Source organism: Enterobacter sp. ECC-019, assembly GCF_043974075.1.
In the GTDB taxonomy this organism is placed as follows: Bacteria; Pseudomonadota; Gammaproteobacteria; order Enterobacterales; family Enterobacteriaceae; genus Enterobacter; species Enterobacter asburiae_D.
This window is the reverse complement of sequence record NZ_CP143759.1, coordinates 339231-454573: the sequence shown is the minus strand read 5'-3', so window position 1 is coordinate 454573 and position 115343 is coordinate 339231. Positions and strand designations below refer to the sequence as shown.

91 protein-coding genes, 10 tRNA genes and 6 rRNA genes (2 of these 107 cut by a window edge) are annotated in these 115343 nt (G+C 55.8%); 82 read left to right on the top strand and 25 right to left on the bottom strand.

All coding sequences use genetic code 11. From position 1 onward, the window contains the following. The 7 genes from V1566_RS02265 to V1566_RS02235 all read left to right on the top strand — a co-directional run. A 16S ribosomal RNA gene (locus V1566_RS02265) occupies nucleotides 1–1048 on the top strand; it begins 492 nt to the left of the window's first position. 69 nt (nucleotides 1049–1117) lie between these two features. Further along, a tRNA-Ile gene (locus V1566_RS02260) sits at nucleotides 1118–1194 on the top strand. Nucleotides 1195–1232: 38 nt separating this feature from the next. After that, nucleotides 1233–1308, top strand: a tRNA-Ala gene (locus tag V1566_RS02255). 180 nt (nucleotides 1309–1488) lie between these two features. Next, nucleotides 1489–4394 (top strand): 23S ribosomal RNA (locus V1566_RS02250). Nucleotides 4395–4466: 72 nt separating this feature from the next. Beyond that, nucleotides 4467–4582: ribosomal RNA gene (gene rrf, locus V1566_RS02245) — 5S ribosomal RNA — on the top strand. The 16S, 23S and 5S rRNA genes sit together here with 4 tRNA genes alongside, the layout of an rRNA operon. 56 nt (nucleotides 4583–4638) lie before the next feature. After that, nucleotides 4639–4715: transfer RNA gene (locus V1566_RS02240), tRNA-Asp, on the top strand. A 53-nt stretch (nucleotides 4716–4768) separates the two neighbouring features. Beyond that, nucleotides 4769–4844, top strand: a tRNA-Trp gene (locus tag V1566_RS02235). A 100-nt stretch (nucleotides 4845–4944) separates the two neighbouring features. Here the strand turns inward: V1566_RS02235 and hdfR are convergent. Then, entirely contained in the window at nucleotides 4945–5766 is an 822-nt protein-coding gene (gene hdfR / locus V1566_RS02230; RefSeq protein WP_395304950.1) for an HTH-type transcriptional regulator HdfR, read from the bottom strand. 118 nt (nucleotides 5767–5884) lie between these two features. On the opposite strand from hdfR, the gene V1566_RS02225 reads away from it, so the two are divergent. Then, nucleotides 5885–6223: a DUF413 domain-containing protein gene (locus V1566_RS02225; RefSeq protein ID WP_023309658.1), complete on the top strand. Its 339-nt coding sequence runs from the start codon at nucleotides 5885–5887 to the stop codon at nucleotides 6221–6223. Nucleotides 6224–6253: 30 nt separating this feature from the next. On the opposite strand, the gene V1566_RS02220 is transcribed toward V1566_RS02225, so the two are convergent. Then, nucleotides 6254–7774 (bottom strand): YifB family Mg chelatase-like AAA ATPase, encoded by a 1521-nt coding sequence (locus V1566_RS02220; protein ID WP_395304949.1) that lies wholly within the window; start codon nucleotides 7772–7774, stop codon nucleotides 6254–6256. A gap of 341 nt (nucleotides 7775–8115) precedes the next feature. Between V1566_RS02220 and ilvL the strand changes: the two genes are divergently transcribed. From ilvL to ilvA, 7 genes are all read left to right on the top strand, one after another. Beyond that, on the top strand, nucleotides 8116–8214 hold the full coding sequence (ilvL, locus tag V1566_RS02215; RefSeq protein WP_001311244.1) for an ilv operon leader peptide: 99 nt from the start codon (nucleotides 8116–8118) through the stop codon (nucleotides 8212–8214). An 86-nt stretch (nucleotides 8215–8300) separates the two neighbouring features. Beyond that, on the top strand, nucleotides 8301–8351 hold the full coding sequence (gene ilvX / locus V1566_RS02210; RefSeq protein ID WP_201405605.1) for a peptide IlvX: 51 nt from the start codon (nucleotides 8301–8303) through the stop codon (nucleotides 8349–8351). A 2-nt stretch (nucleotides 8352–8353) separates the two neighbouring features. Further along, nucleotides 8354–10000: an acetolactate synthase 2 catalytic subunit gene (ilvG, locus tag V1566_RS02205; RefSeq protein WP_395304948.1), complete on the top strand. Its 1647-nt coding sequence runs from the start codon at nucleotides 8354–8356 to the stop codon at nucleotides 9998–10000. Continuing rightward, complete coding sequence (gene ilvM / locus V1566_RS02200; protein WP_024907956.1) at nucleotides 9997–10260, top strand: acetolactate synthase 2 small subunit; 264 nt, start codon at nucleotides 9997–9999, stop codon at nucleotides 10258–10260. The genes ilvG and ilvM overlap by 4 nt, the downstream gene beginning before the upstream one ends. An 18-nt stretch (nucleotides 10261–10278) precedes the next feature. Beyond that, on the top strand, nucleotides 10279–11208 hold the full coding sequence (ilvE, locus tag V1566_RS02195; protein ID WP_395304947.1) for a branched-chain-amino-acid transaminase: 930 nt from the start codon (nucleotides 10279–10281) through the stop codon (nucleotides 11206–11208). A 60-nt stretch (nucleotides 11209–11268) separates the two neighbouring features. Continuing rightward, nucleotides 11269–13119, top strand: coding sequence for a dihydroxy-acid dehydratase (gene ilvD, locus V1566_RS02190; RefSeq protein ID WP_213823072.1), 1851 nt, complete (start codon nucleotides 11269–11271; stop codon nucleotides 13117–13119). Nucleotides 13120–13121: 2 nt separating this feature from the next. Then, nucleotides 13122–14666, top strand: a complete 1545-nt coding sequence (gene ilvA / locus V1566_RS02185) for a threonine ammonia-lyase, biosynthetic (RefSeq protein ID WP_395305947.1) — start codon at nucleotides 13122–13124, stop codon at nucleotides 14664–14666. On the opposite strand, the gene ilvY is transcribed toward ilvA, so the two are convergent. After that, the gene (gene ilvY, locus V1566_RS02180; RefSeq protein ID WP_032641403.1) at nucleotides 14663–15553 is read right to left on the bottom strand and encodes an HTH-type transcriptional activator IlvY; all 891 of its coding nucleotides are present in this window, start codon (nucleotides 15551–15553) and stop codon (nucleotides 14663–14665) included. The genes ilvA and ilvY overlap by 4 nt on opposite strands. Before the next feature lie 152 nt (nucleotides 15554–15705). Between ilvY and ilvC the strand changes: the two genes are divergently transcribed. Next, nucleotides 15706–17181 carry a ketol-acid reductoisomerase gene (gene ilvC / locus V1566_RS02175; protein WP_023333828.1) on the top strand — a complete coding sequence of 492 codons (1476 nt, stop codon included), beginning with the start codon at nucleotides 15706–15708 and terminating at the stop codon, nucleotides 17179–17181. Between the two features lie 86 nt (nucleotides 17182–17267). On the opposite strand, the gene ppiC (V1566_RS02170) is transcribed toward ilvC, so the two are convergent. Both ppiC (V1566_RS02170) and ppiC (V1566_RS02165) read right to left on the bottom strand, forming a co-directional pair. Then, the gene (gene ppiC, locus V1566_RS02170; protein ID WP_003017999.1) at nucleotides 17268–17549 is read right to left on the bottom strand and encodes a peptidylprolyl isomerase PpiC; all 282 of its coding nucleotides are present in this window, start codon (nucleotides 17547–17549) and stop codon (nucleotides 17268–17270) included. Nucleotides 17550–17599: 50 nt separating this feature from the next. Continuing rightward, complete coding sequence (gene ppiC / locus V1566_RS02165; protein WP_395304946.1) at nucleotides 17600–17881, bottom strand: peptidylprolyl isomerase PpiC; 282 nt, start codon at nucleotides 17879–17881, stop codon at nucleotides 17600–17602. 112 nt (nucleotides 17882–17993) lie between these two features. On the opposite strand from ppiC (V1566_RS02165), the gene rep reads away from it, so the two are divergent. Then, on the top strand, nucleotides 17994–20015 hold the full coding sequence (rep, locus tag V1566_RS02160) for a DNA helicase Rep (RefSeq protein ID WP_211438826.1): 2022 nt from the start codon (nucleotides 17994–17996) through the stop codon (nucleotides 20013–20015). Between the two features lie 62 nt (nucleotides 20016–20077). Here the strand turns inward: rep and gppA are convergent, their stop codons facing one another. Then, complete coding sequence (gene gppA / locus V1566_RS02155; protein ID WP_395304945.1) at nucleotides 20078–21562, bottom strand: guanosine-5'-triphosphate,3'-diphosphate diphosphatase; 1485 nt, start codon at nucleotides 21560–21562, stop codon at nucleotides 20078–20080. 5 nt (nucleotides 21563–21567) lie between these two features. Further along, nucleotides 21568–22836, bottom strand: a complete 1269-nt coding sequence (gene rhlB, locus V1566_RS02150; RefSeq protein WP_023309646.1) for an ATP-dependent RNA helicase RhlB — start codon at nucleotides 22834–22836, stop codon at nucleotides 21568–21570. 144 nt (nucleotides 22837–22980) lie between these two features. On the opposite strand from rhlB, the gene trxA reads away from it, so the two are divergent. The 17 genes from trxA to V1566_RS02065 all read left to right on the top strand — a co-directional run bounded on the left by trxA (nucleotide 22981) and on the right by V1566_RS02065 (nucleotide 38135). Next, a complete protein-coding gene (gene trxA, locus V1566_RS02145; protein WP_006179218.1) occupies nucleotides 22981–23310 on the top strand; it encodes a thioredoxin TrxA in 330 nt (109 codons plus the stop codon). Nucleotides 23311–23655: 345 nt separating this feature from the next. Beyond that, nucleotides 23656–24915, top strand: coding sequence for a transcription termination factor Rho (gene rho / locus V1566_RS02140; RefSeq protein ID WP_001054528.1), 1260 nt, complete (start codon nucleotides 23656–23658; stop codon nucleotides 24913–24915). Nucleotides 24916–25153: 238 nt separating this feature from the next. Continuing rightward, the gene (gene wecA / locus V1566_RS02135) at nucleotides 25154–26257 is read left to right on the top strand and encodes a UDP-N-acetylglucosamine--undecaprenyl-phosphate N-acetylglucosaminephosphotransferase (protein ID WP_395304944.1); all 1104 of its coding nucleotides are present in this window, start codon (nucleotides 25154–25156) and stop codon (nucleotides 26255–26257) included. A gap of 13 nt (nucleotides 26258–26270) precedes the next feature. Then, nucleotides 26271–27317: an ECA polysaccharide chain length modulation protein gene (gene wzzE / locus V1566_RS02130; protein ID WP_047652205.1), complete on the top strand. Its 1047-nt coding sequence runs from the start codon at nucleotides 26271–26273 to the stop codon at nucleotides 27315–27317. A gap of 56 nt (nucleotides 27318–27373) precedes the next feature. Next, nucleotides 27374–28504, top strand: coding sequence for a non-hydrolyzing UDP-N-acetylglucosamine 2-epimerase (wecB, locus tag V1566_RS02125; protein ID WP_395304943.1), 1131 nt, complete (start codon nucleotides 27374–27376; stop codon nucleotides 28502–28504). Continuing rightward, complete coding sequence (gene wecC, locus V1566_RS02120; protein WP_395304942.1) at nucleotides 28501–29763, top strand: UDP-N-acetyl-D-mannosamine dehydrogenase; 1263 nt, start codon at nucleotides 28501–28503, stop codon at nucleotides 29761–29763. Before wecB ends, wecC begins: the two co-directional genes overlap by 4 nt. Further along, nucleotides 29760–30437, top strand: a complete 678-nt coding sequence (gene rffC / locus V1566_RS02115) for a dTDP-4-amino-4,6-dideoxy-D-galactose acyltransferase (protein ID WP_395304941.1) — start codon at nucleotides 29760–29762, stop codon at nucleotides 30435–30437. Before wecC ends, rffC begins: the two co-directional genes overlap by 4 nt. Nucleotides 30438–30441: 4 nt before the next feature. Next, entirely contained in the window at nucleotides 30442–31572 is a 1131-nt protein-coding gene (gene rffA / locus V1566_RS02110) for a dTDP-4-amino-4,6-dideoxygalactose transaminase (protein ID WP_395304940.1), read from the top strand. Between the two features lies 1 nt (nucleotide 31573). After that, nucleotides 31574–32824 carry a lipid III flippase WzxE gene (gene wzxE, locus V1566_RS02105; RefSeq protein ID WP_395304939.1) on the top strand — a complete coding sequence of 417 codons (1251 nt, stop codon included), beginning with the start codon at nucleotides 31574–31576 and terminating at the stop codon, nucleotides 32822–32824. Next, nucleotides 32821–33900, top strand: coding sequence for a TDP-N-acetylfucosamine:lipid II N-acetylfucosaminyltransferase (locus tag V1566_RS02100; RefSeq protein WP_395304938.1), 1080 nt, complete (start codon nucleotides 32821–32823; stop codon nucleotides 33898–33900). Before wzxE ends, V1566_RS02100 begins: the two co-directional genes overlap by 4 nt. Further along, the gene (gene wzyE / locus V1566_RS02095) at nucleotides 33897–35249 is read left to right on the top strand and encodes an ECA oligosaccharide polymerase (protein ID WP_395304937.1); all 1353 of its coding nucleotides are present in this window, start codon (nucleotides 33897–33899) and stop codon (nucleotides 35247–35249) included. The genes V1566_RS02100 and wzyE overlap by 4 nt, the downstream gene beginning before the upstream one ends. A gap of 12 nt (nucleotides 35250–35261) precedes the next feature. Continuing rightward, nucleotides 35262–36002: a lipopolysaccharide N-acetylmannosaminouronosyltransferase gene (wecG, locus tag V1566_RS02090; protein ID WP_395304936.1), complete on the top strand. Its 741-nt coding sequence runs from the start codon at nucleotides 35262–35264 to the stop codon at nucleotides 36000–36002. A 197-nt stretch (nucleotides 36003–36199) separates the two neighbouring features. Further along, on the top strand, nucleotides 36200–37585 hold the full coding sequence (locus tag V1566_RS02085) for an amino acid permease (RefSeq protein WP_395304935.1): 1386 nt from the start codon (nucleotides 36200–36202) through the stop codon (nucleotides 37583–37585). Between the two features lie 102 nt (nucleotides 37586–37687). Next, nucleotides 37688–37764: transfer RNA gene (locus V1566_RS02080), tRNA-Arg, on the top strand. 64 nt (nucleotides 37765–37828) lie between these two features. After that, nucleotides 37829–37904: transfer RNA gene (locus V1566_RS02075), tRNA-His, on the top strand. A 22-nt stretch (nucleotides 37905–37926) separates the two neighbouring features. Then, a tRNA-Leu gene (locus tag V1566_RS02070) sits at nucleotides 37927–38012 on the top strand. Nucleotides 38013–38058: 46 nt separating this feature from the next. Next, nucleotides 38059–38135: transfer RNA gene (locus V1566_RS02065), tRNA-Pro, on the top strand. 540 nt (nucleotides 38136–38675) lie between these two features. On the opposite strand, the gene hemY is transcribed toward V1566_RS02065, so the two are convergent. Genes hemY through hemC form a run of 4 tightly spaced genes read right to left on the bottom strand, consistent with a single transcriptional unit; the run spans nucleotide 38676 to nucleotide 42779 of the window. Continuing rightward, entirely contained in the window at nucleotides 38676–39875 is a 1200-nt protein-coding gene (gene hemY / locus V1566_RS02060; RefSeq protein WP_395305946.1) for a protoheme IX biogenesis protein HemY, read from the bottom strand. Nucleotides 39876–39877: 2 nt separating this feature from the next. Beyond that, nucleotides 39878–41080 carry a uroporphyrinogen-III C-methyltransferase gene (hemX, locus tag V1566_RS02055; RefSeq protein ID WP_395304934.1) on the bottom strand — a complete coding sequence of 401 codons (1203 nt, stop codon included), beginning with the start codon at nucleotides 41078–41080 and terminating at the stop codon, nucleotides 39878–39880. Between the two features lie 20 nt (nucleotides 41081–41100). Then, complete coding sequence (gene hemD, locus V1566_RS02050) at nucleotides 41101–41841, bottom strand: uroporphyrinogen-III synthase (RefSeq protein WP_395304933.1); 741 nt, start codon at nucleotides 41839–41841, stop codon at nucleotides 41101–41103. Next, on the bottom strand, nucleotides 41838–42779 hold the full coding sequence (gene hemC / locus V1566_RS02045; protein ID WP_033146903.1) for a hydroxymethylbilane synthase: 942 nt from the start codon (nucleotides 42777–42779) through the stop codon (nucleotides 41838–41840). The genes hemD and hemC overlap by 4 nt, the downstream gene beginning before the upstream one ends. Nucleotides 42780–43129: 350 nt before the next feature. On the opposite strand from hemC, the gene cyaA reads away from it, so the two are divergent. Continuing rightward, nucleotides 43130–45673, top strand: a complete 2544-nt coding sequence (gene cyaA, locus V1566_RS02040) for a class I adenylate cyclase (RefSeq protein ID WP_395304932.1) — start codon at nucleotides 43130–43132, stop codon at nucleotides 45671–45673. Nucleotides 45674–45764: 91 nt separating this feature from the next. Here cyaA and cyaY read toward each other — a convergent pair whose 3' ends face one another. Continuing rightward, nucleotides 45765–46085, bottom strand: a complete 321-nt coding sequence (gene cyaY, locus V1566_RS02035) for an iron donor protein CyaY (protein ID WP_023333807.1) — start codon at nucleotides 46083–46085, stop codon at nucleotides 45765–45767. Nucleotides 46086–46220: 135 nt separating this feature from the next. On the opposite strand from cyaY, the gene V1566_RS02030 reads away from it, so the two are divergent. The 8 genes from V1566_RS02030 to corA all read left to right on the top strand — a co-directional run bounded on the left by V1566_RS02030 (nucleotide 46221) and on the right by corA (nucleotide 53181). Then, on the top strand, nucleotides 46221–46424 hold the full coding sequence (locus V1566_RS02030; protein WP_032646076.1) for a lipoprotein: 204 nt from the start codon (nucleotides 46221–46223) through the stop codon (nucleotides 46422–46424). 35 nt (nucleotides 46425–46459) lie between these two features. Continuing rightward, complete coding sequence (gene dapF / locus V1566_RS02025) at nucleotides 46460–47284, top strand: diaminopimelate epimerase (RefSeq protein ID WP_008501545.1); 825 nt, start codon at nucleotides 46460–46462, stop codon at nucleotides 47282–47284. Beyond that, nucleotides 47281–47988 carry a DUF484 domain-containing protein gene (locus V1566_RS02020; RefSeq protein WP_023309626.1) on the top strand — a complete coding sequence of 236 codons (708 nt, stop codon included), beginning with the start codon at nucleotides 47281–47283 and terminating at the stop codon, nucleotides 47986–47988. The genes dapF and V1566_RS02020 overlap by 4 nt, the downstream gene beginning before the upstream one ends. Further along, on the top strand, nucleotides 47985–48887 hold the full coding sequence (gene xerC / locus V1566_RS02015; protein WP_121423322.1) for a tyrosine recombinase XerC: 903 nt from the start codon (nucleotides 47985–47987) through the stop codon (nucleotides 48885–48887). The genes V1566_RS02020 and xerC overlap by 4 nt, the downstream gene beginning before the upstream one ends. Further along, nucleotides 48887–49603 carry a 5-amino-6-(5-phospho-D-ribitylamino)uracil phosphatase YigB gene (gene yigB, locus V1566_RS02010; RefSeq protein WP_159515109.1) on the top strand — a complete coding sequence of 239 codons (717 nt, stop codon included), beginning with the start codon at nucleotides 48887–48889 and terminating at the stop codon, nucleotides 49601–49603. The genes xerC and yigB overlap by 1 nt, the downstream gene beginning before the upstream one ends. Before the next feature lie 107 nt (nucleotides 49604–49710). Further along, complete coding sequence (uvrD, locus tag V1566_RS02005; protein ID WP_063440063.1) at nucleotides 49711–51873, top strand: DNA helicase II; 2163 nt, start codon at nucleotides 49711–49713, stop codon at nucleotides 51871–51873. A gap of 149 nt (nucleotides 51874–52022) precedes the next feature. Further along, complete coding sequence (gene ysgD, locus V1566_RS02000; protein WP_212743980.1) at nucleotides 52023–52079, top strand: YsgD/CorL family protein; 57 nt, start codon at nucleotides 52023–52025, stop codon at nucleotides 52077–52079. A gap of 151 nt (nucleotides 52080–52230) precedes the next feature. After that, nucleotides 52231–53181, top strand: a complete 951-nt coding sequence (corA, locus tag V1566_RS01995) for a magnesium/cobalt transporter CorA (RefSeq protein WP_008501540.1) — start codon at nucleotides 52231–52233, stop codon at nucleotides 53179–53181. A gap of 43 nt (nucleotides 53182–53224) precedes the next feature. On the opposite strand, the gene rarD is transcribed toward corA, so the two are convergent. Together rarD and yigI are read right to left on the bottom strand one after the other, a co-directional pair. After that, nucleotides 53225–54121 (bottom strand): EamA family transporter RarD, encoded by an 897-nt coding sequence (gene rarD, locus V1566_RS01990; protein ID WP_395304931.1) that lies wholly within the window; start codon nucleotides 54119–54121, stop codon nucleotides 53225–53227. Nucleotides 54122–54172: 51 nt separating this feature from the next. After that, nucleotides 54173–54640, bottom strand: a complete 468-nt coding sequence (yigI, locus tag V1566_RS01985) for an acyl-CoA thioesterase YigI (protein ID WP_008501538.1) — start codon at nucleotides 54638–54640, stop codon at nucleotides 54173–54175. A 163-nt stretch (nucleotides 54641–54803) separates the two neighbouring features. Between yigI and pldA the strand changes: the two genes are divergently transcribed. The 3 genes from pldA (at nucleotide 54804) to rhtC (ending at nucleotide 58275) form a co-directional block, all read left to right on the top strand. Further along, a complete protein-coding gene (gene pldA / locus V1566_RS01980; protein ID WP_395304930.1) occupies nucleotides 54804–55673 on the top strand; it encodes a phospholipase A in 870 nt (289 codons plus the stop codon). 90 nt (nucleotides 55674–55763) lie between these two features. Next, entirely contained in the window at nucleotides 55764–57593 is a 1830-nt protein-coding gene (gene recQ, locus V1566_RS01975) for an ATP-dependent DNA helicase RecQ (protein ID WP_395304929.1), read from the top strand. Nucleotides 57594–57654: 61 nt separating this feature from the next. Continuing rightward, nucleotides 57655–58275 carry a threonine export protein RhtC gene (gene rhtC, locus V1566_RS01970; RefSeq protein ID WP_010426287.1) on the top strand — a complete coding sequence of 207 codons (621 nt, stop codon included), beginning with the start codon at nucleotides 57655–57657 and terminating at the stop codon, nucleotides 58273–58275. On the opposite strand, the gene rhtB is transcribed toward rhtC, so the two are convergent. Next, complete coding sequence (rhtB, locus tag V1566_RS01965; protein WP_008501533.1) at nucleotides 58272–58892, bottom strand: homoserine/homoserine lactone efflux protein; 621 nt, start codon at nucleotides 58890–58892, stop codon at nucleotides 58272–58274. The genes rhtC and rhtB overlap by 4 nt on opposite strands. 109 nt (nucleotides 58893–59001) lie before the next feature. Here rhtB and pldB point away from each other — a divergent pair, with 109 nt between their 5' ends. The 3 genes from pldB (at nucleotide 59002) to V1566_RS01950 (ending at nucleotide 61808) form a co-directional block, all read left to right on the top strand. Then, entirely contained in the window at nucleotides 59002–59994 is a 993-nt protein-coding gene (pldB, locus tag V1566_RS01960; RefSeq protein WP_395304928.1) for a lysophospholipase L2, read from the top strand. 31 nt (nucleotides 59995–60025) lie between these two features. Beyond that, on the top strand, nucleotides 60026–60826 hold the full coding sequence (yigL, locus tag V1566_RS01955) for a sugar/pyridoxal phosphate phosphatase YigL (RefSeq protein ID WP_395304927.1): 801 nt from the start codon (nucleotides 60026–60028) through the stop codon (nucleotides 60824–60826). An 82-nt stretch (nucleotides 60827–60908) separates the two neighbouring features. Then, entirely contained in the window at nucleotides 60909–61808 is a 900-nt protein-coding gene (locus V1566_RS01950) for a carboxylate/amino acid/amine transporter (protein ID WP_395304926.1), read from the top strand. Here the strand turns inward: V1566_RS01950 and metR are convergent. After that, entirely contained in the window at nucleotides 61696–62649 is a 954-nt protein-coding gene (metR, locus tag V1566_RS01945; protein WP_395304925.1) for an HTH-type transcriptional regulator MetR, read from the bottom strand. The genes V1566_RS01950 and metR overlap by 113 nt on opposite strands. 115 nt (nucleotides 62650–62764) lie before the next feature. Here metR and metE point away from each other — a divergent pair, with 115 nt between their 5' ends. Continuing rightward, nucleotides 62765–65026: a 5-methyltetrahydropteroyltriglutamate--homocysteine S-methyltransferase gene (gene metE, locus V1566_RS01940; RefSeq protein ID WP_395304924.1), complete on the top strand. Its 2262-nt coding sequence runs from the start codon at nucleotides 62765–62767 to the stop codon at nucleotides 65024–65026. Between the two features lie 48 nt (nucleotides 65027–65074). On the opposite strand, the gene V1566_RS01935 is transcribed toward metE, so the two are convergent. Next, nucleotides 65075–66538 carry a glycoside hydrolase family 1 protein gene (locus V1566_RS01935; RefSeq protein ID WP_395304923.1) on the bottom strand — a complete coding sequence of 488 codons (1464 nt, stop codon included), beginning with the start codon at nucleotides 66536–66538 and terminating at the stop codon, nucleotides 65075–65077. 38 nt (nucleotides 66539–66576) lie between these two features. Next, nucleotides 66577–67383, bottom strand: a complete 807-nt coding sequence (locus tag V1566_RS01930; RefSeq protein WP_395304922.1) for a dienelactone hydrolase family protein — start codon at nucleotides 67381–67383, stop codon at nucleotides 66577–66579. Nucleotides 67384–67638: 255 nt separating this feature from the next. Between V1566_RS01930 and udp the strand changes: the two genes are divergently transcribed. The 9 genes from udp (at nucleotide 67639) to tatD (ending at nucleotide 75549) form a co-directional block, all read left to right on the top strand. Further along, the gene (udp, locus tag V1566_RS01925; protein ID WP_003860792.1) at nucleotides 67639–68400 is read left to right on the top strand and encodes a uridine phosphorylase; all 762 of its coding nucleotides are present in this window, start codon (nucleotides 67639–67641) and stop codon (nucleotides 68398–68400) included. Nucleotides 68401–68539: 139 nt separating this feature from the next. Further along, nucleotides 68540–69997 (top strand): DNA recombination protein RmuC, encoded by a 1458-nt coding sequence (rmuC, locus tag V1566_RS01920; RefSeq protein ID WP_395304921.1) that lies wholly within the window; start codon nucleotides 68540–68542, stop codon nucleotides 69995–69997. A 66-nt stretch (nucleotides 69998–70063) separates the two neighbouring features. After that, on the top strand, nucleotides 70064–70819 hold the full coding sequence (gene ubiE, locus V1566_RS01915) for a bifunctional demethylmenaquinone methyltransferase/2-methoxy-6-polyprenyl-1,4-benzoquinol methylase UbiE (protein ID WP_023309612.1): 756 nt from the start codon (nucleotides 70064–70066) through the stop codon (nucleotides 70817–70819). A gap of 13 nt (nucleotides 70820–70832) precedes the next feature. Beyond that, nucleotides 70833–71438 carry a ubiquinone biosynthesis protein UbiJ gene (gene ubiJ, locus V1566_RS01910; RefSeq protein ID WP_023309611.1) on the top strand — a complete coding sequence of 202 codons (606 nt, stop codon included), beginning with the start codon at nucleotides 70833–70835 and terminating at the stop codon, nucleotides 71436–71438. Next, nucleotides 71435–73075: a ubiquinone biosynthesis regulatory protein kinase UbiB gene (gene ubiB, locus V1566_RS01905; protein ID WP_029741825.1), complete on the top strand. Its 1641-nt coding sequence runs from the start codon at nucleotides 71435–71437 to the stop codon at nucleotides 73073–73075. Before ubiJ ends, ubiB begins: the two co-directional genes overlap by 4 nt. Before the next feature lie 76 nt (nucleotides 73076–73151). After that, entirely contained in the window at nucleotides 73152–73406 is a 255-nt protein-coding gene (gene tatA, locus V1566_RS01900) for a Sec-independent protein translocase subunit TatA (protein WP_395304920.1), read from the top strand. A 3-nt stretch (nucleotides 73407–73409) separates the two neighbouring features. Beyond that, entirely contained in the window at nucleotides 73410–73952 is a 543-nt protein-coding gene (gene tatB / locus V1566_RS01895; RefSeq protein WP_395304919.1) for a Sec-independent protein translocase protein TatB, read from the top strand. Nucleotides 73953–73954: 2 nt separating this feature from the next. Continuing rightward, nucleotides 73955–74725, top strand: a complete 771-nt coding sequence (gene tatC, locus V1566_RS01890; protein WP_023309607.1) for a Sec-independent protein translocase subunit TatC — start codon at nucleotides 73955–73957, stop codon at nucleotides 74723–74725. Between the two features lie 41 nt (nucleotides 74726–74766). Beyond that, a complete protein-coding gene (gene tatD, locus V1566_RS01885) occupies nucleotides 74767–75549 on the top strand; it encodes a 3'-5' ssDNA/RNA exonuclease TatD (protein ID WP_395304918.1) in 783 nt (260 codons plus the stop codon). Here tatD and rfaH read toward each other — a convergent pair. After that, nucleotides 75546–76037, bottom strand: coding sequence for a transcription/translation regulatory transformer protein RfaH (rfaH, locus tag V1566_RS01880; protein ID WP_395304917.1), 492 nt, complete (start codon nucleotides 76035–76037; stop codon nucleotides 75546–75548). The genes tatD and rfaH overlap by 4 nt on opposite strands. 173 nt (nucleotides 76038–76210) lie before the next feature. Here rfaH and ubiD point away from each other — a divergent pair, with 173 nt between their 5' ends. Together ubiD and fre are read left to right on the top strand one after the other, a co-directional pair. After that, entirely contained in the window at nucleotides 76211–77701 is a 1491-nt protein-coding gene (ubiD, locus tag V1566_RS01875; protein ID WP_162269347.1) for a 4-hydroxy-3-polyprenylbenzoate decarboxylase, read from the top strand. 42 nt (nucleotides 77702–77743) lie between these two features. Next, on the top strand, nucleotides 77744–78445 hold the full coding sequence (gene fre / locus V1566_RS01870) for an NAD(P)H-flavin reductase (protein ID WP_008501516.1): 702 nt from the start codon (nucleotides 77744–77746) through the stop codon (nucleotides 78443–78445). A 161-nt stretch (nucleotides 78446–78606) separates the two neighbouring features. On the opposite strand, the gene fadA is transcribed toward fre, so the two are convergent. Both fadA and fadB read right to left on the bottom strand, forming a co-directional pair. After that, nucleotides 78607–79770: an acetyl-CoA C-acyltransferase FadA gene (gene fadA / locus V1566_RS01865; protein WP_395304916.1), complete on the bottom strand. Its 1164-nt coding sequence runs from the start codon at nucleotides 79768–79770 to the stop codon at nucleotides 78607–78609. A 9-nt stretch (nucleotides 79771–79779) separates the two neighbouring features. Further along, on the bottom strand, nucleotides 79780–81969 hold the full coding sequence (gene fadB / locus V1566_RS01860) for a fatty acid oxidation complex subunit alpha FadB (RefSeq protein ID WP_395304915.1): 2190 nt from the start codon (nucleotides 81967–81969) through the stop codon (nucleotides 79780–79782). 190 nt (nucleotides 81970–82159) lie between these two features. Here fadB and pepQ point away from each other — a divergent pair, with 190 nt between their 5' ends. From pepQ to V1566_RS01800, 12 genes are all read left to right on the top strand, one after another. Further along, the gene (gene pepQ, locus V1566_RS01855; RefSeq protein WP_395305945.1) at nucleotides 82160–83491 is read left to right on the top strand and encodes a Xaa-Pro dipeptidase; all 1332 of its coding nucleotides are present in this window, start codon (nucleotides 82160–82162) and stop codon (nucleotides 83489–83491) included. Continuing rightward, nucleotides 83491–84105, top strand: a complete 615-nt coding sequence (locus V1566_RS01850) for an IMPACT family protein (RefSeq protein WP_395304914.1) — start codon at nucleotides 83491–83493, stop codon at nucleotides 84103–84105. Before pepQ ends, V1566_RS01850 begins: the two co-directional genes overlap by 1 nt. A gap of 39 nt (nucleotides 84106–84144) precedes the next feature. Then, nucleotides 84145–85596 carry a Trk system potassium transporter TrkH gene (trkH, locus tag V1566_RS01845; RefSeq protein WP_023309600.1) on the top strand — a complete coding sequence of 484 codons (1452 nt, stop codon included), beginning with the start codon at nucleotides 84145–84147 and terminating at the stop codon, nucleotides 85594–85596. Between the two features lie 10 nt (nucleotides 85597–85606). Beyond that, nucleotides 85607–86152: a menaquinone-dependent protoporphyrinogen IX dehydrogenase gene (gene hemG / locus V1566_RS01840; protein ID WP_395304913.1), complete on the top strand. Its 546-nt coding sequence runs from the start codon at nucleotides 85607–85609 to the stop codon at nucleotides 86150–86152. A gap of 354 nt (nucleotides 86153–86506) precedes the next feature. Further along, nucleotides 86507–88046: ribosomal RNA gene (locus V1566_RS01835) — 16S ribosomal RNA — on the top strand. A gap of 69 nt (nucleotides 88047–88115) precedes the next feature. After that, nucleotides 88116–88192: transfer RNA gene (locus V1566_RS01830), tRNA-Ile, on the top strand. Nucleotides 88193–88230: 38 nt separating this feature from the next. Further along, nucleotides 88231–88306, top strand: a tRNA-Ala gene (locus V1566_RS01825). Nucleotides 88307–88486: 180 nt separating this feature from the next. Next, nucleotides 88487–91392, top strand: a 23S ribosomal RNA gene (locus tag V1566_RS01820). 75 nt (nucleotides 91393–91467) lie between these two features. Next, nucleotides 91468–91583 (top strand): 5S ribosomal RNA (gene rrf / locus V1566_RS01815). Nucleotides 91584–91707: 124 nt separating this feature from the next. Then, nucleotides 91708–92736 carry a UDP-N-acetylmuramate dehydrogenase gene (gene murB / locus V1566_RS01810; RefSeq protein ID WP_395304912.1) on the top strand — a complete coding sequence of 343 codons (1029 nt, stop codon included), beginning with the start codon at nucleotides 91708–91710 and terminating at the stop codon, nucleotides 92734–92736. After that, on the top strand, nucleotides 92733–93695 hold the full coding sequence (birA, locus tag V1566_RS01805; RefSeq protein WP_311391594.1) for a bifunctional biotin--[acetyl-CoA-carboxylase] ligase/biotin operon repressor BirA: 963 nt from the start codon (nucleotides 92733–92735) through the stop codon (nucleotides 93693–93695). The genes murB and birA overlap by 4 nt, the downstream gene beginning before the upstream one ends. 16 nt (nucleotides 93696–93711) lie before the next feature. After that, a complete protein-coding gene (locus tag V1566_RS01800; RefSeq protein ID WP_395304911.1) occupies nucleotides 93712–94704 on the top strand; it encodes a glycosyl hydrolase family 8 in 993 nt (330 codons plus the stop codon). 54 nt (nucleotides 94705–94758) lie between these two features. Here V1566_RS01800 and bcsG read toward each other — a convergent pair whose 3' ends face one another. The 3 genes from bcsG to bcsE are packed head-to-tail and all read right to left on the bottom strand — an operon-like array spanning nucleotide 94759 to nucleotide 98184. Further along, nucleotides 94759–96438, bottom strand: a complete 1680-nt coding sequence (bcsG, locus tag V1566_RS01795) for a cellulose biosynthesis protein BcsG (protein ID WP_395304910.1) — start codon at nucleotides 96436–96438, stop codon at nucleotides 94759–94761. After that, on the bottom strand, nucleotides 96431–96628 hold the full coding sequence (bcsF, locus tag V1566_RS01790; RefSeq protein ID WP_395305944.1) for a cellulose biosynthesis protein BcsF: 198 nt from the start codon (nucleotides 96626–96628) through the stop codon (nucleotides 96431–96433). Before bcsF ends, bcsG begins: the two co-directional genes overlap by 8 nt. After that, the gene (bcsE, locus tag V1566_RS01785; RefSeq protein ID WP_395304909.1) at nucleotides 96622–98184 is read right to left on the bottom strand and encodes a cellulose biosynthesis c-di-GMP-binding protein BcsE; all 1563 of its coding nucleotides are present in this window, start codon (nucleotides 98182–98184) and stop codon (nucleotides 96622–96624) included. Before bcsE ends, bcsF begins: the two co-directional genes overlap by 7 nt. A gap of 174 nt (nucleotides 98185–98358) precedes the next feature. Between bcsE and bcsR the strand changes: the two genes are divergently transcribed. From bcsR to V1566_RS01740, 9 genes are all read left to right on the top strand, one after another. Beyond that, entirely contained in the window at nucleotides 98359–98547 is a 189-nt protein-coding gene (gene bcsR / locus V1566_RS01780; RefSeq protein WP_008503237.1) for a cellulose biosynthesis protein BcsR, read from the top strand. A gap of 11 nt (nucleotides 98548–98558) precedes the next feature. Further along, complete coding sequence (gene bcsQ / locus V1566_RS01775; protein ID WP_395304908.1) at nucleotides 98559–99311, top strand: cellulose biosynthesis protein BcsQ; 753 nt, start codon at nucleotides 98559–98561, stop codon at nucleotides 99309–99311. Next, nucleotides 99308–101923 (top strand): UDP-forming cellulose synthase catalytic subunit, encoded by a 2616-nt coding sequence (gene bcsA / locus V1566_RS01770; protein WP_395304907.1) that lies wholly within the window; start codon nucleotides 99308–99310, stop codon nucleotides 101921–101923. Before bcsQ ends, bcsA begins: the two co-directional genes overlap by 4 nt. A 10-nt stretch (nucleotides 101924–101933) precedes the next feature. Continuing rightward, complete coding sequence (gene bcsB, locus V1566_RS01765) at nucleotides 101934–104354, top strand: cellulose biosynthesis cyclic di-GMP-binding regulatory protein BcsB (RefSeq protein WP_395304906.1); 2421 nt, start codon at nucleotides 101934–101936, stop codon at nucleotides 104352–104354. A gap of 6 nt (nucleotides 104355–104360) precedes the next feature. Continuing rightward, on the top strand, nucleotides 104361–105467 hold the full coding sequence (gene bcsZ, locus V1566_RS01760) for a cellulose synthase complex periplasmic endoglucanase BcsZ (protein ID WP_395305943.1): 1107 nt from the start codon (nucleotides 104361–104363) through the stop codon (nucleotides 105465–105467). Further along, nucleotides 105449–108931, top strand: coding sequence for a cellulose synthase complex outer membrane protein BcsC (gene bcsC, locus V1566_RS01755; RefSeq protein ID WP_395304905.1), 3483 nt, complete (start codon nucleotides 105449–105451; stop codon nucleotides 108929–108931). The genes bcsZ and bcsC overlap by 19 nt, the downstream gene beginning before the upstream one ends. A gap of 119 nt (nucleotides 108932–109050) precedes the next feature. Then, on the top strand, nucleotides 109051–111057 hold the full coding sequence (gene hmsP / locus V1566_RS01750) for a biofilm formation regulator HmsP (RefSeq protein ID WP_395304904.1): 2007 nt from the start codon (nucleotides 109051–109053) through the stop codon (nucleotides 111055–111057). Nucleotides 111058–111216: 159 nt separating this feature from the next. Next, the gene (locus tag V1566_RS01745; protein ID WP_023333768.1) at nucleotides 111217–112503 is read left to right on the top strand and encodes a dicarboxylate/amino acid:cation symporter; all 1287 of its coding nucleotides are present in this window, start codon (nucleotides 111217–111219) and stop codon (nucleotides 112501–112503) included. Between the two features lie 227 nt (nucleotides 112504–112730). Continuing rightward, nucleotides 112731–114224, top strand: a complete 1494-nt coding sequence (locus tag V1566_RS01740; protein ID WP_395304903.1) for a M16 family metallopeptidase — start codon at nucleotides 112731–112733, stop codon at nucleotides 114222–114224. A 50-nt stretch (nucleotides 114225–114274) separates the two neighbouring features. Here the strand turns inward: V1566_RS01740 and V1566_RS01735 are convergent, their stop codons facing one another. Beyond that, on the bottom strand, nucleotides 114275–115343 hold the 3' portion of the coding sequence (locus tag V1566_RS01735; RefSeq protein WP_395303820.1) for an IS4 family transposase. 107 nt of this gene lie beyond the right edge of the window; the window shows 1069 of its 1176 coding nt (coding positions 108–1176); the start codon falls outside the window, past its right edge; its stop codon occupies nucleotides 114275–114277.

The following is a 115343-nucleotide window of genomic DNA, read 5'->3' as shown; positions in this document are numbered from 1 at the left end:
AAGAAGCACCGGCTAACTCCGTGCCAGCAGCCGCGGTAATACGGAGGGTGCAAGCGTTAATCGGAATTACTGGGCGTAAAGCGCACGCAGGCGGTCTGTCAAGTCGGATGTGAAATCCCCGGGCTCAACCTGGGAACTGCATTCGAAACTGGCAGGCTAGAGTCTTGTAGAGGGGGGTAGAATTCCAGGTGTAGCGGTGAAATGCGTAGAGATCTGGAGGAATACCGGTGGCGAAGGCGGCCCCCTGGACAAAGACTGACGCTCAGGTGCGAAAGCGTGGGGAGCAAACAGGATTAGATACCCTGGTAGTCCACGCCGTAAACGATGTCGACTTGGAGGTTGTGCCCTTGAGGCGTGGCTTCCGGAGCTAACGCGTTAAGTCGACCGCCTGGGGAGTACGGCCGCAAGGTTAAAACTCAAATGAATTGACGGGGGCCCGCACAAGCGGTGGAGCATGTGGTTTAATTCGATGCAACGCGAAGAACCTTACCTACTCTTGACATCCAGAGAACTTAGCAGAGATGCTTTGGTGCCTTCGGGAACTCTGAGACAGGTGCTGCATGGCTGTCGTCAGCTCGTGTTGTGAAATGTTGGGTTAAGTCCCGCAACGAGCGCAACCCTTATCCTTTGTTGCCAGCGGTTAGGCCGGGAACTCAAAGGAGACTGCCAGTGATAAACTGGAGGAAGGTGGGGATGACGTCAAGTCATCATGGCCCTTACGAGTAGGGCTACACACGTGCTACAATGGCGCATACAAAGAGAAGCGACCTCGCGAGAGCAAGCGGACCTCATAAAGTGCGTCGTAGTCCGGATTGGAGTCTGCAACTCGACTCCATGAAGTCGGAATCGCTAGTAATCGTAGATCAGAATGCTACGGTGAATACGTTCCCGGGCCTTGTACACACCGCCCGTCACACCATGGGAGTGGGTTGCAAAAGAAGTAGGTAGCTTAACCTTCGGGAGGGCGCTTACCACTTTGTGATTCATGACTGGGGTGAAGTCGTAACAAGGTAACCGTAGGGGAACCTGCGGTTGGATCACCTCCTTACCTTAAAGAACCTGCCTTTGTAGTGCTCACACAGATTGTCTGATGAAAAACAGCAGTAAAAACCTCTACAGGCTTGTAGCTCAGGTGGTTAGAGCGCACCCCTGATAAGGGTGAGGTCGGTGGTTCAAGTCCACTCAGGCCTACCAAATTTGCGAAGCAAATTTGAAGAGGTTAGCAAAACGATGGGGCTATAGCTCAGCTGGGAGAGCGCCTGCTTTGCACGCAGGAGGTCTGCGGTTCGATCCCGCATAGCTCCACCATCTTTTACTGCGAACACAAGAAAACTTCAGAGTGAACCTGAAAAGGTGCACTGCGAAGTTTTGCTCTTTAAAAATCTGGATCAAGCTGAAAATTGAAACGACACATCTTTAAGGTGTGTTCGAGTCTCTCAAATTTTCGCAAGTCGGTGATGAATCGAAAGAAACATCTTCGGGTTGTGAGGTTAAGCGACTAAGCGTACACGGTGGATGCCCTGGCAGTCAGAGGCGATGAAGGACGTGCTAATCTGCGAAAAGCGCCGGCGAGGTGATATGAACCTTTGACCCGGCGATGTCCGAATGGGGAAACCCAGTGTGTTCCGACACACTATCGTTAACTGAATACATAGGTTAACGAGGCGAACCGGGGGAACTGAAACATCTAAGTACCCCGAGGAAAAGAAATCAACCGAGATTCCCCCAGTAGCGGCGAGCGAACGGGGAGCAGCCCAGAGTCTGAATCAGCTTGTGTGTTAGTGGAACGGTCTGGAAAGTCCGGCGATACAGGGTGACAGCCCCGTACACGAAAGCACACAGGTTGTGAACTCGAAGAGTAGGGCGGGACACGTGGTATCCTGTCTGAATATGGGGGGACCATCCTCCAAGGCTAAATACTCCTGACTGACCGATAGTGAACCAGTACCGTGAGGGAAAGGCGAAAAGAACCCCGGCGAGGGGAGTGAAAAAGAACCTGAAACCGTGTACGTACAAGCAGTGGGAGCACCTTCGTGGTGTGACTGCGTACCTTTTGTATAATGGGTCAGCGACTTATATTCTGTAGCAAGGTTAACCGTATAGGGGAGCCGAAGGGAAACCGAGTCTTAACTGGGCGTTAAGTTGCAGGGTATAGACCCGAAACCCGGTGATCTAGCCATGGGCAGGTTGAAGGTTGGGTAACACTAACTGGAGGACCGAACCGACTAATGTTGAAAAATTAGCGGATGACTTGTGGCTGGGGGTGAAAGGCCAATCAAACCGGGAGATAGCTGGTTCTCCCCGAAAGCTATTTAGGTAGCGCCTCGTGAACTCATCTTCGGGGGTAGAGCACTGTTTCGGCTAGGGGGCCATCCCGGCTTACCAACCCGATGCAAACTACGAATACCGAAGAATGTTATCACGGGAGACACACGGCGGGTGCTAACGTCCGTCGTGAAGAGGGAAACAACCCAGACCGCCAGCTAAGGTCCCAAAGTCATGGTTAAGTGGGAAACGATGTGGGAAGGCACAGACAGCCAGGATGTTGGCTTAGAAGCAGCCATCATTTAAAGAAAGCGTAATAGCTCACTGGTCGAGTCGGCCTGCGCGGAAGATGTAACGGGGCTAAACCATGCACCGAAGCTGCGGCAGCGACGCGTATGCGTTGTTGGGTAGGGGAGCGTTCTGTAAGCCGTTGAAGGTGTCCTGTGAGGGGTGCTGGAGGTATCAGAAGTGCGAATGCTGACATAAGTAACGATAATGCGGGTGAAAAGCCCGCACGCCGGAAGACCAAGGGTTCCTGTCCAACGTTAATCGGGGCAGGGTGAGTCGACCCCTAAGGCGAGGCCGAAAGGCGTAGTCGATGGGAAACAGGTTAATATTCCTGTACTTGGTGTTACTGCGAAGGGGGGACGGAGAAGGCTATGTTAGCCGGGCGACGGTTGTCCCGGTTTAAGCATGTAGGCGGAGGTTCCAGGTAAATCCGGTACCTTATTAACGCTGAGGTGTGATGACGAGGCACTACGGTGCTGAAGTAACAAATGCCCTGCTTCCAGGAAAAGCCTCTAAGCATCAGGTAACATCAAATCGTACCCCAAACCGACACAGGTGGTCAGGTAGAGAATACCAAGGCGCTTGAGAGAACTCGGGTGAAGGAACTAGGCAAAATGGTGCCGTAACTTCGGGAGAAGGCACGCTGATATGTAGGTGAAGCCCCTGCGGGTGGAGCTGAAATCAGTCGAAGATACCAGCTGGCTGCAACTGTTTATTAAAAACACAGCACTGTGCAAACACGAAAGTGGACGTATACGGTGTGACGCCTGCCCGGTGCCGGAAGGTTAATTGATGGGGTTAGCGGCAACGCGAAGCTCTTGATCGAAGCCCCGGTAAACGGCGGCCGTAACTATAACGGTCCTAAGGTAGCGAAATTCCTTGTCGGGTAAGTTCCGACCTGCACGAATGGCGTAATGATGGCCAGGCTGTCTCCACCCGAGACTCAGTGAAATTGAACTCGCTGTGAAGATGCAGTGTACCCGCGGCAAGACGGAAAGACCCCGTGAACCTTTACTATAGCTTGACACTGAACACTGGTCCTTGATGTGTAGGATAGGTGGGAGGCTTTGAAGCGTGGACGCCAGTCTGCGTGGAGCCGCCCTTGAAATACCACCCTTTAATGGCTGGTGTTCTAACGTAGACCCGTAATCCGGGTTGCGGACAGTGTCTGGTGGGTAGTTTGACTGGGGCGGTCTCCTCCCAAAGAGTAACGGAGGAGCACGAAGGTTAGCTAATCCTGGTCGGACATCAGGAGGTTAGTGCAATGGCATAAGCTAGCTTGACTGCGAGAGTGACGGCTCGAGCAGGTGCGAAAGCAGGTCATAGTGATCCGGTGGTTCTGAATGGAAGGGCCATCGCTCAACGGATAAAAGGTACTCCGGGGATAACAGGCTGATACCGCCCAAGAGTTCATATCGACGGCGGTGTTTGGCACCTCGATGTCGGCTCATCACATCCTGGGGCTGAAGTAGGTCCCAAGGGTATGGCTGTTCGCCATTTAAAGTGGTACGCGAGCTGGGTTTAGAACGTCGTGAGACAGTTCGGTCCCTATCTGCCGTGGGCGCTGGAGAATTGAGGGGGGCTGCTCCTAGTACGAGAGGACCGGAGTGGACGCATCACTGGTGTTCGGGTTGTCATGCCAATGGCATTGCCCGGTAGCTAAATGCGGAAAAGATAAGTGCTGAAAGCATCTAAGCACGAAACTTGCCCCGAGATGAGTTCTCCCTGACCCTTTAAGGGTCCTGAAGGAACGTTGAAGACTACGACGTTGATAGGTCGGGTGTGTAAGCGCAGCGATGCGTTGAGCTAACCGATACTAATGAACCGTGAGGCTTAACCTTACAACGCCGAAGCTGTTTCGGCGGACGAGAGACAGAAGATTTTCAGCTTTGATACAGATTTAACAGAATTTGCCTGGCGGCTTTAGCGCGGTGGTCCCACCTGACCCCATGCCGAACTCAGAAGTGAAACGCCGTAGCGCCGATGGTAGTGTGGGGTCTCCCCATGTGAGAGTAGGGAACTGCCAGGCATCAAATTAAGTAGTAAGCCGGTGCATAAATCCGGTGGTTACAAGCAGTCTTCGGTGGAGCGGTAGTTCAGTCGGTTAGAATACCTGCCTGTCACGCAGGGGGTCGCGGGTTCGAGTCCCGTCCGTTCCGCCACTTATTAAGACATTAAGCCTGCCTTATTGGCAGGCTTAATGGCAAAAAACTTTAGGGGCGTAGCTCAGTTGGTAGAGCACCGGTCTCCAAAACCGGGTGTCGCGAGTTCGAGTCTCTCCGCCCCTGCCATATAGAATCCTTTGCTTCGGCAAAGGATTTTTTTTTTGCCTGAAATACTGCAGAAAACGCTCTTCTTAATTTTCAGCCAGCATTTCTGCTGGCTGATGTATCAATCCATTACGCTGATTTTTAAAAGATCTTTTATCTGCGATTGCTTATCACTGTTTTGCAGCCAAATTGCATACAGCGGCCTGGTAAGCGTGATGGAATCCATCACGGTGTGCAGCCCCGCTTTAGTGTCTGCCCAGCGAATAGGTAACCAGGTGCAACCTTTCAGCAGAGACAGCTGCTGACAGGCTATCTCTGCAGAGCTGGTCGTTAACTGCGGAACATCATCAGGTGCAATCAATCCCGTCTCGTGCTGCTGGAAATCCGGCCCCCATTCCAGGCGTAAATAGGTCAGGTCTGCCTTCATCATTGAGGGTTCAGAGGCGTAAAGCGCCAGACCAAACTGTCCCACAATCTGGCTGCTAAATTCGTCCATCTTGGGTGCTTCGGTGGTGATCAGGAGATCAAGCTGGCGCTCATGAAGTTGCTTAACCAGCGACTGCCGTTGTGCAATTCTGGCCTCAAATTGCAGGTGCCCGTGTGAGTGATATAGCCGGGTAAGCCACTGACTTAGCATGCATTCCCACAGAGAAGCGCTGGCCCCTATCGAGAACTCATTATGCCTCGAAGTATGTGCCACCTCTTTACGTGCCGCCTGCCAGGTATTCATCAGCGTTTCTGCGTACGGCAGCAGTTTCTCGCCGGCAGGCGTTAAGCGAATATTGTTACGATGGCGGGTAAAAAGATTCACACCCAATTGATTTTCCAGCTGTCGAATACGAAAACTGACTGCTGACTGCGTCAGGTAAAGGGCTTCAGCTGCTCGCCCAAAGTGGCGTGTTCTGCTCACTTCAAGGAAAGTTTTAAGCAATTCCGTATCCACATCTTTCTCCGCAAAATTATTTGTCGTTATGATTTAAATGTTTTGTTTTACACTCTGTCAAGCGTAACTAATACTCCGCGCCATAAATAGCTCGGCCAAAGAATTAGGAGCGTGTAGGATGGCGGAAAGCTTTACGACGACTAATCGTTTTTTCGACAATAAACATTATCCGCGCGGGTTCTCTCGTCACGGCGATTTCACCATCAAAGAAGCTCAACTGCTTGAGCGCCATGGTTATGCCTTTAACGAGCTGGATCTGGGGAAGCGTGAACCTGCTACCGAAGACGAAAAACAGTTTGTTTCTGTTTGCCGTGGTGAGCGTGAGCCGGAGTCTGAAGCGGAACGTGTATGGATCAAGTACATGGCGCGCATTAAGCGTCCAAAGCGCTTCCATACGCTATCTGGCGGCAAGCCGCAGATGGAAGGTGCAGAAGACTACACCGAGTCTGATGACTAAAATGAAAAGAAGGGGCTAAGGCCCCTTTTTTTATGCCAGCAATTTCTGCAAATGCAGCAGTAAACGATCGATAGCGCGGTAGCTCAACGCCTCCTGCAAATGTTTCCTCTCGATGTCAGTGCACCCCTCCACGTCAGCAATGGTTCTGGCCACTTTCAACAAACGCTGCCACGCACGTATGGACAGCCCGAACCGCGTCAGCGTCTCCTCCAGCCATCCCGCATCCTCAACGTTAAGAGAACAAAACTGCCGGATCCCGGCATTATCCAGCCGCGCATTCAGCCTGTTCTGACGAGCGTACTGCCGCGTCTGGGCTGCAATCACCCGCTCGCGTACATTCGCTGAGTTTTCACCCGTTATGCCCGTTTGCCTGAGCAGACCCGGCGGGGGAAGGGGAATTTCGAGGGATAAATCGAAACGGTCGAGGAACGGGCCGGATAACTTACCCAGATAGCGCAACGTCTGCTCTGGCGTACAGCGGTTATGGTTGCCCTGGTAGTGACCCGTCGGGCTGGGGTTCATCGCCGCGACCAGCTGAAACCGCGCGGGATAGCTTATTTTGGCCCGCGTGCGTGAGATATGTATCTCACCGGATTCAATGGGCTCCCTCAGTGCATCCAGCACGCGGCGCTCAAACTCAGGCAGCTCATCAAGAAACAGAATGCCATTGTGCGCCAGCGAGATCTCTCCCGGTCCGGGGATAGACCCTCCGCCGACCATTGCCGTCAGTGAAGCGCTATGATGCGGGGAACGAAAAGGACGATGGCGCCACTGTTTTTGTAACGACGTCGAACTGATAAGGCTGTATATGGCGGCGCTTTCCAGCGCTTCATGATTATTGAGCGGTGGAAGCAACCCACTCAACCTGCTTGCCAGCATCGTTTTACCCGTACCCGGCGGACCAATTAACAGAAGATTGTGTCCACCTGCAGCCGTAATCTCCAGCGCCCGTTTCCCTTGCTCCTGTCCCATAATCTCGCTGAGATCCTCTGGAGCATCCGCTATAGCATCATCACACTCCTCCGGCTCGGACAGTTCATGTCGCCCCTCCAACCAGGCACAAACTTCCTGTAAATGCCCCGCGATGAGACACCCCTTCTCGGCGATAAGACTCACTTCTGATGCGTTTTCATTGGCGACAATGATTTGCCGCCCTGCACGTATGGCTTCCAGCGCTCCCGATATCGCACCGGGAACGCCTCTCAACGCGCCTGTGAGCGCGAGTTCGCCAACGAACTCATACGAGCCTAGCCGTGTCGTATTAAGCTGCTCAGAAGCCGCGAGAAGGGCAATTGCGATAGGTAAATCGTATCGTCCCCCCTCTTTAGGCAGATCGGCGGGGGCAAGGTTGATGGTGATCTTCTTCGCGGGGAAGGTATAACCGCTATTTATTATTGCGCTGCGAACGCGATCCCTGGCCTCTTTAACCGTCGTTTCAGGTAACCCGACAAGCGTGAGTCCGGGTAGGCCATTACTCAAATGAACCTCGACGGAAATAAGCGGTGCCTTTACCCCGAGAGCCGCGCGCGTATAAACAACTGACAGTGACATTTGCACTACCTCCTGGGGTAACTATGCCAGCGCCTGTTTTGTCTGTTTAGCGTCATTTCGTGAATTTACGCCGCTTGTTCAGAGATTTTATGTGCACACTGAAACCATTGCATAGCCGTGGAAGCCTCCTCGCAGAATGTAAAAAGCCCCGTTTTGACGCTTAAAACCGCAGTAAAAAAATGAAAAATATTCATTTTCTATTTTCCTCATATAAAACAACGATTTTAAGAAATATGATTTGCTGACTAATCAAATGAGCCATAAATAAATCTTGTGTTTGTTTTGAATTCTGTGATAACTCTTTAGGTATTCCTTCGAACAAGATGCAGAAAGAACTGAAAATGACAGCCCTTCTACGAGTGATTAGCCTGGTCGTGATTAGCGTGGTGGTGATTATTATCCCACCGTGCGGGGCTGCACTTGGACGAGGAAAGGCTTAGAAATCAAGCCTTAACGAACTAAGACCCCCGCACCGAAAGGTCCGGGGGTTTTTTTATGACTAAAAAACGTAAATGAGGAGCAGAGAATGACGACTAGCATAAAATTCTGTTTCTCCCGATTTATGACGGGGAACTAACTATGAATGGGGCACAGTGGGTAGTACATGCGTTGCGCGCGCAGGGAGTCGAAACCGTATTCGGTTATCCGGGTGGCGCAATTATGCCGATTTACGATGCACTGTATGACGGCGGCGTGGAACATCTCTTGTGCCGACACGAGCAGGGCGCAGCGATGGCAGCCATCGGCTATGCCCGAGCGACAGGTAAAACCGGCGTGTGTATGGCGACTTCAGGCCCGGGCGCAACTAACCTCATCACTGGCCTGGCTGACGCGCTGCTGGATTCCGTTCCCGTTGTCGCCATCACCGGGCAAGTGGCATCTCCGTTTATCGGTACCGATGCATTCCAGGAAGTCGATGTCCTTGGTCTATCGCTGGCCTGCACCAAACACAGCTTTCTCGTCCAGTCTCTGGAAGAGCTGCCGCGCGTAATGGCAGAAGCGTTCGAAGTGGCAAGCTCCGGTCGACCTGGTCCGGTTCTGGTCGATATCCCGAAAGATATCCAGGTGGCACTCGGCGATCTGGAACCGCACTTCTCTACCGTTGAAAGCGACGATGCGTTTTCGGATGCGGAAGTTGAAGAGGCCCGCCAGATGCTGGCGCAGGCGAAACAGCCGATGCTGTATGTCGGCGGTGGCGTCGGCATGGCGCAGGCCGTTCCAGCCCTGCGCGAATTTATCGCAACAACGCAGATGCCAGCGACCTGTACGCTGAAAGGTCTCGGTGCTGTCGACGCGGATTACCCCTACTATCTGGGCATGCTGGGGATGCACGGCACCAAAGCGGCAAACCTGGCGGTGCAGGAGTGCGATCTGCTCATCGCCGTAGGTGCCCGTTTTGACGACCGCGTCACCGGCAAGCTAAATACCTTTGCGCCGAACGCCAAAGTCATCCATATGGATATCGACCCGGCGGAGATGAACAAGCTGCGTCAGGCGCATGTCGCCTTGCAGGGCGATCTCAACGCGCTGTTACCGGCATTGCAGCAGCCGCTGGATATCAACGCATGGCGTCAGCACACCGCAGACATGCGCGCCGAGCACGCCTGGCGTTACGACCACCCCGGCGAGGCCATCTACGCGCCGCTGCTGTTGAAGCAGTTGTCCGACCGTAAACCGGCTGACAGCGTCGTCACTACCGACGTAGGCCAGCACCAGATGTGGTCCGCGCAGCACATGACCTACACCCGCCCGGAAAATTTCATCACCTCCAGCGGGTTAGGGACGATGGGCTTCGGTCTGCCAGCAGCCGTTGGCGCACAGGTTGCCCGCCCGAACGATACCGTTATCTGTATCTCCGGTGACGGCTCCTTCATGATGAACGTTCAGGAGCTCGGCACCGTTAAGCGTAAGCAGTTACCGCTGAAAATCGTCTTGCTCGACAACCAGCGTTTAGGAATGGTTCGCCAGTGGCAACAGCTGTTCTTCCAGGAGCGCTACAGTGAAACGACGCTCACCGATAACCCCGATTTCCTCACCCTGGCCAGCGCCTTTGGCATCCCTGGCCAGCACATCACCCGTAAAGATCAGGTTGAAGCGGCGCTCGACACCATGCTGAACAGCGATGGGCCTTACCTGCTTCATGTCTCAATCGACGAACTCGAGAACGTCTGGCCGTTGGTACCGCCTGGTGCCAGTAACTCACAAATGATGGAGAAATTATCATGATGCAGCATCAGGTCGCCGTACAGGCTCGCTTCAACCCGGAAACTTTAGAACGCGTTTTGCGTGTGGTGCGTCATCGTGGTTTTCAGATTTGCTCTATGAATATGGAGACGGCCACTGACGCCCGGAATATCAGTATCGAATTAACCGTTGCCAGCCCGCGGTCGGTCGACTTACTGTTTAGTCAATTATCAAAGCTGGTAGACGTTGCCCATGTTGCCATCTGCCAGAGCACAACCACATCACAACAAATCCGCGCTTAAGCGTGACAGGACGAAAAAATGACGACAAAAAAAGCTGATTACATTTGGTTCAACGGTGAGATGGTTCGCTGGGAGGACGCGAAGGTCCACGTGATGTCCCACGCGCTGCACTACGGTACCTCCGTATTTGAAGGCATCCGTTGCTACGATTCTCACAAAGGGCCAGTGGTGTTCCGCCATCGCGAACACATGCAGCGTCTGCATGACTCAGCCAAAATTTATCGTTTCCCGGTTTCTCAAAGCGTCGACGAACTGATGAAAGCCTGCCGCGACGTGATTCGCAAGAACAACCTGACCAGCGCCTATATTCGTCCGCTGGTGTTTGTGGGCGACGTCGGCATGGGCGTGAACCCGCCAGCCGGTTACAACACCGATGTGATCATTGCCGCGTTCCCATGGGGTGCCTACCTGGGTGCAGAAGCCCTGGAGCAGGGGATCGACGCAATGGTCTCTTCCTGGAACCGCGTGGCGCCAAACACCATCCCGACCGCCGCGAAAGCAGGCGGCAACTACCTCTCTTCCCTGCTGGTCGGTAGCGAAGCGCGCCGTCACGGCTATCAGGAAGGTATCGCCCTGGACGTGAATGGCTACATCTCAGAAGGTGCGGGCGAAAACCTGTTTGAAGTGAAAGACGGCATCCTGTTCACGCCGCCGTTCACCTCGTCCGCGCTGCCGGGCATCACCCGTGACGCCATCATCAAGCTGGCGAAAGATCTGGGTATCGAAGTGCGCGAGCAGGTACTGTCCCGTGAATCCCTGTATCTGGCCGATGAAGTGTTCATGTCCGGTACCGCGGCTGAAATCACGCCGGTGCGCAGCGTAGACGGTATCCAGGTGGGCGAAGGCCGCTGCGGCCCGGTCACCAAACGCATTCAGCAAGCGTTCTTTGGCCTCTTCACTGGCGAAACAGAAGATAAATACGGCTGGTTGGATCAGGTTAATCACTAAGCATAAATTTGGGACGGCACGCACCGTCCCATTAAATTGTCAGACGGGAGTAAATAAAGCATGCCTAAGTATCGTTCAGCCACCACCACCCACGGCCGTAATATGGCGGGTGCCCGCGCACTGTGGCGCGCCACCGGGATGACCGACGCCGATTTCGGCAAGCCGATTATCGCCGTAGTGAACTCCTTCACCCAGTTCGTACCGGGCCACGTACACCTGCGCGATCTCGGTAAGCTGGTTGCCGAGCAAATCGAAGCCTCCGGCGGCGTGGCGAAAGAGTTCAACACCATTGCGGTGGATGACGGTATCGCGATGGGTCACGGGGGCATGCTCTATTCACTGCCGTCGCGCGAGCTGATCGCCGACTCGGTTGAGTACATGGTAAACGCCCATTGCGCCGATGCGATGGTCTGCATCTCCAACTGCGACAAAATCACCCCGGGGATGCTGATGGCCTCCCTGCGCCTGAATATTCCGGTGATCTTCGTCTCCGGTGGTCCAATGGAAGCGGGGAAAACCAAGCTCTCTGACAAAATCATCAAGCTCGACCTGGTTGATGCGATGATCCAGGGCGCGGACCCGAAAGTCTCTGACGAGCAGAGTGACCAGGTGGAACGCTCCGCGTGTCCGACCTGCGGCTCCTGTTCCGGGATGTTCACGGCGAACTCCATGAACTGCCTGACCGAAGCGCTGGGCCTCTCTCAGCCGGGTAACGGCTCGCTGCTGGCGACCCACGCCGACCGTAAGCAGCTGTTCCTCAATGCCGGTAAGCGCATCGTTGAGCTGACCAAACGCTACTACGAGCAGGACGATGCCAGCGCGCTGCCGCGCAATATCGCCAGCAAAGCGGCGTTCGAAAACGCCATGACGCTGGATATCGCCATGGGCGGCTCCACCAACACCGTTCTGCACCTGCTGGCCGCCGCGCAGGAAGCCGAAATCGACTTCACCATGAGCGACATCGACAAGCTCTCCCGCAAGGTGCCGCAGCTGTGTAAGGTTGCCCCGAGTACCCAGAAGTACCATATGGAAGACGTACACCGTGCCGGTGGCGTAATCGGTATTCTCGGCGAGCTGGATCGCGCCGGGCTGCTGAACCGTGAAGTGAAAAACGTGCTTGGCCTGACGCTGCCTGAGTCGCTGGACCAGTACGATGTGATGCTGACCAAAGACGACGCGGTGAAAAAGATGTTCCGCGCGGGTCCAGCGGGTATTCGAACCACCCAGGCGTTCTCGCAGGACTGTCGCTGGGACACTCTGGACGATGACCGCGCCGAAGGCTGCATCCGCTCGCTGGAACACGCCTACAGCAAAGACGGCGGTCTGGCCGTGCTGTACGGTAACTTTGCGGAAAACGGCTGCATCGTGAAAACCGCAGGCGTGGACGACAGCATCCTGAAATTTACCGGTCCGGCGAAAGTGTACGAAAGCCAGGATGAAGCGGTAGACGCGATCCTCGGCGGCAAAGTGGTGGAAGGCGACGTGGTTGTCATACGCTACGAAGGGCCGAAAGGCGGTCCGGGCATGCAGGAGATGCTCTATCCAACCACCTTCCTGAAATCTATGGGACTCGGTAAGGCCTGCGCGCTGATCACCGACGGACGTTTCTCCGGCGGCACCTCCGGCCTCTCTATCGGTCACGTTTCGCCGGAAGCGGCAAGCGGCGGCAACATCGCCATCATCGAAGACGGCGACCTGATCGAAATCGATATTCCGAATCGCGGCATTCAGCTCAAGCTGAGCGACCAGGAAATTGCGGCCCGTCGTGAAGCGCAGGAAGCCCGCGGCGATAAAGCCTGGACGCCGAAAGATCGTCAGCGTGAAGTCTCCTTCGCCCTGCGCGCCTACGCGAGCCTTGCCACCAGTGCAGATAAAGGCGCGGTGCGCGATAAATCTAAACTGGGGGGCTAATGATGGCCGAGTCACAACCCTTATCCGCCGCCCCCGAGGGGGCGGAATACCTCAGAGCGGTGCTGCGCGCGCCGGTCTATGAAGCCGTGCAGGTTACGCCCCTGCAGAAAATGGAAAAACTCTCTTCGCGCCTCGACAACGTCATTCTGGTGAAGCGCGAAGACCGTCAGCCGGTGCACAGCTTCAAGCTGCGCGGCGCCTACGCGATGATGGCCGGGCTGACCGACGAGCAGAAAGCGCGCGGCGTGATTACCGCGTCGGCGGGCAACCACGCCCAGGGCGTTGCGTTCTCGTCTGCCCGTCTGGGGCTGAAAGCGCTGATCGTGATGCCGGTCGCTACCGCAGACATCAAAGTCGATGCGGTGCGCGGTTTCGGCGGCGAAGTGCTGCTCCACGGGGCCAACTTCGACGAAGCAAAAGCCAAAGCGATCGAGCTGGCGCAGCAGCAGGGTTTCACCTGGGTGCCGCCGTTCGATCACCCGATGGTGATTGCCGGGCAGGGCACGCTGGCGCTTGAACTGCTGCAGCAGGATGCCCATCTCGACCGCGTGTTTGTGCCGGTCGGCGGCGGTGGCCTGGCTGCGGGCGTCGCGGTGCTGATCAAACAGCTGATGCCGCAGATCAAAGTCATCGCCGTTGAAGCGGAAGACTCTGCCTGCCTGAAAGCTGCGCTGGATGCGGGTCACCCGGTAGATCTGCCGCGCGTTGGGCTGTTTGCCGAGGGCGTGGCGGTGAAGCGCATTGGAGATGAAACCTTCCGCCTGTGCCAGGAGTATCTCGACGATATCGTCACGGTTGATAGCGATGCTATCTGCGCGGCGATGAAAGATCTGTTCGAGGATGTACGTGCGGTGGCGGAACCTTCCGGCGCACTGGCGCTGGCGGGGATGAAAAAATACATCTCGCAGCACAACATTCGCGGCGAGCGGCTGGCGCACGTGCTGTCTGGTGCCAACGTGAATTTCCACGGTCTGCGCTACGTTTCCGAGCGCTGCGAGCTGGGAGAACAGCGGGAAGCGCTGCTGGCGGTGACGATTCCGGAAGAGAAGGGTAGCTTCCTGAAGTTCTGTCAGCTGCTGGGCGGTCGTTCGGTGACGGAATTTAACTACCGTTTTGCCGATGCCAAAGATGCCTGTATTTTTGTCGGCGTGCGCCTGAGCCGCGGCGTGGAGGAGCGCAAAGAGATCCTCAACCTGCTGCATGAGGGCGGCTACAGCGTGGTCGATCTCTCTGACGACGAGATGGCGAAGCTGCACGTGCGCTACATGGTCGGCGGGCGTCCATCGAAGCCGCTCCGGGAACGTCTGTTCAGCTTCGAGTTCCCGGAATCGCCGGGCGCGCTGCTCAAGTTCCTGCACACGCTGGGCACGCACTGGAACATCTCTCTGTTCCACTACCGCAGCCACGGCACTGACTACGGCCGCGTGCTGGCGGCGTTCGAACTGGGCGAGCACGAGCCGGATTTCGAAACGCGGCTGAACGAGCTGGGCTATGAGTGTCATGACGAAACCCATAACCCGGCCTTCCGCTTCTTCCTGGCAGGCTAGTGGTTCGGCAAAATCTGCCAGAACGCATCAATAAGCGGCTCATGCAGCCGCTTTTTTTGTGCGCACACGCCAAGCTCAAACGGCGTCTTCTCGTCGCTGCGCTCCAGAATCATCACGCGATTGCGCACCGGCTCCGGGCTGTTCTCCAGCACCACTTCCGGCAGCAGCGCCACGCCGCAGCCGAGCGCCACCATCGACACCATCGCCTCATGGCCGCTGACCGTGGCGTAAATCGACGGGTTGCTGATTTTCTGACGGCGGAACCACAGTTCAATGCGGCGGCGGACCGGCCCCTGATCGGCCATGATAAACGGCACCGTGGACCAGTCCGGTTTTTCCACCGATACCTGGTTACGCACCGGGCAGGGCAGCGCCGGGGCAATCAGTACAACCGCCAGATTCTCCAGCATTGAGAATGCCACCGCGCCCGGCAGGGTTTCAGGTTTCCCGGCAATGGCGAGATCCGCTTCGCCCGTCACCACTTTCTCCATTGCGTCGGAGGCGTCGCCGGTCGTGAGCTTAATTTCAACCGACGGATGCGCCGCGCGGAAGCGGTCGAGAATCGGCGGCAGATGGCTATAGGCGGCGGTCACGGAGCAGAAAATATGCAGCTCGCCGGAAAGTGACGGCCCCTGCTGGTCAATCGAGTGCCGCAGCTGCTGGTACTGCAACAGCGTCTGCTGGGCAAAAATGCGCAGTTCTTCACCCGCTTCTGTGAGGGTGACGGTGCGGTTGTCGCGCACGAATAGCGGCTGGCCGAGGTCTTCCTCAAGGCGCTGGATCTGGCGTGAAAGCGTGGAGGGGCTAACGTGCATCGCCCGGGCGCTGCGGCCAAAATGGCGGCTTTCCGCCAGGTGCAGGAACATTTTCAGATCGCGTAAATCCACCGATTCCACTCCCTCTTTTTATATTGCAAAAATTGCAACATGACGTTGTGAATATATCAATTTCCGCAATAAATTTCCTGTTGTAATGTGGGTACATTCTCGCTGAAACGCGAACCGAACAATAAGACACACAACATCACGAGGTATCACCCATGGCTAACTACTTTAATACACTGAACTTGCGCCAGCAGCTGGCGCAGCTGGGCAAATGCCGCTTCATGGCGCGCGACGAATTTGCCGATGGCGCGAGCTACCTTCAGGGTAAAAAAGTGGTCATCGTCGGCTGTGGCGCACAGGGTCTGAACCAGGGCCTGAACATGCGTGACTCCGGTCTGGATATCTCCTACGCCCTGCGTAAAGAAGCGATTGCTGAGAAGCGTGCTTCCTGGCGCAAAGCGACCGAAAACGGCTTCAAAGTGGGTACCTACGAAGAGCTGATCCCGCAGGCGGATCTGGTGGTTAACCTGACCCCGGACAAGCAGCACTCTGACGTTGTGCGTTCCGTACAGCCGCTGATGAAAGACGGCGCGGCGCTGGGTTACTCCCACGGCTTCAACATCGTTGAAGTGGGCGAGCAGATCCGTAAAGACATCACCGTAGTGATGGTGGCACCGAAGTGCCCGGGTACGGAAGTGCGCGAAGAGTACAAACGTGGCTTCGGCGTGCCGACGCTGATCGCAGTTCACCCGGAAAACGATCCAAAAGGCGAAGGCATGGCGATTGCCAAGGCATGGGCAGCAGCGACCGGCGGCCACCGCGCGGGCGTTCTGGAATCTTCCTTCGTTGCCGAAGTGAAATCTGACCTGATGGGCGAGCAGACCATTCTGTGCGGTATGCTGCAGGCCGGTTCACTGCTGTGCTTCGACAAGCTGGTGGAAGAAGGTACCGACCCGGCCTACGCGGAAAAACTGATTCAGTTCGGCTGGGAAACCATCACCGAAGCGCTGAAGCAGGGCGGTATTACGCTGATGATGGACCGTCTGTCCAATCCGGCAAAACTGCGTGCTTACGCGCTGTCTGAACAGCTGAAAACCATCATGGCGCCGCTGTTCCAGAAACATATGGACGACATCATCTCCGGCGAATTCTCTTCCGGCATGATGGCGGACTGGGCGAACGACGATAAAAACCTGCTGACCTGGCGTGAAGAGACCGGTAAAACCGCGTTCGAGACCGCGCCACAGTATGAAGGTAAAATCGGCGAGCAGGAGTACTTCGATAAAGGCGTACTGATGATCGCCATGGTGAAAGCAGGCGTTGAGCTGGCGTTCGAAACCATGGTGGATTCCGGCATCATCGAAGAGTCTGCGTACTACGAATCTCTGCACGAGCTGCCGCTGATTGCGAACACCATCGCCCGTAAGCGTCTGTACGAAATGAACGTGGTGATCTCTGATACCGCAGAATACGGTAACTACCTGTTCTCTTACGCCTGCGTACCGCTGCTGAAAGAGTTTATGACCACTCTGCAGACGGGCGATCTGGGCAAAGCGATTGCGGAAGGTGCCGTGGATAACGCGCAGCTGCGCGATGTGAACGAAGCGATTCGCAGCCACCAGATCGAAAAAGTAGGTCACAAACTGCGTGGCTACATGACCGATATGAAGCGTATCGCGGTAGCGGGTTAACAACCTTGTCGGGTGGCGCTTCGCTTACCCGACCTACAAAACCGCACGATGTAGGCCGGGTAAGGCGTAGCCGCCACCCGGCTTTTTTAATTGCGATACAGTACTTTGATAATGTGATAACCGAACTGGGTATGCAGCGGGCCGGTTGGCTCCAGCACCGGGCAGGAGAACACCACTTTATCGAACGCCGGAACCATCTGACCCTGGCGGAACTCACCCAGATCGCCGCCGCGTTTGCCTGACGGGCAGATGGAGTGCTTCTTCGCCAGCTTACCGAAGTCGGCACCGTTTTTAATCTGCTCCAGAAGATCTAAAGCCAGTTTCTCTTCTTTAACGAGAATGTGCACTGCTGCTGCTGTTTTTGCCATGATCGTGCCTTGAATAGGTTGAAATAAATCGGGGCGCAATATACCACGCGTCAGCGGCGATAAAGCACCTTAATGATATGGTAGCCAAATTTGGTTTTTACCGGGCCGTAGGGCTTCAGAAGCGGGCAGCTAAAGACCGCCTGATCGAACGGGCCGACCATCGCACCTTGTTGAAACTCGCCGAGATCCCCGCCATTGCGTCCGGACGGGCATTTAGAGTAACGCTTCGCCAGATGATCAAAGCTGATGCCGCGATCCAGCTTGGCCAGGATCTCCTGGGCCAGTTTCTCTTCTTTTACCAGAATATGCAGGGCTGCTGCGGTCTTTTTCATGGTTCTGCTCTACGGGTTAAACGCGATTTCTCCACTTTATCATTAGCCGGTAAATCTGCGCCCGGCTTTCTGCTACAATCCACACCCCGTTCGAAGATTGAGCAACACTCCCATGCGTTTAAACCCTGGACAACAACAAGCGGTCGAATTCGTTACTGGACCATGCCTGGTGCTGGCAGGGGCCGGTTCGGGTAAAACCCGTGTGATCACCAACAAAATCGCCCATCTGATCCACAACTGCGGATATCAGGCGCGCCACATTGCGGCGGTCACCTTTACCAATAAAGCGGCGCGCGAGATGAAAGAGCGTGTCGGTCAGACGCTGGGCCGCAAAGAGGCGCGCGGCCTGATGATCTCCACCTTCCACACGCTGGGGCTGGATATCATTAAACGCGAGTATGCGGCGCTGGGAATGAAGTCCAACTTCTCGCTCTTTGATGATACCGATCAGGTGGCGCTGCTCAAAGAGCTCACCGAGGGGCTGATCGAAGATGACAAAGTGCTGTTGCAGCAGCTGATCTCGACGATCTCGAACTGGAAAAACGATCTGATGACGCCGGCCCAGGCCGCGGCGATCGCCAAAGGTGAACGGGATCGGATTTTCGCCCACTGCTACGGTCTGTACGATGCGCATATGAAAGCGTGCAACGTGCTGGACTTTGACGACCTGATCCTGCTGCCCACGCTGCTGCTGCAGCGCAATGAAGAGGTACGCGAGCGCTGGCAGAATAAAATCCGCTACCTGCTGGTGGATGAATATCAGGACACCAACACCAGCCAGTACGAGCTGGTGAAGCTGCTGGTGGGGCAGCGCGCGCGTTTCACCGTGGTAGGCGACGACGACCAGTCGATTTACTCCTGGCGCGGTGCGCGCCCGCAAAACCTGGTGCTGCTGAGCAAAGATTTCCCCGCCCTGCAGGTGATTAAGCTGGAGCAGAACTACCGCTCCTCCGGGCGTATCCTGAAGGCAGCAAACATCTTGATTGCCAATAACCCGCACGTATTTGAGAAGCGTCTCTTCTCCGAACTGGGCTACGGCACGGAGCTGAAAGTGCTCAGCGCCAACAATGAGGATCATGAAGCGGAGCGCGTGACGGGCGAACTCATCGCGCACCACTTCGTCAACAAAACCGAATATAAGGATTATGCGATCCTCTATCGCGGCAATCACCAGTCGCGCGTCTTTGAAAAGATGCTGATGCAGAACCGCATTCCGTACAAAATCTCGGGCGGCACGTCGTTCTTCTCACGACCAGAAATCAAAGATCTGCTGGCCTATCTGCGCGTGCTCACTAACCCGGATGACGACAGCGCGTTTCTGCGCATCGTGAATACGCCAAAACGCGAGATTGGCCCGGCGACGCTGCAAAAGCTCGGCGAGTGGGCGATGACCCGCAACAAAAGTATGTTTACCGCCAGCTTCGACATGGGGCTGAGCCAGACGTTAACCGGGCGCGGGTATGACTCGTTAACCCGCTTCACCCACTGGCTCGGTGAAGTGCAGCGTCTCGCGGAGCGCGAGCCGGTGGCGGCAGTACGCGATCTCATTCACGGCATCGACTATGAGTCCTGGCTGTATGAAACCTCAGCCAGCCCGAAAGCGGCTGAGATGCGCATGAAAAACGTTAACCAGCTCTTCAGCTGGATGACCGAAATGCTGGAAGGCTCTGAAATCGACGAGCCAATGACCCTGACGCAGGTGGTCACCCGCTTTACCCTGCGCGACATGATGGAGCGCGGCGAGAGTGAAGAAGAGGCCGATCAGGTTCAGTTAATGACGCTGCATGCGTCAAAAGGGCTGGAGTTCCCGTATGTGTATCTGGTCGGCATGGAAGAGGGATTGTTGCCGCACCAGAGCAGCATTGATGAAGATAACGTCGACGAGGAGCGCCGCCTGGCCTACGTGGGGATCACCCGTGCGCAGAAAGAGCTGACGTTCACGCTGTGTAAAGAGCGCCGCCAGTATGGTGAACTGGTACGCCCGGAGCCGAGTCGTTTTCTGCTGGAACTGCCGCAGGATGACGTGATTTGGGAACAGGAGCGCAAAGTGATTACCGCAGAAGAGCGGATGCACAAGGGGCAGGCCAACGTGGCAAACATCCGCGCCATGCTGGCAAAAGCCAAAGAGAAATGATAGGTCCGCAGGAACCTGTAGGCCGGGTAAGGCGAAGCCGCCCCCCGGCAAGGTTCAGCGTATTACTTTACCTCAAGCACCCAGTGCACATAGCTCTGCCACTGGCACTCCTGTTCGATCATCTCGGCCCCTAACGGGTGACGATCAATCCAGTTCTCCGGCAGCGTCAGCGAAAGCTTCTCGTCATCGGCCACCAGATTAATGGCGGGCAGCAAATCATCGCGGCGGCGGCTGGCAAACAGGATCGCCAGACGCAGCAGGCGGCACAGATGCTCGGCCACGCGCGGCGGGACGGCGTTTTGCTGATGCAAAGAGGAGAGATCGACGGTATTGGTCTGGTTCAGCAGCAGCGTTGCGAGCAATTTTTTCTGCGCAGGTGTATAGCCCGGTAAATCAAGGTTTCGGACCAGATACGCTGCGTGAGCTGGTGCCTGTTTAAAATCAATGCTCAGCCCCACTTCATGTAGCGCGCAGGCGCTCAGCAATAAATCCCGGCTCAGATGATCAAGATCCCAGACGTTAGCGACCTGATCGGCGAAGCGTGACGCCAGCTGCGATACACGTCCTGCCTGATCGATATCAACCAGAAAACGACGCTGCACGTTGCGCAGGGTACGGCTGCGGATATCCTGATCGACCGACAGATGTAACATCCCGTAGACCAGACCTTCGCGCAGCGCGCCGCCGGCCAGGGTCATACACTGGATGTTCAACTCGGTGAAAATGGCGATAAGAATGGCCAGCCCGCTCGGGAAGACCAGCGCGCGTTCCAGCGTCAGGCCTTCAATTTCCAGCTCTTCCAGGCGTCCGCACTGAATAGCGCGCTGTTTCAGCTGCTGAAGTTTAGCAAGCGTAATCCGCTCGTCCATTCCCTGCGCCATCATGATTTCCTGCAGAGCCTGCACGGTACCCGAGGCACCCACGCAGACTTTCCAGCCGTGATAGCGCAGCTCGTCCATCACCGGGCGTAACACCTCGCGCGCGGCGTTTTCTGCCTCGTCGAAGTTCTCTTTCCCCAGGTTCCGATCGGTAAAGTAGCGCTCAAGCCAGGTCACGCAGCCCATCGACAGGCTGAACAGCGACGTTGCCTGCGCGCCGGTGCCGGTAACAAGCTCGGTACTGGCACCGCCGATATCCACCACCAGGCGACGATCGTCACCCCCCGTGGTGTGTGCAACACCCTGATAAATCAGGCGAGCTTCTTCTTCGCCGCTGATAACCTGAACCGGACAACCGAGAATTTCCTGCGCCCTGGCAATAAAATCCACGGCGTTAACCGCCAGGCGGAGTGTCGCAGTGGCGACCACGGTGATTTGGGCATGCGGGATATCCTGCAGACGCTCGGCAAAGAGTCGCAGACACTGCCAGCCACGTTCCATGGCTTCAGGTGAGAGGTGATTGTCACTGCTCAGGCCCGCCGCGAGGCGGACCTTGCGCTTGATGCGCGTCAGCGTTTGTATGCTTCCCGCCACCTCGCGCACAACCAGCATATGAAAACTATTCGAACCGAGATCAATTGCCGCATAAAGCGAGGTGGAGCTGAGCATATTTTTTAACCTGAACGACGACGATTACGCGGTGCGCCGCCTGAACGACGCGGACCATTTCCGGAGCGTGGGCGGGTTAGACGCTTAGGCGGCGGCAGTTCGCTTAACAGCGCTTCCGGATTGTATTTACTCTGCGGAATAGAGTGACCGATATAAGTCTCAATGGCTGGAAGATTCAGCGCATACTCTTCACACGCAAGGCTAATCGAGTGACCGCTTGCGCCCGCACGACCGGTACGACCGATACGGTGTACGTAGTCTTCGCAGTCGTCTGGCAGATCGTAGTTAAAGACGTGCGTCACGGCCGGAATGTGCAGACCACGAGCAGCAACGTCGGTTGCGACCAGAATATCGAGATCGCCACGGGTAAATTCTTCAAGAATACGCAGGCGTTTTTTCTGCGCCACGTCGCCGGTCAGCAGGCCAACACGGTGACCGTCTGCAGCCAGATGGCCCCAGATGTCTTCACAACGGTGTTTGGTGTTCGCAAAGATAATGGCGCGATCTGGCCACTCTTCTTCAATCAGCGTTTGCAGCAGACGCATTTTCTCTTCATTGGAAGGATAGAAGAGCTCTTCTTTAATGCGGTGACCCGTTTTCTGCTCAGGTTCCACTTCTACATATTCGGCGTTGTTCATCTGTTCGAACGCCAGTTCGCGAACGCGGTATGAGAGGGTTGCAGAGAACAGCATATTCAGACGCTGATTGGCCGGAGGCATACGGCGGAACAGCCAGCGGATGTCTTTAATGAAGCCCAGATCGTACATGCGGTCAGCTTCATCGAGCACCACAACCTGGATTGCGCCGAGGTTGATGTGGTTCTGTTTAGCGTAGTCGATAAGACGGCCGGTGGTACCGATCAGGATATCCACACCGCTTTCCAGTACTTTCAGCTGTTTATCGTAGCCGTCGCCGCCATAGGCCAGGCCAAGCTTCAGGCCGGTAGACTGCGCCAGGGGTTCAGCGTCTGCGTGGATCTGTACCGCCAGTTCTCGCGTCGGGGCCATAATTAGCGCGCGCGGCTGGTTAACTTTGCGGTCTGCAATCGCTGGGTGAGAAAGTAAATAATGAAACGTTGACGTTAAAAACGCCATCGTTTTGCCGGTACCGGTTTGCGCCTGCCCGGCAACATCGCGACCGGCCAGCGTCAGCGGCAGCGCGAGGGCCTGAATGGGCGTGCAGTTATGAAACCCTTTATTTTCAAGGGCTTCAATCACCTTCGGGTGCAGCGCGAAGTCGGAAAACTTCTGTTCTGTTAAATGTGTTTTGCTCATAGTGTGGTAGAATATCAGCTTACTATTGCTTTACGAAAGCGTATCCGGTGAAATAAAGTCAACCTTTAGTTGGTTAATGCGACATCAACACGTCGTTGGTGGAGACAAAACCAACGTACCAGGCTTATTCCTGTGGAGTTATATATGAGCGATAAAATTATTCACCTGACTGACGACAGTTTTGACACGGACGTACTTAAGGCTGACGGGCTGATCCTCGTCGATTTCTGGGCTGAATGGTGCGGTCCTTGCAAAATGATCGCCCCGATTCTGGATGAGATCGCCGACGAATATCAGGGCAAACTGACCGTTGCCAAGCTGAACATCGACCAGAACCCGGGCACCGCACCAAAATACGGTATCCGTGGCATCCCAACCCTTCTGCTGTTCAAAAACGGCGAAGTGGCAGCGACCAAAGTAGGCGCGCTGTCCAAAGGTCAACTGAAAGAGTTCCTGGACGCTAACCTGGCGTAAGGTTTCTCCGCTGTGCGTTCAGAGCTCCCGGCTAAATGATGTGGAACTCTGGACGCCCGGCTGAAGTCGTGCTAAGTTACCTATGACTTCGTTTTAAACATATCTTGTTGTTTGAATCTTGTTTTACCCGATACTTCCCGTTGTTGACATGAACAGTGCGTGAAGTGGCTAAATTCCGGGCTTGTCACTCAATCCGTCTTGTCGTTTCAGTTCTGCGTTCTTTCCCTGTGACCAGACAGCGAACAGACATGAGTTGATGGCCGCTAAACAGGCATGGATGACCCTGCCATACCATTCACAACATTAAGTTCGAGAATCACCCCGAGTTTAAGAACCCACACCATTATGAATCTTACCGAATTAAAGAATACGCCGGTTTCTGAGCTGATCACTCTCGGCGAAAATATGGGGCTGGAAAACCAGGCTCGTATGCGCAAGCAGGACATCATTTTCGCCATCCTGAAGCAGCACGCTAAGAGTGGCGAAGATATCTTTGGCGACGGTGTGCTGGAGATATTGCAAGACGGATTTGGTTTCCTCCGCTCTGCAGACAGCTCCTACCTCGCCGGCCCTGACGACATCTACGTATCCCCTAGCCAAATCCGCCGTTTCAACCTCCGCACTGGTGACACCATTTCAGGTAAGATTCGTCCTCCTAAAGAGGGTGAACGCTACTTTGCGCTGTTGAAAGTTAACGAAGTTAACTACGACAAACCGGAAAACTCGCGTAATAAGATCCTCTTTGAGAACTTAACGCCGCTGCACGCGAACTCTCGCCTGCGCATGGAGCGTGGTAACGGTTCTACCGAAGACTTAACCGCACGTGTTCTGGATCTGGCATCACCAATTGGTCGTGGCCAGCGTGGTCTGATTGTGGCACCGCCAAAAGCGGGTAAAACCATGCTGCTGCAGAATATCGCGCAGAGCATCGCCTACAACCACCCAGACTGCGTGCTGATGGTGCTGCTGATTGACGAACGTCCGGAAGAAGTGACCGAGATGCAGCGTCTGGTTAAAGGTGAAGTGGTTGCTTCTACCTTCGACGAGCCAGCCTCTCGCCATGTTCAGGTTGCGGAAATGGTTATCGAGAAGGCGAAACGCCTGGTTGAGCACAAGAAAGACGTGATCATCCTGCTCGACTCCATCACCCGTCTGGCGCGTGCCTACAACACCGTGGTTCCGGCGTCCGGTAAAGTGTTGACCGGTGGTGTGGATGCTAACGCCCTGCATCGTCCGAAACGCTTCTTTGGTGCTGCACGTAACGTGGAAGAGGGCGGCAGCCTGACCATCATCGCGACGGCGCTGATCGATACCGGTTCAAAAATGGACGAAGTGATTTACGAAGAATTTAAAGGTACAGGTAACATGGAACTGCACCTCTCTCGTAAAATCGCCGAAAAACGCGTCTTCCCGGCTATCGACTACAACCGTTCCGGTACCCGTAAAGAAGAACTGCTCACCACGCAGGAAGAACTGCAGAAAATGTGGATCCTGCGCAAAATCATCCATCCAATGGGTGAAATTGACGCGATGGAGTTCCTCATTAACAAACTGGCGATGACCAAAACCAACGACGATTTCTTCGACATGATGAAACGCTCGTAACGCAAATAAAGCCAGCGAACGCCACGTTTTTACGTGGCGTTTTTCTTTTATGGACTATACGCTAGTACCACCTACTCCCAATTTTGACGTGTAGGTGCGACAATAAGACGATTCGTAGAGTAAAAACATTAATAGCTTGAATAATATACAAATGAGGTCACAAGAGGTTTACTTTTACCTTCGGGCTATGAGCCTTCGTGGTTATACTTCCGAGACTAACATTTGTTGAGAATCCATTGTGAACCTATTCGATACGTTTACTGATCTAACCAGTATTTTTTTATTCACCACCTGTTTTCTGTTTGTTGCGCGTAAGGTGGCGAAATACGTGGGGTTAGTGGATAAACCCAACTTCCGGAAGCGCCATCAGGGCATGATCCCCCTGGTGGGCGGTATCTCTGTTTTTGCTGGTATTTGCTATGCCTTCGCGATTGCTGACTACTATGTTCCGCATGTCAAATTATATCTGATGTGTTCAACGGTGCTGGTCATCATCGGCGCGCTTGACGATCGTTATGACATCAGCGTTAAAATCCGCGCCTTTGTGCAGGCTGCGGTTGGCATTGCCATGATGGTCTCAGCAAAACTCTACTTGAGTAGCCTCGGCTACATTTTTGGCTCCTGGGAGATGGTGCTTGGCCCGTTTGGCTATTTTCTGACGCTTTTTGCAGTGTGGGTCGCGATCAATGCTTTCAACATGGTGGATGGTATTGATGGTCTATTGGGAGGACTGTCATGCGTTTCATTTGCCGCGATCGGTTTTATTTTATGGTTCGATGGGCAATATAGTCTTGCCATGTGGTGTTTCGCCATGATTGCTGCCATCCTGCCTTATATTCTGTTAAACCTTGGTGCGCTGGGTCGTCGCTATAAAGTCTTTATGGGGGATGCGGGCAGTACGCTCATTGGATTTACCATCATCTGGATTTTGTTGGAAACGACTCAGGGTCAAGTCCATCCTATCAGTCCTGTGACCGCATTATGGATTATCGCTATCCCGTTAATGGACATGGTTGCGATTATGTATCGCCGCCTGCGTAAAGGTATGAGTCCCTTCTCAGCTGACCGACAGCATATTCATCATTTGATCATGCGAGCAGGATTCACCTCACGGCAGGCATTTGTGTTGATCACACTGGCGGCTGCTATTCTTGCGGGGGTTGGTGTTGCGGCAGAATATGCACATATTGTTCCTGAATGGGTTATGTTGGCATTATTCTTGCTGGCATTTTTCCTGTACGGCTACTGCATTAAGCGCGCATGGAAAGTAGCGCGATTTATTAAACGTCTTAAACGCAGGATGCGTCGTAACAGTGGCAAAAATACAACATTAACTAAGTAAAACCGGGACTATGATGACTCAACCGTTGGCGGGAGCGAAATCAGTGGTAACTGAGAATGAACTGGATATTCGGGGTTTGTTTCGCGTGTTATGGGCAGGCAAACTTTGGATTGCGGGGATCGCGCTGGGGTTTGCACTGTTAGCGCTGGCCTATACGTTCTTTGCAAAACAAGAGTGGAGCGCCACGGCAATCACGGATAAACCAACGGTTAACATGCTCGGGGGATACTATTCCCAGCAGCAATTCCTGCGAAACCTGGATATCAAAGCCAGTCTTGCGACGCCAGACCAGGCCTCCGTTATGGATGAAGCCTATAAAGAGTTTGTGATGCAGCTGGCTTCATGGGATACCCGCCGCGACTTCTGGTCCCAGACGGATTACTACAAGCAGCGCCGGGTTGATAATACAAAAGCCGATGCCGCCCTGCTGGACGATCTGATCAACAATATTCAGTTTATGCCGGGCGACGCGCTGCGTAACGTGAATGACAGCGTCAAGCTGATCGCAGAAACCGCGCCGGATGCCAACAACCTGTTGCGTCAGTACGTCGCGTTTGCCAGCCAGCGTGCCGCAAGCCATCTTAACGAAGAGCTTAAAGGTGCCTGGGCGGCTCGTACCATCCAGATGAAAGCGCAGGTGAAGCGTCAGGAAGAGGTAGCGAATACCATTTTCGGTCGCCGCGTGCATAACATTGAGCAGGCGCTGAAAATTGCGGAGCAGCACAATATTTCCCGTACTGAGACGGACGTGCCGGCTGATGAACTGCCTGACTCTGAAATGTTCCTTCTAGGTCGCCCTATGCTGCAGGCGCGTCTGGAAAACCTGAAGGCTGTCGGCCCTGATTTTGACCTCGATTACGATCAAAATCGCGCGATGCTCAATACGCTTAATGTCGGTCCATCACTGGACCCGCGTTTTCAGACCTATCGTTATTTGCGAACGCCTGAAGAACCTGTAAAACGCGATAGTCCGCGTCGTGCATTCCTGATGATTATGTGGGGGATTGTAGGCGCACTGACGGGCGCTGGCGTGGCGTTAACGCGTCGTCGCAAAAACTAAGAACGCCGTCTACGATGAAGGCTGCGGCCTTCATCGCCTAATCGAAGAGAATCGATGTGAAAGTACTAACCGTATTTGGCACCAGGCCGGAGGCCATTAAGATGGCACCTCTGGTTCATGCGCTGGCCTGCGATCCTGATATTGAAGCGAAAGTGTGCGTCACTGCCCAACACCGTGAGATGCTCGATCAGGTTTTAACGCTCTTTTCCATCGTCCCGGATTACGACCTTAATATTATGAAACCGGGACAAGGGTTGACGGAGATAACCTGTCGTATTCTGCAAGAGCTTAAGCCGATCCTCGAGTCATTCAAGCCCGACGTGGTGCTGGTACACGGTGACACCACCACTACCGTGGCGACAAGCCTGGCCGCGTTTTACCAGCGAATTCCTGTGGGGCATATTGAGGCGGGGCTGCGTACCGGTAATCTTTATTCGCCGTGGCCGGAAGAGGCCAACCGCACGTTAACGGGCCATCTGGCGATGTTCCACTTTGCGCCAACGGAAAACTCGCGTCAGAACCTGCTGCGTGAAAATATCGCCGACAACAAAATCTTTGTGACCGGCAATACGGTCATTGACGCGTTAATTTGGGTACGTGACCGCGTCCTGGCAAATAGCGATCTTCAGAAAGCGCTCGCTGCCCGCTATCCGTTCCTTCACAACGGCAAAAAAACCATTCTGGTCACTGGCCACCGACGCGAAAGCTTTGGCCGGGGTTTTGAGCAAATCTGCCATGCGCTGGCTGAAATCGCCGCGCAGAACGACGATGTGCAAATTGTCTATCCGGTCCATCTCAATCCTAACGTCAGCGAGCCGGTTAACCGTATCCTGGGCCATGTCGAAAATGTCCTTCTGATTGAACCTCAGGACTACATGCCGTTTGTCTGGCTGATGAATCATGCCTGGCTGATCCTCACCGATTCCGGCGGAATTCAGGAGGAAGCGCCATCCCTCGGCAAACCGGTGCTGGTGATGCGTGAAACGACCGAACGTCCGGAAGCTGTCAAAGCCGGTACGGTGCGTCTGGTCGGCACCAACGCACAGCTCATCGTCGAAGAGGTCACGCGCCTGCTGCACGACGATGAAACGTATCAGGCGATGAGTCGGGCCCATAATCCGTATGGAGACGGGCAGGCTTGTAGTCGTATTTTGCATGCACTTAAACACAATCGGGTATCTCTATGAGTTTTACTACCATCTCTGTCATTGGTCTTGGCTACATTGGCTTGCCCACCGCGGCGGCGTTTGCCTCTCGTCAGAAACAGGTTGTCGGTGTGGATATCAACGCGCGCGCGGTGGAAACCATTAACCGTGGTGAAATTCATATTGTGGAGCCCGATCTTGACCGCGTGGTGAAAGAGGCGGTGGAGGGGGGCTTCCTGCGTGCCAGCACGAGCCCAGTTGAAGCGGATGCCTACCTGATAGCCGTCCCCACCCCGTTTAAAGGTGACCACGAGCCCGACATGGCGTTCGTCGAGGCGGCGGCGAAATCTATAGCACCTGTGCTGAAGAAAGGGGCGCTGGTGATTCTGGAATCGACCTCTCCGGTCGGTGCTACCGAGCAGATGGCACAGTGGCTGGCCGACGCGCGCCCTGATTTACGCTTCCCGCAGCAGGCGGGTGAGCAGGCGGATATCAACATCGCCTACTGTCCGGAGCGTGTGCTACCGGGCCAGGTCATGGTCGAACTGATTAAAAACGACCGCGTCATTGGCGGTATGACGCCCGTCTGTTCCGAACGTGCCAGCGCGCTGTACAAGATCTTCCTGGAAGGCGAGTGTGTGGTGACCAACTCCCGCACCGCCGAGATGTGCAAGCTGACGGAAAACAGCTTCCGCGACGTCAATATCGCCTTTGCGAACGAACTGTCACTGATCTGCGCCGATCAGGGGATTAACGTCTGGGAGTTGATTAGCCTGGCGAATCGCCACCCGCGTGTCAACATTCTCCAGCCAGGTCCGGGCGTGGGCGGACACTGTATCGCCGTCGATCCGTGGTTTATCGTGGCGCAGAATCCGGCGCAGGCTCGCCTGATCCGTACCGCGCGTGAAGTAAACGACAGCAAGCCTCACTGGGTGCTCAATCAGGTTAAAGCGACGGTAGCGGATTGTCTGGCAGAGAGCGGCAAACGTGCCAGCGAGCTGAAAATTGCCTGCTTTGGTCTCGCATTTAAACCCAATATTGACGATCTGCGTGAAAGCCCGGCGATGGAAATTGCCGAGATGATTGCCGAATGGCACAAGGGTGAAACGCTGGTGGTTGAGCCGAATATTCATGAATTACCGGCTAAACTGGCGGGGCACTGCACGCTGACGGCGCTGGACGATGCGCTGGCGACGGCGGACGTGCTGGTGCTGCTGGTGGATCATAAAGAGTTTAAAGCGACGTCCGGTGATGCCGTACGTCAGCAGTATATTGTGGATACCAAAGGTGTCTGGCGTTGAACAGCCTGAAGGGGGTGCTCGAGTCCCTGCAGTGGGAGAGTGCCTTTTTCGGCCTGCCATCGGCCATCGTGCGTCTGCGCGATGATGCGCCGGTGCTGGCTGAATCGGATTTTATCGCCTGGCAACGAGTGCAGGCGAAGATCCCGGCGGAGCGCGCCGATATGCTTGATGCGCTCCAGCAGCATGGCTTTCAGCTGGTTGAAGGTGAGGTCGATCTTTCCATTACCCTCACCCGGCACGATGCGTCCGGCGCGGAAATGGCAACGGAGCAGGACATCCCCGTGCTGCGTCAGATGGCGACCCGGGCGTTTGCGCAGAGCCGCTTTCGTGCGCCCTGGTATGCACCTGACGATAGCGGACGTTTCTATGCTCAGTGGATAGAGAATGCGGTCAAAGGCATCTTTGACCATGTCTGCCTGGTTTTCCGTGCAGGGGACGGTCAAGTCCAGGGGTTCGTCTCGCTGCGTAAGCTCAACGAGCGCGAGGCGCGCATTGGCTTATTAGCCGGGCGCGGCATGGGTGAGAAACTCATGCAGGCGGCGCTTCACTGGGCGCAGCAGCAGCAGCTTGTGACGCTGCGGGTAGCGACCCAACTGGGCAACACCGCCGCGCTTAAACGTTATATTGCGAGTGGTGCCAACATCGACGCCACCGCCTATTGGTTATACAGGTGACAAGATGATTCCATTTAACGCACCACCCGTTGTCGGAACTGAACTCGACTATATGCAGTCTGCCATGGGCAGCGGCAAACTCTGTGGTGACGGCGGTTTTACCCGTCGCTGTCAGCAGTGGATGGAACAGCGTTTTCGCAGCGCCAAAGTGCTGCTGACCCCGTCCTGTACGGCATCGCTGGAAATGGCGGCACTGTTGCTGGATATTCAGCCCGGTGATGAAGTAATTATGCCGAGCTATACCTTCGTTTCCACCGCGAACGCCTTTGTCCTGCGCGGAGCGAAAATCGTCTTTGTGGATATCCGCCCGGATACCATGAACATTGATGAGACGCTGATTGAAGCAGCGATCACTGACAAAACGCGCGCGATCGTGCCGGTTCACTACGCGGGCGTGGCCTGTGAAATGGACACCATCATGGGCATCGCTAAAAAACATAATTTGTTCGTGGTGGAAGATGCCGCGCAGGGCGTGATGTCCACCTACAAGGGGCGCGCCCTGGGCACTATCGGCCATATCGGCTGCTTTAGCTTCCACGAAACCAAAAACTACACGGCGGGTGGAGAAGGTGGCGCGACGCTGATTAACGACCGGGCTCTCGTGGAGCGTGCGGAAGTGATCCGCGAAAAAGGCACCAACCGCAGCCAGTTCTTCCGGGGTCAGGTAGACAAATACACCTGGCGCGATATCGGCTCCAGCTATCTGATGGCGGATCTGCAGGCGGCGTATCTGTGGGCGCAGCTGGAAGCGGCGGAACGTATCAACCTGCAGCGTCTTTCCCTGTGGCAAACGTATTACGATGCGCTTGAGCCTCTGGCCAAAGCCGGGCGTATTGAACTGCCGACCATCCCGGCAGATTGCGTCCACAATGCGCATATGTTCTACATTAAGCTGCGCGATAACGATGACCGCAGCGAGCTCATCGCCTGGCTGAAAGAGGCCGAAATTTTGGCGGTGTTCCACTATATCCCGCTGCACTCCAGCCCCGCGGGCGAAGCGTTCGGCACGTTTGCGGGTGAAGATCGCTACACTACCAAAGAAAGTGAGCGTTTGCTTCGTCTGCCACTGTTCTACAACCTCGCGCCTGTGAACCAGCGCACGGTGATTAATACCCTTCTGAGTTATTTCGGCTGATATGTCTCTGGCAAAAGCATCGGTGTGGACCGCCGCGTCCACGCTAGTAAAAATTGGCGCCGGGCTGCTGGTCGTCAAGCTGCTGGCCGTCTCATTTGGCCCCTCTGGTGTGGGGCTGGCGGGTAATTTCCGCCAGCTTGTCACCGTCCTTGGGGTGCTGGCCGGTGCCGGTATCTTCAACGGCGTAACCAAATACGTTGCGCAGTATCACGATGATGCGGCTCAGTTGCGCAGAGTGGTGGGCACCTCTTCGGCGATGGTCACGGGTTTTTCGACCCTGATGGCGATTATCTTTCTGCTGGCGGCGGCGCCCATTAGCCAGGGGTTGTTCGGGCACACCCATTATCAGGGGCTGGTGCGTCTGGTCGCGTTGGTTCAGATGGGCATTGCCTGGGCTAACCTGCTGCTGGCGCTGATGAAAGGTTTTCGTGATGCTGCCGGGAACGCGCTCGCCTTAATCCTGGGCAGCGTTATCGGCGTGATTGCCTATTACTTCTGCTATCGCCTGGGCGGCTATGAAGGCGCACTGCTGGGGCTGGCGCTGGTCCCGGCGCTGGTTGTGGTGCCTGCGGCGTTCATGTTGATGCATCGGGGTGTCATCCCTCTGAGCTACCTGAAACCGCAATGGGACACGATGAATGTCAGCCAGCTGGGTAAATTTACCCTGATGGCGCTCATCACCTCCGTCACGCTGCCGGTGGCCTACGTGATGATGCGAAACCTGCTGGCGGCGCATTATAGCTGGGATGAAGTGGGGATCTGGCAGGGCGTAAGCAGTATTTCTGACGCCTATCTCCAGTTTATTACGGCTTCCTTTAGCGTTTACCTGCTGCCAACCTTATCGCGTCTGACGTCCAGACAAGAAATAACGCGCGAGATTTTCCGATCGCTGCGCTTTGTGTTGCCGGCCGTCGCGGCGGCCAGCTTTACCGTCTGGTTATTGCGCGATGTCGCCATCTGGCTGCTGTTCTCGACGAAGTTCACCGCCATGCGCGACCTCTTTGCCTGGCAGCTGGTGGGTGATGTGCTGAAAGTGGGTGCTTACGTTTTCGGCTATCTGGTGATTGCAAAAGCATCCCTGCGGCTGTATATCCTGGCGGAAATTAGCCAGTTTGCGTTACTGACAGCATTTTCACACTGGCTGATACCCGCGCACGGTGCGCTGGGGGCGGCTCAGGCCTACATGGCAACCTATATCGTTTATTTCGCCGCCTGTTGTGGCGTATTTTTATTGTGGCGTAAACGCGCATGACTGCACTGATTCACATCCTGGGATCGGATATCCCACACCATAACCAGACCGTTTTGCGGTTCTTCAACGACGAGCTGGCATCGGGTAATCCTGATGCGCGTGAGTTTATGGTTGCAGGTCAGGATAAAGGCCTGAGCGCAGCATTTCCGGCGCTAGCTATTCGCTTCTGGCCGGATAAGGCCTCACTGGCGAAGGCGGTCGTTGCCAAAGCCAAAGCGGATCGTAAGCAACGTTTCTTTTTCCACGGGCAGTTCAATACCGGCCTGTGGCTGGCGCTGCTCAGTGGGGGGATTAAGCCCTCCCAGTGCAGCTGGCATATCTGGGGAGCCGATCTCTACGAAGTCTCCCGCGGCTGGAAATTCCGTCTTTTCTATCCCTTGCGCCGCATGGCGCAGGGGCGCGTAGGCTGTGTGTTTGCCACCCGTGGCGATCTCAACTATTTTGCTAAACAGCACCCGAACGTGCGCGGTGAATTACTCTATTTCCCAACCCGCATGGATCCGGCGCTGAACGCCATGGCGAATGACACGGTGCGTGAAGGCAAGCTAACGATCCTGGTGGGGAATTCCGGCGATCGCAGTAACGAACACGTCGCGGCGCTCAGGGCGGTGCATAAGCAGTTCGGCGACACGGTGAACGTGGTGGTGCCGATGGGCTATCCCGCCAATAACGACGCCTATATTGATGAGGTTCGCCAACAGGGACTTGCGCTGTTTAGCGCAGAAAATCTGCACATCCTCAGCGATAAGCTGGAATTTGATGAATATCTTGCGCTGCTGAGAAAATGCGATCTTGGCTATTTCATCTTTGCCCGACAGCAGGGAATTGGCACGCTGTGTCTGCTGATTCAGGCGGGTGTACCGTGCGTGCTCAACCGCGACAACCCGTTCTGGCAGGACATGGCCGAGCAGCATATTCCGGTGCTGTTTACCTCAGACACGCTGAATGTCGAGGTGGTACGGGAAGTCCAACGTCAGCTCACGCTGGTGGATAAAAATAGCATCGATTTTTTCAGCCCGAATTACCTCACGCCGTGGCACCGCGCGCTGCGTATCGCGTCAGGAGACAAAGCATGAGTCAGTTGCAATTCAGCGGCTTACTGGTTGTCTGGCTTTTGAGCACCCTGTTTATCGCCACGCTTACCTGGTTTGAATTCCGCCGGGTGCGCTTCAACTTTAACGTGTTCTTCTCGCTACTGTTTCTGCTGACCTTCTTTTTCGGTTTCCCGCTGACCAGCATTCTGGTCTTCCGTTTTGACGTGAGCGTCGCGCCGCCGGAAATCCTGCTCCAGGCGCTTCTGGCGGCGACCTGTTTCTATGCGGTCTACTACGTCACCTATAAAACGCGTCTGCGTTCAGTGCAGGCTGTTGTCCCGCGACGGGCGCTTTTTACCATGAATCGTGTGGAGACCCACCTGACGTGGGTGATGCTGATGACCATCGCGCTGGTCAGCGTCGGTATCTTCTTCATGCATAACGGCTTCCTGCTGTTTAAGCTCCACTCCTACAGCCAGATTTTTTCAGCCGAAGTTTCGGGTGTGGCGCTTAAGCGTTTCTTCTACTTCTTCATTCCGGCGATGCTGGTGATCTTTTTTCTGCGCCAGGACAGCAAAGCGTGGCTGTTCTTCCTGGTCAGCACCGTCGCGTTTGGCATCCTGACCTACATGATTGTGGGCGGTACGCGCGCCAACATTATTATCGCCTTCGCCATCTTCCTGTTTATCGGTATCATCCGCGGCTGGATCTCGCTGTGGATGCTGGTTGCGGCAGGCGTGTTTGGTATTGTGGGAATGTTCTGGCTGGCGCTGAAGCGCTACGGGATGAACGTGGCGGGCGATGAGGCGTTTTACACGTTCCTCTACCTGACGCGCGATACCTTCTCGCCGTGGGAAAACCTGGCATTGCTGCTGCAAAACTACGACAAGATTGATTTCCAGGGGCTGGCGCCGATTGTTCGCGACTTCTACGTCTTTATCCCTTCCTGGCTATGGCCGGATCGGCCCGGCGTGGTGCTTAACACGGCAAATTACTTTACCTGGGAAGTGCTGAACAACCATTCCGGCCTGGCAATCTCGCCAACGCTGATTGGTTCCCTGGTGGTGATGGGCGGGGCGTGGTTCATTCTGCCCGGTGCGGTTGCCGTGGGGCTGATTATCAAGTGGTTCGACTGGCTTTACCTGCGTGGCAACGAAGAGACCAACCGTTACAAAGCGGCCATTTTGCACAGTTTCTGCTTTGGTGCCATTTTCAATATGATCGTTCTGGCGCGCGAAGGGCTGGACTCGTTCGTTTCGCGCGTGGTGTTCTTCATGGTCGTATTCGGCGTCTGCCTGTTACTGGCCAAACTGTTGTACTGGCTGTTTGACAGCGCAGGGCTTGTGCACAAGCGCGAGCAGCAGGGCAGCACAACGCTGTCGCAAGTCTGAGTAAGGATAGTAATGACTGATACAATTTCTGCACCGCGCTATGCGCTACGTGGCCTGCAGCTTATTGGCTGGCGCGACATGCAACACGCGCTGGACTTTCTGTTCGCCGACGGCCAGATGAAATCCGGTACGCTGGTGGCCATCAACGCGGAAAAGATGCTGGCAGTTGAGGATAATGCGGAAGTCAAAAGCCTGATTGAAGCAGCTGAATTTAAATACGCGGACGGGATCAGCGTGGTCCGCTCTATCCATAAAAAGTATCCTGACGCTAATGTTTCCCGCGTAGCGGGGGCCGATCTCTGGGAGCAACTTATGGCTCGCGCCGGCGCGCAGGGCACGCCCGTGTTCCTGATTGGTGGGAAGCCGGAGATATTGTCCCAGACGGAGGAGAAACTGCGTCGTCAGTGGAATGTTAAGATTGTCGGCAGCCAGGATGGTTACTTCAAACCGGAAGCACGCCAGGCTTTGTTTGAGCGCGTTCGTGACAGCGGGGCGAAAATTGTCACCGTGGCGATGGGGTCTCCGCGCCAGGAGATCCTGATGCGCGACTGCCGTCTGGTCTGTCCGGATGCCCTCTACATGGGCGTCGGCGGTACGTACGACGTCTTTACCGGCCACGTTAAGCGTGCGCCAAAGGTCTGGCAAAATCTGGGGCTGGAGTGGCTGTATCGCCTGCTATCGCAACCGATGCGTATTAAACGACAGATCCGTCTGCTTCGCTACCTCGCCTGGCATTACACCGGGAAAATGTAATCAAAATGTAGCGCGATATGCTATTCGCGCTGCAACTCGCCTGCAAAACTGCTGATAATCTGTGCAATGCATTCATTTTTTTAATGCATCGTTTGCCATTTGGCAGATTTTAAGAAACCATTCGCTCCGTATTTTAGTACCCCTAAAAAACAATACCCGGTCTTAAGCCGGGAAACAGCAAACACAATCGAGGATCTATGGCAGAGAAAAAACCGGAGCTACAGCGTGGGCTGGAAGCTCGTCATATTGAACTGATAGCGCTGGGCGGCACTATCGGCGTGGGCCTGTTTATGGGCTCTGCAAGTACGCTCAAATGGGCAGGCCCTTCCGTATTACTGGCGTATATTATCGCCGGGCTGTTTGTTTTCTTCATTATGCGTTCCATGGGCGAAATGCTCTTCCTGGAGCCGGTAACCGGCTCCTTCGCCGTTTACGCGCATCGTTATATGAGTCCGTTCTTCGGCTACCTGACGGCCTGGTCATACTGGTTTATGTGGATGGCGGTGGGCATCTCAGAGATCACCGCGATAGGGGTCTATGTCCAGTTCTGGTTCCCGGACATGGTCCAGTGGATACCCGCGCTCATTGCCGTGGGGCTGGTGGCGCTGGCAAACCTGGCCGCCGTGCGCCTTTACGGTGAAATTGAGTTCTGGTTCGCAATGATCAAAGTCACCACGATTATCGTGATGATTGTCGTCGGCCTGGGCGTGATTTTCTTCGGCTTTGGCAATGGTGGACACGCTATCGGCTTTGGCAACCTGACCGAAAACGGCGGCTTCTTTGCCGGTGGCTGGAAGGGCTTCCTGACGGCGCTGTGTATCGTTGTGGCCTCGTATCAGGGCGTGGAGCTGATCGGTATTACCGCCGGTGAAGCCAAAAACCCGCAGGTCACGCTACGTAGCGCGGTAGGCAAAGTGCTGTGGCGTATCCTGATTTTCTATGTGGGCGCGATCTTCGTCATCGTGACCATCTTCCCGTGGAACGAAATTGGCACGACGGGTAGCCCGTTTGTATTAACCTTCGCCAAAATTGGTATCACGGCGGCGGCGGGTATCATCAACTTTGTGGTCCTGACGGCAGCGTTGTCGGGCTGTAACAGTGGGATGTACAGCTGCGGGCGTATGCTCTATGCGCTTTCGAAGAACAACCAACTGCCTGCGGCGATGAGCAAAGTCTCACGTGTCGGCGTGCCGGTGGCAGGGGTGGCGGTGTCCATTGTGATCCTGCTGATTGGCTCTTGCCTGAATTACATCATTCCTAATCCGCAGCGCGTTTTCGTTTACGTCTACAGCGCGAGCGTACTGCCGGGTATGGTGCCGTGGTTTGTTATCCTCATCAGCCAGCTGCGTTTCCGTCATGCGCACAAAAAGGCGATTGAAAGCCATCCGTTCCGCTCAATTCTGTTCCCCTATGCGAACTATTTGACGATGGCGTTCCTGATTTGCGTATTAATTGGGATGTACTTTAATGAAGATACCCGCATGTCGCTGTTTGTCGGGATGATCTTCCTGGCGGCTGTAACGGCTGCATATAAGCTTTTTGGCCTGGGTCGCCGTGCCACCACGCAGAAAGTGGAGGAATAAGCGGCAAAATGTGCAAACCATAACCAAACGCGCATTTTTTTCAAAAAAGCACTAGACAGCGGGGGCGGAGGTACGTAATATCCAGCCCCGCAACGGCGCTAAGCGCCCGTAGCTCAGCTGGATAGAGCGCTGCCCTCCGGAGGCAGAGGTCTCAGGTTCGAATCCTGTCGGGCGCACCATTAACCCGGTGCTGGAGCTGCGGTGGTCTGAGAAGTAGTCAGTACCGCGTGAAAGAATACAGTGGTGGCTATAGCTCAGTTGGTAGAGCCCTGGATTGTGATTCCAGTTGTCGTGGGTTCGAATCCCATTAGCCACCCCATTATTTGAAAGAGTTGTGAATTGCGAAGGTGGCGGAATTGGTAGACGCGCTAGCTTCAGGTGTTAGTGTCCTTTGGATGTGGGGGTTCGAGTCCCCCCCCTCGCACCACGACTTTTTAAATGAATTGAACTAAAAATTCAAAAAAGCAGTACATCGGCGAGTAGCGCAGCTTGGTAGCGCAACTGGTTTGGGACCAGTGGGTCGGAGGTTCGAATCCTCTCTCGCCGACCAATTTTGAACCCCGCTTCGGCGGGGTTTTTTGTTTTCTGCGATTCTTCATTCCTGTAGTCATTCCCCAACAACGTCCTTTTTCAATGTCGCAATCCAGCGACATGCAACTCATTGAAAATTAAATAAATAACTATTTATGGTTTTTGCTGTCTCCTCCTGGCGACATATTTCCGCCTTTTCACGCTACGTTGTAGAGCTTAAGACGGCGCTTAACAGCATAATTTCCTTTTATCTTAAAATGTTGCGTGATGTAAAACTTCTGCGTGTCACGTTGGCACGTTACGTGCAATAATATACGTGTAGATGCTCATTCCATCTCTTATGTTCGCCTTAGTGCCTCATAAACTCAGGAATGACGCAGAGCCATTTACGGTGCTTATCGTCCACTGACAGATGTCGCTTCGGCCTCATCAGACACCATGGACACAACGTTGAGTGAAGCACCAAATATGTTGTCTTACAGACCTGTTTTAACGCCTGCTTTTTAGCAGGCGTTTTTTTATGGGCGTAAAAAAGGAGGCCGTCTGGCCTCCTGATTAATTACTGCTGCGTACCGTTATTTTGCAGCGTCAATAGCAACCCATCGCGCCGCATGGCGGCTGCCTCTTCCGGCTTATGCTGCTTGTCCAGCGTATCGGCAAGCCACGCGTAGTCAAAGGCATCCGGACGCTGTTTCAGCGCCGCGCGGAAGGCGAGGCTCGCCTCCTGCCATTCTCCGTGCTTCATCAGCGATTGACCAAGCGTGCTCCACAGCAGCGGGCGGTCACCGACGGTTTTAATCTGCTGACGCAGCACTTTTTCAATTTGCTCTGGATTATTGGTTTTCAGGCGCGGGATCACCATCACCAGACGATCGTCGTACTGGCGCTTCAGACCGTCGAGAAGGATTTCCTGAGCCGTGTCATGGTCGTCACATTCAATAAGATGTTCCGCCATGGCAACCTGCAGAGGAACCTGCTGGCGTGTTTTACGGCTCTGATTCTTCCACCATGTTTTCAGACCGTCGCTGCCCAGGTCGGCGCGCGCCTGATCCATCAGACCAATCCATGCCAGACGCTGAAGCTCATCACGATGTTCATCATCGCCTACCTCGGCCTTCGCCATTGACGGAATGATGTCCAGCAGTGAACCCCAGGCACCGGTACGAATATACGCCTGCTCGGCAAGACGCAGCACTTCCGGATGACGTGGCGCAACTTCCAGCAGGCGATCGATACCGTGGCGAGCCGCGTGATTTTCATTGCGCGCCAGCTGCAGACGAACGCGCGTGATTTCTACCGGAATCGGGTCACCGTGAGCCAGCTCTGCCGCTCGCTCCAGATGCTGATTGGCGCGGGCTTCGTCACCGCGCTGCTGCGCCGCTTCGGCTGCGAGCAGATAATTCACCACCGGCTGTTCGGCATGGTCGGCATTTTTCGACATCAGCTTTTCAACCTGCTGATAGTCACCCTCGGCAAGCTTAAGCAGCGCCTGTTCGGTTTGCTTACGGGCGCGGCGACGTTTGCGGCCAACGAACCAGCCGCGCGTGTGGGCACCGGTGCGGAAAATACGGCGCAGGATCCACTCGATCGCAAACAGCACCACCAGGCCGAGGATCAGAATGATCGTCAGGCCCGTTACGCTGGTTTCGATGTTGTAGTTATCGGTCTGGATCAGGACGTAACCCTGATGGCCCGCAAGCATGGGGCCCAGCACGATCCCGGCGATCAGCAGGATGAAGAGTAAGAGAACTTTTAGCATCATTACTCTCCCTGCGGTGCGCTTTCAGGCGCCGGAGCCGGAGCCGAAGCTGGTGCCGCTCCGCCAGACGGCTCTGCCGGCACGCCCGGCTGCGCCAGCAGGTTACGTACGCGCGTCTGCATCAGTTTCTCCAGAATCGGCTGGCTGGCCAGCTTATCCGGCACGTTCATGGTGATGTTCTGCTGGCTTAGCTTATCAATGTCTTCGAGGAAGGCGGTGGTCGTCGCATCATCGGTGTTGTAGTAGGCGCGTACCCACGTTGAGACGTTATCCAGCGCCTGTTTGTAGGTCTCTTCCTGATGACGCGGCACGGCCTGAGCCGCCACCAGCAGGCGGGAACGAATGTTTTCGCGCAGATAGATATCCTGGTTCGGCGCCAGCAGCGGCACGGCGGTTTCGTCGCGACGGCGGATAGTGATGAAGCTGTCCATAAAGTTCTGCCAGCTTTTCTGCAGGTTTATGCGCCATTCGCTCAGAGAGCTGGAAAGCTCGGTACCGTCGGAATCCATCGGGGAGTCGTCGTCGTTATTATCCGCCAGCTGCAGGTTATCAATCTGATTCGAAAGCTGGTTCACCTTGAGAATAATGCCGTCGTAATCCACCTGCGAGACGGCGGAGAGGCTGGCGATGTCTTCGGTAATCGCGCGACGGGCCGCGATGAGGCTCGGGTCGTTCATGTCTGCCAGGCTCGCATCGGCGCTTTTCAGCAGCGCGGCGGCAGTGGTGACGTCCTGATCGCTCCACAGCTTACGTCCGGCGAGCTTCACCAGGAAGTCAGCCTGCGAGAGCAGCCAGGTTTTGGCATCGGTGCCGGAAATCGTGGCGACTTTCTGCTGCACGTCGCCCAGCTGTTTGGTCAGCTCTTCCTGTTTGCTGTTCGCCTCGGCAAGCGCGGCGGCCTGCTGCTTAATCACCGCTTCCAGCTCGGTTTTCTGCGTCTCCTGCGCTTTTTGCAGGGCGGTGAGCTGATTCACCAGCGCGTCGCTGGTGGACGTTTGATTAGCACCCTGTTGCTTCACCAGACCGTACAGGCCAACTCCTGCTGCCAGCGCAATTGCGATGGCAATCGCGCTCAGCGTGAGGCTCGTTTTGTTGCTGCCGTTTTTCTTCTCAGCGGTTTTCTCTGTCGTCTCTGGCTGTGGCGTCGTCTCCACAGTCTCCCTGGTCTCTTCAACCACGGCGGAGGATTTGTCGTGTTCCGTCATTATGGCTTCCCATTTGAGAGTTATTGTAATGCGCGCAGCAGCGCATCGTTGTCGGCGTTATCAGCGATCCGAATATCCTGCCAGCCCAGTTCCCGGGCCTGGTTCGCCAGACGCTCACTGACGACCAGAAGCCGACAGCGGAGTAACCAGTTTTCGCGATACCAAAGCGGTATCAGCGACCAAAGCTGTTGTAACATTTCACCGCTGGTGACCACCAGCGTATTAATGCCGCGCGCGTGCCAGCGCATCGCCTCTTCCGCGCCATCGTAGTGTTTTGCACAACGTTGATAGCACTCAATGAACGTCACGTCGGCACCACGTTCACGCAGCGTTTCGCCCAACAGTTCGCGGCCACCATTACCGCGCAAAATGAGCGCACGCCTTCCGGCAATAGTTTGTAATTCAGGTAATTGTAGCAAGACTTCACTGATTTCCCGATCTAACGGGTAACGAACGTCCGCGCTGCTTACGGTATGCAGCGCCAGTGCCGTTGTGCGGCCAATCGCGAAATAGCGGGGGGCGGTTGGCCAGGTCAAACCCTGCTGTTGCAGCTGCGCGTGGGCAAATTCCACGGCATGTTGCGACAGCGCAAACAGCAGGTCGCCTTCCTGAAGGGTATTCATCTGGTCGGCGAGCGCAGAGAGCTCCCGACCGGGGGAGAATTCAATGAGCGGAAAACTCCAGGCCACCTGCCCCAGTGCGCGCAGACGGCTCACTAACTGCTCTCCTGCGGGAGAAGGGCGGGTGACGAGAATACTCATGCAGGGGGCTCTCCATTATAAACGTCAGCCAGAATCTCGCGGGCACCGTTATCCAGCAGCTCTTCAGCCAGCGACACGCCAAGCTGCTCGGCATCTTGCGCTTTACCGCGACGTTCGCCGCGTACCATCTGCGAACCGTCCGGGGCGCCCACCAGCGCACGCAGCCACAGTTCGCCTTCTGTTAATTCAGCATAGCTGCCAATCGGAACCTGGCATCCCCCTTCGAGGCGGGTATTCATCGCACGCTCGGCTTTTACGCGAATAGCGGTCTCGTCATGGTTCAGCGGCGCGAGCAGTTCGCGGGTACGCGCATCGTCCAGACGGCACTCGATGCCGACGGCACCCTGGCCCACGGCCGGCAGCGACAGCTCTGGCGGCAACGCCACGCGAATGCGCGACTCCAGCCCCAGACGCTTCAGGCCGGCAACGGCGAGGATAATGGCATCGTAATCGCCGTTATCCAGCTTGCCCAGACGCGTGCCGACGTTACCGCGCAGCGAGCGAATGATCAGGTCAGGACGACGTTCCGCCAGCTGACACTGACGGCGTAAACTGGACGTGCCAACCACGCTACCTTCTGGCAGCGCGTCGAGGGAGTCATAGTGGTTAGAGACAAACGCATCGCGCGGATCTTCGCGCTCGCAGATGGTCACCAGCCCCAGCCCTTCCGGGAACTCGACGGGCACGTCTTTCATCGAATGTACGGCGATATCGGCGCGGTTCTCAAGCAATGCCAGTTCCAGTTCTTTGACAAACAGGCCTTTGCCGCCCACTTTCGCCAGGGGCGTATCGAGGATCACGTCACCGCGCGTGACCATCGGCACCAGCTCGACGCGCAATCCACTGTGGCAGGCTTCAAGGCGCTGCTTCACATAATGTGCCTGCCAGAGCGCGAGAGGGCTTTGGCGTGTGGCAATTCTCAAAACATTGTCTAACATGCTTGTTACCGTCATTATCAATCGCTAACCATCCTAACATTGTTGACTCTGGGATGGCAGTTTTACGGTTGATGAAGCGTGAGAGGGACAAGGCGGCGTATTCGTCAGCCATAGCCGTATTCAGGAATTTACACGTACAGAACGGTGCTACACTTGTATGTAGCGCATCTTTCTTTACGGTCAACCGGCAAGGTGTTAAATTGATCACGTTTTAGACCATTTTTTCGTCGCTACCACCAAAAATGATAAGGGCGAAAAAGGGTAACGGTTATCTTTTTGAAATACTGCGGGTCCGCTGTTATTCGTGTTTTGAATAGCTTGCGACACCCGGAAACATCAGGCGATACGTCTTGTACCTCTATATTGAGACTCTGAAACAGAGACTGGATGCCATTAATCAACTGCGTGTGGATCGCGCGCTTGCTGCCATGGGCCCTGCTTTCCAGCAGGTATACAGTCTGCTGCCGACATTATTGCACTATCACCATCCGCTAATGCCTGGCTACCTTGATGGTAACGTTCCCCAGGGCATTTGCCTTTTCACGCCTGATGAAACCCAACAGCATTATCTGAACGAGCTGGAACTCTACCGCGGCATGCCGCCACAGGAGTCTCCGAAAGGTGAGCTGCCGATTACCGGCGTTTACTCTATGGGGAGCACCTCATCGGTAGGGCAAAGCTGTTCTTCGGACCTGGACATCTGGGTCTGCCATCAATCCTGGCTCGATAACGACGAGCGTCAGCTGTTGCAACGCAAGTGCAGCCTGCTGGAGAGCTGGGCGGCCTCGCTCGGTGTGGAAGTGAGCTTCTTCCTGATTGATGAAAACCGTTTCCGCCATAACGAAAGCGGCAGTCTGGGGGGTGAGGACTGCGGCTCGACTCAGCACATCTTATTGTTGGATGAATTTTACCGTACTGCTGTGCGTCTGGCCGGGAAGCGTATTCTGTGGAATATGGTCCCGTGCGAAGAAGAAGAGCATTACGATGACTACGTCATGTCGCTTTACGCGCAGGGCGTACTGACGCCAAACGAATGGCTGGACCTCGGCGGTCTGAGCTCTCTGTCAGCAGAAGAGTATTTTGGCGCAAGCCTCTGGCAGCTCTATAAAAGTATCGACTCACCGTACAAAGCGGTGCTGAAAACGCTGCTGCTGGAAGCCTATTCCTGGGAATACCCCACGCCGCGACTGCTGGCGAAAGATATCAAGCAGCGTCTGCACGACGGGGAGATCGTCTCCTTCGGGCTGGACGCCTACTGCATGATGCTGGAGCGCGTGACCGAATACCTGAAAGCCATAGATGACACCACGCGTCTTGACCTGGTGCGTCGATGTTTCTATCTCAAAGTCTGTGAGAAATTGAGCCGTGAGCGCGCCTGCGTGGGCTGGCGTCGTGAAGTGGTCAGTCAGTTAGTGAAAGAGTGGGGATGGGACGAAGCGCGTCTGTCCATGCTCGACAACCGGGCTAACTGGAAAATCGATCAGGTGCGTGAAGCGCACAACGAACTGCTCGATGCGATGATGCAAAGCTACCGTAATCTGATCCGCTTTGCGCGCCGTAACAACCTCAGCGTTTCCGCCAGCCCGCAGGATATCGGGGTATTGACCCGTAAGCTGTACGCCGCATTTGAAGCGCTGCCGGGTAAAGTCACCCTGGTTAACCCGCAGATTTCGCCAGACCTGTCAGAGCCGAACCTGACCTTTATCTATGTGCCGCCGGGCCGCGCGAACCGCACCGGGTGGTATCTGTACAACCGTGCGCCAAGCATGGATTCGATCGTCAGCCATCAGCCGCTGGAATATAACCGCTACCTGAACAAGCTGGTGGCCTGGGCCTGGTTTAACGGCCTGCTGACCTCGCGTACGCGCCTGTTTATCAAAGGCAACGAGGTGGTCGATCTCGCTAAGCTGCAGGAGATGGTCGCGGATGTGTCACACCACTTCCCGCTGCGTCTGCCTGCCCCAACGCCGAAAGCGCTCTACAGCCCGTGCGAAATTCGCCATCTGGCGATTATCGTCAACCTGGAATACGACCCGACGGCGGCCTTCCGCAATCAGGTGGTCCATTTTGACTTCCGCAAGCTGGACGTCTTCAGCTTTGGCGAGCAGCAAAATTGCCTGGTGGGCAGCGTGGATCTGCTGTACCGCAACTCGTGGAACGAAGTGCGTACCCTGCATTTCAACGGCGAGCAGGCGATGATCGAAGCGCTGAAAACCATTCTCGGCAAGATGCACCAGGATGCCGCACCGCCGGACAGTGTCGAAGTGTTCTGCTACAGCCAGCACCTGCGCGGTTTAATTCGTACCCGCGTGCAGCAGCTGGTTTCTGAGTGTATCGAACTGCGTCTCTCCAGCACCCGTCAGGAAACCGGACGCTTTAAAGCGCTGCGCGTCTCCGGTCAGACCTGGGGCCTGTTCTTCGAACGTCTCAACGTGTCGGTGCAAAAGCTGGAAAACGCCATCGAATTCTACGGCGCGATTTCACACAACAAGCTGCATGGCCTGTCGGTGCAGGTGGAAACTAACCACGTTAAGCTGCCGCAGGTGGTGGACGGATTTGCCAGCGAAGGGATTATCCAGTTCTTCTTTGAAGAGTCGGGCGAGGACGCCGGGTTCAACATCTACATTCTGGATGAGACCAACCGCGCCGAGGTGTATCACCATTGTGAAGGCAGTAAAGAGGAGCTGGTGCGCGACGTCAGCCGCTTCTACTCCTCTTCGCATGACCGTTTCACCTACGGTTCAAGCTTTATCAACTTTAACCTGCCGCAGTTCTACCAGATTGTGAACGTCGATGGTCGTACGCAGGTGATCCCGTTCCGGACCCAGGCCGTTACGCCTGTAGCGCCTGCCAATCAGGACACCGCGCCGCTGTTGCAGCAGTATTTCTCCTGAGGCTTTTCGCCGGGTGGCGCTCACGCTTACCGGGCCTACGGTTCGAGCCGTTGTAGGCCCGGTAAGGCGTAGCCGCCACCGGGCAACAAAACTACCTGAAGCTCACAGCCTCACCCGCCTGCGCGGTCGCCGCCTGTTCCAGCAGATCCCAGAACGGCACGCCGCTACGGTCGCAAACCCACTCCCCGTCTTTCAGATCGAAATGATAGCCGCCCTGTTTCGCGGCCAGCCAGACCTGGTGAAGCGGCTCCTGGCGGTTAATAATAATTTTGCTGCCATTTTCGAAGCTCAGGGTCAGAATGCCGCCGTTGATTTCACAATCGATATCGCTGTCGCCGTCCCAGTCGTCAAGGCGCTCTTCGATGGTCATCCACAGGTTGTCGGCAAGGCGATGGAATTCACTGTCGTTCATGGTTTTGTTCCTGTTTTTCGTGATGCCGGCAGTATAACCCTAAATAATTCCCGTTGCAGGAAAGCGGCAAACTCTTGCTTTTGTGTCTTCTCCTGCGATGATAGAAACAGATTTGAACTTACGGGCAACTTTATAATGAAAAACGCTTTCCGAACGCTTGCCGTTCTCATCACGCTGTTTAGCCTGACTGGCTGCGGGCTGAAGGGACCACTGTACTTTCCACCTGCGGATAAAACCGCACCGCCGCCGACGAAACCTGTTAACAGCGGCATTGAGTCTTCCACGCCAAATACTAACGACCGTGGCGACAACGGTGGCCCGACTCAGGTTAATCTCTGACGATAACGTTCTGTACCCGCGCAATGGAGCAAATGATGCAGTTCTCTAAAATGCATGGCCTTGGCAACGATTTTATGGTCGTCGACGCGGTAACGCAGAATGTGTTTTTCTCCCCGGAACTGATCCGTCGCCTGGCGGATCGGCATCTGGGCGTGGGGTTCGATCAACTGCTGGTGGTCGAGCCACCGTACGATCCCGACCTCGATTTCCACTACCGTATTTTTAACGCGGACGGCAGCGAAGTTAACCAGTGCGGCAACGGCGCGCGCTGTTTTGCCCGCTTTGTCCGCCTGAAAGGGCTGACCAACAAGCGTGATATTCGCGTCAGCACGGCCAATGGTCGTATGGTGCTCAGCGTCACCGATGATGAACTGGTGCGCGTGAACATGGGCGAGCCTAACTTCGAGCCCTCCGTCGTGCCGTTTCGCGCAAACAAAGCGGAAAAGACCTATATTATGCGTGCGGCCGAGCAGACAGTATTGTGCGGCGTCGTCTCTATGGGTAACCCACACTGCGTGATTCAGGTTGATGATGTGGAAACCGCCGCGGTCGAAACGCTCGGCCCGGTGCTGGAAAGCCACGAACGTTTCCCGGAACGCGCGAACATCGGCTTTATGCAGGTGGTGAAGCGCGAGCACATTCGCCTGCGGGTTTACGAGCGCGGCGCGGGCGAGACTCAGGCCTGCGGAAGCGGTGCCTGTGCTGCGGTGGCCGTGGGCATCTCTCAGGGGTTACTGGCAGAAGAGGTTCGCGTGGAGTTACCGGGCGGTCGGCTTGATATCGCCTGGAAAGGACCGGGTCATCCACTGTATATGACTGGCCCGGCGGCACATGTCTATGACGGGTTTATCCATCTATGAAACAACCAGGGGAAGAACTGCAGGAAACAGTGACGGAACTGGACGACAGAGCTGTTGTTGATTATCTGCTGCGCAATCCTGAGTTTTTTATTCGCAATGCACGCGTCGTCGAAGAGATGCGCGTGCCGCATCCGGTTCGCGGGACCGTGTCGCTGGTCGAATGGCACATGGCGCGCTCGCGCAACCACATCAATCAGCTCGAAGAGAACATGACGCTGCTGATGGAGCAGGCCAGCACCAACGAAAGCCTGTTCTATCGTCTGCTGCACCTGCAGGCGCGTCTGGCGTCGGCGCACAGTCTTGACGAGTTCCTCAGCCGCTTCCACCGCTGGGCGCGGGAGCTGGGTCTGGCAGGTGCAACGATTCGTCTGTTCCCTGACCGCTGGCGCATTGGCGCGCCGTCGGGGTTTACCCATCTGGCGCTCAGTCGTCAGGCGTTTGAACCGCTGCGCATTCAGCGTCTGGGCCATGAGCACCACTATCTGGGGCCGCTGAACGGGCCTGAACTGCTGGTGGTACTACCGGAAGCCAAAGCGATTGGCTCGGTGGCGATGTCGCTGATGGGGCGCGATGGCGATCTGGGGGTCATGTTATTTACCAGCCGCGATGCGCATCACTATGAGCAGGGGCAAGCCACACACCTGCTGCAGGAGATCGCCCTGATGCTGCCCGAGCTGCTGGAGCGCTGGATTGAGCGCGTATGACGGACGGACTGCTCGCCACTGACGTTTCGCGCTTTCTGCGCTATCTGGGCGTGGAGCGTCAGCTTAGCCCCATTACCCTGCTCAACTACCAGCGTCAGCTTGATGCCATCATGCAGATTGCCGACGAAATCGGCCTGAAAAGCTGGCAACAATGTGACGCTGCGACGGTACGCGGGTTCGTCGTGCGTAGCCGTAAAAAAAATCTCAGCCCGGCGAGCCTGGCGCTCAGGCTCTCTGCGCTGCGCAGCTTCTTCGACTGGCTGGTCAGTCAGGGAGGCTTAAAAGCCAACCCGGCAAAAGGGATAGCCACGCCAAAAGCGCCGCGCCATCTGCCTAAAAATATCGACGTTGACGACGTAAACCGTCTGCTGGATATCGATCTGAACGATCCGCTGGCCGTACGCGACCGCGCGATGCTGGAGGTGATGTACGGCGCAGGCCTGCGTCTGTCTGAACTCGTCAACCTTGACCTCAAGCATCTCGATCTGGAATCTGGTGAAGTGTGGGTGATGGGTAAGGGCAGCAAAGAGCGCCGTCTGCCGATTGGCCGCAACGCGGTCTCCTGGATTGAGCACTGGCTTGACCTGCGCGGGCTGTTTGGCAGCGAAGAGGATGCGCTGTTCCTGTCGAAACTCGGCAAACGGATCTCGGCGCGTAACGTGCAGAAGCGCTTTGCGGAGTGGGGCATTAAGCAGGGGCTGAACAGCCACGTTCACCCGCACAAGCTGCGCCACTCCTTTGCGACACACATGCTTGAGTCGAGCGGCGATCTGCGCGGTGTGCAGGAACTGCTTGGCCACGCAAATCTGTCGACCACTCAAATCTATACCCACTTAGACTTCCAACACCTTGCCTCGGTGTATGACGCGGCGCATCCACGCGCCAAACGGGGGAAATAATGCGTTTTTACCGCCCACTTGGTCAGATCTCAGCCCTGACGTTTGACCTTGATGACACCCTTTATGACAACCGCGAGGTGATCCTGCGTACCGAGCAGGAGTCGCTGGCGTTTGTGCAGAACTACCATCCCGCGCTGAAAGCGATACAGAACAAGGACTTTCAGAAGCTGCGTCAGTCCCTGCGTGAGACCGAACCGGATATTTACCACGACGTGACCGAATGGCGTCGTCGCGCGGTTGAGCAGGCGATGCTCAACGTGGGCCTGAGCGTGCAGGACGCGGCCATCGGGGCCGAAGCGGCAATGGAAAACTTCGCCAAATGGCGCAGCCGTATCGACGTGCCGCAGGAGACCCACGAGACGCTGGCGAAGCTTGCTGAAAAGTGGCCGCTGGTGGCCATCACCAACGGCAATGCCCAGCCCGAGCTGTTTGGCCTCAGCGATTACTTTGAATTCGTGCTGCGCGCGGGCCCGCACGGGCGCGCGAAGCCGTTCAGCGATATGTACCATCTGGCGGCGGATAAGCTTAACCTGCCGCTGGGTAACATTCTGCACGTGGGGGATGACCTCACCACCGACGTGGCCGGGGCTATCCGCTGCGGCATGCAGGCCTGCTGGATCAAGCCGGAAAACGCCGACCTGATGACTACGCTGGACAGCCGTCTTCTGCCGCACGTGGAAATTTCACGGTTGGCATCCCTCACGACGCTGATATAATCACCAGTAATATTGTATAAATTACCAGGGGTTTGCAGTTGTAGGCCCGGTAAGCGAAGCGCCACCGGGCGTTTTGCTGTGTTCCTGAATACTATGTGACGGTGCCAATGGACGTTTCTTACCTGCTCGACAGCCTTAATGACAAACAGCGTGACGCGGTTGCCGCCTCGCGCACCAACATGCTGGTGCTGGCTGGGGCGGGCAGTGGTAAGACGCGCGTGCTGGTTCACCGTATCGCCTGGCTGCAGAGCGTGGAGAACTGCTCGCCGTACTCCATCATGGCGGTGACGTTTACCAACAAGGCGGCGGCGGAGATGCGCCACCGTATTGCACAGCTGATGGGCACCAGCCAGGGCGGCATGTGGGTTGGCACCTTCCACGGCCTGGCGCACCGCCTGCTGCGCGCGCACCATATGGACGCCAACCTGCCGCAGGATTTCCAGATCCTCGACAGCGAAGACCAGCTCCGTCTACTCAAACGTCTTATCAAGGCGATGAACCTCGACGAGAAGCAGTGGCCGCCGCGTCAGGCGATGTGGTACATCAACGGCCAGAAAGACGAGGGGCTGCGCCCGCACCACATTCAGAGCTTCGGCAACCCGGTCGAGCAGACCTGGCAGAACGTCTACAAGGCCTATCAGGAAGCGTGCGATCGCGCCGGTCTGGTGGATTTCGCCGAACTTCTGCTGCGCGCCCACGAGCTGTGGCTCAACAAGCCGCACATCCTGCAGCACTACCGTGAACGCTTTACCAATATCCTGGTGGACGAATTCCAGGATACCAACAACATCCAGTATGCGTGGATCCGCCTGCTGGCCGGTGATACCGGCAAGGTGATGATCGTGGGCGATGATGACCAGTCGATTTACGGCTGGCGCGGGGCGCAGGTGGAGAACATCCAGCGCTTCCTCAACGATTTCCCCGGCGCGGAAACCATCCGTCTGGAGCAGAACTATCGTTCAACCAGCAACATCCTGAGCGCGGCCAACGCCCTGATTGAGAACAACAACGGGCGTCTGGGTAAAAAGCTGTGGACCGACGGCGTCGACGGCGAACCGATTTCGATTTACTGCGCCTTCAACGAGCTCGATGAAGCCCGCTTCGTGGTGAACCGCATCAAAACCTGGCAGGACAACGGCGGCGCGCTGGAGCAGTGCGCCATTCTTTATCGCAGCAACGCCCAATCGCGCGTGCTGGAAGAAGCCTTGTTGCAGGTGAGCATGCCGTACCGCATTTACGGCGGTATGCGCTTCTTCGAACGTCAGGAGATCAAAGATGCGCTGTCGTATCTGCGCCTGATTGCGAACCGTAACGACGACGCGGCGTTTGAGCGCGTGGTCAACACGCCGACCCGCGGGATTGGCGACCGCACGCTGGACGTGGTGCGTCAGGCCTCGCGCGATCGCCAGCTGACGCTGTGGCAGGCATGCCGTGAGCTGCTGCAGGAAAAAGCGCTCGCCGGGCGCGCCGCCAGCGCCTTACAGCGCTTCCTTGAGCTGATTGACGCCCTGGCGCAGGAAACGGCCGACATGCCGCTGCACGTGCAGACCGACCGCGTGATTAAAGACTCCGGCCTGCGGATCATGTATGAGCAGGAAAAAGGCGAAAAGGGCCAGACCCGTATCGAAAACTTAGAGGAACTGGTGACGGCAACGCGCCAGTTCAGCTACAACGAAGAAGACGAAGACCTGATGCCGCTGCAGGCGTTTCTGTCCCACGCTGCGCTGGAAGCGGGAGAAGGGCAGGCGGACACCTGGCAGGATGCGGTTCAGCTGATGACCCTGCACTCCGCCAAAGGCCTGGAGTTCCCGCAGGTGTTTATCGTCGGGATGGAAGAGGGGATGTTCCCGAGCCAGATGTCGCTGGATGAAGGCGGCCGTCTGGAAGAGGAACGTCGTCTGGCCTACGTGGGCGTGACGCGCGCGATGCAAAAGCTGACGCTAACCTACGCCGAAACCCGCCGTCTGTACGGTAAAGAGGTTTATCACCGTCCGTCGCGCTTCATCGGCGAGCTGCCGGAAGAGTGCGTGGAAGAGGTGCGTCTGCGGGCGAGCATCAGCCGTCCGGTCAGCCATCAGCGTATGGGCTCGCCGATTGCTGAAACCGACACCGGCTACAAGCTGGGCCAGCGCGTGCGCCATTCGAAGTTTGGCGAAGGCACCATTGTGAATCTGGAAGGCAGCGGCGAGCACAGTCGTCTGCAGGTGGCGTTCCAGGGGCAGGGGATCAAATGGCTGGTGGCGGCCTATGCGAAGCTGGAAACAGTCTAACATTCAGAAAAATATCATTATTTTGTAATAATCTGCTAGCCTTATACAGTGAAGGTCAATTAATGCCCTTCAGCGTTCCGTTGCGTGTTGACGCCATAGTTATAGCTGGCGTAACATGCGCGCACGATTACGCTAAGAGGACATTCGCCTTGGACACACCCAGTAGATACTGGCTCAATTCCCTGTCATCCAGGAACAACTCCTAAGGCTATCTCCTCTTGCTGATGGCCTTAGTGGTTGTCAGCGACCTGCATTATTCCCGTCGCGCTGAGTCAGGCTGTTTAATGGTCTGAAACCCAATTTGTTTCTGTGTGCCCACCGAACTGTCCGATATTTTTTGCATTGGGAGTCCCGGTCATGTTGAGCGCATTTCAACTCGAAAATAACCGACTGACTCGGCTTGAAGCCGAAGAGTCACAGCCCCTCATTGATGCCGTATGGGTGGATCTGGTCGAGCCGGACGATGATGAGCGCCTTCGCGTACAATCTGAGCTGGGGCAAAGCCTGGCAACCCGCCCGGAACTGGAAGACATCGAAGCATCCGCGCGTTTTTTTGAAGATGAAGACGGTCTGCATATTCACTCCTTCTTCTTCTTTGAAGATGCGGAAGACCACGCGGGTAACTCCACCGTGGCGTTTACCATTCGCGACGGCCGTCTGTTTACCCTGCGCGAGCGTGAGCTGCCGGCATTCCGCCTCTACCGCATGCGCGCCCGCAGCCAGGCAATGGTGGACGGTAACGCTTACGAGCTGCTGCTCGATCTGTTCGAGACCAAAATTGAACAGCTGGCGGACGAAATTGAAAACATCTACAGCGATCTGGAAAAGCTGAGCCGCGTGATCATGGAAGGTCATCAGGGCGATGAGTACGACGAAGCGCTCTCCACGCTGGCGGAGCTGGAAGATATCGGCTGGAAGGTGCGTTTGTGTCTGATGGATACTCAGCGCGCGCTGAACTTCCTGGTGCGCAAGGCGCGTCTGCCGGGCGGTCAGCTGGAGCAGGCGCGTGAGATCTTACGAGATATCGAATCCCTGCTGCCGCACAACGAATCTCTGTTCCAGAAGGTCAACTTCCTGATGCAGGCGGCGATGGGCTTTATCAACATCGAGCAGAACCGCATCATCAAGATCTTCTCGGTGGTGTCCGTGGTGTTCCTGCCGCCGACGCTGGTGGCGTCCAGCTATGGGATGAACTTTGAGTTTATGCCGGAGCTGAAGTGGAGCTTTGGTTACCCGGGGGCGATTATCTTTATGATCCTCGCGGGGCTGGCGCCGTATCTCTATTTCAAACGCCGGAACTGGCTGTAATAATCTGGCGGGTGGCGCTGCGCTTACCCGCCCTACAAAACACCTACATTCCTTTGCGGGCCCTGCGCTGGGTATAAATCGCATCGGCGACGAAAATCGCCAGCGCCACCCAGATAAAGGCGAACGTCACCATCTTATCCGCCCCCGGCACTTCGCCGTAAAACACCACTGCCAGCAGGAACATCAGCGTCGGGCCAATGTACTGGAAGAAGCCCAGCGTGGAGAGACGCAGGCGCGTCGCGGCACCGGTGAAGCACAGCAGAGGAATGGTGGTCACCACGCCCGCCGCCATCAGCATCAGGTTCAGCGACCACGGGTTGCTGCCCATATGGCTGGTGGCGCTGTCGGCGATGCCGAAGAGATAAATCGCCGCCACGGGCAGCAGCCACAGGGTTTCAAACAGCATCCCCGTCTGCGCTTCCACCGCAATCTTCTTACGCACCAGGCCGTAGAACGCAAAGCTGAACGCCAGACCGAGAGCGATAATCGGCAGCGAGCCGAAGGTCCAGAGCTGCACCAGTACGCCGCAGAAGGCCAGAATCACCGCCACCCACTGCATCCGGCGGAAGCGCTCACCGAGGAAAATCATCCCCAGCACGATGTTCACCAGCGGGTTAATGAAGTACCCCAGGCTCGCTTCGAGCATATGATGGTTATTCACCGCCCAGATAAACAGCAGCCAGTTGCCGCCAATCAGTACCGCTGAGAGCGCCAGCAGGAAGACCTTTTTAGGGGTTTTAAACAGCGTTTTAACGCCCGACCACTGACGGCTGAGGCTCATCAGCGCGATCATAAAAAAGAACGACCAGATAACGCGGTGAGTCAGGATCTCATCGGCCGGAACGTAGGCGATAAGCTTGAAATACGCCGGGGCGATACCCCAAATAAAATAAGCGGCAAGGGCGAGTAAAACGCCCTGCCGCGTCTGTTTAGCATCCATCGGGAAAATCCGTTACAAAAAAGTGAATTAATTTTACCCGATTTTGCTGCCTCAACCCACCATATAAGTGGCGGTTGCGCTGGCGATATAAACCTGTTCTTCGTTGTGTAATTCAACACGCGCCACGGCAACTTTATTCCCCGCGCGCAGCAGGCTGCTGGTACAGGTAAAGCGATTTCCGCGCCCCGGGCGAAGATAGTCGACGCGCAAATCAATGGTACCCATGCGCGCCAGACGCTGGCGGAGTTCGTCTTCGTTAATGGTGTCATGGCGGGTCAGCGTACTGCCCACGCAGACCAGGCCTGCCGCCACGTCCAACGCGGAGGCGATCACGCCGCCATGCAAAATACTTTGCGCCCAGTTACCCACCATCATCGGCTGGTTGTTGAAGCTCAACTGGGCAAAATCTTTCTCGTAACGCTCCAGCTCCAGTCCCAGCGCGCGGTTAAACGGCATATGGTAAACAAAAATCTCGCCCACGAGTTTTAACACTTCTTCGGCGGTAAGCATGGCTGACATGAGGCATTACATCCTTATTGTTAATGAAATGTTGATTTTATGCCTCAGCAATAAGGAATTCCACTTTCAGAAACGAGGATGCAGCAGTTGTCGCAGAAGTCTGTAGAATGTCCGCCACATAACTATTCAGGTAATTTTACTCTTTTGCAGGAGAACACCACCGATGCGGACGTATCTGGCATGGTTACTGGCGGCGGTTGCGCTGCCCCTCACAGCATATGCGCAGGAAGCGACGATCAAAGAGGTGCATGATAAACCTGCCGTTCACGGTAGCATTATCGCGAACTTGCTTCAGGAGCATGACAATCCGTTCACGCTCTATCCGTATGACACCAACTACGTGATTTATACCCAGACCAGCGATCTTAACAAAGAGGCGATAAGCTCCTATAACTGGTCTGAAAATGCGCGTAAAGATGAGGTGAAGTTCCAGCTCAGCCTCGCGTTCCCGTTCTGGCGCGGTATTCTGGGGCCGAACTCGGTGCTCGGGGCGTCTTACACGCAGAAATCCTGGTGGCAGCTCTCTAACAGCGGAGAGTCCTCGCCGTTCCGTGAAACCAACTATGAGCCACAACTGTTCCTCGGTTTTGCAACGGATTATGAATTTGCGGGCTGGACGCTGCGTGACGTCGAAGTGGGCTTTAACCACGATTCCAACGGTCGCTCTGACCCTACCTCGCGCAGCTGGAACCGTGCCTATACGCGCCTGATGGCGCAGAACGGTAACTGGATGGTGGAAGTGAAGCCGTGGTATGTGGTGGGCGAAACGGATGACAACCCGGATATCACCAAATATATGGGCTACTACCAGCTCAAAGTCGGCTACCAGTTAGGTGATGCCGTGCTCAGCGCCAAAGGTCAGTACAACTGGAACACCGGCTACGGTGGCGCGGAAGTGGGCTTAAGCTATCCTGTGACGAAGCACGTTCGTATCTATACCCAGGTGTACAGCGGTTACGGCGAGTCGCTTATCGATTACAACTTCAACCAGACCCGCGTCGGCGTGGGCGTGATGCTGAACGATATTCTCTAGGCAGCTCGAATGTTTTTGCGTTAAACGTTGAAGTTTCTCTCTCAGGCGCTGAAAATAGCGCCTGTTTCATTTCAGGCATATGGGGTTAACGTGGCGCAGGCGGAAGTATTGAATCAGGAGTCGCTGGCTAAACAGGTTTTGCATGAAACCTTTGGCTACCAGCAGTTCCGCCCCGGCCAGGAAACCATCATTGAAACGGTGCTGGAAGGTCGTGATTGCCTGGTGGTGATGCCGACCGGCGGCGGGAAATCCCTCTGCTATCAGGTGCCTGCGCTGGTGCTGAACGGCCTGACGGTCGTGGTATCCCCCCTCATTTCTCTGATGAAAGACCAGGTCGACCAGCTGCTCGCCAACGGCGTGGCGGCCGCCTGTCTTAACTCCACGCAGACCCGCGAGCAGCAGCAAGAGGTGATGGCGGGTTGCCGCACCGGACAGATTCGCCTGCTGTATATCGCGCCGGAACGCCTGATGCTGGATAACTTCCTCGACCATCTCGCGCACTGGAACCCGGTGCTGCTGGCGGTGGATGAAGCGCACTGTATCTCCCAGTGGGGACACGATTTCCGCCCGGAATATGCTACCCTCGGCCAGCTGCGTCAGCGCTTCCCCGAGCTGCCGTTTATGGCGCTTACCGCCACGGCGGATGACACTACACGCCTGGATATCGTTCGTCTGCTCGGGCTGAACGACCCCTACATTCAGGTCAGCAGCTTCGACCGCCCGAACATCCGCTATATGCTGATGGAAAAATTCAAGCCGCTGGATCAGCTCTTACGCTACGTGCAGGAGCAGCGCGGCAAGTCCGGCATCATCTACTGTAACAGCCGTGCGAAGGTGGAAGACACCGCCGCGCGTCTGCAAAACCGCGGCTTTAGCGCCGCCGCGTATCACGCCGGACTGGAGAACCACATCCGCGCCGACGTGCAGGATAAATTCCAGCGCGACGACCTTCAAATCGTGGTCGCGACGGTGGCGTTCGGGATGGGCATCAACAAGCCCAACGTGCGCTTTGTGGTGCATTTCGACATCCCGCGCAATATCGAATCCTACTATCAGGAAACCGGTCGCGCCGGGCGTGACGGCCTGCCTGCGGAAGCGATGCTGTTTTACGATCCGGCGGACATGGCGTGGCTGCGCCGCTGCCTGGAAGAGAAACCGCAGGGACAGCTGCAGGATATCGAACGCCACAAGCTCAACGCGATGGGCGCGTTTGCCGAAGCGCAAACCTGCCGTCGTCTGGTGCTGCTCAACTACTTTGGTGAAGGGCGACAGGAGCCGTGCGGCAACTGCGATATCTGCCTGGATCCGCCGAAACAGTACGATGGCCTGATGGACGCGCGTAAGGCGCTCTCGACCATTTACCGTGTGAACCAGCGCTTCGGGATGGGCTACGTGGTGGAAGTGCTGCGCGGTGCCAATAACCAGCGTATCCGCGATATGGGCCACGACAAGCTGCCCGTCTACGGCATTGGCAAGGATCAGAGCCACGAGCACTGGGTCAGCATCATTCGCCAGCTGATCCACCTTGGCTTTGCCACGCAGAACATTGCCCAGCACTCCGCCCTGCAGCTGACCGAAGCGGCGCGTCCGGTCCTGCGCGGTGACGTTGAATTGAAGCTCGCCGTACCGCGCGTCATCGCCCTGAAGCCGCGCGTGATGCAGAAATCCTACGGCGGCAACTACGACCGCAAGCTGTTCGCCAAACTGCGCAAGCTGCGTAAAGCCATCGCCGATGAAGAGAACATCCCGCCTTACGTGGTGTTCAACGACGCGACGCTCATCGAGATGGCCGAGCAGATGCCGCTCAGCGCCAGCGAAATGCTCAGCGTCAACGGCGTCGGTACGCGCAAGCTGGAGCGCTTCGGGAAGGAGTTTTTGGCCCTCATCCGCTCTCATGCCGACGGTGATGATGAGGAGTAGTCAGCCGGGCAAAAAAGTGTCAGGATGATGACTCACTGAATTATTTCCCTGCGAGCGAATTATGTTGATGCTATTTCTCACCGTGGCGTTAGTGCACATCGTTGCGCTGATGAGCCCGGGCCCGGACTTTTTCTTCGTGTCACAAACGGCCGTCAGCCGCTCCCGCAAAGAGGCGATGATGGGCGTGCTCGGTATTACCATGGGCGTCATGGTCTGGGCCGCGGTCGCGCTGCTCGGTCTGAACCTTATCCTGGCGAAGATGGCCTGGCTGCATAACATCATCATGGTCGGCGGCGGGCTGTACCTGTGCTGGATGGGCTACCAGATGCTGCGCGGGGCGCTGAAGAAAGAAGAGAAAAAACCGGAAGAGCCAAAGGTGGAGCTGGCAACGGGCGGCCGCAGCTTTGTAAAAGGGCTGCTGACCAATCTGGCGAACCCAAAAGCGATTATCTATTTCGGCTCCGTGTTCTCGCTGTTTGTTGGCGATAGCGTCGGTGCGGGCGCACGCTGGGGCATCTTCCTGCTGATCGTCGTTGAAACCTTTGCCTGGTTTACCATCGTGGCCAGCCTGTTCGCCTTACCGGCGATGCGCCGCGGCTACCAGCGTATCGCGAAGTGGATTGACGGCTTCGCCGGCGCGCTGTTCGCCGGCTTCGGCATTCATCTCATCATTTCTCGCTAAGCGTGACGCGCTGACGCAAGCAGCGCGCCAACCAGCATAAACAGCGAGCCAAAGACTTTATTCAGGGCCTTCATCTGCTTAGGCCCTTTGATCCACGCCGCAATTCGCTGCGCCAGCGTCGCGTAACCAATCATCACGATGATATCGACGATAATGGTGGTCGCACCCAGCACCACGTACTGCATCACCTGGGGCTGATGTGGCACGATAAACTGCGGGAACAGCGCGGCGAGGAAAACGATGCTCTTCGGGTTGGTCAGGTTGACGAACACCGCGCGCTTAAACAGATGGCCGCGGTTTTGCGTCTGAGCGAGCGTATTCAGGTTGATGGAGCCTGCCGCGCGCCACTGCTGGATACCGAGCCAAATCAGATACGCTGCCCCGGCCCATTTCAGCACCTCAAAGGCCAGCACGGAGCGGGAGAACAGGGTCCCCAGACCAATCCCGACCAGCACAATATGAATGCCCAGCCCGGTCTGCAAACCGGCAATCGACGCCGCCGCACCGCGATAGCCGTGGTTGATGGAGGTGGTCATGGTGTTAATGGCGCCCGAGCCCGGTGAAAGACTAAGGATGATGGATGTCAGCAGGTAAGCGAACCACCACTCGAAGGTCATTTGAAACTCCCGAATCGTCTGTTTTTATGCCACAATACGCTATTGTTGAGTCATTTTGTGACCGGTTACGAAAAAACGATATTCCTTGGCTTAGGTGAGTAGAAACCCGATGTTTCAGCAGAAAAAGGACTGGGAAACACGAGAAAACGCATTTGCTGCTTTCTCCATGGGGCCGCTGACCGATTTCTGGCGCCAGCGTGAGGAAGATGAGTTTACGGGCGTCGGTGATATACCGGTACGCTTCGTGCGTTTTCACGATAAGAAAAATGACCGGGTCATTGTGGTCTGCCCCGGGCGTATTGAGAGCTATATCAAATACGCCGAACTGGCCTATGACCTGTTCTATCTGGGCTTCGATGTGCTGATTATCGACCACCGCGGGCAGGGGCTTTCTGGCCGCCTGCTATCGGATACGCATCGCGGCCATGTGGATAGTTTCAGCGATTACGTCGACGATCTTGCCGCGTTCTGGCAGCAGGAGGTCGAGCCTGGCCCATGGCGGAAGCGCTATATTCTGGCGCACTCGATGGGCGGTGCGATTTCAACGCTGTTTTTACAGCGTCACGCGCACCAGTGCGATGCCATTGCGCTCACCGCGCCGATGTATGGCATCGTCATGCGTTTTCCTGACTGGATGGTGCGACATATTCTTGACTGGGCTGAGGGCCATCAGCGTATTCGAGAAGGCTATGCCATCGGGACGGGGCGCTGGCGTGCACTGCCGTTTGCGATGAACGTGCTGACCCACAGCCGACAGCGCTATCGTCGTAACCTGCGTTTTTATGCCGATGAACCGCGCCTGCGCGTGGGCGGCCCGACCTATCACTGGGTGCGGGAAGGTATCCTTGCCGGTGAGCAGGTGCTGGCGGGCGTCGGTAATGACGATACGCCAACGCTCCTGATTCAGGCTGAAGAAGAGCGTGTGGTGGATAACCGCATGCATGACCGCTATTGTGAACTCCGCGCTGCCGCCGGCCACCCTTGTGAAGGGGGAGAACCGTTGGTCATTAACGGCGCGTACCATGAGATCCTTTTTGAAAAGGACGCTATGCGCTCAGTCGCGCTCAACGCCATTGTTGAATTTTTCAACAGGCATAATTGATTCTTGTTTTCCACCAGAGGTTGAAATCCCTATGTACCAGGTTGTTGCATCTGATTTAGATGGCACGCTGCTTTCCCCCGACCACACCCTCTCGCCTTACGCGAAAGAAACCTTAAAACTCCTGACCGCTCGTGGCGTGAACTTTGTGTTTGCCACCGGTCGCCACCACGTGGACGTGGGGCAGATCCGCGATAATCTGGAGATCAAATCGTACATGATCACCTCCAACGGTGCGCGCGTGCATGATACCGACGGCAACCTGATCTTTACCCACAACCTGGATCGCGATATTGCCGCCGACCTGTTCGGCGTGATGCACAATAACCCGGAAATCGTCACCAATGTTTATCGCGACGACGACTGGTTTATGAACCGCCACCGCCCGGAAGAGATGCGTTTCTTCAAGGAAGCCGTATTCCAGTACTCACTGTACGAGCCGGGTCTACTTGAGCCAGAAGGGATCAGTAAGGTGTTCTTCACCTGTGTAAATCATGAGGAATTGCTGCCGCTGGAGCAGGCGATCAACGCCCGCTGGGGCGATCGCGTTAACGTGAGCTTCTCAACCCTGACCTGCCTGGAAGTGATGGCGGGGGGCGTCTCCAAGGGTCACGCGCTGGAAGCCGTCGCGAAACGTCTGGGCTTCGAGCTGAAAGACTGCATCGCCTTTGGTGACGGCATGAACGATGCCGAAATGCTTTCGATGGCAGGCAAGGGCTGCATTATGGAGAATGCGCACCAGCGTCTGAAAGATTTGCACCCGGAGCTGGAAGTGATTGGCACCAACGCAGACAACGCGGTACCAAAATATCTGCGCAAATTGTTCCTTGAATAATCTTCATTTGGTTGTTTATTGCTCAGATGTCAACTAAAGAGTTCGCTACAATGCCTCTCCTTCTTTTTGAGAGACAAGCATTGTGGCGCTACTCATTATCACCACTATCCTGTGGGCCTTCTCCTTTAGCCTGATTGGCGAATACCTTGCCGGTTCGGTCGACAGCTACTTCTCGGTGCTGATGCGCGTGGGGCTGGCGGCGCTGGTGTTCCTGCCGTTTCTGCGTACGCGCGGGCAATCGCTGAAGACGATTGTGCTGTACATGCTGGTGGGGGCGATGCAGCTCGGCATCATGTATCTGTTTAGCTTCCGGGCTTACGTCTATCTGTCTGTCTCCGAGTTCCTGCTCTTTACCGTGCTGACGCCTCTCTATATCACGCTGATTTACGACCTGCTCAGCAGGCGCCGCCTGCGTTGGGGATATCTTCTGAGCGCGGCACTGGCGGTGGTCGGCGCGGCGATTATTCGCTATGACAAAGTCAGCGATCATTTCTGGACCGGGCTGATGTTCGTCCAGCTCGCCAACATCAGTTTCGCTATCGGCATGGTGGGCTACAAACGCCTGATGGAAACCCGTCCGATGCCGCAGCATAACGCGTTCGCCTGGTTTTATATGGGCGCCGCGATTGTCGCTGTAGCAGCGTGGTTTATGCTCGGTAACCCGCAAAAACTGCCGACCACCACCGTGCAGTGGGGCGTTCTGGTCTGGCTGGGCGTGGTGGCGTCAGGGCTGGGGTACTTCATGTGGAACTACGGCGCTACGCAGGTAGACGCCGGTACGCTGGGGATCATGAACAACGTGCATGTCCCGGCAGGGCTGCTGGTCAACCTCGCCATCTGGCAGCAACAGCCGCACTGGCCGAGCTTCATTATTGGGGGAGCGGTGATCCTGGCTTCGCTGTGGGTCCATCGCCGATGGGTCGCTCCGCGCTCCGCACAAACGGAAGATGGTCGCACGCGTGGTTCCGCGCTGAGCGAATAAACGCCTCTGTAATCGGCTGACGCTGCTCGCCATCGCGCACGGCGGCGTACAGTCGGCTCCACAGTCCTTCACCCAGGGTTTTGGTCTGCACCAGACCCTGGCGTTCAAAACTCTCCACCACCCAGTGCGGCAGCGCCGCGATACCCATTCTGGCCGCCACCATCTGAATCAGCAGCAGCGTGTTATCCACGCTTTTCAGTTGCGGGCTAATACCTGCGGGCTGCAGGAAGTGGCGCCAGATATCCAGACGACTGCGCTGGACCGGATAAATCAGCAGCGTTTCTGTCGCCAGATCTTCCGGCGTGATGCGCGTTTTACTCGCCAGCGGATGGTCCGGCGCCAGCACCAGGCGCACTTCATAATCAAACATTGGCGAATAGTGCAGGCCGCTGCGCGGCAGGATGTCAGAGGTCATCACCAGGTCAAGCTCACCCTGCTGCAGCGACGGCTGCGGGTCAAAGGTCACGCCGGATTTGAAGTCCATCTCCACCTGCGGCCACTTCTGACGGAAGTTCTCAAGCGCGGGGGTCAGCCACTGAATACAGCTGTGGCACTCAATGGCGATACGCAGTTTGGTCTGCTGCGGTTCGTTACACGCCTGCAGCGCGCTGGCGATTTGCGGCAGTACTTGATTCGCCAACTGAAGAAGAATTTCCCCCTGCGGCGTAAAGCGCAGGGGCTGGCTCTTACGCACAAAAAGACGGAAGCCGAGGCGTTGTTCCAGATCGCTGAACTGGTGAGAAAGGGCGGACTGGGTCTGGTGCAGCGTGGCCGCAGCCGCCGCGAGCGAGCCGCAGTTCCGCAACGCTTGTAGCGTTTTCAGGTGTTTTATCTCGATCATGAAAGTCCTTCACTTCGCCATGAACATATTGCGCTTGAGGAATATACAGTACCTGCCAATTATAGAAGTGTAAACATCTGGACGTCTAAATAACGAATTTCATAAGGGGCACACCATGACAATCCGCAATCACACACTCGGTTTCCCTCGCGTTGGCCTGCGTCGCGAGCTGAAAAAAGCGCAAGAAAGCTACTGGGCGGGTAACGCCACCCGTGAAGACCTGCTGGCGGTGGGGCGCGAGCTGCGCGCCCGCCACTGGGAGCAGCAAAAACAGGCGGGCATTGACCTGCTGCCGGTGGGCGATTTCGCCTGGTACGACCATGTTCTGACGACCAGCCTGCTGCTTGGCAACGTGCCGGCTCGTCATCAGAACAAAGATGGATCGGTAGATATCGATACCCTGTTCCGCATCGGCCGTGGCCGTGCGCCGACCGGTGAGCCTGCGGCAGCGGCGGAAATGACCAAGTGGTTTAACACCAACTATCACTATATGGTGCCGGAGTTCGTGAAAGGCCAGCAGTTCAGGCTGACCTGGACGCAGCTTCTGGACGAGGTGGACGAAGCGCTGGCGCTGGGGCATCAGGTGAAACCGGTGCTGCTCGGGCCGGTAACCTATCTGTGGCTGGGCAAAGTGAAAGGTGAGCCGTTTGACCGACTCAGCCTGCTGAAGGATATCCTGCCGGTCTACAAACAGGTGCTGATTGAGCTGGGCAAGCGCGGCATTCAGTGGGTACAAATCGACGAACCGGCGCTGGTGCTTGAGCTGCCGCAGGTTTGGCTCGATGCCTTCAAACCGGCGTATGACGCGCTCACCGGGCAGGTGAAGCTGCTGCTCACCACCTATTTCGAAGGCGTGACGCCAAACCTGAAGACCATTACCGCGCTGCCGGTGCAGGGCCTGCACGTTGACCTCGTTCACGGTAAAGATGATGTGGCGGAGCTGCACAAGCGTTTGCCAGCGGACTGGCTGCTTTCCGCCGGGCTGGTTAACGGTCGCAACGTCTGGCGCGCCGATCTGACCGAGAAATATGCACAAATCAAAGACATCGTCGGCAAACGTGAGCTATGGGTGGCCTCTTCCTGTTCCCTGCTGCACAGCCCGATCGATCTGAGCGTAGAGACCCGCCTGGATGCCGAGGTGAAAAGCTGGTTTGCCTTCGCCCTGCAAAAATGCGAAGAGCTGACGCTGCTGCGCGACGCGCTGAACAGCGGCGACACGGCGGCGATTACCGAATGGAGCGCCCCGATCCAGGCGCGTCGTCACTCGGCGCGCGTGCACAACCCGGCGGTGGAAAAACGCCTGGCGGGCATCACCGCCCAGGACAGCCAGCGCCAGAGCCCTTATGAGGTGCGCGCTGAAGCGCAGCGCGCCCGTTTCAACCTGCCCGTCTGGCCGACCACGACGATAGGCTCTTTCCCGCAAACTACGGAGATCCGCGGCCTGCGTCTGGACTTCAAAAAGGGCAATCTGGATGCGAATCACTATCGCACCGGCATCGCGGAACACATCAAGCAGGCGATTATCGAGCAGGAACGCCTGGGGCTGGACGTGCTGGTGCACGGCGAGGCCGAGCGTAACGACATGGTGGAATACTTTGGTGAGCATCTGGACGGCTTTGTCTTTACCCAGAACGGCTGGGTGCAGAGCTATGGCTCCCGCTGCGTGAAGCCGCCGGTGGTTATCGGTGACGTCAGCCGCCCGCAAGCGATCACTGTGGAGTGGGCGAAGTATGCCCAGTCCCTGACCGACAAGCCGGTAAAAGGGATGCTGACCGGTCCGGTGACCATTCTCTGCTGGTCGTTCCCGCGTGAAGACGTGACCCGTGAAACCATCGCCAAACAGATTGCCCTGGCGCTGCGTGATGAAGTGGCAGATCTGGAAGCCGCAGGCATTGGCATTATTCAGATTGACGAGCCGGCGCTGCGTGAAGGCCTGCCGCTGCGCCGCAGCGACTGGGATGCCTACCTGCAGTGGGGCGTGGAGGCATTCCGCATTAACGCCGCGGTGGCGAAGGATGACACGCAGATCCACACCCACATGTGTTACTGCGAATTTAACGACATCATGGATTCGATTGCCGCGCTGGATGCCGACGTGATCACCATCGAGACCTCGCGTTCAGACATGGAGCTACTGGAGTCGTTTGAAGAGTTCGACTACCCGAATGAAATCGGGCCGGGCGTGTACGACATTCACTCCCCGAACGTGCCGAGCGTGGAGTGGATTGAAGCCCTGCTGAAAAAAGCGGCCCAGCGCATTCCGGCAGAGCGACTGTGGGTGAACCCGGACTGCGGACTGAAAACCCGCGACTGGCCGGAGACGCGCGCGGCGCTCGGCAACATGGTGAAGGCGGCGCAGAATTTGCGTCAGGCGTAATTGTGACGCGCGATGGCCGGGCGTCTGCCCGGCCTGAAATGCGCATTCTTAGCTCAGATCAGCGCCGTTGCTGGCAATCACTTTTTGGTACCACCAGAAGGAGTCTTTTTTCAGCCGTTTCAACGTACCGTTGCCTTCATCGTCCTGATCGACATAGATAAAACCGTAGCGTTTGGACATCTGCGAGGTGCCCGCGCTAATGATGTCGATACAGCCCCACGTGGTGAACCCCATCACCTCCACGCCTTCATTAATCGCGGCCAGCGTTTGCGCGAAGTGCGCGCGGAAATAGTCGATTCGATAGCTATCGTGGATCCTGCCGTTTTCGACCACATCCTTCGCGCCCAGACCGTTTTCAACGATAAACAGCGGTTTCCGGTAACGGTCATACAGCTCCAGCAGCGAGATTTTCAACCCAAGCGGATCAATCTGCCATCCCCATTCAGACGCAGGCAGATACGGGTTTTTCACACCGAGAACGGTATTCCCGGGAATGCGTTCGGCGTCAGGCTGAGTGGATTCGGTCATCGACATGTAATAGCTGAAGGAGACGAAATCGACGGTATGCACCTTTAAAATACGCCGATCGTCAGGGTGCATTTCAATATGGATATCCCGTCTTTCCAGATCGCGTAGGATCAGCGGCGGATAGTCGCCAAATACCTGCACGTCGGCATAAAAATAGTTTTCCAGGTTTTTCTTCAGCGTGGCTTCAACGTCTTCCGGACGGCAGCTGTGCGGATAGGTCGTCAGTTTCGTCAGCATGCACCCGACCTGGCTGCCCGGAATTTTGGCGTGGCAGTCTCGGGTGACCAGTGCAGACGCAACAAACTGATGGTGCAGACCCTGATAGATATCCTGTTTCGCGTTGCCCGGCGCGCTTTTCTCTTCGCGAATGCCCGCGGTCGTAAAGGGATGACGGTGAATACTGTCTATTTCATTGAAGGTTAGCCAGTAACGCACCAGCTCTTTGTAGCGGTCAAAACAAACATTGCAGAAGCGAACAAAGGCATCGACCACATTACGATGCACCCAGCCGTTATATTTTTCGCTCAGCGCCAGCGGCATTTCGTAGTGGGAAAGGGTGACCAGCGGCTCGATGTTATGACGACGCAGCTCGCGGAACAGTTCTTCATAAAACTGCAGCCCGGCCTCGTTTGGCTCGGCGTCCTCTCCGGTCGGGAAAATACGCGACCAGGCAATGGATACGCGCAGCACCTTAAAACCCATCTCAGCAAACAGCGCGACGTCGTCTTTATAGTGGTGATAAAAATCGATACCGCGGCGTTTCGGGTACAGCGCATCATTTTTACCTTCAAACGCGTCGCGGATGTTCTCGTCCGTCAGGCCCATATGGCCGCTGTAATCTTTCACAGAGAGGTTGGGTTTCCAGGCGACAGCATCGGCAACGGACGGCCCTTTGCCGTCCGCGTTCCATGCGCCTTCTGCCTGATTGGCGGCAATCGCGCCGCCCCATAAAAAACCGTGTGGAAACGAGAGGGAATTGCCCATAACACGCACTCCTTATGCGTCATGATGATGGGAAAGGCTTACCCTTTTTTACCACCGTACTGACGGAACCACGTAAGCATCCGCTGCCATCCATCTTTAGCCGATTCAGCATGATAGCTCGGACGATAATCGGCGTTAAACGCATGCCCGGCATCCGGGTAAACCACAATCTCTGCCTTCGCATTTGCTGCGCGGAGCGCATGGCGCATGGTTTCTACAGAATCAAGCGAAATACCAGTGTCCTGTCCGCCGTAAAGCCCTAACACGGGGGCATTTAACTCAGTGGCGATATCGACGGGATGTTTCGGTGAATTCAGCGTTTTTTCACCCACCAGTTTGCCGTACCAGGCGACAGCGGCTTTGAGCTGCGGGTTATGCGCGGCATACAGCCAGCTAATGCGCCCGCCCCAGCAGAAACCGGTGACCAGCAGACGATGCGGATCCCCGCCGTTGCGCGCCGCCCAGCTGGCGACGTGATCGAGATCGGCCAACACCTGCGCGTCCGGGACTTTGCTGACCAGGTTGCTGAGCAATGTTGGAATATCGCTGTAGTCGTTCGGATCGCCCTGACGGAAGTAGAGCTCTGGCGCAACGGCCAGATACCCTTCCAGCGCCAGCCGACGGCAGAGGTCGCGAATGTGTTCGTGAACACCAAATATCTCCTGAATCACAATCACGATGGGCAGCGGGCCGTCTGCCGATTTTGGCCGTGCGTGATAAGCAGGCATATTCTCCCCCTGCGAGGGAATGGAGGTCTCACCCGCGGTAATTGCCGCTTCTGGCGTCGACACGATGGTTGAAGCATGTGGGGCAGCAGCAGGTGCAAAACCGGTTTTTTCAGTCATGGCATTCTCCGTACCAATGAGTTAGCGCAAAGGTAAATATAGACACCAGGTTAACAACTCACAGTGCCTTAAACGGTCTATCTTTTGTGCAGCACCTGGCGATATAACTTGTTAATGTGATGTAAATCACCTTTTTATGGAAATTCAATGTAATCATTTTCATTCATGGTGAGGTGTGTCACGAAAATATGCTTACTGCTTCTGTAAAGTACCGTTTTACTTCTTCTGACTAACCGACCCACAGAGGAGTCACCTATGTCTAAGTCTGATGTTTTTCATCTCGGCCTCACTAAAAACGATTTACAAGGGGCTACGCTCGCTATCGTCCCTGGCGATCCTGAGCGTGTGGAAAAGATCGCCGCGCTGATGGATAAGCCGGTCAAGCTGGCTGCCCATCGTGAGTTCACCACCTGGCGCGCAGAGCTGGATGGCAAAGCGGTGATCGTGTGCTCTACCGGTATCGGTGGTCCGTCTACCTCTATTGCTGTTGAAGAGCTGGCGCAGCTGGGCATTCGCACTTTCCTGCGTATCGGTACCACCGGCGCTATCCAGCCGCACATCAACGTCGGCGACGTGCTGGTTACGACCGCGTCCGTCCGTCTGGACGGCGCAAGCCTGCACTTTGCACCAATGGAATTCCCGGCAGTAGCTGATTTCGAATGCACCACCGCGCTGGTTGAAGCGGCGAAATCCGTAGGCGCAACCACCCACGTGGGCGTAACCGCCTCTTCCGACACTTTCTATCCGGGCCAGGAGCGTTATGACACCTTCTCAGGCCGCGTGGTAAGCCGCTTCAAAGGCTCAATGGAAGAGTGGCAGTCCATGGGCGTGATGAACTACGAAATGGAATCCGCCACGCTGCTGACCATGTGCGCAAGCCAGGGTCTGCGCGCCGGTATGGTGGCGGGCGTTATCGTCAACCGTACCCAGCAGGAGATCCCGAACGCCGAAACCATGAAACAGACCGAAAGCCATGCAGTGAAAATCGTGGTGGAAGCAGCGCGTCGCCTGATCTAATCCTCTCTTCTGAAATCAAAGGCCGACGCGTTCGGCCTTTATTTTTTGCGTAGCGCCTCGCAGGAAAACCCTTTCAAACTGGACGTTTATACAGCACAATTCTATTTTGTGCGGGTAATACGTTGATGCAGGGGGCATTGTGGATATCTCAATCCTGATTTACGCGGTGATTGTGCTGGTGGGCTTAGGGATTGGCTGGCTAATTTCCAGCTACCAGCATGCACAGCAGAAGGCCGACCAGTTGGCCGAGCGAGAAGAGATGGTCGCCGATTTAAGCGCGACAAAACAGCAGCTTGCGCTGAGCGAACACTGGCGCGACGAGTGTGAATTGCTCAATAACGAACTGCGCAACCTGCGTGATATCAACACGTCACTGGAGGCCGATCTCCGCGAAGTGACCACCCGCCTTGAATCCACCCAGCTGCATGCGGAAGACAAAATCCGCCAGATGATCAACAGCGAGCAGCGCCTCAGCGAACAGTTTGAAAACCTCGCTAACCGTATTTTTGAGCACAGCAACCGCCGCGTTGACGAACAGAACCGCCAGAGCCTGAACAGCCTGCTGACGCCCCTGCGCGAACAGCTGGACGGTTTTCGTCGTCAGGTGCAGGACAGTTTTGGTCAGGAAGCCCGCGAGCGGCACACGCTTGCGCATGAGATTCGCAATCTCCAGCAGCTGAATGCCCAGATGGCGCAGGAAGCGGTCAATCTGACCCGCGCGCTGAAAGGGGATAACAAAACCCAGGGCAACTGGGGAGAAGTGGTGCTGACCCGCGTACTGGAAGCCTCTGGTCTGCGGGAAGGATATGAATACGAAACGCAGGTCAGCATTGAGAACGATGCCCGCTCGCGCATGCAGCCGGATGTGATTGTGCGGCTGCCGCAGGGTAAAGATGTGGTGATTGACGCCAAAATGACGCTGGTGGCCTATGAGCGCTACTTCAACGCCGAAGATGACTACACCCGCGAATCGGCGCTGCAGGAGCACATTGCCTCCGTGCGTAACCACATTCGCCTGCTCGGCAGAAAGGACTACCAGCAGCTGCCGGGTCTCCGCTCGCTGGACTATGTCCTGATGTTTATCCCGGTAGAACCCGCGTTTCTGCTGGCACTCGACAGACAGCCTGAGCTTATCACCGAAGCGCTCAAAAATAACATTATGCTGGTCAGCCCCACCACGCTGCTGGTGGCGTTACGCACCATTGCGAACCTGTGGCGCTATGAGCACCAGAGTCGCAACGCGCAACAGATTGCCGATCGTGCCAGCAAGCTTTACGACAAAATGCGCCTTTTCGTGGACGACATGTCATCAGTCGGGCAGAGCCTGGATCGTGCGCAGGATAACTACCGCCAGGCGATGAAAAAACTCGCCTCCGGACGCGGCAACTTGCTGGCACAGGCCGAATCATTCCGCAGCCTGGGGGTTGAGGTTAAACGCGAGATTAATCCGGAACTGGTCGAACAGGCCACCGCCCAGGACGACGAGTTTCGCCTGCGAGAAGGTGCGGACGAACAAAAGACAAACAGTGAAGACAACACGTTAGCGGTGGATTTATCACCAGACGAGACTCCAGCGCGTTTCTTTAGCGGTGGTTGAAACGTAGGGCAAACGCGCCCAATCTGTTACACTTCACGAACATTTTACTGATAAGCAGGCTCTGAGATGGCTGACGATTCACAAGACACAACGCACTTTGGCTTTCAGACTGTCGCCAAAGCGCAGAAAGCTGACATGGTGGCCCACGTATTTCATTCCGTGGCGGCGAAGTACGATGTGATGAATGACCTGATGTCGTTCGGCATTCATCGCTTGTGGAAGCGCTTCACCATTGACTGTAGCGGCGTTCGTCGTGGACAAACGGTGCTGGATTTAGCCGGCGGCACGGGCGATTTAACCGCGAAGTTCTCCCGTCTGGTGGGCGAAACCGGTCGCGTTGTTCTTGCCGATATTAATGACTCCATGCTGAAAATGGGACGCGAAAAGCTGCGTAACATCGGCGTGGTGGGGAATGTGGAATATGTGCAGGCAAACGCCGAAGCGCTGCCATTCCCGGACAATACCTTTGACTGCATCACGATCTCTTTCGGTCTGCGTAACGTGACCGATAAAGAAAAAGCGCTGCGCTCCATGTACCGCGTGCTGAAGCCGGGTGGACGTCTGCTGGTGCTCGAGTTCTCTAAACCGATCATTGAGCCGCTGAGCAAAGCCTACGACGCCTATTCCTTCCACGTGCTGCCGCGTATTGGTGAGCTGGTGGCTAACGACGCTGAAAGCTACCGCTATCTGGCGGAATCTATCCGTATGCACCCGGATCAGGACACATTAAAAGCCATGATGCAGGATGCAGAATTTGAGAACGTTGAATATTTCAACCTGACGGCGGGCGTCGTCGCGCTGCATCGCGGTTACAAATTCTGAGTGGAGGTCTCCCGTGCCCTTTAAACCCTTAGTCTCCGCAGGCGTCGAGAATGTACTGAACGCTTTTCTGTATCGCGCTCCGGCGCTGAAAGCTGCACGTCAGCGGCTAAACGGGAAGGTATTACGTATTGTTTTAAAAGAGTTATCGACGCCGCTTGTACTGGTATTCAGCGAACGCCAGCTTGACGTTCTGGGGGCGTGGGAAGGTGAAGCAGACTGCTCGGTCATCACGCACATGAGCGTGCTGCCAAAACTGCGCGATCGCCAGCAATTAACGGCGCTTATCCGCAGCGGTGAGCTGGAAGTGGAAGGCGACATTCAGGTCGTGCAGAACTTCGTTGCGCTCACCGATCTGGCGGAGTTCGATCCGGCGGAGCTGCTCGCGCCTTTTATCGGCGACATTGCCGCCGAAGGCATCGGGAAAGTCCTTCATGGTGGCGCCTCCTTTGCGCGAAAAAGCCTCCAGCGCCAGCAACGTTATGCGGCGGAAGTGCTGACTGAGGAGTGGCGAATGGCGCCCGGGCCACTGGAAGTTGCATGGTTTGCGGAAGAGACCGCAGCTGTTGAACGTGCGGTTGATGCGTTAACCAAACGGCTGGAAAAACTGGAGGGCAAATGACGCCTGGTGAAATTCGGCGCCTCTATTTTATTATTCGCACTTTTTTGAGCTACGGGCTCGACGAGCTTATCCCCAAAATGCGAATCACGCTGCCACTTCGTATCTGGCGGCGGATGCTCTTCTGGATGCCCAATCGCCATAAAGGTCAACCGCTGGGTGAGCGTCTGCGTCTGGCGCTGCAGGAGCTCGGTCCGGTTTGGATTAAATTCGGACAGATGCTGTCGACCCGCCGCGATCTCTTCCCGCCTCTGATTGCCGATGAGCTCGCGATGCTGCAGGATCGCGTCGCACCGTTTGACGGCGCGCGCGCGAAAAAGCAAATTGAAGAAGCGATGGGCAATGTACCCGTCGAGACCTGGTTTGACGATTTCGACATTAAGCCACTGGCATCGGCCTCTATCGCGCAGGTGCACACCGCGCGTCTGAAAGAAAACGGCAAAGAAGTCGTTATTAAGGTCATTCGTCCGGACATCCTGCCAGTCATCAAAGCGGACATGAAGCTGATTTATCGTCTGGCGCGCTGGGTACCCCGCTTGCTGCCGGACGGGCGTCGCCTTCGTCCACTGGAAGTGGTGCGGGAATATGAAAAAACGCTGATTGATGAGCTTAACCTGCTGCGCGAATCGGCAAACGCCATTCAGCTGCGTCGCAACTTTGAAAACAGCCCGATGCTCTATGTACCTGAAGTCTATTCTGACTACTGCAGCCAGAACATGATGGTGATGGAGCGTATCTACGGTATCCCGGTTTCGGATGTGGTGGCCCTGGAGAAACAGGGAACGAACATGAAGCTGTTGGCCGAGCGTGGCGTACAGGTCTTCTTTACCCAGGTGTTCCGCGACAGCTTTTTCCATGCGGACATGCATCCGGGCAATATCTTCGTGAGCTACGAACACCCTGAGGATCCGAAGTATATCGGCATCGACTGCGGGATTGTGGGGTCGCTGAACAAGGAAGATAAACGGTATCTGGCTGAGAACTTCATCGCGTTCTTCAACCGCGACTACCGTAAGGTGGCCGAACTGCACGTCGATTCCGGCTGGGTGCCGCCCGACACCAACGTCGAAGAGTTCGAGTTCGCGATCCGGACCGTTTGTGAGCCGATTTTTGAAAAACCGCTGGCGGAAATCTCCTTCGGGCACGTGCTGTTAAACCTGTTCAACACGGCTCGCCGCTTTAATATGGAAGTTCAGCCACAACTAGTTTTACTTCAGAAAACATTACTTTACGTTGAGGGTGTAGGCCGACAGCTCTATCCTCAGTTAGACTTGTGGAAGACCGCGAAACCTTTCCTTGAATCCTGGATTAAGGATCAGGTTGGCATTCCGGCGCTGGTGCGCTCGCTGAAAGAGAAAGGTCCGTTCTGGATAGAAAAAATGCCTGAAATTCCTGAACTGGTTTATGACAGTTTGCGTCAGAGCAAGAACCTTCAGCACAGCATGGATAAAATCGCCCGCGAGCTTCAGTCCAGCCGTGTTCGCCAGGGACAGTCACGCTATCTCTTTGGGATTGGCGCAACGCTGCTGCTGAGCGGTACGCTGCTGCTGATCAACCGTCCGGACTGGCAGATGATGCCCGCCTGGCTGATGGCTGGCGGAGTGGTAGTCTGGCTTGCCGGCTGGCGAAAAACACGCTGAGCATGCGTCGCTATCGACGGGTCGCATACGTATAATGCGATCTGACTCATTAATCATCTATCCCTGAGGAACATGTATGGGTGGTATCAGTATCTGGCAATTGTTGATCATTGCCGTCATCGTCGTGCTGCTGTTTGGCACCAAAAAGCTCGGTTCTATTGGTTCCGATCTGGGCGCGTCTATCAAAGGCTTCAAGAAAGCGATGAGCGATGATGAGAGCAAGCAGGATAAAAACAGCCAGGACGCTGATTTTACTGCTAAATCCATCGCCGATAAGCAAGAGGAAGCCAAAAAGGAAGACGCTAAACGCCACGATAAAGAGCAGGTGTAAGTCGTGTTCGACATTGGTTTTAGTGAGCTCCTGCTGGTCTTTGTGATTGGCCTGATTGTGCTGGGGCCGCAGCGTCTGCCGGTGGCAGTGAAAACCGTTGCGGGCTGGGTTCGTGCGCTGAGATCGCTGGCTTCGACCGTTCAGAATGAACTGGCGCAGGAGCTTAAGCTGCAGGAATTTCAGGAAAGCCTGAAAAGGGTCGAGAAGGCGAGCATGGATAACCTGACGCCGGAACTGAAAGCGTCAATGGATGAGCTACGCGAAGCGGCGGAATCGATGAAGCGCTCCTATAGCGTTAACGATCCTGAAAAGGCGAGCGATGAAGCGAACACCATCCATAACCCGGTGGTGAAGGGCAGCGAGGAGCAGCGCGAGGGCGTAACGCCTGCCAGCGCTGAACATCAGGCAGCCGCGCCAGAACAAACGCCGCAGGAAACCGAAGTGAAAAAACAGGCTCAGCCGGAAGAGCTGGTGGCAAAAACGGCGGAAGTGAAGCCCGCTGCGTCCGTTTCCGAATCATCCCCCTCGTCGAGTGATAAAGCGTAAACATGGCAGTAGATGATACTCAACCGCTGATTACGCATCTCATTGAGCTGCGTAAGCGCCTGTTAAACTGCATTATTGCGGTTTTACTCATATTCCTGTGCCTGGTCTATTTTGCCAACGATATCTATCAGGTGGTGTCTGCGCCTCTGATCAAGCAGATGCCGCTGGGCGCAACGATGATTGCAACAGACGTTGCTTCTCCGTTCTTTACCCCCATCAAGCTGACCTTCTGGGTGTCGTTGATTGCCTCTGCACCGGTCATTCTTTACCAGGTGTGGGCGTTTGTGGCGCCAGCGCTGTATAAGCATGAACGCAAGCTGGTGATCCCGCTGCTGGTGTCCAGCTCGCTGCTGTTCTATATCGGCATGGCGTTTGCCTATTTCGTTGTCTTCCCACTGGCCTTCGGCTTCCTGACGCATACCGCGCCGGAAGGGGTCCAGGTGTCGACGGATATCGCCAGCTACCTCAGCTTTGTGATGGCGCTGTTTATGGCGTTTGGCGTGGCATTCGAAGTGCCGGTGGCCATTGTGCTGCTTTGCTGGGTAGGGGTAACGACCCCGGATGACCTGCGTAAGAAGCGTCCGTATATCCTGGTGGGCGCCTTTGTGGTCGGCATGCTGCTGACACCGCCGGACGTGTTCTCTCAGACGCTGCTGGCCATACCGATGTACTGTCTGTTTGAAGTCGGCGTATTCTTCTCGCGTTTCTACGTGGGTAAAGGACGTCGAGCGGATGACGAAGACGATACGTCCGACAAGACCACTGAAGAGTAAAACCAGCCGCCCGTCAGGGCGGTTGTTATATGGGGATTTGCATGTTTGATATCGGACTCAATCTGACCAGCTCGCAGTTTGCGAAAGATCGTGATGAGGTGGTTGCGCGCGCGTTTGCCGCCGGGGTGAAAGGACTGCTGCTGACGGGTACCAACCTGCATGAGAGCGAGCAGGCGCAGCAGCTGGCGCAACGCTACGATCGCTGTTGGTCTACTGCTGGTGTGCATCCTCACGATAGCAGCCAGTGGACCGCGGAAAGTGGCGACACCCTGTACAGGCTGGCGAAGACGCCAGACGTTGTGGCGATTGGCGAATGCGGTCTCGATTTCAACCGTAACTTTTCAACGCCTGAAGAGCAGGAAAAGGCGTTCACTGCCCAGCTTGCGCTGGCGGCAGAGCTTGGAATGCCCGTATTTATGCACTGCCGCGACGCGCATGAGCGTTTCCTGGCACTTCTGGATCCGTGGCTGGAGAAACTGCCCGGCGCGGTACTGCACTGCTTCACCGGTTCACGGCACGAAGCGCTGGATTGCCTGAAGCGAGGGCTTTATCTGGGTATTACCGGCTGGGTTTGCGATGAGCGTCGCGGGCTTGAACTTCGGGAGCTGTTGCCAGCGATCCCGGCTGACCGGTTGCTCATTGAAACCGATGCACCTTATCTGCTACCACGCGATATGAAACCCAAACCGGCATCGCGGCGAAATGAGCCCGCGTATCTGGGGCACATTGTTGAAAGCGTTGCGAAGTGGCGCGGAGAGGATCCGCACTGGCTTTCGGCGCAGACGGATGACAACGTGCGTAATCTGTTCGGGATAAACGTTTAAAGTTTGCGGAAGTCGGTGTTTTTAACGCTCTGTAGCACCTGCTTGTTCAGCAGATTGAGCAACAGCATAGAGCGCGCTTCCCCGTCCGGCTCGGCAAAAATCGCCTGCAGGCCTTCGAAAGCGCCTTCGGTAATCACGACGCTATCGCCCGTGTAAGGGGTTTCGGGGTCGGTGATCCCTTCAGGCTGTTGATAAATCGACAGTTGATGAATGACCGTCGACGGAACCGTTGCCGGTTGGGCGCCAAAACGAACGAAGTGGCTGACGCCGCGCGTTGCGCTGATGGTGGTGGTGTGGATGACTTCCGGATCGAACTCCACGAACAGATAGTTCGGGAACAACGGCTCACTGACGGTTGTGCGCTTCCCGCGCTGCATTTTTTCAAGCGTGATCACGGGTGTCAGGCAATTTACAGACTGACGTTCAAGATGTTCCTGCGCGCGCTGAAGTTGCCCGCGTTTGCAATACAGTAAATACCAGGCCTGCATAATCACTCTTTCCCTTAGTTCGGGGCGCAAGCATATCAAAACCCTGGCGGGATCGCTAAGTTGATTATAATGGGGGAAAATGGAACAGAACGCATAAGTTCACGCTTATTTAACAAAATTACAGCATCAAGCAGGCTTACGCCGTATAATGAAGCGCTTACAGAGAGGCCATGATTAACTGCATGAAATACCACGATCTCCGCGACTTCCTGACGCTGCTGGAAAAGCAGGGTGAACTCAAACGTATTACACTTCCTGTTGATCCTTATCTGGAGATGACAGAAATTGCTGACCGCACCCTGCGTGCCGGTGGCCCCGCATTACTGTTTGAAAATCCCAAAGGTTACTCAATGCCGGTGCTGTGCAACCTGTTTGGTACACCGCGTCGTGTTGCATTGGGGATGGGGCAGGAAGACGTCACGGCGCTGCGTGAAGTCGGTAAACTGCTGGCGTTTCTGAAAGAGCCGGAGCCACCGAAAGGTTTCCGCGATCTGTTCGACAAACTGCCGCAGTTTAAACAGGTGCTGAACATGCCCACCAAACGCCTGCGCGGCGCGCCGTGCCAGCAGAAAGTGCTGGAAGGCGATGCGGTTGATCTGACCAAAATACCTATCATGCAGTGCTGGCCTGAAGATGCCGCGCCGCTGATCACCTGGGGGCTGACCGTTACGCGCGGCCCGCACAAAGAGCGGCAAAACCTCGGTATTTACCGCCAGCAGTTGATTGGCAAGAATAAACTCATCATGCGCTGGCTGTCCCATCGCGGCGGCGCGCTGGATTTCCAGGAGTGGTGCGCTGCGCACCCAGGGGAACGTTTCCCGGTGTCTGTCGCCTTAGGCGCCGATCCGGCCACCATTCTGGGAGCCGTCACGCCGGTGCCGGATACCCTTTCTGAATATGCGTTTGCAGGCCTGCTGCGCGGAACGAAAACCGAAGTCGTTAAGTGTATTTCTAACGATCTCGAAGTTCCGGCCAGCGCAGAAATTGTGCTGGAAGGTTACCTTGAGCAGGGTGAAATGGCACCAGAAGGCCCTTACGGCGACCACACCGGCTATTACAACGAAGTGGATAACTTCCCGGTGTTTACCGTGACGCACATTACGCAGCGTGAAGATGCGATTTATCACTCCACCTATACCGGACGTCCACCGGACGAACCGGCGGTGCTGGGCGTGGCGCTGAACGAAGTGTTTGTGCCAATCCTGCAAAAGCAGTTCCCGGAAATTGTTGATTTTTATCTGCCGCCTGAAGGATGCTCGTATCGCATGGCGGTGGTCACGATGAAGAAGCAGTATCCTGGCCATGCTAAACGCGTGATGATGGGCGTATGGTCTTTCCTGCGCCAGTTTATGTATACCAAATTTGTTATTGTCTGCGATGATGACGTTAACGCCCGCGACTGGAATGACGTAATCTGGGCCATTACCACGCGAATGGACCCGGCGCGCGATACGGTGTTAGTCGAAAACACGCCGATAGATTACCTGGATTTTGCCTCGCCGGTTTCCGGTCTTGGCTCAAAGATGGGACTGGATGCCACAAATAAATGGCCTGGCGAAACCGACCGTGAATGGGGTCGCCCGATCAAAAAAGATCCTGCTGTGACCGCGCGAATTGACGCGATCTGGGACGAGCTGGCCATAATGAATAACGGTAAACCCTGAGCTGACCGTTAAGCCCTATAGACTTCCCGACAGAGAGAGCGAATGACAACCTTAAGCTGTAAAGTGACCTCGGTAGATGCCATCACCGACACCGTATATCGCGTCCGTTTAGTGCCAGAAGCGCCATTCTCTTTCCGCGCGGGTCAGTACCTGATGGTTGTGATGGATGAGCGTGATAAGCGTCCTTTCTCTATGGCCTCAACGCCAGCGGAGCAGGAATTTATTGAGCTTCATATTGGTGCGTCAGAGCTTAACCTGTATGCGATGGCCGTGATGGATCGGATCCTGAAGGAACGTGAAATCGTGGTGGATATTCCGCACGGTGATGCGTGGCTGCGCGATGACGAAGACCGTCCGCTGATCCTGATCGCTGGCGGTACGGGCTTCTCTTATGTGCGCTCTATTCTGTTGACCGCACTGGCGCGTAACCCGGACCGTGACATCACTATTTACTGGGGTGGCCGCGAAGAGAAACATCTGTACGACCTGTCTGAACTGGAAGCGCTGAGCGTAACCCATCCTAACCTGCGCATTGAGCCGGTGGTTGAGCAGCCGGAAGAGGGCTGGCGTGGTCGCAGTGGGACGGTGCTGACGGCGGTGCTGCAGGATCATGGCACGCTGGCAGGGCACGATATCTATATCGCTGGCCGTTTTGAGATGGCGAAAATTGCCCGTGACCTGTTCTGTAACGAACGTGACGCGCGTGAAGACCGCCTGTTTGGCGATGCGTTTGCCTTCATTTAAATAAAAAACCCGCCCCTGACAGGCGGGAAGAACGGCAACTAAACTGTCTCTCTTCGCCAATGACGCCACTGGCGGCGAGGTACCTCTCGTAGGCCGGGAAAGCGCAGCGCCTCCCGGCAAAAGCCCGATGGCGCGATGCTTATCGGGCCTACGTTATAGCCTTACACTCTCTCAAACACCGTCGCGATACCCTGACCCAGCCCGATACACATCGTTGCCAGACCAAACTGGGCATCTTTGCGTTCCATCAGGTTGATAAGCGTCGTGCTGATGCGCGCCCCGGAGCAGCCCAGCGGGTGACCGAGGGCGATCGCGCCGCCGTTGAGGTTAATCTTCTTGTCGATCTGATCCATCAGTCCCAGATCTTTAATGCACGGCAGGATCTGCGCGGCGAAGGCTTCGTTCATCTCGAACAGATCGATGTCGCTGGTGGTTAAGCCCGCTTTTTTCAGTGCCAGCTTCGAGGCCGGAACCGGGCCGTAGCCCATGATTGAAGGATCGCAGCCCACAACCGCCATCGAACGTACCCGAGCGCGAGGGGTTAAGCCCAGCTCGCGGGCACGGCTTTCGCTCATCACCAGCATCGCGGCGGCACCGTCTGACAGCGCCGACGACGTTCCCGCCGTTACCGTACCGGTGACCGGATCAAACGCAGGGCGCAGTGTGGAAAGCGCTTCTACGGTGGTTTCCGGGCGGATGACTTCGTCGTAGCTGAACTGCTTCAGTACGCCGTCTGCGTCGTGACCGCCGGTCGGGATGATCTCATTCTTAAAGGCACCGGACTGCGTCGCCGCCCATGCGCGAGCGTGAGAGCGCGCGGCAAAGGCATCCTGCATTTCACGGCTGATGCCGTGCAGACGAGAGAGCATCTCAGCGGTCAGACCCATCATCCCCGCGGCTTTCGCCACGTTACGGCTCATGCCCGGGTGGAAGTCAACCCCGTGACTCATCGGCACGTGGCCCATGTGCTCAACGCCGCCCACCAGGCAGGCCTGGGCATCGCCGGTCATGATCATGCGCGCCGCGTCGTGCAGCGCCTGCATTGATGAACCGCACAGGCGGTTCACGGTGACAGCCGGAACCGAATGCGGTATCTCCGCCAGCAGCGACGCGTTACGGGCGATGTTGAAACCTTGCTCCAGGGTCTGCTGCACGCAGCCCCAGTAGATATCGTCCAGCGCAGCAGGATCCAGCGCCGGGTTACGCGCCAGCAGGCTACGCATCAGATGCGCGGAAAGATCTTCTGCACGCACGTTACGGAATGCACCGCCTTTTGAACGGCCCATCGGGGTGCGAATCGCATCAACAATGACAACCTTTTCCATTGTGACTCCTTAAGCCGTTTTCAGCTCGCCAACCGGACGGGCTGGCTCAACTGCTGGATAGTAGGGTTCGTTATGGCGCGCTTTGTTGCGCAGCCCTTCCGGCACCTCATAAAGCGGGCCGAGGTGCTGATACTGCTGAGCCATATCGAGATAGCGGGCGCTGCCGAGCGTGTCCAGCCAGCGGAACGCGCCGCCGTGGAACGGAGGGAAGCCCAGGCCGTATACCAGCGCCATATCCGCTTCTGCCGGGCTGGCGATGATGCCTTCTTCGAGGCAACGCACCACTTCGTTGACCATCGGGATCATCATGCGGGCGATGATCTCGTCGTCGGTGAAGTCGCGTTTCGGCTGGCAAACGTCGGCCAGCAGACCATCCACCGCGGCATCTTCTTCTTTTTTCGGTTTGCCTTTGCTGTCTTCTTTATAGCGCCAGAAGCCCAGGCCGTTTTTCTGGCCGAAGCGGTTAGCGTCGAACAGCGCGTCAATGGCGTCGCGATAATCTTTCTGCATACGCTGCGGGAAGCCTGCCGCCATCACCGCCTGAGCGTGGTGGGCGGTATCAATGCCGACCACGTCCAGCAGATACGCCGGGCCCATCGGCCAGCCGAACTGTTTTTCCATCACTTTGTCGATTTTGCGGAAGTCCGCACCGTCGCGCAGCAGCTGGCTGAAACCGGCGAAGTAAGGGAACAGCACGCGGTTGACGAAGAAGCCCGGGCAGTCGTTAACCACGATCGGCGTTTTGCCCATCTTGCTTGCCCACGCCACCACTTTAGCGATGGTTTCGTCAGAGGTTTTTTCCCCACGGATCACTTCGACCAGCGGCATACGGTGTACCGGGTTGAAGAAGTGCATCCCGCAGAAGTTTTCCGGACGCTTCAGCACGCTCGCCAGTTCGCTGATTGGAATGGTGGAGGTGTTAGAGGCCAGCACGGTCTCAGGACGAACCTTGTCTTCCGTTTCCGCCAGCACCGCTTTTTTGACTTTCGGGTTCTCGACGACGGCTTCGACCACCACGTCGACACGGTCGAAACCGCTGTATTCCAGCACAGGCTGAATGGTGGAGATCACACCTGCAAGCTTCAGCCCGTCAATTTTTCCGCGTTCCAGCTGTTTATTCAGCAGCTTGGCCGCTTCGGTCATGCCCAGCGTCAGAGATTTCTCGCTGATGTCTTTCATCACCACCGGCACGCCTTTCCAGGCCGACTGGTAAGCGATACCGCCACCCATAATGCCAGCGCCGAGTACCGCCGCATGTTTTGGCGTCTCAACGTTTTTAGTCAGCTGTTTGGCTTTACCCTTCACGAACTGATCGTTGAGGAAGATACCGACCAGCGCGCGGGCTTCATTGGTGTGCGCCAGCGGGACAAAGCTCTGATTTTCGAGCTTCAGCGCCTCGTCGCGACCGAGACGGGCAGCCGCTTCAATGGTTTTTACCGCCGTGATCGGCGCCGGGTAGTGTTTACCCGCCGTCTGCATCACCATGCCTTTGGCGATGGTGAAGCTCATGGTGGCTTCAATTTTGCTGAGTTTTAACGGCTCCAGCTTCGGCTGGCGTTTGGCTTTCCAGTCGAGATCGCCGTTGATGGCCTGGCGCAGAATGGCGAGTGCGCCTTCAACCAGTTTCTCTGGTTTCACGACGCCGTCGACCAGGCCAATTTTCTGCGCCTGTTCGGCGCCGACGTCTTTACCTGCGGCAATGATCTCCAGCGCGCTGTCGGCACCCAGCATGCGCGGCATTCGCACGGAGCCGCCAAAGCCCGGCATGATGCCCAGCTTGGTTTCCGGCAGGCCGATGCGCAGGTCCGGCGTCGCCAGACGGTAGTCGGTCGCTAGCACGCATTCGCAGCCACCGCCCAGCGCGTAGCCGTTAACGGCGGAAATGGTCGGGACAGGCAGATCTTCCAGACGATTAAAGACGCTGTTGGCAAAGTGCAGCCACTGGCTCAGCTGTTCTTCCGGGACCAGGAACAGCGAAAGAAACTCGGTGATATCGGCACCGACAATAAAGGCCGCTTTGTTCGAACGCAGCAGCAGCCCTTTTAATTCAGGTTGTTTTTCAAGAACATCCAGCGCCTGGCCAAGACTGGCCACCGTCGCGGTATCAAGCTTGTTCACTGAGCCGGGGGCATCGAACACCAGTTCGGCAATGCCATCTTCCAGCCAGTTGAGGTACAGGGTGTCGCCTTTGTAAAGCATGTCAGTCTCCTGAATCCAGCAAGTGGATCTGGTCATACCAGATGAAACGGAGTGTGGAATTTATGTTAATAAAATGCAAATTACTCATTAAGAAATTGCTGCATTGATCACGGTCGGTGGAAATCACGCAGCTGGAGAGAGGTGTGCTAAGATGCGATGACTTGAGCTCAAGAAAACGTAAGGATGAATGATGGACTCACTGGCTTCGCTTTATAAAAATCATATCGTTACCCTACAGGAACGTACCCGTGATGTACTGGCGCGCTTCAAGCTGGATGCCTTGCTGATCCACTCCGGCGAGCTGATGAATACGTTTCTTGATGACCATGCTTATCCGTTTAAGGTCAACCCGCAGTTTAAAGCCTGGGTGCCGGTAACCCAGGTGCCAAATTGCTGGCTGCTGGTGGATGGCGTGAACAAGCCGAAACTGTGGTTCTACCTGCCGGTCGATTACTGGCACAACGTGGAACCGCTACCGACCTCTTTCTGGACGGAAGAGATTGATGTGATTGCACTGCCGAAAGCGGACGGCATTGGCAGCCTGTTGCCTGCGGCGCGTGGCAACATCGGCTACATTGGCCCTGTTCCAGAGCGCGCACTGGGTCTGGATATTCCGGCAGACAAACTCAATCCGAAAGGGGTGCTGGATTACCTGCACTATTACCGCGCGTATAAAACCGACTACGAACTTTACTGCATGCGTGAAGCGCAGAAAACGGCAGTGAATGGTCACCGCGCCGCGCACGAAGCGTTCCAGTCGGGTATGAGCGAGTTCGACATCAACCAGGCTTACCTGACTGCGACAGGCCACCGCGATACCGACGTGCCGTACAGCAATATCGTTGCGCTGAACGAGCACGCGTCTGTGCTTCACTACACCAAACTGGATCACCATGTTCCGTCGGAAATGCGCAGCTTCCTGCTGGACGCAGGGGCAGAGTATAACGGCTACGCGGCCGACCTGACCCGTACCTGGGCGGCGAATGCGGATACCGATTTCGCGCAGCTGATTAAAGACGTGAATGATGAACAGCTGGCGCTGATTAGCACCATGAAGGCGGGAACCAGCTATGTGGATTACCACATCCAGTTCCATCAGCGCATCGCGAAGCTGCTGCGTAAGCATCAGATTGTGAAAGACATGAGCGAAGAGGCGATGGTCGAGAACGATCTGACCGGGCCATTCATGCCGCACGGTATTGGTCACCCGCTGGGCCTGCAGGTTCACGACGTAGCGGGTTTTATGCAGGATGATACCGGTACGCATCTGGCGGCACCGTCTAAATATCCTTACCTGCGCTGCACCCGTATTCTTGAGCCGCGTATGGTGCTGACGATTGAACCGGGGATCTACTTTATCGAATCCCTGCTGGCGCCGTGGCGTGAAGGCCAGTTCAGCAAACACTTCAACTGGGAAAAAATTGACGCGCTGAAGCCGTTTGGCGGTATTCGCATCGAAGATAACGTTGTGGTTCACGAAAACGGTATCGAGAACATGACGCGAGACCTGAAGCTGGCCTGATGGAAAGCTGGCTGATACCGGCTGAACCGGTCACCTTTGTTGAGGAAATCAAGAAAAGCCGCTTTATTACGCTGCTGGCGCATACCGACGGCGTAGAGGCGGCAAAGGCGTTTGTCGAGTCCGTCCGGGCTGAGCATCCTGACGCACGTCACCACTGCGTGGCGTGGGTGGCAGGGCCGCCTGATGATTCGCAGCAATTAGGGTTTTCCGACGACGGTGAACCGGCGGGAACGGCTGGTAAACCCATGCTTTCGCAGCTGATGGGCAGCGGCGTGGGTGAAATTACCGCCGTGGTGGTGCGCTACTACGGCGGCATTTTGTTAGGTACCGGTGGGCTGGTCAAAGCGTATGGCGGAGGGGTTCAGCAGGCGCTGAATATACTCATAACCACCCGCAAAACGCCGCTCACCGAATATACTTTACTGTGCGATTACGCCCAGTTATCCGGCATCGAAGCATTGCTGAGGCAGTTTAACGGTGTCATCGCACACAGTGAATATCAGGCAATGGTGCAATTACGCGTGGCGCTTCCTCAGGCGGAACTGGCTGCTTTTTCAGCAAAACTTGCTGATTTTAGTCGTGGTTCGTTGCAATTGCTGCCGATTGAAGAATAATCCCCACCTCACTTTTGAATACCAAAGGAAGCGGCAGAGATGCATTTTCGTGCCATAACCCGAATCGTTGGACTGCTGGTCATACTCTTTTCCGGGACAATGATTCTCCCTGGACTGGTGGCGCTTATCTACCGGGACGGCGCGGGGCGGGCATTTACCCAGACCTTCTTTGTCGCGCTGGCGATTGGCTCGCTGCTGTGGTGGCCAAACCGTCGTCAGAAAGGTGAGCTGAAATCTCGCGAAGGCTTTCTGATTGTGGTCCTGTTCTGGACGGTGCTGGGGAGCGTCGGTTCGCTGCCCTTTATCTTCTCTGAGCAGCCTAACCTGAGCATCACGGATGCCTTTTTTGAATCCTTCTCTGGTTTAACAACCACCGGGGCGACGACGCTGGTGGGGCTGGATTCGCTTCCGCACGCCATTCTCTTTTATCGCCAGATGCTGCAGTGGTTCGGGGGCATGGGGATCATCGTCCTGGCGGTGGCCATTCTGCCGATTCTGGGCGTTGGGGGGATGCAGCTCTATCGCGCCGAAATGCCCGGGCCGCTGAAAGATAACAAGATGCGCCCGCGTATTGCCGAGACGGCGAAAACCCTGTGGCTGATTTATGTCTTGCTGACGGTAGCCTGCGCGCTTGCGCTATGGTTTGCCGGGATGCCTGCTTTTGATGCTATCGGACACAGCTTCGCGACGATCGCGATTGGTGGGTTCTCCACTCACGATGCCAGCGTCGGCTACTTCGACAGCCCTACGATAAATACCATCATTGCGATTTTCCTGCTGATCTCTGGCTGTAACTACGGTCTGCACTTCTCTTTACTGAGCGGGCGCAGCCTGAAGGTGTACTGGCGTGACCCAGAGTTCCGCATGTTTATTGGCGTCCAGCTGACGCTGGTGATCATCTGTACCCTGGTGCTGTGGTTCCATGATGTTTACAACTCCGCGCTGACCACGCTAAACCAGGCGTTCTTCCAGGTGGTATCGATGGCGACGACCGCCGGGTTTACCACAGACAGCATCGCGCGCTGGCCGCTGTTCCTGCCGGTGCTGCTTTTATGCTCTGCATTTATCGGGGGCTGTGCGGGGTCTACGGGCGGTGGCCTGAAGGTAATTCGTATTCTGCTGCTGTTTAAGCAGGGGAACCGCGAGCTGAAGCGCCTGGTCCACCCGAACGCGGTCTACAGCATCAAACTGGGGAACCGCGCGCTGCCGGAACGTATCCTCGAAGCGGTGTGGGGATTCTTCTCGGCGTATGCGCTGGTCTTTATCGTCAGCATGCTGGCGATCATCGCGACGGGGGTGGATGATTTCTCCGCCTTTGCGTCCGTCGTCGCAACATTGAACAACCTCGGGCCTGGCCTGGGGGTTGTGGCGGATAACTTTGCCAGTATGAACCCGGTCGCGAAATGGATCCTCATCGCCAATATGCTGTTTGGTCGTCTTGAGGTCTTTACGCTGCTGGTGCTGTTCACCCCTACATTCTGGCGCGAGTAAGGAGCCGTTGATGAAAACACTGATTCTTTTCTCTACGCGAGACGGGCAAACGCGTGAGATTGCCGCGTATCTGGCATCGGAATTAAAAGAGCTGGGTATTTACTCGGATGTGGTGAACCTGAACCGTGCGGATCAGATAACCTGGCAAGAGTACGATCGCGTGGTAATTGGCGCGTCAATTCGTTACGGGCGTTTCCATCCGGCGCTGGATCGCTTTGTGAAAAAGCACACGGCGGTACTCAATAAATTGCCGGGTGCGTTTTACTCGGTCAATCTTGTCGCACGTAAAGCCGAGAAGCGTACGCCGCAGACCAATAGCTACACGCGCAAATTTTTGCTTGGCTCGCCGTGGCAGCCAGACCTGTGCGCCGTCTTTGCCGGCGCGCTGCGCTATCCCCGCTACCGCTGGTATGACCGCTTTATGATCCACCTGATTATGAAGATGACCGGGGGGGAAACCGATACGCGTAAAGAAGTGGTTTATACCGACTGGTCGCAGGTGGCCAGTTTTGCGCGGGAAATCGCACATTTAACGGGCGATTCGCGACTTAAATAAGCGTTAAGTTTGAAAAGTGAGCGAACGAAAAGTTTTTTGTATTTTGTGCTTGTCACTTCAGAATAACTCCCTATAATGCGCCTCCACTGACACGGAACAACGGCACACACGCCGCCGGGTCAGCAGAGAAAAGCGAAAATAAACGCTTGACTCTGAAGCGGGAAAGCGTAATATGCACACCCCGCGCCGCTGCGAAAAGCGAAGCGGCACTGCTCTTTAACAATTTATCAGACAATCTGTGTGGGCACTCAAAGTGACATGGATTCTTAATGTCTCCGGACAATAAATGAATACCAAGTCTCTGAGTGAACATACGTAATTCATTACGAAGTTTAATTCACGAGCATCAAACTTAAATTGAAGAGTTTGATCATGGCTCAGATTGAACGCTGGCGGCAGGCCTAACACATGCAAGTCGGGCGGTAACACAGGGAGCTTGCTCCTGGGTGACGAGCGGCGGACGGGTGAGTAATGTCTGGGAAACTGCCTGATGGAGGGGGATAACTACTGGAAACGGTAGCTAATACCGCATAACGTCGCAAGACCAAAGAGGGGGACCTTCGGGCCTCTTGCCATCAGATGTGCCCAGATGGGATTAGCTAGTAGGTGGGGTAACGGCTCACCTAGGCGACGATCCCTAGCTGGTCTGAGAGGATGACCAGCCACACTGGAACTGAGACACGGTCCAGACTCCTACGGGAGGCAGCAGTGGGGAATATTGCACAATGGGCGCAAGCCTGATGCAGCCATGCCGCGTGTATGAAGAAGGCCTTCGGGTTGTAAAGTACTTTCAGCGGGGAGGAAGGCGATAAGGTTAATAACCTTGTCGATTGACGTTACCCGCAGAAGAAGCACCGGCTAACTCCGTGCCAGCAGCCGCGGTAATACGGAGGGTGCAAGCGTTAATCGGAATTACTGGGCGTAAAGCGCACGCAGGCGGTCTGTCAAGTCGGATGTGAAATCCCCGGGCTCAACCTGGGAACTGCATTCGAAACTGGCAGGCTAGAGTCTTGTAGAGGGGGGTAGAATTCCAGGTGTAGCGGTGAAATGCGTAGAGATCTGGAGGAATACCGGTGGCGAAGGCGGCCCCCTGGACAAAGACTGACGCTCAGGTGCGAAAGCGTGGGGAGCAAACAGGATTAGATACCCTGGTAGTCCACGCCGTAAACGATGTCGACTTGGAGGTTGTGCCCTTGAGGCGTGGCTTCCGGAGCTAACGCGTTAAGTCGACCGCCTGGGGAGTACGGCCGCAAGGTTAAAACTCAAATGAATTGACGGGGGCCCGCACAAGCGGTGGAGCATGTGGTTTAATTCGATGCAACGCGAAGAACCTTACCTACTCTTGACATCCAGAGAACTTAGCAGAGATGCTTTGGTGCCTTCGGGAACTCTGAGACAGGTGCTGCATGGCTGTCGTCAGCTCGTGTTGTGAAATGTTGGGTTAAGTCCCGCAACGAGCGCAACCCTTATCCTTTGTTGCCAGCGGTTAGGCCGGGAACTCAAAGGAGACTGCCAGTGATAAACTGGAGGAAGGTGGGGATGACGTCAAGTCATCATGGCCCTTACGAGTAGGGCTACACACGTGCTACAATGGCGCATACAAAGAGAAGCGACCTCGCGAGAGCAAGCGGACCTCATAAAGTGCGTCGTAGTCCGGATTGGAGTCTGCAACTCGACTCCATGAAGTCGGAATCGCTAGTAATCGTAGATCAGAATGCTACGGTGAATACGTTCCCGGGCCTTGTACACACCGCCCGTCACACCATGGGAGTGGGTTGCAAAAGAAGTAGGTAGCTTAACCTTCGGGAGGGCGCTTACCACTTTGTGATTCATGACTGGGGTGAAGTCGTAACAAGGTAACCGTAGGGGAACCTGCGGTTGGATCACCTCCTTACCTTAAAGAACCTGCCTTTGTAGTGCTCACACAGATTGTCTGATGAAAAACAGCAGTAAAAACCTCTACAGGCTTGTAGCTCAGGTGGTTAGAGCGCACCCCTGATAAGGGTGAGGTCGGTGGTTCAAGTCCACTCAGGCCTACCAAATTTGCGAAGCAAATTTGAAGAGGTTAGCAAAACGATGGGGCTATAGCTCAGCTGGGAGAGCGCCTGCTTTGCACGCAGGAGGTCTGCGGTTCGATCCCGCATAGCTCCACCATCTTTTACTGCGAACACAAGAAAACTTCAGAGTGAACCTGAAAAGGTGCACTGCGAAGTTTTGCTCTTTAAAAATCTGGATCAAGCTGAAAATTGAAACGACACATCTTTAAGGTGTGTTCGAGTCTCTCAAATTTTCGCAAGTCGGTGATGAATCGAAAGAAACATCTTCGGGTTGTGAGGTTAAGCGACTAAGCGTACACGGTGGATGCCCTGGCAGTCAGAGGCGATGAAGGACGTGCTAATCTGCGAAAAGCGCCGGCGAGGTGATATGAACCTTTGACCCGGCGATGTCCGAATGGGGAAACCCAGTGTGTTCCGACACACTATCGTTAACTGAATACATAGGTTAACGAGGCGAACCGGGGGAACTGAAACATCTAAGTACCCCGAGGAAAAGAAATCAACCGAGATTCCCCCAGTAGCGGCGAGCGAACGGGGAGCAGCCCAGAGTCTGAATCAGCTTGTGTGTTAGTGGAACGGTCTGGAAAGTCCGGCGATACAGGGTGACAGCCCCGTACACGAAAGCACACAGGTTGTGAACTCGAAGAGTAGGGCGGGACACGTGGTATCCTGTCTGAATATGGGGGGACCATCCTCCAAGGCTAAATACTCCTGACTGACCGATAGTGAACCAGTACCGTGAGGGAAAGGCGAAAAGAACCCCGGCGAGGGGAGTGAAAAAGAACCTGAAACCGTGTACGTACAAGCAGTGGGAGCACCTTCGTGGTGTGACTGCGTACCTTTTGTATAATGGGTCAGCGACTTATATTCTGTAGCAAGGTTAACCGTATAGGGGAGCCGAAGGGAAACCGAGTCTTAACTGGGCGTTAAGTTGCAGGGTATAGACCCGAAACCCGGTGATCTAGCCATGGGCAGGTTGAAGGTTGGGTAACACTAACTGGAGGACCGAACCGACTAATGTTGAAAAATTAGCGGATGACTTGTGGCTGGGGGTGAAAGGCCAATCAAACCGGGAGATAGCTGGTTCTCCCCGAAAGCTATTTAGGTAGCGCCTCGTGAACTCATCTTCGGGGGTAGAGCACTGTTTCGGCTAGGGGGCCATCCCGGCTTACCAACCCGATGCAAACTACGAATACCGAAGAATGTTATCACGGGAGACACACGGCGGGTGCTAACGTCCGTCGTGAAGAGGGAAACAACCCAGACCGCCAGCTAAGGTCCCAAAGTCATGGTTAAGTGGGAAACGATGTGGGAAGGCACAGACAGCCAGGATGTTGGCTTAGAAGCAGCCATCATTTAAAGAAAGCGTAATAGCTCACTGGTCGAGTCGGCCTGCGCGGAAGATGTAACGGGGCTAAACCATGCACCGAAGCTGCGGCAGCGACGCGTATGCGTTGTTGGGTAGGGGAGCGTTCTGTAAGCCGTTGAAGGTGTCCTGTGAGGGGTGCTGGAGGTATCAGAAGTGCGAATGCTGACATAAGTAACGATAATGCGGGTGAAAAGCCCGCACGCCGGAAGACCAAGGGTTCCTGTCCAACGTTAATCGGGGCAGGGTGAGTCGACCCCTAAGGCGAGGCCGAAAGGCGTAGTCGATGGGAAACAGGTTAATATTCCTGTACTTGGTGTTACTGCGAAGGGGGGACGGAGAAGGCTATGTTAGCCGGGCGACGGTTGTCCCGGTTTAAGCATGTAGGCGGAGGTTCCAGGTAAATCCGGTACCTTATTAACGCTGAGGTGTGATGACGAGGCACTACGGTGCTGAAGTAACAAATGCCCTGCTTCCAGGAAAAGCCTCTAAGCATCAGGTAACATCAAATCGTACCCCAAACCGACACAGGTGGTCAGGTAGAGAATACCAAGGCGCTTGAGAGAACTCGGGTGAAGGAACTAGGCAAAATGGTGCCGTAACTTCGGGAGAAGGCACGCTGATATGTAGGTGAAGCCCCTGCGGGTGGAGCTGAAATCAGTCGAAGATACCAGCTGGCTGCAACTGTTTATTAAAAACACAGCACTGTGCAAACACGAAAGTGGACGTATACGGTGTGACGCCTGCCCGGTGCCGGAAGGTTAATTGATGGGGTTAGCGGCAACGCGAAGCTCTTGATCGAAGCCCCGGTAAACGGCGGCCGTAACTATAACGGTCCTAAGGTAGCGAAATTCCTTGTCGGGTAAGTTCCGACCTGCACGAATGGCGTAATGATGGCCAGGCTGTCTCCACCCGAGACTCAGTGAAATTGAACTCGCTGTGAAGATGCAGTGTACCCGCGGCAAGACGGAAAGACCCCGTGAACCTTTACTATAGCTTGACACTGAACACTGGTCCTTGATGTGTAGGATAGGTGGGAGGCTTTGAAGCGTGGACGCCAGTCTGCGTGGAGCCGCCCTTGAAATACCACCCTTTAATGGCTGGTGTTCTAACGTAGACCCGTAATCCGGGTTGCGGACAGTGTCTGGTGGGTAGTTTGACTGGGGCGGTCTCCTCCCAAAGAGTAACGGAGGAGCACGAAGGTTAGCTAATCCTGGTCGGACATCAGGAGGTTAGTGCAATGGCATAAGCTAGCTTGACTGCGAGAGTGACGGCTCGAGCAGGTGCGAAAGCAGGTCATAGTGATCCGGTGGTTCTGAATGGAAGGGCCATCGCTCAACGGATAAAAGGTACTCCGGGGATAACAGGCTGATACCGCCCAAGAGTTCATATCGACGGCGGTGTTTGGCACCTCGATGTCGGCTCATCACATCCTGGGGCTGAAGTAGGTCCCAAGGGTATGGCTGTTCGCCATTTAAAGTGGTACGCGAGCTGGGTTTAGAACGTCGTGAGACAGTTCGGTCCCTATCTGCCGTGGGCGCTGGAGAATTGAGGGGGGCTGCTCCTAGTACGAGAGGACCGGAGTGGACGCATCACTGGTGTTCGGGTTGTCATGCCAATGGCATTGCCCGGTAGCTAAATGCGGAAAAGATAAGTGCTGAAAGCATCTAAGCACGAAACTTGCCCCGAGATGAGTTCTCCCTGACCCTTTAAGGGTCCTGAAGGAACGTTGAAGACTACGACGTTGATAGGTCGGGTGTGTAAGCGCAGCGATGCGTTGAGCTAACCGATACTAATGAACCGTGAGGCTTAACCTTACAACGCCGAAGCTGTTTCGGCGGACGAGAGACAGACAATCAAATTTCAGCTTTGATACAGATTAACAGAATTTGCCTGGCGGCTTTAGCGCGGTGGTCCCACCTGACCCCATGCCGAACTCAGAAGTGAAACGCCGTAGCGCCGATGGTAGTGTGGGGTCTCCCCATGTGAGAGTAGGGAACTGCCAGGCATCAAATAAGTGAAGAGGCCATCCGCAAGGATGGCCTTTTTGCGTTTATACGCTGCACAAACTAATCCCCCAACGCCCTGCTTATACGGTAAACTACCTGCGTTTTTGCATCAGGATAGCGTCTATGAACCACTCCCTTAAGCCCTGGAATACCTTTGGCATTCAACGCAATGCTAATCAAATTGTACGTGCCGATACTGCACCGCAACTGCTGGATGCATGGCAAAACGCGACAGAAAATAACGAACCCGTACTGATTCTGGGCGAAGGTAGTAATGTCCTGTTTCTCGATGACTTTGCGGGAACGGTGATCGTTAACCGCATCATGGGAATTGATGTGGAAGAGCGTGCCGATAGCTGGCACGTGCACGTGGGTGCCGGAGAAAACTGGCATCATCTGGTGCAATTTACCCTCGAAAAAGGGATGCCGGGTCTGGAAAACCTTGCGCTTATTCCAGGCTGCGCCGGATCGTCACCTATTCAAAACATCGGCGCCTACGGCATCGAACTGAAACATGTCTGTGAATATGTCGACTGCATCGAACTGGCGACCGGAACGGCTAAGCGTTTAACGGCAGAACAGTGCCGATTTGGCTATCGTGACAGTATCTTCAAACATGCATATCAGGACCGCTACGTGATTGTCGCCGTGGGTCTGCGCCTGTCGAAGAACTGGCAGCCGGTGCTGACCTACGGGGATTTAACGCGTCTCGATCCGGCGACCGTTACCGCCCGCGACGTTTTTGACTCGGTTTGCCATATGCGGATGACCAAACTTCCCGATCCAAAAGTAAGCGGAAACGCTGGCAGTTTCTTCAAAAACCCGGTTATCAGCAGCGAAATTGCAAAAGTCTTTCTTGAAGGATGGCCAGCAGCACCACATTACCCTCAGGTGGATGGCAGCGTGAAGTTGGCCGCGGGGTGGCTTATCGATCAATGCCAGCTAAAAGGCACTTCAATAGGCGGTGCCGCCGTTCACCAACAGCAGGCCCTGGTACTGATTAATCAACGCGATGCGACCAGCGAAGATGTAGTACAGCTGGCTCATTATGTTCGTCAGCGTGTGGGCGAAAAGTTTAACGTCTGGCTGGAGCCAGAAGTTCGCTTCATTGGCCGCACAGGTGAAGTCAATGCCGTGGAGGCCATCGCGTGAAAGACAATACCATCCCCTTAACCCTGATTAGCATCCTTGCTGACGGTGAGTTTCATTCAGGCGAGCAGCTGGGTGAGCAGCTTGGCATGAGCCGTGCCGCTATTAACAAGCATATTCAGACGCTTCGCGACTGGGGTGTTGATGTGTTCACGGTTCCCGGAAAAGGCTACAGCCTGCCGGAGCCTATTCAATTGCTGAATGAAGAAGCGATCCGCAGCCAGATTGGATACGGCAATGTTGCAGTGCTGCCGGTGATTGATTCGACGAACCAGTATCTTCTGGATCGTCTGCCTGAGCTAAAATCCGGCGATGCCTGCGTTGCTGAATATCAACAGGCCGGTCGTGGCCGTCGCGGCCGCAAATGGTTTTCGCCATTTGGCGCTAACCTCTATCTGTCCATGTACTGGCGACTCGATCAGGGCCCGGCCGCTGCCATTGGCCTGAGTCTGGTCATCGGCATCGTCATGGCGGAAGTGCTGCACGATCTGGGAGCGGATAAAGTCCGTGTTAAATGGCCTAATGACCTCTACCTCAACGACCGTAAACTTGCCGGCATTCTTGTCGAACTGACGGGAAAAACGGGGGATGCGGCGCAAATTGTCATTGGTGCAGGCCTCAATATGGTGATGCGCAATGTACAAAATGATGTCGTGAATCAGGCCTGGACTAACCTCCAGGAGGCGGGGATCGTCATCGATCGTAACACCCTTTCCGTACGTATGATCAAAGAGTTGCGCAGCTCACTCACGCTTTTTGAGCAGGAAGGGCTGGCACCGTTCCTGTCTCGTTGGGAAAAGCTGGATAACTTTATCAACCGCCCGGTGAAATTGCTGATTGGTGATAAAGAGATCTACGGCACTTCCCGCGGTATTGACGCACAGGGCGCGCTGCTCCTGGAGCAGGATGGCGTGATCAAACCCTGGATGGGCGGTGAGATTTCACTGCGAAGTGCCGAATAACCGGATGGAGTGAACGATGCGAAAACCCGTCTGCGTGACGCTGGCCGTCATGATGAGTCTGCTGTTCTCGCCTCTCTCTCATGCGGATCGGGCCTGGGAGAGTTACAAGGCCCGCTTTTTCAAACCGGAAGGCCGCATTGTCGATACCGGCAATGGCGGCGTGTCGCATACGGAAGGCCAGGGTTTTGCCATGCTGATGGCAGTGGCCAACGACGATAAAGCCACGTTCGATAAGCTCTGGCAATGGACAAATCGTGAGCTGAAGAACAAAGAGAACGGTCTGTTTTACTGGCGCTATAACCCCGCAGAGTCCAACCCGGTCGCCGACAAAAACAACGCCGCCGATGGCGATGTGCTGATTGCCTGGGCGCTGCTTAAAGCCGATGCCCGCTGGCATGACAAACGCTACAGCGCCGCATCGGATGCCATTACAAAAGCGCTGGTCGGCCATAGCGTCATCCGCTATGCGGGTTACCGCGTGATGCTGCCCGGCGTCCAGGGATTTAAGCTTGAAGGTGAAGTGGTCCTTAATCCTTCCTATTTCGTGTTTCCGGCCTGGCAGGCCTTCGCCGGACGCAGTCATTTGCCGGTCTGGCGCGATTTGATAAAGGACGGGGAACGCCTGCTGGGGAAAATGGGTTCGGGCAAAGCGAATCTGCCCGCTGACTGGGTTTCACTGACATCTGGCGGCAAGCTGGCCCCGGCTAAAGGCTGGCCGCCGCGAATGAGCTATGACGCGATTCGTATTCCGCTGTACCTTGCCTGGTCTGATAAGCAAAACCCGCTGCTGACGCCGTGGAAGGCCTGGTTCGGTCAGTTCCCCCGGGAACAAACCCCCGCCTGGGTTAACGTCACGACCAACGAATATGCGCCCTACATGATGGAAGGCGGCCTGTTGGCCGTGCGCGATTTAACGATGGGACAGCCTTCCGAAGAACCCGAAATTACCTCTAAAGACGACTACTATTCGGCAAGTCTGAAAATGCTGGTGTGGATTTCAGCGCAATAATAACGCACTGACTATCCCCTCTCCCCGATGGGGAGAGGGTGAGGAGTAAATCAGTTACTGCGGATACGGTACCCAATCCCCGCCGTTCAGGCGAACGTACGGTTTGTTCTGATATTGAATGACGACCGCGTTGGCGTTCTCGGAGACTTCCGCCGTTTGCGGCAGTTTGCTGGTAAGCTCGTCCCAGTTCACGCTATCTTCCACAAACAGCTTCCCGTCAACGGCGCGGGCAACCAGTTCTGAGATCGCCAGATAGCTGGTTGGCTGTGTAATCTCAATCGGTGCGCCCTGATGCGGTGCCTTCATCCCAAAGAATTTGATGCCTGCAGGGACGTTGGTGATGGATGGGCTCGGGATATCACGCAGACCTGACACCTGCATTCTGTCACCTTTCAGCGCACCACCGTGCTCAGGCACCACAACCACCATCACTTTACGGCCTGATTTTTCCAGCTCCGTGAAGAATGCGTCCAGCTCGTCGAAGAATTTCTGCGCACGCACTTTATAATCTGCTGTTTTGCTCACGCCCGGGAAATGGTTACCGTCGTGGAGCGGCAGGGTATTAAAGAACGTCGCACTGCGTGGATTACTGTCTTTTTCGATGGTCTGCAGCCAGCGTTGCAGGACGGCGGTATCGTCATAAACGGGTGAACCGTCGAAGCCCAGCAGAGAGACAGGAAGACCGGTTTGATCCATTAGCGGTGCCTGCATGCCACCCTGTTCGCGCACCTCTTTCAGGAAGTTACCGAACTGGCCGTTATGCCCCAGCATCAGATGCTGCGTAAAGCCCAGTTTTGCGAGGTTATCGAACAGATAACACTGGTTGCCGGCGGGTTGATACAGGTTTTTATGCGATGTCTGACCGCAGCTTGCACGCAGAAGGCGGATCGCCGCCGGGCCGCTGTATGAGGTGGCAGAGTTGAAATCTTTAAACTGAATGTCGAAATGTGACCACAGCGGATGAGACATCAAACCGGCGGCGTCCACGTCGGCCCAGGAGAGAGAGCAGATGTTGATCACCAGCAATTCAAACGGCTGAGCATCCGCTGGCAGCGCATCCGGGAATTTAGTCTGTCGCTTGTCTTCTGCGGTATAGAAACTGGAAAGCCAGGCGTTCAGGTTGGTTGAGGTCGGCGGTGCGGTCTGGGTTGGGATATCACCCACCACAGGCGTATCGCCTGCCGTTGTGACGGTTGCCGCTGCGCTTCCCCCTGTGGTGGTCACCGTGGTGGTCGGTTGACCAGCAGGCCACAGCGAAAAGTTTGGTCCAGCCAGCGTCAGCACGTTAAGCCAGATCATAATCGCGACGACAAACACCGTGACGCGGATCCACTGTGACAGGAACAGCCAGGCAACCAGCAGCACAAATACCGCGCCAATCATCTGCCAGTTAATAAAGCGCTCGGTCAGATCGAGGACATAGCTGGCGCTAAAGCCCGCCACCTGCGACCCCTGGCTCATAATGCTGTCCGGCCCCGGTAGCCAGGTATCATGCCAGAACAGCGCAAAGCCGAGAGGGATGGCAACCCAGTGACGTAAGCGATGCAGCCTGATATTCGGCAGCGGCATCAGCAGGAAGGCCATAAACACGAGGTTGAGAAGGGGATGGAAATTCAGATAGCCTGCCCACAGCAGACCAAACTTCACCAGAAAGTAGAAGTTCCAGCCGGAAAGGCCGCGCCAGTATTGCCAGAGCGGCGAGGGTGACGAAGCGGTATAGGTAGAATTAGTCATGTTTTCGGTCTGCCTTGACGTGTGATGCCCGTGTCAGTGTTCCGGCTGGTTTTACATAGCGAGGTTTTATAAACAGCACTCTGGCCGTATCACGGATACGGCGTATGGAATGGCGCGCATAGTAGCCAAGCGGGAAAAAGATCAGCGCACAGAATATAACCAGTTGAAGGATATCGCTGATATTCATGATGATGCGTTCTCCGCGTTGTCTGTTAATAGGCGAAGGGGCTCCGGAATCCGACGCCAGACGTGTCCATCATGTCTGGCATTGAGGATCGGTTTGGCATCGCTCTTGATAGCGAGCGGTTTAACCCATTGTTCAGGCTGGAGCGCACGCATCTGCACCAGCTCCGCGCCGATCGTATTATCTTCGAACCAAATCATACGGTTCGAGAAAATATCCCCGGTAGGCAGGGGGAAGATGTGGTTAAGCGCCGTATCGAGATCGTTTACCCGGCAGAAGGACAAAAACAGCACCAGTCGATTGTCGCCGATGGTCATGATGTCCCCTGTACGGTTCGGGCGACATAAGGTGAGAGCCTGTTCAACGCGAATACCCGGTACAGGACGCAGGGCGACCATAACCCCTTTTCCGTCAGCAGGAAGAAGCGTGTTGCTCATCATGTTGCCAACTGCGTCGCAGAAGGTATCCCATTTTTGGTATCCACGCAGCTTCATCGGCTGTGTCATGGAGAGCAGCGTGGAAATATCTTCCGGCACATGGCGGCTAAACTGCTGGCCCTGTACGCTTTCGATAAGCGTCAGGCAGCGTGACAAGGGGGCATTCCATGGAATAACCATATTGGCGCCGCAGCCCAGAAGCAGGCGTTCATCGGTGGCGCGCAGGCTGGTATTATTTTCGCGCACGATGATTTTCAACGCACTGCCGCGCTGGCGGCGTAAGGTGTGGATTTGCCTTGCCAGCGTCTCAATCTGGTTATTCTGCATCAGCGAGAAAATAAGGGTGGCCGCCTGGGTTGTGCGGGCTTCATGGAAAAGGGCTTCGTTAGATTCAAACAGTGACCAGTTTTCCGACAGGGCAGGTGCTCCTTCTAAAACCGCGATATGGCTCAGGATGCGTTTTTCATCGCTGCGCGGCTGCACCACGGTTTCTTCCTGCTGCGCCAGGTGCCACTCGCCCTCAATATGTTTCAGCGTAAGTTGTTGCCTGGCGCTCACGCCTTTTTCATTACACCAGAAGGCAATATCGTAGAGATAGCTGCCCGCCTGGTCACGAATGCTTGCCAGACCAAACAGGGAGCGATATTCGCCCATTAAAAGTGAAAACAGCTTGTCATTATTACTACCGGGATTGACTATCAATAGCGTGCAATTTTGAAATTTTGCCCATTTATTGATTTTTTCCAGCCACGGCAGCAGTTTTTCAGCAGGCATATTTTGCAGGACGTTATTTGCACATTTCAGAATCACTAAATAGTGATCCGGATCAATAGAGCACTGAACGTCGCGGGACAAAAAGTATAGACTATCGGTTTCCGATGTCATGGAAAATAATCGCACCGTCTGCGGCCCGCGGCCACTTTCAAGCGTGATAATTTTTCTGGGCTCTTCGCCCATGCTAATGACGGCCACGCGGGAATCCTTATCCTGAGCAGCAATTGTCTGGTTTACCAGACTGATAGCATCTTCATTACGGTCCGTATTAATCCACCAGACTCCTCCGACTGGCATGTGGCTCAATTCGTCCCATAATGACTGGATGCCAATAGAAAATATGGAGTCCACGGTGTCCCTCTTTTCGTCTAATTTATCTGTATCTCAGTTTACTAGCGAAAGCGTAGAAATAAACCTAACATTGAAATTAAAGAACATCAGATTTAGCATGTAAATGAAATTTCATAGGGCAGGACGCCTCGCTACTTCTGATCTGGCGATTCTACGCAAAGGGATGGAAAAAGAATGGATAATAACGAACCTGGTACCCCAGTCGATTCGACCCTGGGTTACACATTCCAAAACGATTTTCTGGCGCTGACGCAGGCCTTTTCTTTACCTGAAATAGATTACACCGATATTTCCCAGCGGGAACAGTTGGCCGCGGCTATTAAACGCTGGCCGTTATTAGCTGAATTCGCCCATCAACAATAAGGGAGCCATTGATGGCCATACTCGGATTACAGGGTGTCCGTGGCGGTGTGGGTACCACATCAGTGACCGCGGCGCTGGCGTGGTCATTACAGCTTTTAGGTGAATCGGTGCTGGTTATTGACGCCTGCGCCGATAATTTGCTGCGTATGTCGTTTAACGTCGACTTTACTCGTGAAGAGGGCTGGGCCCGCGCGCTGCTTGATGATAAAGACTGGCAGGATGCAGGGATGCGCTATACCTCCCAGCTCGATCTGCTGCCGTTTGGTCAACTGACCACCACGGAGCGCGAGAATGAAGCGGCGTATCAGCGCCTGTTTTCGCAGTTTACGCTGGCGCTGCAGACCCTGAAAGAAAAGGGGCACTACAAGTGGATCCTGCTGGATCTGCCGCACGGCGCCGGCACGCTGACCCGACAGCTTATCGCCCAGTGCGATCATGTGTTCTCGATCGTCAACGTCGATGCGAACTGCCATATCCGCCTGCATCAGCAGGGGCTACCTCAAAATGGCCATATCCTGATTAACGATTTGCGCATTGGCAGCCAGATCCAGGACGATCTGTATCAGGTCTGGCTGCAAAGCCAGCGCCGTCTGCTTCCCATTGTCATCCATCGTGATGAGGGGATGGCGGAATGCCTTGCGTCTAAGCAACCGCTCGGCGAATACCGCAGCGATTCACTGGCGGCAGAAGAGATCCTGACGCTGGCTAACTGGTGTCTGCTGAACTTCGCTAACAGGGCGGAGCATGCAGGGAGTTCTGTATGAGTCGTCTCGCCAGCTGGTTACTCATCCCACCGGTCAGTTCGCGTTTGAGCGAACGCTACCGGCATTTCCGCCGACACGGTGCTTCGGCATTTAGCGCCGCGCTCGGCTGTTTCTGGATGATTCTGGCCTGGATGTTTATTCCACTCGAACACCCGCGCTGGCAGCGCATACGTGCCCGGCACAGTGAGCTTTATCCGCACATTAATCCCGACCGGCCACGTCCTTTGGATCCGGCCCGTTATCTTATTCAGGCCATCTGGCTGGTGGCCACCTCATCCCGCTCAGAGAAAATAACGCCGCACTGGCGCAGTTTCTCCCGCGTGCAGCAGTTACGTGAACGCTACCACCAGTGGCTGGATAAACTGCCCAACAGCGTAAGCGATAAGACCAGCCATCTGGATAACCATAAAGAGCTCGGGCATCTCCACCCGGGCTTGCGGCGTTTTATCCTCGGCGTAATCGTCGTGTTCTCGCTCATTCTGGCGCTGGTCTGTATTACGCAACCTTTCAACCCTCTGGCGCAGTTCACCTTCCTGATCCTGCTTTGGGGCGTGGCGTTACTGGTCCGCCGTATTCCGGGCCGCTTCTCGGCGCTGATGCTGATTGTGTTGTCGTTAACCGTCTCCTGTCGCTACATCTGGTGGCGTTATACCTCAACCCTGAACTGGGACGACCCGGTCAGCCTGGTGTGCGGCCTGGTGCTGCTGTTCGCAGAAACCTACGCCTGGGTTGTGCTGGTGCTGGGCTATTTCCAGGTGATTTGGCCGCTCAACCGCCAGCCGGTTCCGCTGCCTAAAGACACCGCGCAGTGGCCGACCGTCGATCTCTTCGTACCGACCTACAACGAAGATCTGAGCGTGGTGAAAAACACCATTTATGCCGCGCTGGGCATCGACTGGCCAAAGGATAAGCTTAAAGTCTGGGTCCTGGATGATGGCAACCGTCCGGCGTTTCGCCAGTTCGCAGAAGAGGTCGGTGTCGAGTACATCGCCCGTCCGACTCACGAACATGCTAAAGCCGGGAACATCAACAACGCGCTGAAGTATGCCACTGGAGAGTTTGTCTCGATCTTTGACTGTGACCACGTGCCGACGCGCTCGTTCCTGCAGATGACCATGGGCTGGTTCCTGAAGGAGAAAGAGCTGGCGATGATGCAGACGCCGCACCACTTCTTCTCGCCGGATCCGTTTGAACGTAACCTTGGCCGTTTCCGTAAAACCCCGAACGAAGGCACGCTGTTCTATGGCCTGGTGCAGGACGGGAACGACATGTGGGATGCCACCTTCTTCTGCGGCTCCTGTGCGGTTATCCGCCGTAAACCGCTGGATGAAATTGGTGGTATCGCCGTCGAAACGGTGACTGAAGATGCGCATACCTCTCTGCGCCTGCACCGTCGTGGCTATACCTCCGCCTATATGCGTATTCCGCAGGCTGCCGGTCTGGCAACGGAGTCACTGTCGGCGCACATTGGTCAGCGTATTCGCTGGGCGCGCGGGATGGTGCAGATTTTCCGTCTCGATAACCCACTGATAGGGAAAGGGCTCAAGCTGGCGCAGCGTCTTTGCTACGTCAACGCCATGTTCCACTTCTTATCCGGTATCCCGCGGCTGATCTTCCTGACCGCGCCGCTGGCGTTCCTGCTCCTTCACGCCTATATCATTTACGCCCCGGCGCTGATGATTGCGTTGTTCGTTCTGCCGCACATGATCCACGCGAGCCTGACGAACTCGAAGATACAGGGTAAATACCGCCATTCCTTCTGGAGTGAAATCTACGAAACGGTGCTGGCCTGGTACATCGCGCCGCCGACGATGGTGGCGCTGATTAACCCGCATAAAGGCAAATTCAACGTCACCGCGAAGGGCGGCCTGGTGGAAGAAGAGTACGTCGACTGGGTGATCTCCCGTCCGTATATCTTCCTGGTACTGCTGAATATTGTCGGCGTCATCGCTGGTATCTGGCGTTACTTCTACGGCCCGGAAAACGAAATCCTGACCGTCTTCGTCAGTATGGCCTGGGTCTTCTACAACCTGATTATCCTCGGCGGCGCGGTAGCGGTGTCGGTGGAGAGCAAACAGGTTCGTCGTGCGCATCGCGTTGAAATCTGCATGCCTGCGGCGATCGCCCGTGAAGATGGCCACCTCTTCTCCTGTACCGTGCACGACTTCTCTGACGGTGGTCTGGGGATCAAAATCAACGGTCAGGCTAAGGTGCTGGAAGGGCAAAAAGTTAACCTGCTGCTTAAGCGCGGTCAGCAGGAGTATGTCTTCCCGACGCAGGTGGTTCGCGTGGCGGGCAATGAAGTCGGTCTGCAACTGATGCCGTTGACCAAAAAGCAGCATATCGATTTTGTGCAATGTACGTTTGCCCGCGCGGATACGTGGGCTCTCTGGCAGGACAGCTTCCCGGAAGATAAACCTCTGGAAAGCCTGCTGGATATTCTGAAGCTGGGGTTCCGTGGCTATCGTCACCTTGCAGAATTTGCCCCGTCGTCGGTGAAATTAATTTTCCGGTCACTTACTTCGCTGGTTTCCTGGGTCGTGTCGTTCATTCCTCGTCGTCCTGAGCGGGATGAGGCGAAGCAGGCGGACCCGGTTATGGCTCAACAATGATGATAACGCGATGAAAACAAAACTTTCCTGGTTATGTGCAGTGGCAATGGGGATGAATGTTATCCCCGCAACAATGGCTAACGCAGCTCCTGGTAACGCAGCGGCAACGCCTGCGCCAACGGTACCTGTCGTCGCGCAAGCAACCGATCCGGTTGTCACCGCGGCACCTGGCCAAACAGAAAATATCACGCCGAACCAGCCAACGGAGGGGAACACCCTGCCGGCAGACGGCCAGGTCATCGGGCAGGTGATGCCGGGCGTCCGGGGGGCGAATGCGCCCGTCGTCGCGGACAATGCGCCGTCACGGGACGTGAAGCTGACCTTCGCGCAAATCGCACCGCCTCCGGGCAGTATGGTGCTGCGCGGCATCAACCCTAACGGCGGCATTGAGTTTGGCATGCGCAGCGATGAGGTCGTCTCTAATGCGGTGCTGAACCTGGAATACACCCCGTCGCCGTCTCTGCTGCCGACACAGTCTCAGCTGAAGGTCTACCTGAATGATGAGCTGATGGACGTCCTGCCGGTCACGAAAGAGCATCTGGGCAAGAAAACCCAGGCTCAGGTGCCGATCAACCCGCTGTTCATCACCGACTTTAACCGCATCCGCCTGGAGTTTGTCGGTCACTACCGCGATGTCTGCGAAAACCCGGCCAGCAACACGCTGTGGATGGACGTCGGGCGTAACTCCTCGCTGCAGATGACCTACCAGTCGCTGGCGCTGAAAAACGATCTCTCGGCATTCCCGGTTCCGTTCTTTGATCCGCGCGATAACCGTCCGCTCACCCTGCCGATGGTGTTTGCATCGTCCCCGGACGTGACCGAGCAGCTGGCGGCCACCATCGTGGCGTCCTGGTTTGGTTCACGCGCCGGCTGGCGTGGTCAGAGCTTCCCGGCGATGTACGACAAACTGCCGGACAGAAATGCCATTGTGTTTGCGACCAACGCGAAACGCCCGGCCTTCCTGCGCGATCATCCGGACGTCAAAGCGCCGACCGTTGAGATGATAAGCCATCCGGAAAACCCGTATGTGAAGCTGCTGGTGGTCTTTGGCCGCGACGATAAAGATCTGGTGCAGGCTGCAAAAGCGATTGCCCAGGGCAACGTCCTTTTCCGCGGCAACAGCGTGGTGGTGGATGAGGTTAAACCGCTGCTGGCGCGTAAACCTTATGATGCGCCAAACTGGGTGCGTACCGACCGTGCGGTAACCTTTGGCGAGCTGAAAACCTATGAAGAACAGCTGCAGGCGACGGGGCTTGAGCCCGCGCCGATTAGCTTGTCACTGAATCTGCCGCCGGATCTGTACCTGCTGCGTACCAACGGCATTGATATCAATCTGAACTACCGCTATACCGCGCCAGCGACCAAAGACAGCTCGCGCATGGATATCAGCCTGAACAACCAGTTCCTGCAATCGTTCAGCCTGCAAAGCACACAGGATACTAACCGCCTGATGCTTCGCCTGCCAGTGTTGCAGGGGCTGCTGGACGGTAAAACGGATGTCTCCATCCCGGCACTGAAGCTGGGTGCGATAAACCAGCTTCGCTTTGACTTCCAGTACATGAACCCGATGCCTGGCGGCTCGGCGGAAAACTGCATCACCTTCCAGCCCGTACAGAACCACGTTGTGATTGGCGATGAGTCGACCATCGACTTCTCGAAGTATTATCACTTCCTGGCGATGCCGGATCTGCGCGCCTTTGCTAACGCGGGCTTCCCGTTCAGCCGCATGGCCGATCTTTCTGACTCCATTGTGGTGATGCCAAAAGCGCCAAGCGAAGGGCAGGTCACGACCCTGCTGGACACCATGGCGACCGTTGGAGGACAAACAGGATTACCGGCGATTAACGTCACGTTGACGGACGATGGCAGCCAGATTCAGAACAAAGACGCTGACATTCTGGTGATCGGTACCATTCCGGATAAGCTGAAGGATGACAAACGTATCGATCTGCTGGTGAAAGCGGCCCAGTCCTGGGTTAACACGCCGCTGCGCCAGACCGAGTTCCCGAGCATTATGCCGGATGCGAACGATCGTCAGGCCAGCGCGCAGACGACGGTTACGTCTCAGGGGGCAATGGCCGCGGTGGTGGGCTTCCAGTCACCTTACAACGAACAGCGCAGCGTGGTGGCTCTCCTGGCGGACAGCCCGCGCGGGTATGAACTGCTCAATACGGCCATGAACGACAGCGGTAAACGTGCCGCGATGTTTGGTTCCGTGTCGGTGATCCGTGAGTCCGGCGTCAACAGCCTGCGCGTGGGCGATGTGTACTACGTGGGCCATCTGCCGTGGTTTGAACGCCTGTGGTATGCGATGTCTAACCATCCGGTTCTGCTCGCCATCCTGGCGGCGGTCAGCGTGGTCTTGCTGGCGTGGGTGCTGTGGCGTCTGCTGCGTATCATCAGCCGTCGTCGCCTGAACCCGGATGAGTAAGATGTGATGAAAGCCTTTCGCTGGTGTGCATTTGCAGCGTTGATGCTGGCGGCGCTTCCTCTTCGCGCCGCCTGTACCTGGCCTGCCTGGGAGCAGTTTAAAAAGGATTACATCAGTGAGGGCGGGCGTGTCGTTGATCCCAGCGACACGCGCAAAATTACGACGTCGGAAGGGCAAAGCTACGCCTTGTTCTTTGCCCTGGCGGCGAACGATCGCAACGCGTTTGACCAGTTGCTGACCTGGACGCGCGATAATCTTGCCAGCGGCAATCTCAACGACCACCTGCCTGCCTGGCTATGGGGTCAGAAAGATAAAGAGACGTGGGCGGTGATTGATACCAACTCCGCCTCTGACGCCGATGTCTGGATCGCCTGGTCACTGCTCGAAGCGGGACGCTTGTGGAAACATCCGGACTATACCCGCACGGGCAAGGCGCTGCTGAAACGCATTGCCATCGAGGAAGTGGTGAAAGTGCCGGGGCTCGGCGCAATGCTGCTTCCCGGTAAAGTCGGTTTTGCCGATGAACACGTCTGGCGCTTTAACCCCAGTTATCTTCCTCCACAGTTAGCGAGTTATTTCACGCGTTTGGGTGCCCCGTGGCCCCAGCTTCGTGAAACCAATCTGCGCCTGCTGCTGGAGAGTGCACCGAAAGGTTTTTCGCCGGACTGGGTGCAGTATCAGAAAAACAAAGGCTGGCGGTTACAGCAGGATAAATCGCTGGTGGGCGGCTACGACGCCATCCGCGTTTATCTCTGGGTGGGAATGATGAGTGATAAAGATCCTCAGAAAGCCCGGCTGCTGACGCGCTTCCAGCCGATGGCGGCAAAGACAATGAAACGGGGTGTACCGCCGGAGAAAGTGGATGTGGCGACGGGGAAACGCACCGGGAATGGTCCGGTCGGGTTCTCTGCCGCCATGCTGCCGTTTTTACAACAGCGTGATGCCCAGGCGGTTCAGCGCCAGCGCGTTGCGGACCATTTTCCCGATAACAATGCCTATTACAGCTACGTGCTGACTCTCTTTGGGCAAGGATGGGATCAGCATCGTTTTCGCTTCACCGCAAAAGGTGAATTAATACCGGATTGGGGCCAGGAATGCGCAAGTTCACAGTAAATCTACTCACTTTATCGCTTGGCCTGGCGCTTATGCCGTGGGCCCAGGCCGCCAACTCTCCGCAGCAGAAACAGCTGCTGGAGCAGGTTCGGCTGGGCGAATCGACACAGCGTGAGGATTTGGTTCGTCAGTCGCTCTATCGTCTTGAGCTGATTGACCCGAACAACCCTGACGTCATTGCCGCACGCTTTCGCTACCTGCTGCGCCAGGGCGATAACGCTGGCGCACAAAAAGAGCTGGATCGTCTGAAAGGGATCGCGCCGGGCTCGAGTGCGTACCAGTCATCTCGCAACACGATGCTGCTTTCCACGCCGGATGGCCGCCAGCAGCTCCAGCAGGCGCGATTACTCGCCACCACGGGACACACACAGGAGGCGATTGCCGCCTATGACAAGCTGTTTGACGGCAACCCGCCGGGCGGCGACGTGGCGACGGAATACTGGAACGTCGTGGCGAAAGACCCCGCTCGCCGGAATGCAGCCATTAACCAGCTCAAGAAAATAAATACCAGCAGCCCAGGAAATACACAGCTGCAGGCGACGCTGTCCCAGCTTTTGTTCCAGAGCGGACGCCGTGATGAAGGCTTTGCGGTGTTGCAGGAGATGGCCAAATCTACCAATGGTCGTAACCAGGCGTCTGATATGTGGTATGACCAAATCAAGGGTCAGCCTGCCAGCAGCGCCAGCGTCAGCGCGCTGCAAAAATACCTGAGCGTATTCAGCGACGGTGATAGCGTCGCGGCGGCGCGTGCCCAGCTTGAAGCGCAGCAAAAACAGCTCGCTGACCCGGCGTTCCGCGCGAAAGCGGAAGGGCTGGCGGCGGTGGATGCCGGGCAGGGAAGTAAGGCGGTGGCTGAGCTGCAAAAAGCCGTCAGCGCCAACCATGCCGACAGTGAAGCGGTGGGCGCCCTCGGTCAGGCCTATTCCCAGAAAGGCGACCGCGCCCGCGCGGTGGCGCAGTTTGAAAAGGCGATTGCCCTCGATCCCCAGAGCGATAACCGGGGTAAATGGGACAGTTTGCTCAAGGTTAACCGTTACTGGCTGCTGATCCAGCAGGGCGATGCGGCGCTGAAGGCGAATAACCCGGCGCAGGCGGAGCGTTACTACCAGCAGGCACGCGGTATCGACAATGCCGACAGTTATGCCGTGCTGGGGCTGGGCGATGCTGCCGCGGCGCGTAAAGATAACGACGCGGCGGAACGTTATTATCGCCAGGCGCTGCGTATGGACAGCGGCAACAGCAATGCGGTCCGCGGCCTGGCTAATATCTACCGCGCGCAGTCCCCGGAGAAGGCCTCGCAGTTTATCCAGTCTCTCTCCGCCAGCCAGCGCCGGAGCATTGATGATATTGAACGCAGCCTGACTAACGAGCAGCTCTCCGCCCAGGCAGAACAGCTGGAAAATCAGGGGAAATACGCTCAGGCGGCAGAGATTCAGCGTCATCGTCTGGCGCTCTCTCCGGGCGACGTGTGGATAACCTATCGTCTCTCGCGCGATCTCTACAGTGCGGGTCAGCGCAGCCAGGCGGATACCCTGATGCGTCAGCTTGCCAGCCAGAAACCGGCCGATCCGGATCAGGTGTACGCCAGCGGGCTCTATCTTTCCGGTAACGATCAGGACCGCGCCGCGCTGGCGCATCTGGACACGCTGCCGCGCAGCCAGTGGAACGGCAATATTCAGGAGCTTGCCGACCGCCTGCAAAGCAACCAGGTCCTGGAAACCGCCAACCGTCTGCGCGACAGCGGCAAAGAGCAGGAGGCGGAAAACCTTCTGCGTCAGCAACCGACTTCCACCCGCATCGACCTGACGCTGGCGGACTGGGCGCAGCAGCGTGGCGATCTGGCGTCGGCGAAAACGACGTACAGCGCCGTTCTGCAGCGTGAACCGCAGAACGAAGACGCGATCCTCGGCCTGACCGAGATTTATAGTGCGCAGGGTAACAACGATGCCGCGCGCGCAGAGCTGGCGAAACTGCCCGCCGCGCAAAACGGCCAGCCGCAGTCGCTCAACATGCAGCGCCGGGTCGCGATGGCGCAAGCAGGCCTGGGCGATTCCGCTGCCGCAGAGCAGACCTTCAACAAAATCATTCCGCAGGCTAAATCGCAGCCCGGCTCCATGGAAAACGCGCTGGTATTACGTGATGCCGCGCGTTTCCAGGCGCAAAACGGGCAGCCTCAGCAGGCGCTGGAAACCTATAAAGATGCGATGGTGTCGTCCGGCATCACGACGACCCGTCCGGCCGACAACGACAATTTTACCCGTCTGACGCGTAACGATGAAAAGGACGACTGGCTGAAGCGCGGCGTGCGCAGTGATGCCGGTGACTTGTACCGTCAGCAGGATGTTAACGTCACGCTGCAGCACGACTACTGGGGCTCCAGCGGCACGGGTGGCTATTCCGACCTGAAAGCGCATACCACCATGCTGCAGGTGGATGCCCCGCTCTCTGACGGACGCATGTTCTTCAGAAGCGATCTGGTCAATATGGATGCCGGTTCGTTTGATAACAATAACGGGACTTACGATCCTAAATGGGGGACCTGCTACGAAACACCGTGTAGCGGCAATACCCATCAGTCCGACAATGGCGCAAGCGTTGCCGTCGGCTGGCAGAATAAAACCTGGGCGATGGATATTGGCACCACGCCAATGGGCTTTGACGTCGTCGACGTGGTGGGTGGCATCAGCTACAGCAGCGACCTGGGGCCTGTCGGCTATACCGTTAACGCCCATCGCCGCCCAATCTCCAGCTCTCTGCTGGCCTTTGCCGGGCAAAAAGATACCAACACCGGCACCACCTGGGGCGGCGTACGTGCCACCGGTGGCGGCGTAAGCGTGAGCTATGACAAAGGGGAAGCGAACGGCGTTTGGTCCAGCCTGAACGCGGAAACGCTGACGGGTAAAAATGTGGAAGATAACTGGCGTGTCCGCTGGATGACGGGTTACTACTACAAGCTCATTAATAAAAACAATGAGCGCCTGACGGTCGGCGTCTCCAATATGCTCTGGCACTACGATAAAGACCTGAGCGGTTATACCCTGGGTCAGGGCGGCTACTACAGCCCGCAGGAGTATGTCTCCTTCGCGCTGCCGGTGACCTGGCGTAAACGCACTGAGAACTGGTCCTGGGAGCTGGGTGGCTCGGTGTCCTGGTCTCACTCCAAAACCAAAGACGAGCTGCGCTACCCGATTCAGAATCTGATCCCAACCGATGAGCCAGACCGCTACACCGACCGGGGCGCGATGGAAACCGGCAGCAGCAGCTCAGGCACGGGTTATACCGCGCGGGCCATTATCGAACGCCGCGTAACGTCCAACTGGTTTGTGGGCATGGGCGTGGATATCCAGCAAGCGAAAGACTATACCCCAAGCCATGCGCTCATTTATGTGCGTTACTCTGCTGCAGGCTGGCAGGGCGATATGGACTTACCGCCGCAGCCGCTCATCCCGTATGCGGACTGGTAATCGGATTTTCCTTAATCCATTTGTAAGTCTCTCTTAATAGCGTGGCAATCGGGTATACTCAGGCGCGCCAGGTTTACACCCTGGCGCGCCCTGCGCTTCGAGTTTTGTGGAGAGTCATTTTGCGTGTCAGCCGTTCCTTAACAATCAAACAGATGGCGATGGTCTCTGCCGTCACCATGCTGTTTGTACTGCTTTTCTGCGTAATTCTGCTGTTTCATTCCGTACAGCAGAATCGCTATAACACGGCTTCGCAGTTAGAAAGTATCGCCCGCTCGGTGCGCGGCCCGCTTTCTGCCTCTATCCTGAAAGGGGATATTCCCGAAGCGGAAACCATTTTAAAACGCATTCAGCCTGCCGGCGTCGTTAGCCGCGCCGACGTCGTCTTGCCCAACCAGTTTCAGGCGCTGCGGATGAGCTTTATTCCGGAGCGTCCCGTCCCGATGATGGTGATGCGCCTGTTTGAACTGCCTGTGCAAATTTCGCTGCCCGTTTATTCACTCGAACGCCCTGCCAACCCGCAGCCGCTGGCCTACCTGGTATTACAGGCAGACTCCTACCGCATGTATAAATTCGTCATGAGCTGGGTGGTTACGTTAGTGACCACTTGCTTACTTATGACGCTAATCCTCAGCGTGGCGCTCACCTGGTGCATTAACCGGCTGATTGTTCATCCGCTGCGCCGTATCGCCCGCGAGCTGAATACGCTTGCACCACAGGATCAGATGGGGCATCAGCTAGAGCTGCCGCGTCTGCATCATGACGATGAGATAGGTATGCTGGTGCGCAGCTACAACCTCAACCAGCAGCGCATCCAGCGTCAGCAGGATGAGCTAAACAGCAGCGCCACGCGCTTCCCGGTGTCGGAGCTTCCCAATAAAGCCTTCCTGATGGCGATACTGGAGCAGACCGTTGCCCGTCAGCAAACCACGGCGCTGATGGCAATCGCCTGTGAAACCCTGCAGGACACGGCTGGCGTGCTCAAGGAGAGCCAGCGCGAAATGCTGCTGCTGACCCTGGTGGAAAAGGTGAAATCTGTCCTTGCCCCGCGCATGGTGCTGACCCAGGTCAGCGGTTACGACCTGGTGGTGATTGCCAATGGCGTAAAAGAACCCTGGCATGCGATTACATTAGGTCAGCAAGTACTCACTGTCATTAATGAGCGGTTGCCCATTCAGGGTATCCAGCTTCGTCCAAGCGCCAGTATCGGTATCGCCATGTACTATGGTGATTTAACGGCGGAACAGCTTTATCGTCGTGCGTTCTCGGCGGCGTTTACCGCCCGGCGCAAAGGGAAAAATCAGATCCAGTTCTTCGACCCGGAGCAGATGGAAAAGGCGCAGCAGCGCCTGACGGAAGAAAGCGACATCCTGACCGCGCTGGATAACCGCCAGTTTGCCCTCTGGCTACAGCCACAGGTGAATTTGCTGACGGGAGAAGTGAAAAGCGCCGAGGCGCTGCTGCGTCTGCAGCAGCCGGATGGTTCGTGGGAGCTGCCGGAAGGGCTGATTGAGCGCATCGAGTCCTGCGGCCTGATGGTTACCGTTGGTTACTGGGTACTGGAGGAGTCCTGCCGTCAGCTTGCGGCCTGGCAAGAGCGCGGCGTGACGCTGCCGCTGTCGGTCAATTTGTCTGCCCTGCAGCTTATGCACCCGACCATGGTTTCAGAGATGCTGGAGCTGATCCATCGTTACCGAATCAAGCCAGATACGTTAACCCTGGAAGTGACTGAGAGCCGACGTATTGACGATCCCAACGAGGCGGTCGCGATCCTGAAGCCGCTGCGCAATGCCGGCATTCGCATTGCGCTGGACGATTTTGGCATGGGATACGCCGGGCTGCGCCAGCTTCAGCACATGAAAACCCTTCCGGTGGATGTGCTCAAAATCGACAAAGCGTTTGTCGAGGGTCTGCCTGGCGACAGCAGCATGGTGCAGGCGATAATCCAGATGGCGCGCAGTCTCAACCTGGATCTTATTGCCGAAGGGATTGAAACCGAAGCGCAACGCGCCTGGCTGGCAGAGGCGGGCGTGGAGAGCGGACAAGGCTTTCTTTTTGCCCCTGCTGTTCCTTCGGATGTCTTTGAACAACGATACCTTTCTGGCGCTGACAACCACGCAAAAGTGTAATTTTGTTGCTGGCTTGTGCGAGCCAGCTCAAAGTTCTTAACATTTGTGTTTCAAATTTGAACTGAGTTTATTTCTGTCCTGTTATGTGGGTGTTATTTTAAAGCCGCAGGTTAACCATAACCTTACAAAGCCTGTGGTTTTTCTTCCCAAGGACACCTTATGAAAACCTCACTCTTCAAAAGTCTTTATTTCCAGGTCCTGACAGCCATCGCCATCGGTATTCTGCTGGGTCACTATTACCCTGAACTGGGCGCGCAAATGAAACCGCTTGGCGACGCGTTCGTTAAGCTCATCAAAATGGTCATCGCTCCGGTGATCTTCTGTACCGTCGTGACGGGCATCGCTGGCATGGAAAGCATGAAGGCGGTAGGTCGTACCGGTGCAGTGGCGCTTCTCTATTTTGAAGTGGTCAGTACCCTTGCGCTGATTATCGGTCTGATCATCGTCAACGTGGTGCAGCCAGGCGCAGGGATGAACGTAGACCCCTCAACGCTGGATGCCAAAGCGGTCGCGGTGTATGCCGAGCAGGCGAAGGATCAGGGCGTGGTGGCCTTCCTGCTTGACGTGATACCGGGCAGCGTCATTGGTGCGTTCGCCAGCGGAAACATTCTGCAGGTTCTGCTGTTTGCCGTGTTGTTTGGCTTTGCCCTGCACCGTCTGGGCAGCAAAGGCCAGCTCATCTTTAATGTGATCGAAAGCTTCTCGCAGGTCATCTTCGGTATCATCAATATGATCATGCGCCTGGCGCCAATCGGTGCCTTCGGTGCGATGGCCTTCACCATCGGTAAGTATGGCGTCGGTACGCTGGTGCAGCTGGGTCAGTTGATTATCTGCTTCTATATCACCTGTATCCTTTTCGTGGTCGTGGTGCTCGGGTCCATCGCCCGCGCGACGGGTTTCAACATCTTCAAATTTATCCGTTACATCCGCGAAGAGCTGCTGATTGTTCTGGGGACCTCCTCTTCAGAATCGGCGCTGCCGCGTATGCTTGATAAGATGGAAAAGCTGGGGTGCCGTAAATCGGTGGTCGGGCTGGTGATCCCAACGGGCTACTCCTTCAACCTGGACGGCACCTCGATATACCTGACGATGGCGGCCGTGTTTATCGCTCAGGCGACCAACAGCCATATGGATATTTTCCACCAGATTACCCTGCTGGTGGTGCTCCTGCTCTCCTCTAAAGGGGCGGCAGGCGTGACGGGCAGCGGCTTTATCGTGCTGGCTGCCACCATTTCCGCTGTGGGCCACCTGCCGGTGGCGGGTCTGGCGTTGATTCTGGGTATTGACCGCTTCATGTCAGAGGCGCGTGCGTTAACCAACCTGGTGGGTAACGGCGTGGCAACGGTGGTGGTAGCGAAATGGGTGAAAGAGCTGGATCACAAAAAGCTCGACGATACTCTGAATAACCGTTCAACTGACAGCAAAAATCCTGGCTTATCCTCTTAATCTTGTCACAAATGCCCGTATTCCCTTGTCGGGATGCGGGCTCCTGCGCATAATAACTGTTCGTACCTGTCATAATTCGACAAGATTTTTTTTGGGTATATTTCACTTCGGACCGTGACGTTTTGCCGAACGCGCGGTCTAATCGACGTGTTTTCATCGTCATCTTTAAGAGTGAAGCGCGTCGCGAAACACTCTTTTTTAACCAGGAATGTTGATCAGGGGTTCACATGCAGGGCACAAAAATTCGACTCTTAACCGGCGGTTTGCTGATGATGGCAGCAGCCAGTTATGTGCAGGCAGATGCGCTCCAGCCAGACCCGGCCTGGCAACAAGGGACATTAGCGAACGGTTTTCAGTGGCAGGTGTTAGCCACTCCGCAACGTCCCAGTGACCGTATTGAAATCCGTCTGTCCATTAATACCGGTTCCCTCACGGAAAGCACTCAGCAAACCGGTTTTAGCCATTTTATTCCCCGGCTGGCGCTCACGCAGAGCGGCAGCTTGCAAGCGGTTCAGGTGCGTTCGCTTTGGCAGCAGGCCATCGATCCGAAGCGTCCACTTCCACCGGCTGTTGTCTCGTATGACTACACCATGTTTAACCTGAGCCTGCCAAACAACCGTAACGACCTGCTTAAAGAGGCGCTTACGTATCTCTCCGATGCCTCTGGCAATCTGGCGATTACGCCGGACACCGTCAACTATGCGCTGAGCAACAGTGACATGGTGGCGACCTGGCCTGGGGATACCAAAGAGGGCTGGTGGCGTTACCGCCTGAAGGGCTCAACGCTACTGGGACATGACCCGGCCGAGCCGCTGAAACAGCCGGTGGACGCCGAACAGGTAAAATCGTTCTACCAGAAGTGGTACACCCCGGACGCGATGACGCTGATCGTAGTAGGCAACGTGGACAGCCGCGCGGTGGTGGAGCAGATCAACAAAGCATTTGGTGATTTGAAAGGCAAGCGTGAAACGCCAGCCCCTGTTCCGACGCTCTCTCCGCTGCGTGCAGAGCCTGTAAGCATAATGACGGACGCCGTGCGTCAGGATCGCCTCTCCGTCATGTGGGATAACGCCTGGCAGCCAATCCGTGAGTCCGCGGCGATGTTGCGCTACTGGCGTGCCGATCTGGCCCGTGAAGCGCTGTTCTGGCACGTTCAGCAGACGCTGAGTAAGAACAACGTGAAGAATATCGGTCTTGGCTTTGACTGCCGCGTGCTGTTCCAGCGTGCGCAGTGCGCCATCAACGTTGAATCGCCGGGCGATAAGCTGAATGCCAATCTGGGTGTGGTTGCGAAAGAGCTGGCAAAAGTGCGTAAAGAGGGGCTTTCCGAAGAGGAGTTCAACGCTCTCGTGGCGCAGAAAAAACTCGAGCTGCAGAAGCTTTTTGCGACCTACGCTCGCGCCGACACCGACATTCTGATCAGCCAGCGTATTCGTTCCCTGCAGAATCAGGTGGTGGACATTGCGCCGGAACAGTACCAGAAGCTTCGTCAGGACTTCCTGAACGGTCTGACCGTCAATATGCTCAATCAGGACCTCCGTCAGCAGCTGTCGCAGGAGATGGCGTTGATCCTCCTGCAACCGAAGGGCGAGCCGGAATATGACATGAAGGAACTTCAGAAGACCTGGGATTCCATTATGGCTACCGCGCCACAGCCTGCGCAGGCCGCCACGGCTGATGACTTACATCCGGACGCGACAGATATTCCGCAGGGGCAGTAATGCTTAAATATTCCCTCTCCCACCGGGCTGAGGGATCCCCAGTAATATGGTCATACCACCATGACCATATTACTGTACTCTTTTCCCAGCTTTTTTATCTCGTTACCTATATTCAGCCGCCTCACTTTTCCAGGCTCATGCCGGATGACTTCTTCTGCCAGACTCAGGTAAGACAGGACCCGCCTGTGTCTGATACTGCTTGCCTGATAATGCCTGTGTAAGCACTGCCTTTCTGCCCTGTAACCTGCCAGCCACAGCACCAGACTTGCCATCGCTGCGACCAGATTCAGCACTTCCAGCCGCCCTTTTCCCTGACTCCGGCTCAGCCTCAGACCGAACCCGAAGCGGGGACTTTTGTCGTCCCGGAAGTTCTGTTCTATCTGCATTCTGCGGCTGTACAGCGCCATTATCTGGTGCGGCTCCAGCCCCTCTGCATTACTGAACAGCAGCCAGGGCTCACGGGCGCTACTGCGGTGTTCCCGCTGTGTTTTTGGCATTCCCCCTTTTCCCTGACGCCCTGCGTCAGGGCGCTTATGCAGATAGAACCGGCCGTAACAGGGCGCTCGTGGTTTACGGGACAGGACACCGTAACCCACGCAGACCGGTTGTCCGGTAGCCTCAAGCTCGCTGATTTTCATCCACTTTTTATCTCCGTCCAGCCGGAAGCTGATACAGCCCCTGACCCTGCCGGTGAAGCGCCAGCCCAGCTGGCTGACATGCCGGAACCAGTCTGTCCGGAAGCCTGCATCCGTAATGATGGTAACGGCTTTGTCTTTCGGGATGGCGTCATGCAGGCGGTCAAGGAAGCGGCACTGTACACCGCTGTTCTGCGCCAGCTCTGCGGGGACAACTTCACTCATAAGCGGAAGTGAGCGGCCATTACAGACCAGGCTTGCCCGCAGAAGATGCCAGTTCCTGTCATGCCAGCCGGTCCAGTCGACAGCGATAACACAGAAGGGCATCAGGGAGGTGATGGTATGTGTGAGCAGGTGCTGAATACGGGGAATATCACGGTGAAGGGCGGTATTGCCCAGGGCACGGTCAACACGTTTGATTTTATTTTTAACGTGCGCCCTGCCGGGAAGGGTACGTCCCAGGCTGGTCAGGGTCAGACTGGCA

Excerpts from the sequence above, each read along its gene's own strand:
- V1566_RS02225 (WP_023309658.1), top strand. The coding sequence starts at position 5,885 with ATGGCGGAAAGCTTTACGACGACTAATCGTTTTTTCGACAATAAACAT.
- V1566_RS02220 (WP_395304949.1), bottom strand. The coding sequence starts at position 7,774 with ATGTCACTGTCAGTTGTTTATACGCGCGCGGCTCTCGGGGTAAAGGCA.
- ilvL (WP_001311244.1), top strand. The coding sequence starts at position 8,116 with ATGACAGCCCTTCTACGAGTGATTAGCCTGGTCGTGATTAGCGTGGTG.
- ilvG (WP_395304948.1), top strand. The coding sequence starts at position 8,354 with ATGAATGGGGCACAGTGGGTAGTACATGCGTTGCGCGCGCAGGGAGTC.
- ilvM (WP_024907956.1), top strand. The coding sequence starts at position 9,997 with ATGATGCAGCATCAGGTCGCCGTACAGGCTCGCTTCAACCCGGAAACT.
- ilvE (WP_395304947.1), top strand. The coding sequence starts at position 10,279 with ATGACGACAAAAAAAGCTGATTACATTTGGTTCAACGGTGAGATGGTT.
- ilvD (WP_213823072.1), top strand. The coding sequence starts at position 11,269 with ATGCCTAAGTATCGTTCAGCCACCACCACCCACGGCCGTAATATGGCG.
- ilvA (WP_395305947.1), top strand. The coding sequence starts at position 13,122 with ATGGCCGAGTCACAACCCTTATCCGCCGCCCCCGAGGGGGCGGAATAC.
- ilvC (WP_023333828.1), top strand. The coding sequence starts at position 15,706 with ATGGCTAACTACTTTAATACACTGAACTTGCGCCAGCAGCTGGCGCAG.
- ppiC (WP_003017999.1), bottom strand. The coding sequence starts at position 17,549 with ATGGCAAAAACAGCAGCAGCAGTGCACATTCTCGTTAAAGAAGAGAAA.
- ppiC (WP_395304946.1), bottom strand. The coding sequence starts at position 17,881 with ATGAAAAAGACCGCAGCAGCCCTGCATATTCTGGTAAAAGAAGAGAAA.
- rep (WP_211438826.1), top strand. The coding sequence starts at position 17,994 with ATGCGTTTAAACCCTGGACAACAACAAGCGGTCGAATTCGTTACTGGA.
- gppA (WP_395304945.1), bottom strand. The coding sequence starts at position 21,562 with ATGCTCAGCTCCACCTCGCTTTATGCGGCAATTGATCTCGGTTCGAAT.
- rhlB (WP_023309646.1), bottom strand. The coding sequence starts at position 22,836 with ATGAGCAAAACACATTTAACAGAACAGAAGTTTTCCGACTTCGCGCTG.
- trxA (WP_006179218.1), top strand. The coding sequence starts at position 22,981 with ATGAGCGATAAAATTATTCACCTGACTGACGACAGTTTTGACACGGAC.
- rho (WP_001054528.1), top strand. The coding sequence starts at position 23,656 with ATGAATCTTACCGAATTAAAGAATACGCCGGTTTCTGAGCTGATCACT.
- wzzE (WP_047652205.1), top strand. The coding sequence starts at position 26,271 with ATGACTCAACCGTTGGCGGGAGCGAAATCAGTGGTAACTGAGAATGAA.
- wecC (WP_395304942.1), top strand. The coding sequence starts at position 28,501 with ATGAGTTTTACTACCATCTCTGTCATTGGTCTTGGCTACATTGGCTTG.
- rffA (WP_395304940.1), top strand. The coding sequence starts at position 30,442 with ATGATTCCATTTAACGCACCACCCGTTGTCGGAACTGAACTCGACTAT.
- wzxE (WP_395304939.1), top strand. The coding sequence starts at position 31,574 with ATGTCTCTGGCAAAAGCATCGGTGTGGACCGCCGCGTCCACGCTAGTA.
- V1566_RS02100 (WP_395304938.1), top strand. The coding sequence starts at position 32,821 with ATGACTGCACTGATTCACATCCTGGGATCGGATATCCCACACCATAAC.
- wzyE (WP_395304937.1), top strand. The coding sequence starts at position 33,897 with ATGAGTCAGTTGCAATTCAGCGGCTTACTGGTTGTCTGGCTTTTGAGC.
- wecG (WP_395304936.1), top strand. The coding sequence starts at position 35,262 with ATGACTGATACAATTTCTGCACCGCGCTATGCGCTACGTGGCCTGCAG.
- V1566_RS02085 (WP_395304935.1), top strand. The coding sequence starts at position 36,200 with ATGGCAGAGAAAAAACCGGAGCTACAGCGTGGGCTGGAAGCTCGTCAT.
- hemY (WP_395305946.1), bottom strand. The coding sequence starts at position 39,875 with ATGCTAAAAGTTCTCTTACTCTTCATCCTGCTGATCGCCGGGATCGTG.
- hemX (WP_395304934.1), bottom strand. The coding sequence starts at position 41,080 with ATGACGGAACACGACAAATCCTCCGCCGTGGTTGAAGAGACCAGGGAG.
- hemD (WP_395304933.1), bottom strand. The coding sequence starts at position 41,841 with ATGAGTATTCTCGTCACCCGCCCTTCTCCCGCAGGAGAGCAGTTAGTG.
- hemC (WP_033146903.1), bottom strand. The coding sequence starts at position 42,779 with ATGTTAGACAATGTTTTGAGAATTGCCACACGCCAAAGCCCTCTCGCG.
- cyaY (WP_023333807.1), bottom strand. The coding sequence starts at position 46,085 with ATGAACGACAGTGAATTCCATCGCCTTGCCGACAACCTGTGGATGACC.
- V1566_RS02030 (WP_032646076.1), top strand. The coding sequence starts at position 46,221 with ATGAAAAACGCTTTCCGAACGCTTGCCGTTCTCATCACGCTGTTTAGC.
- dapF (WP_008501545.1), top strand. The coding sequence starts at position 46,460 with ATGCAGTTCTCTAAAATGCATGGCCTTGGCAACGATTTTATGGTCGTC.
- V1566_RS02020 (WP_023309626.1), top strand. The coding sequence starts at position 47,281 with ATGAAACAACCAGGGGAAGAACTGCAGGAAACAGTGACGGAACTGGAC.
- xerC (WP_121423322.1), top strand. The coding sequence starts at position 47,985 with ATGACGGACGGACTGCTCGCCACTGACGTTTCGCGCTTTCTGCGCTAT.
- yigB (WP_159515109.1), top strand. The coding sequence starts at position 48,887 with ATGCGTTTTTACCGCCCACTTGGTCAGATCTCAGCCCTGACGTTTGAC.
- uvrD (WP_063440063.1), top strand. The coding sequence starts at position 49,711 with ATGGACGTTTCTTACCTGCTCGACAGCCTTAATGACAAACAGCGTGAC.
- corA (WP_008501540.1), top strand. The coding sequence starts at position 52,231 with ATGTTGAGCGCATTTCAACTCGAAAATAACCGACTGACTCGGCTTGAA.
- rarD (WP_395304931.1), bottom strand. The coding sequence starts at position 54,121 with ATGGATGCTAAACAGACGCGGCAGGGCGTTTTACTCGCCCTTGCCGCT.
- yigI (WP_008501538.1), bottom strand. The coding sequence starts at position 54,640 with ATGTCAGCCATGCTTACCGCCGAAGAAGTGTTAAAACTCGTGGGCGAG.
- pldA (WP_395304930.1), top strand. The coding sequence starts at position 54,804 with ATGCGGACGTATCTGGCATGGTTACTGGCGGCGGTTGCGCTGCCCCTC.
- rhtC (WP_010426287.1), top strand. The coding sequence starts at position 57,655 with ATGTTGATGCTATTTCTCACCGTGGCGTTAGTGCACATCGTTGCGCTG.
- rhtB (WP_008501533.1), bottom strand. The coding sequence starts at position 58,892 with ATGACCTTCGAGTGGTGGTTCGCTTACCTGCTGACATCCATCATCCTT.
- pldB (WP_395304928.1), top strand. The coding sequence starts at position 59,002 with ATGTTTCAGCAGAAAAAGGACTGGGAAACACGAGAAAACGCATTTGCT.
- yigL (WP_395304927.1), top strand. The coding sequence starts at position 60,026 with ATGTACCAGGTTGTTGCATCTGATTTAGATGGCACGCTGCTTTCCCCC.
- metR (WP_395304925.1), bottom strand. The coding sequence starts at position 62,649 with ATGATCGAGATAAAACACCTGAAAACGCTACAAGCGTTGCGGAACTGC.
- metE (WP_395304924.1), top strand. The coding sequence starts at position 62,765 with ATGACAATCCGCAATCACACACTCGGTTTCCCTCGCGTTGGCCTGCGT.
- V1566_RS01935 (WP_395304923.1), bottom strand. The coding sequence starts at position 66,538 with ATGGGCAATTCCCTCTCGTTTCCACACGGTTTTTTATGGGGCGGCGCG.
- V1566_RS01930 (WP_395304922.1), bottom strand. The coding sequence starts at position 67,383 with ATGACTGAAAAAACCGGTTTTGCACCTGCTGCTGCCCCACATGCTTCA.
- udp (WP_003860792.1), top strand. The coding sequence starts at position 67,639 with ATGTCTAAGTCTGATGTTTTTCATCTCGGCCTCACTAAAAACGATTTA.
- ubiE (WP_023309612.1), top strand. The coding sequence starts at position 70,064 with ATGGCTGACGATTCACAAGACACAACGCACTTTGGCTTTCAGACTGTC.
- ubiB (WP_029741825.1), top strand. The coding sequence starts at position 71,435 with ATGACGCCTGGTGAAATTCGGCGCCTCTATTTTATTATTCGCACTTTT.
- tatA (WP_395304920.1), top strand. The coding sequence starts at position 73,152 with ATGGGTGGTATCAGTATCTGGCAATTGTTGATCATTGCCGTCATCGTC.
- tatC (WP_023309607.1), top strand. The coding sequence starts at position 73,955 with ATGGCAGTAGATGATACTCAACCGCTGATTACGCATCTCATTGAGCTG.
- tatD (WP_395304918.1), top strand. The coding sequence starts at position 74,767 with ATGTTTGATATCGGACTCAATCTGACCAGCTCGCAGTTTGCGAAAGAT.
- rfaH (WP_395304917.1), bottom strand. The coding sequence starts at position 76,037 with ATGCAGGCCTGGTATTTACTGTATTGCAAACGCGGGCAACTTCAGCGC.
- fre (WP_008501516.1), top strand. The coding sequence starts at position 77,744 with ATGACAACCTTAAGCTGTAAAGTGACCTCGGTAGATGCCATCACCGAC.
- fadA (WP_395304916.1), bottom strand. The coding sequence starts at position 79,770 with ATGGAAAAGGTTGTCATTGTTGATGCGATTCGCACCCCGATGGGCCGT.
- fadB (WP_395304915.1), bottom strand. The coding sequence starts at position 81,969 with ATGCTTTACAAAGGCGACACCCTGTACCTCAACTGGCTGGAAGATGGC.
- pepQ (WP_395305945.1), top strand. The coding sequence starts at position 82,160 with ATGGACTCACTGGCTTCGCTTTATAAAAATCATATCGTTACCCTACAG.
- V1566_RS01850 (WP_395304914.1), top strand. The coding sequence starts at position 83,491 with ATGGAAAGCTGGCTGATACCGGCTGAACCGGTCACCTTTGTTGAGGAA.
- trkH (WP_023309600.1), top strand. The coding sequence starts at position 84,145 with ATGCATTTTCGTGCCATAACCCGAATCGTTGGACTGCTGGTCATACTC.
- hemG (WP_395304913.1), top strand. The coding sequence starts at position 85,607 with ATGAAAACACTGATTCTTTTCTCTACGCGAGACGGGCAAACGCGTGAG.
- murB (WP_395304912.1), top strand. The coding sequence starts at position 91,708 with ATGAACCACTCCCTTAAGCCCTGGAATACCTTTGGCATTCAACGCAAT.
- V1566_RS01800 (WP_395304911.1), top strand. The coding sequence starts at position 93,712 with ATGCGAAAACCCGTCTGCGTGACGCTGGCCGTCATGATGAGTCTGCTG.
- bcsG (WP_395304910.1), bottom strand. The coding sequence starts at position 96,438 with ATGACTAATTCTACCTATACCGCTTCGTCACCCTCGCCGCTCTGGCAA.
- bcsR (WP_008503237.1), top strand. The coding sequence starts at position 98,359 with ATGGATAATAACGAACCTGGTACCCCAGTCGATTCGACCCTGGGTTAC.
- bcsQ (WP_395304908.1), top strand. The coding sequence starts at position 98,559 with ATGGCCATACTCGGATTACAGGGTGTCCGTGGCGGTGTGGGTACCACA.
- bcsA (WP_395304907.1), top strand. The coding sequence starts at position 99,308 with ATGAGTCGTCTCGCCAGCTGGTTACTCATCCCACCGGTCAGTTCGCGT.
- bcsB (WP_395304906.1), top strand. The coding sequence starts at position 101,934 with ATGAAAACAAAACTTTCCTGGTTATGTGCAGTGGCAATGGGGATGAAT.
- bcsZ (WP_395305943.1), top strand. The coding sequence starts at position 104,361 with ATGAAAGCCTTTCGCTGGTGTGCATTTGCAGCGTTGATGCTGGCGGCG.
- bcsC (WP_395304905.1), top strand. The coding sequence starts at position 105,449 with ATGCGCAAGTTCACAGTAAATCTACTCACTTTATCGCTTGGCCTGGCG.
- V1566_RS01745 (WP_023333768.1), top strand. The coding sequence starts at position 111,217 with ATGAAAACCTCACTCTTCAAAAGTCTTTATTTCCAGGTCCTGACAGCC.
- V1566_RS01740 (WP_395304903.1), top strand. The coding sequence starts at position 112,731 with ATGCAGGGCACAAAAATTCGACTCTTAACCGGCGGTTTGCTGATGATG.